This window comes from Aureimonas sp. Leaf427, from assembly GCF_001425485.1.
GTDB lineage: Bacteria > Pseudomonadota > Alphaproteobacteria > Rhizobiales > Rhizobiaceae > Plantimonas.
Genome location: NZ_LMQW01000023.1, coordinates 224127 through 338580 on the forward strand (window position 1 = coordinate 224127; position 114454 = coordinate 338580).

101 protein-coding genes and 2 tRNA genes (2 of these 103 only partly in view) are annotated in these 114454 nt (G+C 66.2%); 49 read left to right on the forward strand and 54 right to left on the reverse strand.

Annotation, left to right across the window (positions count from 1 at the left end; translation table 11 throughout):
• Together ASG62_RS14400 and ASG62_RS14405 are read right to left on the reverse strand one after the other, a co-directional pair.
• Window positions 1–1848, reverse strand: partial view of a penicillin-binding protein 1A gene (locus ASG62_RS14400; protein WP_056691600.1) — the 5' portion only. 585 nt of this gene lie to the left of the window's left edge; only the first 1848 of its 2433 coding nucleotides appear in the window; its start codon is at window positions 1846–1848; the stop codon falls past the left edge of the window.
• A 231-nt stretch (window positions 1849–2079) separates the two neighbouring features.
• Entirely contained in the window at window positions 2080–3291 is a 1212-nt protein-coding gene (locus ASG62_RS14405; RefSeq protein ID WP_244487501.1) for an N-acetylmuramoyl-L-alanine amidase, read from the reverse strand.
• A 611-nt stretch (window positions 3292–3902) separates the two neighbouring features.
• Between ASG62_RS14405 and ASG62_RS14410 the strand changes: the two genes are divergently transcribed.
• The gene (locus ASG62_RS14410) at window positions 3903–6785 is read left to right on the forward strand and encodes a ribonuclease E/G (RefSeq protein WP_056691601.1); all 2883 of its coding nucleotides are present in this window, start codon (window positions 3903–3905) and stop codon (window positions 6783–6785) included.
• A gap of 86 nt (window positions 6786–6871) precedes the next feature.
• On the opposite strand, the gene ASG62_RS14415 is transcribed toward ASG62_RS14410, so the two are convergent.
• Window positions 6872–7981, reverse strand: coding sequence for a pyridoxal phosphate-dependent aminotransferase (locus ASG62_RS14415; protein ID WP_056691602.1), 1110 nt, complete (start codon window positions 7979–7981; stop codon window positions 6872–6874).
• A gap of 284 nt (window positions 7982–8265) precedes the next feature.
• Between ASG62_RS14415 and ASG62_RS14420 the strand changes: the two genes are divergently transcribed.
• From ASG62_RS14420 to aat, 5 genes are all read left to right on the forward strand, one after another.
• The gene (locus ASG62_RS14420; protein ID WP_082537042.1) at window positions 8266–9624 is read left to right on the forward strand and encodes a M48 family metalloprotease; all 1359 of its coding nucleotides are present in this window, start codon (window positions 8266–8268) and stop codon (window positions 9622–9624) included.
• 25 nt (window positions 9625–9649) lie between these two features.
• Window positions 9650–10405, forward strand: coding sequence for a DsbA family protein (locus ASG62_RS14425; protein WP_056691605.1), 756 nt, complete (start codon window positions 9650–9652; stop codon window positions 10403–10405).
• Between the two features lie 223 nt (window positions 10406–10628).
• A complete protein-coding gene (accB, locus tag ASG62_RS14430) occupies window positions 10629–11117 on the forward strand; it encodes an acetyl-CoA carboxylase biotin carboxyl carrier protein (RefSeq protein WP_056691608.1) in 489 nt (162 codons plus the stop codon).
• A gap of 8 nt (window positions 11118–11125) precedes the next feature.
• The gene (gene accC, locus ASG62_RS14435) at window positions 11126–12475 is read left to right on the forward strand and encodes an acetyl-CoA carboxylase biotin carboxylase subunit (RefSeq protein WP_056691611.1); all 1350 of its coding nucleotides are present in this window, start codon (window positions 11126–11128) and stop codon (window positions 12473–12475) included.
• Between the two features lie 7 nt (window positions 12476–12482).
• Window positions 12483–13166, forward strand: coding sequence for a leucyl/phenylalanyl-tRNA--protein transferase (aat, locus tag ASG62_RS14440; protein WP_056691615.1), 684 nt, complete (start codon window positions 12483–12485; stop codon window positions 13164–13166).
• On the opposite strand, the gene ASG62_RS14445 is transcribed toward aat, so the two are convergent.
• The 4 genes from ASG62_RS14445 to gatB form a co-directional block, all read right to left on the reverse strand.
• Entirely contained in the window at window positions 13106–13486 is a 381-nt protein-coding gene (locus ASG62_RS14445) for a DUF2155 domain-containing protein (protein WP_056692195.1), read from the reverse strand. The genes aat and ASG62_RS14445 overlap by 61 nt on opposite strands.
• Before the next feature lie 370 nt (window positions 13487–13856).
• Window positions 13857–14237: an NADH:ubiquinone oxidoreductase subunit NDUFA12 gene (locus tag ASG62_RS14450; protein ID WP_056692198.1), complete on the reverse strand. Its 381-nt coding sequence runs from the start codon at window positions 14235–14237 to the stop codon at window positions 13857–13859.
• 113 nt (window positions 14238–14350) lie between these two features.
• Window positions 14351–14845: a GNAT family N-acetyltransferase gene (locus ASG62_RS14455; protein ID WP_056692201.1), complete on the reverse strand. Its 495-nt coding sequence runs from the start codon at window positions 14843–14845 to the stop codon at window positions 14351–14353.
• 2 nt (window positions 14846–14847) lie between these two features.
• Entirely contained in the window at window positions 14848–16347 is a 1500-nt protein-coding gene (gatB, locus tag ASG62_RS14460) for an Asp-tRNA(Asn)/Glu-tRNA(Gln) amidotransferase subunit GatB (protein WP_056691618.1), read from the reverse strand.
• 133 nt (window positions 16348–16480) lie between these two features.
• Here gatB and ASG62_RS14465 point away from each other — a divergent pair, with 133 nt between their 5' ends.
• Complete coding sequence (locus tag ASG62_RS14465; protein WP_056691621.1) at window positions 16481–17053, forward strand: Uma2 family endonuclease; 573 nt, start codon at window positions 16481–16483, stop codon at window positions 17051–17053.
• A 3-nt stretch (window positions 17054–17056) separates the two neighbouring features.
• On the opposite strand, the gene ASG62_RS14470 is transcribed toward ASG62_RS14465, so the two are convergent.
• The 6 genes from ASG62_RS14470 to ASG62_RS14495 all read right to left on the reverse strand — a co-directional run bounded on the left by ASG62_RS14470 (window position 17057) and on the right by ASG62_RS14495 (window position 20677).
• Window positions 17057–17299 (reverse strand): hypothetical protein, encoded by a 243-nt coding sequence (locus tag ASG62_RS14470; protein ID WP_056691624.1) that lies wholly within the window; start codon window positions 17297–17299, stop codon window positions 17057–17059.
• Window positions 17300–17324: 25 nt separating this feature from the next.
• On the reverse strand, window positions 17325–17591 hold the full coding sequence (locus tag ASG62_RS14475) for a chorismate mutase (RefSeq protein ID WP_156382154.1): 267 nt from the start codon (window positions 17589–17591) through the stop codon (window positions 17325–17327).
• Between the two features lie 50 nt (window positions 17592–17641).
• The gene (gene gatA / locus ASG62_RS14480) at window positions 17642–19123 is read right to left on the reverse strand and encodes an Asp-tRNA(Asn)/Glu-tRNA(Gln) amidotransferase subunit GatA (protein ID WP_056691627.1); all 1482 of its coding nucleotides are present in this window, start codon (window positions 19121–19123) and stop codon (window positions 17642–17644) included.
• The gene (locus ASG62_RS14485; protein WP_056691630.1) at window positions 19120–19599 is read right to left on the reverse strand and encodes a GNAT family N-acetyltransferase; all 480 of its coding nucleotides are present in this window, start codon (window positions 19597–19599) and stop codon (window positions 19120–19122) included. Before ASG62_RS14485 ends, gatA begins: the two co-directional genes overlap by 4 nt.
• Entirely contained in the window at window positions 19596–19883 is a 288-nt protein-coding gene (gene gatC, locus ASG62_RS14490; protein ID WP_056691633.1) for an Asp-tRNA(Asn)/Glu-tRNA(Gln) amidotransferase subunit GatC, read from the reverse strand. Before gatC ends, ASG62_RS14485 begins: the two co-directional genes overlap by 4 nt.
• Before the next feature lie 92 nt (window positions 19884–19975).
• On the reverse strand, window positions 19976–20677 hold the full coding sequence (locus ASG62_RS14495) for a metal-dependent hydrolase (protein WP_056691635.1): 702 nt from the start codon (window positions 20675–20677) through the stop codon (window positions 19976–19978).
• Window positions 20678–20802: 125 nt separating this feature from the next.
• On the opposite strand from ASG62_RS14495, the gene ruvX reads away from it, so the two are divergent.
• On the forward strand, window positions 20803–21285 hold the full coding sequence (gene ruvX, locus ASG62_RS14500) for a Holliday junction resolvase RuvX (RefSeq protein ID WP_056692206.1): 483 nt from the start codon (window positions 20803–20805) through the stop codon (window positions 21283–21285).
• A gap of 76 nt (window positions 21286–21361) precedes the next feature.
• Here the strand turns inward: ruvX and ASG62_RS14505 are convergent, their stop codons facing one another.
• Window positions 21362–21736: a DUF6105 family protein gene (locus ASG62_RS14505; protein ID WP_056691638.1), complete on the reverse strand. Its 375-nt coding sequence runs from the start codon at window positions 21734–21736 to the stop codon at window positions 21362–21364.
• A complete protein-coding gene (locus tag ASG62_RS14510) occupies window positions 21733–22326 on the reverse strand; it encodes a hypothetical protein (protein ID WP_056691641.1) in 594 nt (197 codons plus the stop codon). The genes ASG62_RS14505 and ASG62_RS14510 overlap by 4 nt, the downstream gene beginning before the upstream one ends.
• Before the next feature lie 197 nt (window positions 22327–22523).
• Between ASG62_RS14510 and ASG62_RS14515 the strand changes: the two genes are divergently transcribed.
• Genes ASG62_RS14515 through dprA form a run of 4 tightly spaced genes read left to right on the forward strand, consistent with a single transcriptional unit; the run spans window position 22524 to window position 26523 of the window.
• Window positions 22524–23471 carry an aspartate carbamoyltransferase catalytic subunit gene (locus ASG62_RS14515; protein WP_056691644.1) on the forward strand — a complete coding sequence of 316 codons (948 nt, stop codon included), beginning with the start codon at window positions 22524–22526 and terminating at the stop codon, window positions 23469–23471.
• Window positions 23468–24784 carry a dihydroorotase gene (locus ASG62_RS14520; RefSeq protein ID WP_056691646.1) on the forward strand — a complete coding sequence of 439 codons (1317 nt, stop codon included), beginning with the start codon at window positions 23468–23470 and terminating at the stop codon, window positions 24782–24784. The genes ASG62_RS14515 and ASG62_RS14520 overlap by 4 nt, the downstream gene beginning before the upstream one ends.
• A 3-nt stretch (window positions 24785–24787) precedes the next feature.
• Complete coding sequence (gene plsY / locus ASG62_RS14525; protein WP_056691649.1) at window positions 24788–25387, forward strand: glycerol-3-phosphate 1-O-acyltransferase PlsY; 600 nt, start codon at window positions 24788–24790, stop codon at window positions 25385–25387.
• The gene (gene dprA, locus ASG62_RS14530) at window positions 25384–26523 is read left to right on the forward strand and encodes a DNA-processing protein DprA (RefSeq protein ID WP_056691652.1); all 1140 of its coding nucleotides are present in this window, start codon (window positions 25384–25386) and stop codon (window positions 26521–26523) included. The genes plsY and dprA overlap by 4 nt, the downstream gene beginning before the upstream one ends.
• On the opposite strand, the gene ASG62_RS14535 is transcribed toward dprA, so the two are convergent.
• Window positions 26509–26694 carry a hypothetical protein gene (locus tag ASG62_RS14535; RefSeq protein WP_056691655.1) on the reverse strand — a complete coding sequence of 62 codons (186 nt, stop codon included), beginning with the start codon at window positions 26692–26694 and terminating at the stop codon, window positions 26509–26511. The genes dprA and ASG62_RS14535 overlap by 15 nt on opposite strands.
• A 254-nt stretch (window positions 26695–26948) precedes the next feature.
• On the opposite strand from ASG62_RS14535, the gene topA reads away from it, so the two are divergent.
• The 6 genes from topA to rpmG all read left to right on the forward strand — a co-directional run bounded on the left by topA (window position 26949) and on the right by rpmG (window position 34699).
• Window positions 26949–29705 (forward strand): type I DNA topoisomerase, encoded by a 2757-nt coding sequence (gene topA, locus ASG62_RS14540; protein ID WP_056691659.1) that lies wholly within the window; start codon window positions 26949–26951, stop codon window positions 29703–29705.
• A gap of 13 nt (window positions 29706–29718) precedes the next feature.
• A complete protein-coding gene (rnr, locus tag ASG62_RS14545) occupies window positions 29719–32001 on the forward strand; it encodes a ribonuclease R (protein ID WP_056691662.1) in 2283 nt (760 codons plus the stop codon).
• A complete protein-coding gene (locus tag ASG62_RS14550) occupies window positions 31998–32444 on the forward strand; it encodes a DUF983 domain-containing protein (RefSeq protein WP_056691665.1) in 447 nt (148 codons plus the stop codon). The genes rnr and ASG62_RS14550 overlap by 4 nt, the downstream gene beginning before the upstream one ends.
• Before the next feature lie 115 nt (window positions 32445–32559).
• On the forward strand, window positions 32560–33150 hold the full coding sequence (locus tag ASG62_RS14555) for a hypothetical protein (protein WP_056691669.1): 591 nt from the start codon (window positions 32560–32562) through the stop codon (window positions 33148–33150).
• A gap of 5 nt (window positions 33151–33155) precedes the next feature.
• A complete protein-coding gene (locus ASG62_RS14560; RefSeq protein ID WP_056691672.1) occupies window positions 33156–34343 on the forward strand; it encodes an MFS transporter in 1188 nt (395 codons plus the stop codon).
• A 188-nt stretch (window positions 34344–34531) separates the two neighbouring features.
• A complete protein-coding gene (rpmG, locus tag ASG62_RS14565; protein ID WP_056691675.1) occupies window positions 34532–34699 on the forward strand; it encodes a 50S ribosomal protein L33 in 168 nt (55 codons plus the stop codon).
• A gap of 382 nt (window positions 34700–35081) precedes the next feature.
• Here the strand turns inward: rpmG and ASG62_RS14570 are convergent, their stop codons facing one another.
• Window positions 35082–36446, reverse strand: a complete 1365-nt coding sequence (locus ASG62_RS14570; protein WP_056691678.1) for a PleD family two-component system response regulator — start codon at window positions 36444–36446, stop codon at window positions 35082–35084.
• Window positions 36447–36456: 10 nt separating this feature from the next.
• Window positions 36457–36828 (reverse strand): response regulator, encoded by a 372-nt coding sequence (locus tag ASG62_RS14575; protein WP_056691682.1) that lies wholly within the window; start codon window positions 36826–36828, stop codon window positions 36457–36459.
• A 118-nt stretch (window positions 36829–36946) separates the two neighbouring features.
• On the opposite strand from ASG62_RS14575, the gene ASG62_RS14580 reads away from it, so the two are divergent.
• From ASG62_RS14580 to ASG62_RS14590, 3 genes are read left to right on the forward strand one after another with little or no spacing between them, the layout of a single operon-like run.
• Window positions 36947–37258, forward strand: a complete 312-nt coding sequence (locus tag ASG62_RS14580; RefSeq protein WP_244487502.1) for a DUF3572 domain-containing protein — start codon at window positions 36947–36949, stop codon at window positions 37256–37258.
• Entirely contained in the window at window positions 37255–37944 is a 690-nt protein-coding gene (locus ASG62_RS14585; RefSeq protein WP_056691688.1) for a hypothetical protein, read from the forward strand. The genes ASG62_RS14580 and ASG62_RS14585 overlap by 4 nt, the downstream gene beginning before the upstream one ends.
• A gap of 10 nt (window positions 37945–37954) precedes the next feature.
• Complete coding sequence (locus ASG62_RS14590) at window positions 37955–39292, forward strand: DNA polymerase IV (RefSeq protein ID WP_056691690.1); 1338 nt, start codon at window positions 37955–37957, stop codon at window positions 39290–39292.
• An 86-nt stretch (window positions 39293–39378) separates the two neighbouring features.
• Here ASG62_RS14590 and dnaE read toward each other — a convergent pair whose 3' ends face one another.
• The 26 genes from dnaE to ASG62_RS14720 all read right to left on the reverse strand — a co-directional run bounded on the left by dnaE (window position 39379) and on the right by ASG62_RS14720 (window position 67919).
• Window positions 39379–42885: a DNA polymerase III subunit alpha gene (dnaE, locus tag ASG62_RS14595; protein ID WP_056691694.1), complete on the reverse strand. Its 3507-nt coding sequence runs from the start codon at window positions 42883–42885 to the stop codon at window positions 39379–39381.
• A 285-nt stretch (window positions 42886–43170) separates the two neighbouring features.
• Window positions 43171–43875, reverse strand: coding sequence for an ABC transporter ATP-binding protein (locus ASG62_RS14600; protein WP_056691697.1), 705 nt, complete (start codon window positions 43873–43875; stop codon window positions 43171–43173).
• Window positions 43872–45179 carry a lipoprotein-releasing ABC transporter permease subunit gene (locus tag ASG62_RS14605; protein WP_056691700.1) on the reverse strand — a complete coding sequence of 436 codons (1308 nt, stop codon included), beginning with the start codon at window positions 45177–45179 and terminating at the stop codon, window positions 43872–43874. The genes ASG62_RS14600 and ASG62_RS14605 overlap by 4 nt, the downstream gene beginning before the upstream one ends.
• Window positions 45176–46498 carry a proline--tRNA ligase gene (proS, locus tag ASG62_RS14610; protein ID WP_056691702.1) on the reverse strand — a complete coding sequence of 441 codons (1323 nt, stop codon included), beginning with the start codon at window positions 46496–46498 and terminating at the stop codon, window positions 45176–45178. The genes ASG62_RS14605 and proS overlap by 4 nt, the downstream gene beginning before the upstream one ends.
• Window positions 46499–47135: 637 nt before the next feature.
• The gene (locus ASG62_RS14615; protein WP_056691705.1) at window positions 47136–47402 is read right to left on the reverse strand and encodes a DUF1467 family protein; all 267 of its coding nucleotides are present in this window, start codon (window positions 47400–47402) and stop codon (window positions 47136–47138) included.
• A 169-nt stretch (window positions 47403–47571) separates the two neighbouring features.
• Entirely contained in the window at window positions 47572–49182 is a 1611-nt protein-coding gene (locus ASG62_RS14620) for a ribonuclease J (RefSeq protein WP_082537070.1), read from the reverse strand.
• 130 nt (window positions 49183–49312) lie between these two features.
• Window positions 49313–50110, reverse strand: a complete 798-nt coding sequence (locus ASG62_RS14625; protein ID WP_156382155.1) for a biotin--[acetyl-CoA-carboxylase] ligase — start codon at window positions 50108–50110, stop codon at window positions 49313–49315.
• Between the two features lie 2 nt (window positions 50111–50112).
• Entirely contained in the window at window positions 50113–51555 is a 1443-nt protein-coding gene (gene nuoN / locus ASG62_RS14630; protein WP_056691716.1) for an NADH-quinone oxidoreductase subunit NuoN, read from the reverse strand.
• 16 nt (window positions 51556–51571) lie between these two features.
• The gene (locus tag ASG62_RS14635; protein ID WP_056691719.1) at window positions 51572–53083 is read right to left on the reverse strand and encodes an NADH-quinone oxidoreductase subunit M; all 1512 of its coding nucleotides are present in this window, start codon (window positions 53081–53083) and stop codon (window positions 51572–51574) included.
• A complete protein-coding gene (gene nuoL, locus ASG62_RS14640; protein ID WP_056691723.1) occupies window positions 53083–55080 on the reverse strand; it encodes an NADH-quinone oxidoreductase subunit L in 1998 nt (665 codons plus the stop codon). The genes ASG62_RS14635 and nuoL overlap by 1 nt, the downstream gene beginning before the upstream one ends.
• A gap of 8 nt (window positions 55081–55088) precedes the next feature.
• On the reverse strand, window positions 55089–55397 hold the full coding sequence (gene nuoK, locus ASG62_RS14645; RefSeq protein WP_056691727.1) for an NADH-quinone oxidoreductase subunit NuoK: 309 nt from the start codon (window positions 55395–55397) through the stop codon (window positions 55089–55091).
• Between the two features lie 23 nt (window positions 55398–55420).
• Window positions 55421–56035, reverse strand: a complete 615-nt coding sequence (locus tag ASG62_RS14650; protein ID WP_082537071.1) for an NADH-quinone oxidoreductase subunit J — start codon at window positions 56033–56035, stop codon at window positions 55421–55423.
• Between the two features lie 167 nt (window positions 56036–56202).
• Window positions 56203–56694: an NADH-quinone oxidoreductase subunit NuoI gene (nuoI, locus tag ASG62_RS14655; RefSeq protein WP_056691732.1), complete on the reverse strand. Its 492-nt coding sequence runs from the start codon at window positions 56692–56694 to the stop codon at window positions 56203–56205.
• A 3-nt stretch (window positions 56695–56697) separates the two neighbouring features.
• Window positions 56698–56898 carry a hypothetical protein gene (locus ASG62_RS14660; RefSeq protein ID WP_056691735.1) on the reverse strand — a complete coding sequence of 67 codons (201 nt, stop codon included), beginning with the start codon at window positions 56896–56898 and terminating at the stop codon, window positions 56698–56700.
• The gene (gene nuoH / locus ASG62_RS14665; protein ID WP_056691738.1) at window positions 56895–57944 is read right to left on the reverse strand and encodes an NADH-quinone oxidoreductase subunit NuoH; all 1050 of its coding nucleotides are present in this window, start codon (window positions 57942–57944) and stop codon (window positions 56895–56897) included. The genes ASG62_RS14660 and nuoH overlap by 4 nt, the downstream gene beginning before the upstream one ends.
• Window positions 57945–57956: 12 nt before the next feature.
• The gene (nuoG, locus tag ASG62_RS14670; RefSeq protein ID WP_057180464.1) at window positions 57957–60032 is read right to left on the reverse strand and encodes an NADH-quinone oxidoreductase subunit NuoG; all 2076 of its coding nucleotides are present in this window, start codon (window positions 60030–60032) and stop codon (window positions 57957–57959) included.
• A 1-nt stretch (window position 60033) separates the two neighbouring features.
• Window positions 60034–60351 carry a pentapeptide repeat-containing protein gene (locus tag ASG62_RS14675; RefSeq protein ID WP_056691740.1) on the reverse strand — a complete coding sequence of 106 codons (318 nt, stop codon included), beginning with the start codon at window positions 60349–60351 and terminating at the stop codon, window positions 60034–60036.
• Window positions 60352–60359: 8 nt separating this feature from the next.
• Entirely contained in the window at window positions 60360–61673 is a 1314-nt protein-coding gene (nuoF, locus tag ASG62_RS14680; protein WP_056691742.1) for an NADH-quinone oxidoreductase subunit NuoF, read from the reverse strand.
• Window positions 61674–61686: 13 nt separating this feature from the next.
• On the reverse strand, window positions 61687–63138 hold the full coding sequence (gene nuoE / locus ASG62_RS14685; RefSeq protein ID WP_056691746.1) for an NADH-quinone oxidoreductase subunit NuoE: 1452 nt from the start codon (window positions 63136–63138) through the stop codon (window positions 61687–61689).
• 137 nt (window positions 63139–63275) lie between these two features.
• Complete coding sequence (locus ASG62_RS14690) at window positions 63276–63848, reverse strand: Uma2 family endonuclease (RefSeq protein WP_156382156.1); 573 nt, start codon at window positions 63846–63848, stop codon at window positions 63276–63278.
• 26 nt (window positions 63849–63874) lie between these two features.
• Window positions 63875–65065 carry an NADH-quinone oxidoreductase subunit D gene (locus tag ASG62_RS14695; protein ID WP_056691750.1) on the reverse strand — a complete coding sequence of 397 codons (1191 nt, stop codon included), beginning with the start codon at window positions 65063–65065 and terminating at the stop codon, window positions 63875–63877.
• Between the two features lie 4 nt (window positions 65066–65069).
• On the reverse strand, window positions 65070–65504 hold the full coding sequence (locus ASG62_RS14700; protein WP_056691751.1) for a GFA family protein: 435 nt from the start codon (window positions 65502–65504) through the stop codon (window positions 65070–65072).
• A 2-nt stretch (window positions 65505–65506) separates the two neighbouring features.
• Window positions 65507–66100: an NADH-quinone oxidoreductase subunit C gene (locus ASG62_RS14705; RefSeq protein ID WP_056691753.1), complete on the reverse strand. Its 594-nt coding sequence runs from the start codon at window positions 66098–66100 to the stop codon at window positions 65507–65509.
• 12 nt (window positions 66101–66112) lie between these two features.
• Entirely contained in the window at window positions 66113–66706 is a 594-nt protein-coding gene (locus ASG62_RS14710; protein WP_056691756.1) for a NuoB/complex I 20 kDa subunit family protein, read from the reverse strand.
• Window positions 66697–67071 carry an NADH-quinone oxidoreductase subunit A gene (locus ASG62_RS14715; RefSeq protein WP_056691758.1) on the reverse strand — a complete coding sequence of 125 codons (375 nt, stop codon included), beginning with the start codon at window positions 67069–67071 and terminating at the stop codon, window positions 66697–66699. Before ASG62_RS14715 ends, ASG62_RS14710 begins: the two co-directional genes overlap by 10 nt.
• Before the next feature lie 771 nt (window positions 67072–67842).
• A tRNA-Asp gene (locus ASG62_RS14720) sits at window positions 67843–67919 on the reverse strand.
• Window positions 67920–68094: 175 nt separating this feature from the next.
• Here ASG62_RS14720 and ASG62_RS14725 point away from each other — a divergent pair.
• Window positions 68095–68170 (forward strand) — tRNA-Val (locus tag ASG62_RS14725).
• 403 nt (window positions 68171–68573) lie between these two features.
• Here the strand turns inward: ASG62_RS14725 and ASG62_RS27405 are convergent.
• Both ASG62_RS27405 and ASG62_RS14730 read right to left on the reverse strand, forming a co-directional pair.
• Window positions 68574–68714 carry a hypothetical protein gene (locus ASG62_RS27405; RefSeq protein WP_156385345.1) on the reverse strand — a complete coding sequence of 47 codons (141 nt, stop codon included), beginning with the start codon at window positions 68712–68714 and terminating at the stop codon, window positions 68574–68576.
• Between the two features lie 517 nt (window positions 68715–69231).
• On the reverse strand, window positions 69232–70362 hold the full coding sequence (locus ASG62_RS14730; RefSeq protein WP_056691761.1) for an NAD(P)/FAD-dependent oxidoreductase: 1131 nt from the start codon (window positions 70360–70362) through the stop codon (window positions 69232–69234).
• Window positions 70363–71196: 834 nt separating this feature from the next.
• Here ASG62_RS14730 and ASG62_RS14735 point away from each other — a divergent pair.
• Window positions 71197–72558 carry a polysaccharide biosynthesis/export family protein gene (locus ASG62_RS14735; RefSeq protein WP_056691765.1) on the forward strand — a complete coding sequence of 454 codons (1362 nt, stop codon included), beginning with the start codon at window positions 71197–71199 and terminating at the stop codon, window positions 72556–72558.
• A gap of 361 nt (window positions 72559–72919) precedes the next feature.
• Entirely contained in the window at window positions 72920–74086 is a 1167-nt protein-coding gene (locus ASG62_RS14740) for a glycosyltransferase (protein ID WP_056691768.1), read from the forward strand.
• A 17-nt stretch (window positions 74087–74103) separates the two neighbouring features.
• Here the strand turns inward: ASG62_RS14740 and ASG62_RS14745 are convergent, their stop codons facing one another.
• Window positions 74104–75204 (reverse strand): glycosyltransferase family 4 protein, encoded by a 1101-nt coding sequence (locus tag ASG62_RS14745; protein WP_056691770.1) that lies wholly within the window; start codon window positions 75202–75204, stop codon window positions 74104–74106.
• Between the two features lie 721 nt (window positions 75205–75925).
• Between ASG62_RS14745 and ASG62_RS14750 the strand changes: the two genes are divergently transcribed.
• The 8 genes from ASG62_RS14750 to ASG62_RS14785 all read left to right on the forward strand — a co-directional run bounded on the left by ASG62_RS14750 (window position 75926) and on the right by ASG62_RS14785 (window position 87744).
• Window positions 75926–77437, forward strand: a complete 1512-nt coding sequence (locus ASG62_RS14750; RefSeq protein WP_056691773.1) for a lipopolysaccharide biosynthesis protein — start codon at window positions 75926–75928, stop codon at window positions 77435–77437.
• 136 nt (window positions 77438–77573) lie between these two features.
• Window positions 77574–78584, forward strand: a complete 1011-nt coding sequence (locus ASG62_RS14755; protein ID WP_056691776.1) for a glycosyltransferase family 2 protein — start codon at window positions 77574–77576, stop codon at window positions 78582–78584.
• Between the two features lie 243 nt (window positions 78585–78827).
• Window positions 78828–79832, forward strand: a complete 1005-nt coding sequence (locus tag ASG62_RS14760; protein WP_056691779.1) for a glycosyl hydrolase — start codon at window positions 78828–78830, stop codon at window positions 79830–79832.
• 662 nt (window positions 79833–80494) lie between these two features.
• The gene (locus ASG62_RS14765; protein ID WP_056691787.1) at window positions 80495–82231 is read left to right on the forward strand and encodes a GumC family protein; all 1737 of its coding nucleotides are present in this window, start codon (window positions 80495–80497) and stop codon (window positions 82229–82231) included.
• On the forward strand, window positions 82228–83169 hold the full coding sequence (locus tag ASG62_RS14770; RefSeq protein WP_056691790.1) for a glycosyltransferase family 2 protein: 942 nt from the start codon (window positions 82228–82230) through the stop codon (window positions 83167–83169). Before ASG62_RS14765 ends, ASG62_RS14770 begins: the two co-directional genes overlap by 4 nt.
• 224 nt (window positions 83170–83393) lie before the next feature.
• Window positions 83394–84860 (forward strand): hypothetical protein, encoded by a 1467-nt coding sequence (locus ASG62_RS14775; protein ID WP_056691793.1) that lies wholly within the window; start codon window positions 83394–83396, stop codon window positions 84858–84860.
• A 183-nt stretch (window positions 84861–85043) separates the two neighbouring features.
• Entirely contained in the window at window positions 85044–86312 is a 1269-nt protein-coding gene (locus ASG62_RS14780; protein WP_056691796.1) for a hypothetical protein, read from the forward strand.
• 754 nt (window positions 86313–87066) lie between these two features.
• Window positions 87067–87744: a sugar transferase gene (locus ASG62_RS14785; protein ID WP_056691799.1), complete on the forward strand. Its 678-nt coding sequence runs from the start codon at window positions 87067–87069 to the stop codon at window positions 87742–87744.
• A 1119-nt stretch (window positions 87745–88863) separates the two neighbouring features.
• On the opposite strand, the gene rfbC is transcribed toward ASG62_RS14785, so the two are convergent.
• The 4 genes from rfbC to ASG62_RS14805 are packed head-to-tail and all read right to left on the reverse strand — an operon-like array spanning window position 88864 to window position 92573.
• Window positions 88864–89412 carry a dTDP-4-dehydrorhamnose 3,5-epimerase gene (gene rfbC / locus ASG62_RS14790; RefSeq protein WP_056691803.1) on the reverse strand — a complete coding sequence of 183 codons (549 nt, stop codon included), beginning with the start codon at window positions 89410–89412 and terminating at the stop codon, window positions 88864–88866.
• A complete protein-coding gene (locus ASG62_RS14795; RefSeq protein WP_056691805.1) occupies window positions 89409–90743 on the reverse strand; it encodes an NAD(P)H-dependent oxidoreductase in 1335 nt (444 codons plus the stop codon). Before ASG62_RS14795 ends, rfbC begins: the two co-directional genes overlap by 4 nt.
• Before the next feature lie 7 nt (window positions 90744–90750).
• The gene (gene rfbF / locus ASG62_RS14800; protein WP_056691808.1) at window positions 90751–91524 is read right to left on the reverse strand and encodes a glucose-1-phosphate cytidylyltransferase; all 774 of its coding nucleotides are present in this window, start codon (window positions 91522–91524) and stop codon (window positions 90751–90753) included.
• Window positions 91521–92573 (reverse strand): NAD-dependent epimerase/dehydratase family protein, encoded by a 1053-nt coding sequence (locus ASG62_RS14805; RefSeq protein WP_056691811.1) that lies wholly within the window; start codon window positions 92571–92573, stop codon window positions 91521–91523. The genes rfbF and ASG62_RS14805 overlap by 4 nt, the downstream gene beginning before the upstream one ends.
• A gap of 604 nt (window positions 92574–93177) precedes the next feature.
• On the opposite strand from ASG62_RS14805, the gene epsC reads away from it, so the two are divergent.
• Window positions 93178–94152 carry a serine O-acetyltransferase EpsC gene (gene epsC, locus ASG62_RS14810; protein ID WP_082537046.1) on the forward strand — a complete coding sequence of 325 codons (975 nt, stop codon included), beginning with the start codon at window positions 93178–93180 and terminating at the stop codon, window positions 94150–94152.
• A 163-nt stretch (window positions 94153–94315) separates the two neighbouring features.
• On the opposite strand, the gene ASG62_RS14815 is transcribed toward epsC, so the two are convergent.
• The 3 genes from ASG62_RS14815 to ASG62_RS26520 form a co-directional block, all read right to left on the reverse strand.
• A complete protein-coding gene (locus ASG62_RS14815; RefSeq protein WP_244487504.1) occupies window positions 94316–96022 on the reverse strand; it encodes a cysteine desulfurase in 1707 nt (568 codons plus the stop codon).
• Between the two features lie 115 nt (window positions 96023–96137).
• A complete protein-coding gene (locus tag ASG62_RS14820; protein ID WP_056692212.1) occupies window positions 96138–97544 on the reverse strand; it encodes a family 2B encapsulin nanocompartment shell protein in 1407 nt (468 codons plus the stop codon).
• A gap of 294 nt (window positions 97545–97838) precedes the next feature.
• The gene (locus tag ASG62_RS26520) at window positions 97839–98018 is read right to left on the reverse strand and encodes a hypothetical protein (protein ID WP_156382158.1); all 180 of its coding nucleotides are present in this window, start codon (window positions 98016–98018) and stop codon (window positions 97839–97841) included.
• Here ASG62_RS26520 and ASG62_RS14825 point away from each other — a divergent pair.
• The 16 genes from ASG62_RS14825 to ASG62_RS14900 form a co-directional block, all read left to right on the forward strand.
• A complete protein-coding gene (locus ASG62_RS14825) occupies window positions 98017–98853 on the forward strand; it encodes a MetQ/NlpA family ABC transporter substrate-binding protein (protein WP_056691814.1) in 837 nt (278 codons plus the stop codon). The genes ASG62_RS26520 and ASG62_RS14825 overlap by 2 nt on opposite strands.
• Window positions 98854–98959: 106 nt before the next feature.
• Window positions 98960–100048 carry a methionine ABC transporter ATP-binding protein gene (locus tag ASG62_RS14830; protein ID WP_056691817.1) on the forward strand — a complete coding sequence of 363 codons (1089 nt, stop codon included), beginning with the start codon at window positions 98960–98962 and terminating at the stop codon, window positions 100046–100048.
• On the forward strand, window positions 100029–100703 hold the full coding sequence (locus ASG62_RS14835) for a methionine ABC transporter permease (protein WP_056691820.1): 675 nt from the start codon (window positions 100029–100031) through the stop codon (window positions 100701–100703). The genes ASG62_RS14830 and ASG62_RS14835 overlap by 20 nt, the downstream gene beginning before the upstream one ends.
• A gap of 306 nt (window positions 100704–101009) precedes the next feature.
• Entirely contained in the window at window positions 101010–101972 is a 963-nt protein-coding gene (locus ASG62_RS14840; RefSeq protein ID WP_156382159.1) for a sulfonate ABC transporter substrate-binding protein, read from the forward strand.
• 75 nt (window positions 101973–102047) lie between these two features.
• A complete protein-coding gene (locus ASG62_RS14845) occupies window positions 102048–102668 on the forward strand; it encodes a flavin reductase family protein (protein ID WP_244487505.1) in 621 nt (206 codons plus the stop codon).
• Window positions 102665–103426, forward strand: coding sequence for an ABC transporter permease subunit (locus tag ASG62_RS14850; RefSeq protein WP_056691824.1), 762 nt, complete (start codon window positions 102665–102667; stop codon window positions 103424–103426). The genes ASG62_RS14845 and ASG62_RS14850 overlap by 4 nt, the downstream gene beginning before the upstream one ends.
• Before the next feature lie 58 nt (window positions 103427–103484).
• The gene (locus ASG62_RS14855) at window positions 103485–104303 is read left to right on the forward strand and encodes an ATP-binding cassette domain-containing protein (RefSeq protein WP_056691825.1); all 819 of its coding nucleotides are present in this window, start codon (window positions 103485–103487) and stop codon (window positions 104301–104303) included.
• A gap of 31 nt (window positions 104304–104334) precedes the next feature.
• Entirely contained in the window at window positions 104335–105507 is a 1173-nt protein-coding gene (gene ssuD, locus ASG62_RS14860; RefSeq protein ID WP_056691833.1) for an FMNH2-dependent alkanesulfonate monooxygenase, read from the forward strand.
• On the forward strand, window positions 105504–106970 hold the full coding sequence (locus ASG62_RS14865) for an FAD/NAD(P)-binding protein (RefSeq protein ID WP_056691835.1): 1467 nt from the start codon (window positions 105504–105506) through the stop codon (window positions 106968–106970). The genes ssuD and ASG62_RS14865 overlap by 4 nt, the downstream gene beginning before the upstream one ends.
• Before the next feature lie 709 nt (window positions 106971–107679).
• Window positions 107680–108600: a hypothetical protein gene (locus tag ASG62_RS14870; RefSeq protein ID WP_056691840.1), complete on the forward strand. Its 921-nt coding sequence runs from the start codon at window positions 107680–107682 to the stop codon at window positions 108598–108600.
• A 220-nt stretch (window positions 108601–108820) separates the two neighbouring features.
• Complete coding sequence (gene msuE / locus ASG62_RS14875) at window positions 108821–109396, forward strand: FMN reductase (protein ID WP_244487506.1); 576 nt, start codon at window positions 108821–108823, stop codon at window positions 109394–109396.
• A 28-nt stretch (window positions 109397–109424) separates the two neighbouring features.
• Window positions 109425–110531 (forward strand): dimethylsulfone monooxygenase SfnG, encoded by a 1107-nt coding sequence (gene sfnG / locus ASG62_RS14880; RefSeq protein ID WP_056691844.1) that lies wholly within the window; start codon window positions 109425–109427, stop codon window positions 110529–110531.
• A 71-nt stretch (window positions 110532–110602) separates the two neighbouring features.
• Complete coding sequence (locus ASG62_RS14885) at window positions 110603–111466, forward strand: ABC transporter ATP-binding protein (protein WP_056691847.1); 864 nt, start codon at window positions 110603–110605, stop codon at window positions 111464–111466.
• Window positions 111463–112359: a branched-chain amino acid ABC transporter permease gene (locus ASG62_RS14890; protein ID WP_056691852.1), complete on the forward strand. Its 897-nt coding sequence runs from the start codon at window positions 111463–111465 to the stop codon at window positions 112357–112359. The genes ASG62_RS14885 and ASG62_RS14890 overlap by 4 nt, the downstream gene beginning before the upstream one ends.
• A 5-nt stretch (window positions 112360–112364) precedes the next feature.
• Window positions 112365–113396: a branched-chain amino acid ABC transporter permease gene (locus tag ASG62_RS14895; protein WP_056691856.1), complete on the forward strand. Its 1032-nt coding sequence runs from the start codon at window positions 112365–112367 to the stop codon at window positions 113394–113396.
• A 76-nt stretch (window positions 113397–113472) separates the two neighbouring features.
• A protein-coding gene (locus tag ASG62_RS14900) for an ABC transporter substrate-binding protein (protein WP_056691859.1) crosses the window boundary here: on the forward strand, window positions 113473–114454 show its 5' portion. It continues 398 nt past the right edge of the window; the window shows 982 of its 1380 coding nt (coding positions 1–982); the start codon lies at window positions 113473–113475; its stop codon lies off the right edge, out of view.

A 114454-nucleotide genomic window follows, 5' to 3' on the forward strand; every position in this document is an offset into this window, starting at 1 on the left:
GCGGTTGTCGTGCTTGTAGACCGTGCGGCCATACCGGTCCTGCACGCGGTCGATCAGCGAGGGTTCGATCGAACGACCGCCATTGGCCATCACCGAATAGGCCGTGACCATGCGCATGACCGTCGTCTCGCCGGAGCCGAGCGCCATGGGCAGGTACTGGGCGAGCTTGTCGTAGACGCCGAACCGTTCGGCATATTCGGCGACGAGCTTCATGCCCATGTCCTTGGCGAGGCGCACGGTCATCAGATTGCGGCTCTTCTCGATGCCCTGGCGCAGCGTCGAGGGACCGGCCGAACCGCCGCCGTAGTTCTTCGGCGACCAGTAGCCGCCGTTTCCGTCGGGGATCGAGATCGGCCCGTCCATGATGACGGAGGCCGGCGTGTAGCCGTTGTCGAGAGCCGCCGCATAGACGATCGGCTTGAAGGAGGAGCCGGGCTGGCGCATGGCCTGCGTCGCGCGGTTGAACTCCGACTGCGAATAGGAGAAGCCGCCGACGAGCGCGAGGACGCGGCCCGTATGCGGGTCCATCGAGACGAGCGCGCCCTGGACCTTCGGCGGCTGGCGCAGCCGATAGCCGCCGCCCGCGCGGTCTTCCAGATAGACGACGTCGCCGCGCGACAGCACCTGATCGACCGCCTTCACGGTGCCGGACCGGCCCTCCATGTTGAGGCGCATCGCCCATTTCATGTCGGCGGCGGAGATCGAGACGATCTTGCGGTCGGAGCCGAGACGCCCGCCCGCATCCTTGGACGGCTGGAGGCCGAGGCTGGCCCCGCTCGGCTCGGAGGCGAGCACGACGGCCAGATGCCATTCCGGCACGTCCGTATAGGTCGGGACCTTGCCGAGTTCCTGGCCCCAGTCGCTGCCGAGATCGATGCGCGAGACGGGGCCGCGATAGCCCCGCGCTTCGTCGTACTTCAGGAGCCCGTCGTGCAGCGCGGTACGCGCCTGAACCTGAAGCTTGGGATCGAGCGTCGAGCGGACGGAGAGGCCGCCCTCGTAGAGCGCCGTGTTGCCGTAGCGGGCGATGACCTCGCGGCGGACCTCTTCGGTGAAATACTCGGCCGCGAAGAGATAGGTGCCGGACGGCTTGGGCTTCACGCCGAGGGGCTTGGCCTGCGCCTCGCTCGCCTCCGCGCGCGTGATGAACCCGTTCTCGGCCATCTGATCGATGACCCAGTTGCGCCGCTCCACGGCACGGTCGGGATTGCGGAAGGGGTTGTAGTTCTCGGGCGCCTTCGGCAGAGCCGCCAGATAGGCCGCCTCCTGGATCTCGAGCTCGTTCACCGACTTGTCGAAATAGGCGAGCGAGGCGGCAGCGACGCCGTAGGAGCCGAGGCCGAGATAGATCTCGTTCAGGTAGAGTTCGAGGATCTTGTCCTTGGAATAGGCGCGCTCGATCCGCAGCGAGAGGATCGCCTCCTTGACCTTGCGCTCCATGGACTGCTCGCGCGTCAGGAGGAAGTTCTTGGCGACCTGCTGCGTGATCGTCGAGCCGCCCTGCAGACCGTCGCCCTTGGCCACGACCATGGCGGCGCGCGCCAGGCCCTGCACGTCGATGCCGGGATGGCTGTAGAAGTTCTTGTCCTCGGCGGCGAGGTAGGCGTCCTTCAGACGCTTGGGAACCGCCTGGATCGGCAGGAAGAGGCGGCGCTCCTTGGCGTATTCGGCCATCAGCGAGCCGTCGGCGGCATGAAGGCGCGTCGTCACCTTCGGCTCGTAATTGGCGAGCACCTGATAGTCCGGCAGATCCGCGCTGATCTCGTGGATGTAGAGCGCGACGCCGCCGGCCACGATGAGAGCCAGAACCGACCCGATCCCGAAGAAGTAACCCAGCAGCCTGATCATTCGCACTCCGTCCGCGACACCGCCGGGCTGTCGCCAAGGCTTCAAGCCCGCTGCTTCCGTTGCGAACGCACGGCGGAAGCCGCACCGTCCGGTTTCCGGTGGTTCGCCGTCAGCTCTTAAGCAAGGCCCGCTTCCTCTGCTGGAAAAATACGGCGGAGGAGTGTCGCTAAAGGCGCGGCAGGGCCATCTGCGCGCGCGACTGTGGCACCGCTGCAACGCATTTTCGCGGTGTCACCGGCCGGAGGCGACCGGCGTGCGGTTTTTCAGAAAGTCGAGCACCGCCCGCGAGATGGCCGAGGTCGTGTCCTCCCGCCAGTCCTTCTTCAAGAGAAGCTTCTCGTCTTCGTCGTTGGAGAGATAGCCGATCTCGACGAGGACCGAGGGCACGTCCGGTGCCATCAGGACGCGGAAGCCGGCGGAGCGCTTCGGGTTCTTGATCAGCCTGATCTGATGGTCGCCGAAGGCGTCCACCAGTTCGGCCGCGAAATGCTCGGAGAAGCTGTCGGTCTCGCGCCGCGTCAGATCGACGAGAATGTCGAAGACCTCCGGCTTTCCCTGCCGCCATTCCGGCCCGGCGAACCGATCCGCCGAGTTCTCGGAATCGGCGATTTCCAAGGAGAGCGTGTCCGAGGCCTTTTCCGAGAGCGTGTAAACCGTGGCGCCCCGGATGTCGCGATAGCGGATCGAATCGGCATGCATGGAGATGAAGAGGTCCGCCTTGGCGCGTCGCGCGATCTCGGAGCGCTCCGTCAGCGGGATGAAGCGGTCGTCCTCGCGCGTCAGGAGAACGCGGACCTTCGGGTCCTTGGCGAGCGCGTCGCGCAGCGCCAGGGCGAAGGCAAGGTTCACCTCCTTCTCCAGCGTTCCGGCGGGGCCCCTCGCCCCGTTGTCGACGCCGCCATGGCCGGGATCGACGACGATGGTGAAGACGCCGGGCGCGGCCGGCGCGGTCGTCTTCGGCGCGGCCTCGGAGGTGATGGGCACGCCCTGCACCGCCGCGGCATTGGCAAAGCCGATGCCGTCCGTGCGCTCGAAGCGAAGGGTGAGGATCGTCCGGCCGTCCTCGTCGCGCGTCTCGGCGACGGGCAGCGCCGTCGCCTTCAGCGTCCAGACGATGCGGAACCGGTCGGCGGAGACGAGGCCCTGGCGCATGTCGACGACGGCCTTCGGATCGGCCGGTGCCGGGACGGGGGCGGCGGAGACCGTGTCGAAGAGATCGAGCGCGACGCGGTCGGGATTGCGCAGGAGAAGGATGCGCGAGCGGGGATGCCCCTTGAAGGTCAACACCGCCTCGAAGCGGCCGTCCTTCGATCCCTGCTGGAAGCCGGTCATGACGGCCTCGCCCGTCGCATCCGGCCCGGGTTCCTCGGCAAGCGAGCGAGTCGGGGCCGCGAGCATGAGGAAGACGGCGACCATGGCCGCCGCGAAAACGCTGTATCGCATCGAAATCCGAAAAACTGATCGGGTGAACCGTTCCATGCCTCGAAAACAGGCGTCTATCCGACCTGCCGCAGGGCGAGCACTTGTGTCTTCTGCTCGCGCATCATAAAAGCGGAAGTGAGGCTGGGAAGACTCGAAAGCCCGATCTCCTTCCAGCCCGAGGCGCCGCAGGATCGACGACCGACATTCGGACCCGCCTGTCCTTGGCTGCATCTCGAAAGATCCCGTCGTCACGGGGTCGGTTTCCGGTCTTCCGATCTCAAGCCGGCCTTCAAGATCTCAGGGATGGGGTCGTTTCGGAACTCGTTCCGAACGTCACGTTTCAAGCGGGTTCGCACCGGCAGTCGGGGCGTGCCGCGCACAAGGTTCATCGGTCGTCCAAGGGCGGCCATTCATTGTCGCAGGTCGTTCAGCAGTGTCGCCAGCCACCATCGGATCATGGACGCTTCAGCCCGAGCCATACGAGCCTCGGCGCCGGCCCTCCGATGCCCAATTTCTGGGAAATGCCGGGACACGCAGCAGAGCCGCCTTAGCGGACACGCCTCCCCCCGTACGCATCCGAGCACTGAACGCCGGACGACGCGCCGAGGCCGGTGTCCGGGAGTTCATGTCCCATGGCCAACAAGATGCTGATCGATGCGTCTCATCCAGAAGAGACGCGGGTCGTCGTCGTCCGGGGTAGCCGGATCGAAGAGTTCGATTTCGAATCCGAGCACAAGAAGCAGATCAAGGGCAATATCTACCTCGCCAAGGTGACGCGGGTCGAACCCTCCCTCCAGGCCGCCTTCGTCGAATATGGCGGCAACCGCCACGGCTTCCTCGCCTTCAGCGAAATCCATCCCGACTACTACCAGATCCCCGTCGCCGACCGTCAAGCGCTGATGGAGGACGAGCTCGCCCGGGCGCAGGAAGAGGAAGAGGCCGACGATCGCAAGGCGCGCGAGCGCTCGCGCCGCGAATCCGAATCCAAGGCCCGCGCTCCGAAGGGCGACAGCGTCTCCGAGGAGGCTTCCGAGGACGACGAGGTCGAAAGCCTCGACGGCTCGCATGACGGCGACGATCTTTCCGAGAACGAACACGAAGCCCCCGAACTGATCTCCGACGAAGGCGGTCACGACGACCACGGCCCGGACGAGACCTCCGAGGGCGACGAGGGCGTGACCGAGATCAACGGCGAGTCCGAAGGCGGCGCGGAAAGCCCCTCCGGCCGTCGCCGCGGCGGACGCCGCTCGCGTTCGCGCGGCCGGTCTTCCGGCGGATCGAGTGACGAGGCGCCGCGCGACGGCGAAGAGGCCGAGGAGGTCGATCAGCTCGGCGCCGAAGACGCGATGGAGGAGGTTCCGCTTCGCCAGCCGCGCGCGCCGCGCAAGCAGTACAAGATCCAGGAGGTGATCAAGCGCCGCCAGATCCTGCTCGTCCAGGTCGTCAAGGAGGAGCGCGGCAACAAGGGCGCGGCCCTCACTACCTATCTCTCGCTCGCCGGCCGCTACTCGGTTCTCATGCCGAACACGGCGCGCGGCGGCGGCATTTCCCGCAAGATCACGAACGTCGCCGACCGCAAGCGCCTGAAGGAAGTCGCCAAGGAGCTCGAAGTCCCGCGCGGCATGGGCATCATCCTGCGCACGGCCGGCGCGATGCGCACGAAGGCCGAGGTCAAGCGCGACTACGAATACCTGATGCGCCTCTGGGAGACCGTGCGCAGCCTGACGCTGTCCTCGTCCGCGCCGACTCTCGTCTACGAGGAAGGCAGCCTGATCAAGCGCTCGATCCGCGATCTCTACAACAAGGATATCGATCAGGTCCTCGTCGCCGGCGAGAACGGCTACCGCGAAGCCAAGGACTTCATGCGGATGCTGATGCCGAGCCAGTCCAAGGTCGTGCAGCCATACCGCGACACGGTGCCGATCTTCGCGCGCGGCGGCATCGAGGCGCAGCTCGACAAGATGCTGCAGCCGCATGTGACGCTGAAGTCCGGCGGCTACATCATCATCAACCAGACCGAGGCGCTCGTCGCCATCGACGTGAACTCCGGCCGCTCGACGCGCGAGCACTCCGTCGAGGACACGGCCTTCCAGACGAACATGGAGGCGGCCGAAGAGGTCGCGCGCCAGCTTCGCCTGCGCGATCTCGCCGGCCTCATCGTCATCGACTTCATCGACATGGACGAGAAGCGCAACAACCGCGCCGTCGAGAAGAAGGTGAAGGAGTGCCTGAAGGACGACCGGGCGCGCATCCAGGTCGGCCGCATCTCGCATTTCGGCCTGATGGAGATGAGCCGCCAGCGCATCCGCGCCAGCGTTCTGGAATCGACGACGCAGCCCTGCCCCGTCTGCGACGGCGTCGGTCACATCCGCTCCAACTCCTCGCTCGCGTTGCACGTCATCCGTGCCGTCGAGGAGCATCTGCAGAAGCAGGAGACGCACGATCTCATCGTGAAGGTTCCGACCGCGACCGCGCTCTACGTTCTCAATGAGAAGCGCTCGCGCATCGAGGAGCTGGAGCGCTATCACGGCCTTCGCATCATCGTGCAGGCCGACGACAGCCATGGCCACCAGCATTGCGCCATCGAGCACGGCGCGGAAGCCGTTCGCCGCGAGCCGCGGCCGGAGGTCGCCAACCCGCTGTCGATCGCCTTCGACGAGATCGAGGACGAGGATTTCGAGGAGGCGGAGACCGAGGAGGTCGTCGTCGCCGAAGCAGCCGAGCCTGCCGAGGAAAGCGTCTCCGGCGACGAATCCAGCGAAGAGCGGGGCCGCCGCAAGCGTCGGCGTCGTCGTCGGCGCGGTGGCTCGGAAACCGGTGAAAACGGTGAGAGCGGCGAGACGGAAGCGTCCGATCTCGACGCCGCCGGCGACGACCAGCTCGACGCGATCGGCTCCGACGAGAGCGCCGAGACGGACGGTCAGACCTCGAGCGAAACCGTCTCTGCGGATGACGCTTCGGATGAAGAAAGCCGCCTTCGCAAGCGCCGTCGGCGCGGTCGCCGCGGCGGTCGCAAGACGCGCGACGGCGAAGAGGGCGAGGTCTCGGCCGAGTCCGCCGAGGGCGATGCCGACGAAACGGCGGAGGCCGTCTCCGAGGATCGTGTCGCGGTCGCGGCTCCGATGATCGAGGAGCCCAGCGACATCCCCGCGCCGGAAGCCCATCGCGGCGAAGAGCCAGGCGATGCCGACGCTGCGGGTGCAGCCCTTGCCGACGTGCTCGTTGCCGGGATCGTGCCGGACGCGACTCCCGAGCCCCGCGAAGAGCCGGCGGCTGTGGACAGCCAGCCTGCGACGCGAGAGGCCGAAGCTGCCAATGCGGTCATGACGGCCGAGCCGGTCGCCGAGGCTGCGCCCGTCGAGGCCGCCGTACCGTCGCGCGAGCCGGAAGCGGAAACCCCTGCGGCACCCGCTCCGTCCGCGCCCCGCGAACCTCAGCTGACCACGAGCACCGGCGAGGCGGAAAGCGACAAGCCCAAGCGCACGGGCTGGTGGGCTCGGAAGAGCTTCTTCTAAGAAGCCCGATCGCCCGACGATAGAAAAGAAGGGAGCGGATCGTCCGCTCCCTTCTTCATTTCGGGCCAATACGATGCGGCCGGGAGCTACGCTTTCAGATGAGCCGCGATACGATCGAGGGCTTCGCTGAGGGCGGCGAAGTCGCAGGCATACGAGAGGCGCACGAAGGCCTCGCCGCGGCGGGTGTCGAAGTCGATCCCCGGCGTGATCGCGACATGGCAGTCGTGGAGGATGCGGCGGGCGAAATCGGTCGATGTGCCCTCGCCCTCCGGCACGCGCGCATAGGCGTAGAAGGCCCCGTCGATCGGGGCGAGATCGTGAAAGCCGAGTTCGGGCAGGCGCGCCGCGAGGAGATCGCGGTTGCGCCGGTAGCCGTCGCGCACCGGCAGGAGATCCGCCGAAGCGTCCAGCACGGCCTCGGCGGCGACCTGCGATAGCTCGGGCGCGGAGATGTAGAGGCTCTGGCCGATGCGCTCGCAGGGGCGCACGAGATCTTCCGGCAGCACGAGCCATCCGATCCGCCAGCCGGTCATGCAGTAGAACTTCGAGAAGGAGTTCACGACGATCGGCGCATCGGAAAATTCGAGCGCCGTCGTGTCGCGCTCGCTGTAGATCAGTCCGTGATAGATCTCGTCGGACACGAAGCGGATGCCCGCTTCTTGCGTGAAGGCGACGAGGCGGGCGAGTTCGGCATGGGGCGTCACGGTGCCGGTCGGGTTGGCGGGGCTCGCCACGAGCACGCCGGCGAGCGGGCGCTCGCGATGCGCGGCCGCCAGATGATCGGCGTCGAGAACATATCCGCAGGACGTGTCGACCTCGATCTCGACGGGCTCGATCCCGAGCGCCTTCAGGATGTTGCGATAGGCAGGATAGCCGGGCGAGGCGATGGCGACGCGGTCGCTGGGGTCGAAGGCGGCCAGGAAGGCGAGGTTGAAGGCGGCGGAGGAGCCCGTGGTGATCATGATCCGCCGCGCCGGCACGTCCTGCCCGTAGACCTCGGCATAGTGGCGCGACAGGCGCTCGCGCAGCGAGGCCCGGCCGAGCGCGTCCGTATAGCCGATGCGGCCATCCGCCAGGAGCTTCGAGGCCGCGTCCAGGGCGACGCGGGGCGCCGGGGCCGCCGGCTGGCCGACCGCGAGCGAGATGACCTTCTCGCCCCGCGCGATCATGCGGTTGGCTTCCGAGAGAACATCCATGGCTCGGAACGGATCGACCGCCGATCGACGCGACGCTTTCCATCGGGGCTGTTGCTCCAAGACGATGCTCCTTCGTGCTAACTGAACAGGGCGCAGCGCGCCCGGCATGCTACGTGGATGGGGCGCGATGCGCCCGGCATGCCATGACCGAAAGGCGCGCACTTGCTCCGGTCCGTTTGCGCCTCACAAACGCCGGATTGGAATGTGGAGACGGGTTCGGCCCGGAACAGGTGGGCGGCGCGGCCTTTCCCGATCGCCCGGACCGTGGAGACGAGAGAAGCCCGATGATCGCTCGCTTGACAACCTGCCTCGTCGCCTGCGCCGCCATGGTGCTCGCGCCGTTGGGGGCGCAGGCCGCCCCGGCCTCCAAGGGCAACGTGCCCGTGGTGCGCGACGCCGAGATCGAGGGGCTGGTCAAGGACTACACCGTGCCGATCCTGAAGGCCGCAGGCCTGTCGCGGTCGGGCATCGAGATCGTCTTGGTCAACAGCCCGGAGTTCAATGCCTTCGTCTCGGGCCGGCGCATCTTCGTCAACACCGGCACGATCCTCGGGTCCGACACGCCGAACGAGCTGATCGGCGTCCTCGCCCACGAGGTCGGCCATCTCGCCGGCGGCCATCAGCAGCGCCTGCGCGAGCAGCTGGAAACGGCGCGCCGGATCGCCCTCATCGCCGGTATCTTGGGCGCGACGGCTGCCGTGGGCGGCGCCGTCGCGGGCGAATCGGGCATTGCCCGGGCGGGCTCGGGCATCATGGCCGGCGGCGGCACGGTCGCGGCGCGCGGGCTCATGTCCTATCAGCGCTCCGAGGAGATCACGGCCGATCGCTCGGCTCTCGTCTATCTCGAGAAGTCCAAGCAGTCCGCCAAGGGCCTCATCCAGAGCTTCGAGGGGCTGGAGCGCCAGAACCTTCTCGCGGGCGTCTCGCCCAACCGCTACATCTCCTCCCATCCCGCCCCGCGCGACCGCATCGCCCGGCTGGAGACGGTCGCCCGCCAGAGCCCCTATTTCGACAAGGTGGACGATCCCGCGCTCCAGCTTCGCCACGATCTGGCACGGGCGAAGATCGCCGCCTACACCGCCTCGACCACGACGCTCCGCCAGCTCTTCGCCAAGGACCCGCGAGGCCTTGCCGCGACCTATGGCGACGCCATCGCGGCCCATCTCGCGGGCTCGCCCGCCGTCGCCTTGAAGAAGATCGACGCGCTGATCGCCCAGTCCCCGAAGACGCCCTGGTTTCACGAGATCCGCGGCGAGATTCTGATGGAGGCCGGTCGATCCAAGGAGGCCGCCGAGGCCTTCTCGCGGGCGGCCAAGCTCGATCCGACCGGCTCCGGCCTGATCTCCGCCTCCGTCGGACAGGCCCTCGTCACCTCGGGCGATCCCAAGCAGATGAAGACGGCCATTCAATTGATCCGAAAAGGACTTGCGGCCGATCCGTCCAACTCGACGGCCTATCGTTTCCTCGCTATGGCATACGATCAGACCGGCGATGTCGCCTCGGCGGAACTCGCGACGGCGGAAGGGTACTGGAGGAGCGGTGCCATCCGCGATGCCAGGCTCTTCGCCGCCCGCGCGCAACTGAAACTGAAGCCGGGAAGCCCGCAGTGGATTCAGGCCCAGGACATCATCAGCTCGAAGTGAACCGTCTCCCCGGAAGGACGCAGCCTTGACCGCCAGACCGATCCACGCCGCCCTGGCGCTCGCCCTCCTCGGCTCGACCGTCCTGCCCGCGCAGGCCGTGACCGATGCAGAGCGCGGCGAGATTGAGGGCGTCGTGCGCGACTATCTCCTGCGCAATCCGGAGGTGCTCCTGGAGGCGCTGGACGCGCTGAAGATCAAGCAGGCGAACCAGGAGGCGGAGGAGCAGAAGCTCGCCGTCTCGACGGCCGACGCCTCGCTCTACGCCTCGCCCGAGGGCTCGGTTCTCGGCAATCCGAAAGGCGACGTGACGCTTGTCGAGTTCTTCGACTACAATTGCGGCTACTGCAAACGGGCGGCCGCCGATCTCGACGGTCTGATCGAGAGCGACAGGAACCTGCGCGTCGTCCTGAAGGAAATTCCGGTCCTCGGCGACGAGTCGGTGGCGGCGAGCCATGTGAGCCTCGCCTTCCGCCATGTCGCGCCGGAGCGCTACGGAGAGTTCCAGCGCAAGCTCCTCGGCCTTCGCGGCGTCGCCAACGGGGACAGCGCGATCGAGGTGGCCGCCGAGCTCGGCGTCGAGGAGGCCCAGATCCGCACGGCGATGGCGGCACCCGAGGTCGAGGCGGTGATCCAGGAAAACCAGGCGCTCGCGGCGCATCTGAAGGTCGGCGGCACGCCCTTCTACGTCATCGGCAAGGACACCGTGCCCGGCGCGATCGGCCTCGAAGGCCTCGCCGCCAAGGTCGAAGAGGCGCGTCGCTGCAACAGCGCGGCCTGCTGAAAGATCATCCGCCCTTGACAGCATGGCTTTGCGTAGGCCGCGGGGCGGGCTATAGGGCGCACTCCATCATTCTGGCCGCGCCGTTCGTCGGGCGCAGCCTCGAACCGATCCGGCGCGGCTCCGTTACCGCGTTCGAACCAAAACTCCGGGCGACCCGATGCGTCGCCGCGAGCGTCTCACGGGCCGCGAACCGCTCCGGCGGGACCGCCTTGGAAGGAAGACAATGTCGCAGAATGACACCCCGATCGATCGCAGTCTCGTTCGCGAGCTGGCCGACATCCTGAACGACACCGATCTCACCGAGATCGAGGTCGAGCAGGGCTCCCTTCGCGTGCGCGTCTCGCGCCAGAAGGAGTTCACGGGCTACGCGCAGCAGATCCCGATGGGTTATCCGATGCAGCAGGCGCCCTACGGCGCGGCGCCCCAGGGCGGGCCGGTCGCGGCTCCCGCCGCCGCTCCCGTGCCGAGCGGCCCCGAAGTCGGCTCCGTGCCCTCGCCCATGGTCGGCACCGTCTATCTCGCCTCCGGGCCGGATGCCAAACCCTATGTCGAGATCGGCCAGCAGGTCGCCGAAGGGGAGACGATCCTCATCATCGAGGCGATGAAGACCATGAACCAGATCCCGGCGCCCCGCGCCGGCACGATCAAGAAGATCCTCGTCGACAATGCACAGCCCGTCGAATACGGCGAGCCGCTCGTGGTCATCGGGTGACGGGACCGATGTTCAAGAAGGTCCTGATCGCCAATCGCGGCGAGATCGCGCTCCGGGTGCTTCGCGCCTGCAAGGAGCTCGGCATCCAGACCGTCGCCGTGCACTCCACCGCCGACAACACGGCCATGCACGTGCGCCTTGCCGACGAGAGCGTCTGCATCGGCCCGCCCCCCTCGCGCGACAGCTATCTGAACATTCCCCAGATCGTCGCGGCCTGCGAGATCACGGGCGCCGACGCAGTTCATCCGGGCTACGGCTTCTTGTCCGAGAACGCCCGCTTCGCCGACATTCTCGACGCGCACAACATCACCTTCATCGGCCCGACCGCCGACCACATCCGCATCATGGGCGACAAGATCGAGGCCAAGCGCACGGCGCAGCGGCTCGGCATCCCCGTCGTGCCGGGTTCGGACGGCGCGATCACCGAGGACGCGGAGGCCATCCGCGTCGCCAACGAGATCGGCTTCCCCGTCATCATCAAGGCCTCGGCCGGCGGCGGCGGGCGCGGCATGAAGGTCGCCCGGACCTCGGCCGACCTGTCCGACGCCCTGTCCTCGGCCCGCTCGGAAGCCGGCGCCGCCTTCGGCGACGACGCGGTCTATATCGAGAAGTATCTCGAGAAGCCGCGCCACATCGAGGTGCAGGTCTTCGGCGACGGCGCCGGCAAGGCGATCCATCTCGGAGAGCGCGACTGCTCGCTGCAGCGCCGTCACCAGAAGGTCTGGGAAGAGGCGCGCTCTCCCGCGCTGACCGAGGAGCAGCGCGCGTCGATCGGCCAGATCTGCGCCGACGCCATGGCCAAGCTCAGCTATCGCGGCGCCGGGACGATCGAGTTTCTCTACGAGAACGGCGAGTTCTACTTCATCGAGATGAACACGCGCCTGCAGGTCGAGCACCCCGTGACGGAGGCCATCACCGGCCTCGATCTGGTGCACGAGCAGATCCGCGTCGCGGCGGGGCGCGGGCTCTCTCTGACGCAGGACGAGGTGGTCTTCTCCGGTCACGCCATCGAATGCCGGATCAACGCGGAAGACCCGTCCACCTTCGCGCCCTCGCCCGGCAAGATCACGCATTACTACCCGCCGGGCGGTCTTGGCGTTCGCGTCGATTCCGGCATCTACCAGGGCTATTCGATCCCGCCCTTCTACGACAGCCTGATCGGCAAGCTCATCGTCCACGGCCGCAGCCGCTCGGAATGCATGATGCGCCTGCGGCGCGCGCTGGACGAGATCGTGGTCGACGGCGTGAAGACGACGCTGCCGCTCTTCCTCGACCTCATCGAGAATCCCGACATCAAGCGCGGCGACTACGACATCCACTGGCTGGAGAAGTATCTGGCCGCCGGACGGAAGGCCTGACCAAGGCATGGCACGGCAGCGGGGTCCGCGCTTCGAGGTGACGCCGGCGATCCTCCTCAAGGCCTATGGCTGCGGGATCTTTCCCATGGCCGAGACGGCGGAGGACCGGTCGATCTTCTGGGTGGATCCGGAACAGCGCGGCATCCTGCCGCTCGATGCGTTCCATGTGCCGCGCAGCCTGAAGAAGACGATCCGCAAGGGGTCCTTCGACCTGCGCGTCGACACGGCCTTCGCGGCCGTGGTCGACGCCTGCGCCGAGCCGACGCCGGATCGTCCGCAGACCTGGATCAACGCGCAGATTCGCGGCCTCTATCTCGAACTCTTCCACCAGGGGCACGCCCATAGTGTCGAAACCTGGCATGACGGGCGCCTCGTCGGCGGCCTCTACGGCGTCAGCCTCGGGGCGGCCTTCTTCGGCGAGAGCATGTTCTCGCGCGAGACGGATGCTTCCAAGGTGGCGCTGGTGCACCTTCACCGGCGCCTGGTCGAAGGCGGCTATCGCCTTCTCGACACGCAGTTCCTGACGAGCCATCTCGCGCGTTTTGGCGCCTTGGAAATTCCGCGCGCGGACTATCAGATCCGGCTGGAAGCCGCCGTGATGCAGTCCGCCGACTTCGGCGCGCTCGACCGTCAGCCGGCCGGCGCGGCGTCCGACGGCGCCGCCTTGCAGCCCTTCAGCCAGACGTCGTAGATCGGGTGCTCGACGGCGTTGAGGCCGGGCGAGTCCGCGAACATCCAGCCGGTGAAGATGCGCCGCGTCTCGCGGTCGAGCGTGATCTCGTCGACCTCGACGAAGGAATCGGTCTTCGGCGGCACGTTGACGGGGCTGGAATAGCAGACGCGCGGCGTCACCTGCAGCGCGCCGAACTGGACGGTCTCGTCGATCGCGACGTCGAAGGAGGTGATCCGCCCGGTGATCTTGTCGATGCCGGAAAACTCCGCGACCCTGTTCTTCAACCGCTCGGCAGGAGCCGCGGGAGCCGGAACGCCTTCGGCGGGCGGAGCCTCCATCGAAGGCACCGGCTGCTCGCTCGTGCCTGCATCCGGCTCGCTATAGGCCGAGTCCGGATCGTCCTCGATGGTCGGCACCGTGCTGTCCGGCTCGTATTCGAGTGGCGGAAGAGGCTGGCTCTCGACCGGCGCTTCGCCCTGCTGGATGTCGAGGGGCGGCAGGTTCAGATCCTGGGATCGGACCGGCGCGGCGACGAGAAGACATCCCGCGCAGAGCATCGCGAACAGGGTGTTCTTCATCGAAACGAGTTCCCGAAGGCGCCGACGTCGCGCGATGCGCGACGCAAGAAGCATGGCCGTATCCGCATCGCGGGGCTCATCGTGCGAGAGGACGCGGGCGACCGGCCATGAGGCGAGGCCGGGCGTCGTCTCAGGGCTGCCAGGCGTCGTAATCGCCGGTGACGCGCGGGCGCTCCGCCGGGTTCAGAAGCGAGCCCTTGGGACGATAGGCCAGAGCCGTTCCCGTGTGGTTGATCTCGTGCGGCTTCTGCCAAGACTTCGGCACGTAGGTCACGGCGCTCGGCGCGACATCGACCTTGTGGTGCATCCAGCCATGCCAGCCCGGACCGATGGCCGAGGCGTCGGAGGGGCCGTTGTAGATCACCCAGCGGCGCGAGGCGTCGGCGTTCTGATAGTAGACGTTGCCGCGCTCGTCCTCACCGACGCGCTTGCCGAAGCGCCAGGTGTGGAACCGCGTGCCGATCGTCTGACCCTGCCACCACGTGAAGATTTCCAGGAGCCACGTCTTCATCGCGTCCAATCCGAAGGTTTCCGGGACTTATGGCCCCTGCCCCGCCACTTGTCCACCCTTCGCGTTGCGGCAGAAACGGCGCCATCTGGAGGCTGTTTGGAACGTGTATCGGCTCAGCCCAGCTGCTTCTCGAAGATCAGTGCGGGAAGACCGGATTCACCTGCCCCGGCATTCTCCGTACGACCGACAACGGCAAAGCTCTTCAACCGGTAGAAGCCTACGGCCGCGACGTTGGCCTCCTCGACCTCCAGCCTCATGCGTTCGGCTTCCGGGAAGGACGTCTCGATTTCTGCCAAGAGATTGGACCCGACGTTCTGCCTCTGGCAATCCGGGCACACGTAGAGTTGGTGCAGAAGCACCAGCTTCTTGTCGGGAGAAGTCGCCGCGAAGGCCATGCCACCGAGTCGGACACCGTCGTCGGCAACGAGGAACTCCGAGTTCGGTCGCGTCAGCCGGGGTCGCAACGCCTCGACCGAATGCCAGGACGCCGTGATTTCCGACACGCGCTCCACGCCGTAGATCGCATCGTAGGTTGCGTGCCACGCCTCGCCCAATAGGTCGCGGACGGCCGGCAGATCGCCGGTCCCCGCAGTTCGGACGAAGAACACCGTCACTCCAGCCCGAGCTTCGCCTTCACGAGGTCGTTGACGACGCCGGGGCTGGCCTTGCCGCCCATGGAGCGCATGACCTGACCGACGAACCAGCCGGCGAGCGTCGGCTTGGCCTGAGCCTGGGCGACCTTGTCGGGATTGGCGGCGATGATCGCGTCGACGGCCGCCTCGATGGCGCCCGTATCCGTCACCTGCCGCATGCCGCGCGCCTCGACGATCGCCGCGGGATCGCCGCCTTCGGCCCAGACGATCTCGAAGAGATCCTTGGCGATCTTGCCGGAGATCGTCTCGGCGCGGATGAGATCGAGGATGCCGCCGAGCTGGGCGGCGGAAACAGGAGTCTCGTCAATGCCTTTGCCCGCCTTGTTCAAGGCGCCCAGCAGGTCGTTGATCACCCAGTTGGCGGCCTGCTTGGCGTCTCGGCCCTTGGCGAGGTCCTCGAAATAGTCCGCGATCGCCTTCTCCGACACGAGGATCGAGGCATCGTAGGCGGAGAGGCCGCTCTCCGACATGAGGCGGGCGCGCTTGTCGTCGGGAAGCTCGGGCAGATACTGCGCGAGGTCGGCGACATAGGCCGCGTCGAACTCCAGCGGCAGGAGATCGGGATCGGGGAAGTAGCGATAGTCGTGCGCGTCTTCCTTCGAGCGCATGGCGCGCGTCTCGCCCTTTACGGGATCGAAGAGGCGCGTTTCCTGGTCGATCGTGCCGCCATCCTCGATAATGGCGATCTGACGCGCGGCCTCCGCCTCGATGGCCTGACCGACGAAGCGGATCGAGTTGACGTTCTTGATCTCGCAGCGCGTGCCGAACTCGCCGCCGGGCCGGCGCACGGAGACGTTGACGTCGGCCCGCATGGAGCCCTCGTCCATGTTGCCGTCGCAGGTGCCGAGATAGCGCAGGATCGTGCGCAGCTTGGTCAGATAGGCCTTCGCCTCGTCGGCCGAGCGGATATCGGGCTTGGAGACGATCTCCATCAGCGCCACGCCGGAGCGGTTGAGATCGACCAGCGAGAGCGTCGGGCTCTGGTCGTGGATCGACTTGCCGGCATCCTGTTCCAGATGCAGCCGCTCGACGCCGACCTCAACCTCCTCGAACTCGCCCTTGGAGTTCGGGCCGACCAGAACCTGAACGACGCCCTCGCCGACGATCGGGTCCTTGAACTGCGAGATCTGGTAGCCCTGGGGCAGGTCGGGGTAGAAGTAGTTCTTCCGGTCGAAGACGGAGCGATGGTGGATCTCGGCCTTCAGTCCGAGACCGGTGCGGATCGCCTGACGAACGCATTCCTCGTTGATGACCGGCAGCATGCCCGGCATGGCGGCATCGACGAGGCTGACATTGGCGTTCGGCTCCGAGCCGAACTCGGTGGAGGCACCGGAGAAGAGCTTGGACTCCGAGAGCACCTGCGCATGCACCTCCATGCCGACGACGATCTCCCAGTCGCCGGTGGCGCCGGAGAGGAACTTCTTCGGATCGGGCGTGCGGGTGTCGACGAGAGCCATGGGAACGGGTCCGGGAACGATACGGGAAACAGACCCTTCGGCTAGAGGAAAGCGCGGATGGGTTCAAGCTTGGGTGTGGTTTCGCGGTGATCGGACTTGCGATAGGCTCCGTGTGGAAGAAAGGAGTGAGGCGATGAATCTTCAATCTTCGATCGATCTTCCCCGCAGCCTTTCCATCGACGCCTTCTTCGATTGGAGCGAGCATCAAAAGGAACGATACGAGCTCGTTCGAGGAGCGCCGCACATGCAGCCGTGGGTCAAGCGGAACCATTCGCGGATCGCCTCCAACGCCTCGTTCCTTCTCCAAACTCTGTTGAACCGCGATCTCTACGACGTTCACCAGGGCGATTTCGCGATTGCCACGGGTCCATCGACGATCCGCTACGCCGATGTTCTCGTGGAGCCCGCAGGCGCACCCGGACATGCGCGCACAGCGCAGAACGCACTCGTCGTCGTAGAAATCCTGTCTCCGTCAACCGCAGAGGACGATCTCGGACCCAAGCGCCAGGAGTATCAAGGTCTTGAGAGCGTCGAAGCCTATGTCGTTCTCGCACAGGATGAACGCCGGGCTATGCTCTGGACGCGACAAACGGATCGATCTTGGCCGAAGGACCCGCTGATCCTACGCGACGGCGTCGTCGCGATCGAGAAATTGGGAATCGATCTGCCGATCGCCGACCTCTACCGAGGCGTATCGATCGACTGACATTTACAGTGTCCGCAGCGTCGCCACGATCCCCGCCCGCTCCGCCTCCAGATCGCCGGTCTCGACCGGTCGTCCCGCTCGCCGATACCAGTAGGCGGCGTTGCCGAGGTCGCCTTCGAGGCGGTGGAGATGGGCGTGAATCCAGGCGGCGTCCTCGCCGTCGATGTCCTGCACCAAGCGATGCGCACCGTCCCAGTCGCCGGCTTCGAGCCGACGGAGGGCGTCTTCGATGGAGGGATCGGTCAAGTCGAGGGCTCCGCGACGGCGTCGCTCACTCGCCGAGACGGACCTTTTCCTCGGCGATGGCGGCCTGGACGATCCGGCTCCAGATATCGCCGTAGAGGGCGGGATCAAGACCGAGCGCATCGGCTCGCGCCGCCGCATTGGAGACGACTTCCTGAACGCGATCCGGCACATCGGCCGGAATGCCGATGTCCTTCTTCAGCTCCGCCGCGCGATGGATGTAGCCCATTCGCTCCGCGAACAGCGCAATCAGCTCCGCATCGATCAGGTCGATCGCCGCGCGGAGTTCGGTCATGTCTCGGCATTCGGCGGGTGACGCGCGCAAGGATGTCATGCCGACCGCCCTCACCACCACTTGGCGGGTTCGAACCGACCCGCCGCCTTCTCGATCACGCTGGCGACGGAGAAGAGCGTCTCCTCGTCGAAGGGCCGGCCGATCAGCTGAAGGCCGAGCGGCGTGCCCTCGCCGGAGAGGCCGGCCGGAACGGCGAGGCCGGGAAGGCCGGCCATGTTGACCGTGACCGTGAAGATGTCGTTCAGATACATCTTCACGGGATCGGAGTTCATCTCCTGGTCCGCGATGCCGAAGGCGGCCGAAGGGGTCGCGGGGGTGAGCAGCGCGTCGATGCCGTTGGCATAGACCGTCTCGAAGTCACGCCGGATGAGCGTGCGAACCTTCTGGGCGCGGATGTAGTAGGCGTCGTAATAGCCGGCCGAGAGGACGTAGGTGCCGATCATAATGCGGCGCTTGACCTCGCGGCCGAAGCCGCTCGCGCGGGTGTTCTCGTACATGTCCGTCACGTCGCGGCCGGGCACGCGCAGGCCGTAGCGAACGCCGTCGTAGCGGGCGAGATTCGACGAGGCCTCGGCGGGCGCGACGATGTAATAGGCGGGCAGCGCGTATTTCGTGTGCGGCAGCGAGACGTCGACGATCTCGGCGCCGGCCTCGCGCAGCCAGGAAATGCCGGCCTGCCAGACGGCTTCGATCTCGGCCGGCATGCCCTCGACGCGGTATTCGCGCGGGATGCCGATCCTCATGCCCTTCACGGAGCGGCCGACGGCGGCCTCGTAATCCGGCACGGGACGGTCCACCGAGGTCGTGTCCTTCGGATCGACGGAGGCCATGGATTTCAAGAGAATGGCGGCATCGCGCACGTCGCGGGCGATCGGGCCGGCCTGATCGAGCGAGGAGGCGAAGGCGACGATGCCCCAGCGCGAGCAGCGGCCGTAAGTCGGCTTGATGCCAACCGTGCCGGTGAAGGCCGCTGGCTGGCGGATGGAGCCGCCCGTGTCGGTCGCCGTCGCGCCAGCGCAGAGATGAGCCGCGACCGCCGCCGCCGAGCCGCCGGACGAGCCGCCGGGCACGAGGTCGAGGTTCGAGCCCTTGCGGCGCCAGGGATTCTTCACCGGGCCGTAATAGCTGGACTCGTTGGACGAGCCCATGGCGAACTCGTCCATGTTGAGCTTGCCCAGCATGACCGCGCCATCGGCCCAGAGATTGGCCGTGACGGTCGATTCGTAGCGGGGCTCGAAGCCGTCGAGAATGTGCGAGGCCGCCTGGGTGTGGACGCCCTCGGTGGCGAAGAGATCCTTGATGCCGAGCGGGATGCCTTCGAGGGCGCCGGCCGATCCGCCGGCGATCCGCTCGTCGGAGGCCTTGGCCATGGCGCGCGCCTTGTCCGGCGTCACCGCGACATAGGCGTTCAGCGCGCCGTTGGCGGCGTCGATCGCGCCGATATAGGCCTCGGTCAGCTCGGCGGCCGAGAAGGTCTTAGCCGCAAGGGCGTCTCGTGCCTCGGCGATCGTCAGGGCGGTGAGGTCGGTCATGGGGAAAGCTTCTTGTCGTAGAACCGGGAAAAGCCGGAATCGGGATAGTCCAACACGGCGGCGCACTGCCGAAATCCGTTTCGCTCGTAGACGCGCCAAGCCTCTTCGAAACCGGGCGCCTCGCCGGTTTCGAAGACGAGGCGGGCAATGCCGAGGCTCCGCGCTTCCGCCTCGATGCGCGCCACGAGCTTCGAGCCGATGCGGGCACCCCGCGTCTCGGGCAGCGTATACATGCGCTTCACCTCGCCGAGCCCGTCGCCATGGTCCTTCAGCGAGCCCATGCCGACGGCTCGGCCATCGGCATCCCTGGCGACGAGCACGACGATCGAGGGTTCGGCCATCTGCTCGACGGTCAGCTGGAACTGGAACTCCGGCGGCGTGAGGGGTCGCATGGTCGCGTTCAGGGCGGCGACCATGGCGCGCACGTCGTCCTGAAGCGGCGTCTCGGCCGCTATGACGACGCCGTCGCTCGTCATTCGACGACCTTCGGAACCACGAAGAAATGCTCGTCGCGAACCGGCGCGTTGGCCACGATGTCCTCGGCCTTCGAACCGTCGGTGACGATGTCCTGGCGCTTGCGCATCTCGATGGGGATGACGGAGGTCATGGCCTCGACGCCCGAAACGTCGACCTCGCCGAGCTGCTCGACGAAGCCGAGGATGGCGTTCAGCTCGGCGCCCATCGCGGCGACCTCGTCGTCCGTCACCGCGATGCGGGACAGGCGCGCGACACGGCGAACGGTCTGGTGATCGACGGACATCGGGCCCTCGTAGATTCGGCTCGCCCGGACCGAGCCCGGGCACATGCCGCCCGCTATAGCGGCACGCTCCCGGAGTCGCAACAAAGGCCGGCTCAGACCTCGAACGGCACGTTCATCTTGGGGAGAAGCACCCGGTTGCCGTCGCCTTCCATCGCGTCGACGAAGGGCTGGGGATCGCTGTCCAGCGCAGGGATCGTGCCCCAGTGGATGGGAATGACGGTCTTGAAGTTGAAATAGCGCCGGCAGGCGAGCGCGGCGACGGCGGCGCCCATGGTGAAGCGGTCGCCGATCGGGACGAGGCCGATCTCGGGATGATGCAGCTCCTCGATCAGCGCCATGTCGCCGAAAATGTCGGTATCGCCCATGTGATAGACGCTCGGCCCCTCCGAAAAGTGGAAGACGAGGCCGTTCGGCATGCCGAGATAGGTCGTCTCGCCATTGTCGTCGATGGCGGCCGAGGAGTGGAAGGCCTGGGTGAGCGTCACCGAGAAATCGCCGAACTTGATCGTGCCGCCGGTGTTGCCGGGCTCGATCTTCTCGACGCCCTTGCCCTTCAGCCACTGCGCCAGCTCGAAGGTGGCAACGACGCTGGCGCCATGGCGCTTGGCCAGATCGACCGTATCGCCGACATGATCGCCGTGACCATGGCTGAGGACGATATGGGTCAGTCCCTTGGCCGCCGCTTCGAGATCGCCGTCGAAATGCGGATTCCCGGTCAGGAAAGGGTCGATCAGGATGACGGAGCTTCCGCTTTCGATGCGGAAGGCCGAGTGGCCGAAATAGGTCAGTTTCACGATCGTCTCTCCTCGTGGCTCCGCAGTCCCGTCCGGTCTCACCGCCTCGGGAAGCGCCGTGTTAGGTGAGAAGCTGCACCCTCCGGGTCAAGCCGGGCGTGCCCGAGAAGTTGGAGACGAGCCTCATGCCGGTCGTGGACATCGTTGAACTGCAGGATCTCCTGCCGGCCGATCGCTGCATCGCGGGCCTCGATCTCGGCACGAAGACGATCGGGATCGCGGTCTCGGACCTGTCCTTCGGCTTTGCGACGCCGCGCACGCTGATCCGCCGCGCCAAGTTCGCTGCCGATGCCGAAGCGCTGACGGCGCTTCTCGACAAGGAACGTTGCGGCGCGATCGTGATCGGGCTGCCGCTGAACATGGACGGATCGGAAGGACCGCGCGCCCAGTCCACCCGGGCTTTCGTGCGCAACTATCAGCGGCTGGACCCGCGGCCCATCGTCTTCTGGGACGAGCGGCTGTCGACGGTGGCGGCCGAGCGCAGCATGATCTCGGCCGACGTCTCGCGCAAGAAGCGCGGAGAGCGCATCGATTCGGCGGCCGCCGCCTTCATTCTTCAGGGCGCCCTGGACAGGCTTTCTTCGCTGGCGACCGCGAAGCCCGACTGAGAGCCCAAGCCGAAACTCGGACAGGTCGGCTCGACGGCGCTTTTCGCGCCTCGTTTCGTCGACGATCTTGCCGATATCACGCGATATCGGCTGCGCTCGCCTCCTCGCGAGACCCAAAAATCACTCGCCGATCCTCAGCCGCCGAATTTCGGTTTGGGCTCTGAGACCGGGAGGAGCGCTTGGAGACGATGAACCGGGCGATGGCGCGGTGCTTCTTCAGAGCGACGAGCGAGAAGACGATCGCGGTGTCGACGACGAGAGCCTTGGCGACCATGCCGGGAAGCGCGGCCGGATCGACGCCGAGGGTGGAGCCGTAGATCTCGAACACCATCTCGTGGAGTTCTCGGGAGAAGAAGAAGAGGCCGAAGCCGAGATCGTGGAGGGAGATGAAGTACCAGCTCCAGAAGAAGGCGATCGGCAGGAGCCAGAGAAGGAGGAGGCCGCGAATCATGGTCTGTCGTCCTTGCGTGCGCCGGTCGGCTCCTGCTCCGGCCAGGAATAGAGGGCGGCCTGACGGCCCATTCTCTGCGCGAGGGCGGAGAGACCCGCTTCGAATTCCGCCTCCGCCGCATCGCTCTCGGCGGGCTCGACCACGACGAGACGGTCGAAGACGACGGCCGCGATGCTGAGCGCGATGGCGAGCCAGACGAGCCCGCCGCTCGTATCGATCGGCAGAAGCGGCAGGGTCGTCAGCTGCGAGGCGCCGGCCAGCACCGCGACGGCCGCCAGCGCGACGAGCGCCGACAGCTCTCCGCCAGCGCGATTCGAGGCGTCGCGAGCGTGAAGGAGGATGAGGCTGCGGGCGAAGAGACCTACGATGACGAGGCAAGCCGCCGAGACGGCGAGTTCGCCCGCCGGCGGCAGATGGCCGAGAAACGCCCCCACCCCGCCGAACTGCGCCGACACTTCCTGGGGCCAGGGATAGGACGCGACGGCGGCGAGGAGGCCGGGCGCCAAAGCGTTGGCCGCCAGTTCCACGGAAAAAACGCCGAGGAAACCGATCCAGGCGGCGATTGCGACGGTGGTGGCCAGACGCTGCATCTCGGCGGTGATCCTTCGAGGTTTTAAGACTTCGTTAAGACCAGTATCGACCCCGCAAGCCGAACGGCAACGGGTCATCATCGGTTAACCTTAAGAGGCCGGGCCAAGCTCGGCATCGCCCGGTCGATTTCGTGCCCGGGCGAGCCTCCGGTCCAGCTTGCCGCTCGGGCCGCTTTGACCTATAGCCGACCCTCGACATGGACAGCTCAGCGCCCTTCCCTCACCGCCATCTTCTCGGCATTGCGGCGCTTCAGCCGCACGAGATCGAACGGCTTCTCGACCTCGCGGAATCGGAGGTCCAATGGGGCCGGCGCGAGGATAAGAAGCGCTCGGTCCTGAAGGGCCGGACGCAGATCAATCTCTTCTTCGAGGCCTCGACGCGAACCCAGGCCTCCTTCGAGCTGGCGGGCAAGCGGCTCGGCGCCGATGTCATGAACATGTCGGTCGGCAATTCCTCGGTGAAGAAGGGCGAAACGCTCATCGACACCGCCATGACGCTGAACGCGATGCATCCCGACATCCTCGTCGTGCGCCATCACGCGGCCGGCGCGGTGGCGCTTCTGGCGCAGAAGGTCGGATGCGCCGTGGTGAATGCCGGCGACGGCGTCCACGAACATCCGACGCAGGCGCTGCTCGACGCGCTGACGATCCGCCGGCACAAGGGCCGCATCGCGCGCCTCATCGTCACCATCTGCGGCGACGTCCTCCACAGCCGCGTCGCGCGATCGAACATCCTTCTTCTCAATGCGCTGGGCGCCCGAGTGCGCGTGGTGGCGCCCTCGACGCTGCTGCCCTCCGGCATCGAGCAGATGGGCGTCGAGGTCTACAGGCGCATGGACGAGGGGCTGAAGGATGCCGACGTCGTCATGATGCTGCGCCTCCAGCGCGAGCGCATGGCCGGGTCCTTCGTGCCCTCCGTGCGCGAATACTTCCGCTATTACGGGCTCGACGACGTGAAGCTCGCCCATGCCCGGCCCGATGCGCTGGTCATGCATCCCGGCCCGATGAACCGCGGCGTCGAGATCGCCTCGGACGTCGCGGACGGGCCGCAGAGCGTCATCGAGGAGCAGGTCGAAATGGGCGTCGCGGTGCGCATGGCGGTGATGCAGGCGCTCCTGTCCCACAAGGCGGGAGAGGCCGCATGAGCGCCCCGCGTCCGCTCGTCGTCGAGAATGTCCGCATCGTCGATCCCTCGCGCCGGCTCGACGAGACCGGCACGCTGATCGCCCACGAAGGCCGCATCCTCGCGGCCGGCGCGGAGGCGCGTGGCCAGGGGCACCCGGAGGGCGCCGAGATCGTGGACGGGCGCGGCCTTCTCGCCTTGCCCGGCCTCGTCGATGCGCGCGTCTTCATCGGCGAGCCCGGCGGAGAGCACCGCGAGACCATCCGCTCGGCCAGCCGCGCCGCGGCGGCCGGCGGCATCACCTCGATCCTCACCATGCCGAACACCAATCCGGTGGTCGACGACGTGGCGCTCGCCCAATACGTGATGCGCACGGCGCGCGAGACGGCCTTCGTCAACGTCTTTCCCGCGGCCGCCCTGACGCGCGGCCTCGAGGGCAAGGAGATGACCGAGATCGGCCTCTTCACCGAGGCCGGCGTCAGCGCCTTCACGGATGGAAGACAGACCATCCGCAATTCGGGGCTTCTGCGGCGGATCATGACCTATGCGCGGGATTTCGACGCGCTGATCATGCACGAGACGCAGGATGCCGATCTCACCGGCGCCGGCGTGATGACGGAGGGGCTGCTCGCCTCCTGGCTCGGCCTTCCCGCCGCGCCGCGCGAGGCCGAGATCATCCCTCTGGAGCGCGATCTGCGCCTCGCCGCCCTCACCGGCTGCCGCTATCACGCGGCCGGCATATCGGTCGCGGCCTCCGCCGAAATCCTGCGGGCCGCCAAGCGCTCAAACCGGCGCGTCACCGCGGCCGTGTCGATCAACCATCTCTCGCTGAACGAGAACGATATCGGCGAGTACCGCACCTTCTTCCGCCTCGTGCCGCCCCTGCGCGCCGAGGACGACCGGCAGGCCATGGTCGAGGCCCTGGCGGACGGCACGATCGACATCATCGTCTCCGCGCACGACCCGCACGACGCCGACGGCAAGCGCCACCCCTTCGCGGAAGCCGAAGCCGGGGCGATCGGCCTCGAGACGCTGCTGCCCGCCGCGCTCCGGCTGCATCATTCCGGTGCGGTTCCGCTGATGCGCCTCGTGGAGGCCATGACCTCGGCCCCGGCGGCGCTCTTGAAGCTCGATCGCGGCACGCTGAAGCCGGGCGCTCCCGCCGATCTCTGCCTCGTCGATCCGAACGCGCCCTTCATCTATTCCAAGGACCGCATCCGGTCGAAATCCAAGAACACCGCCTTCGAGAACGCGCGCTTCCAGGGCGAGGTCCTGCGGACCGTCGTCGGCGGACGCACCGTGTTCGAAGCGGAGCGCGCACCGAGAGAAGCCTGACCCATGGATGGTGCGAACGTCGCTCTCGTCGCCGGGCTCTTCGTCCTCGGCTATCTCTCCGGCTCCGTTCCCTACGGCCTCGTTCTGACGTGGGCCTTCGGGCTCGGCGATCTCCGCTCGATCGGCTCCGGCAATATCGGCGCGACCAACGCACTTCGCACGGGCAATAAAAAGCTCGCGATCCTGACCCTCCTCGCCGATATCCTGAAGGGCACGCTGCCCGTCCTCATCGGCTGGCAGTTCGGCGCGGCGGCCGCGATGGCGGCGGGCTTCGGTGCCTTCTTCGGCCATCTCTTCCCGGTCTGGCTCGGCTTCAAGGGCGGCAAGGGCGTCGCCACCTATATCGGCGTCCTCCTCGGCTTCTCGCCGGTCGGCCTCCTCGTCTTCGCCGTCGCCTGGCTCGGCATGGCCGCGATCTTCCGCTACTCGTCGCTGGCGGCGCTGACCGCGACGCTCGTCGTGCCCATCGCCTACTATCTCCTCGGCGACAGTCCGGCCGCGATCCTCTCGGGCGTTCTCACCGTGCTCGTCTACGTCAAGCACCGGCCGAACATCGAGCGGCTCCTCGCCGGAACGGAAGGGCGGATCGGAGCCAAGGGATGAGCCTTCCCGCGGGGCCAGGACCGGCCTTGCGGCTGTCCGACGCCCAGCGTCTCGCCTGGCTGCGGCTGATCCGCAGCGAGAATGTCGGCCCCATCACCTTCCGCGCGCTCGTCAATCGCTTCGGCGGTGCGGAAGCCGCGCTGGACGCCCTGCCCGATCTCGCCAGCCGCGGCGGCTCCAAGAAACGCATCGCGATCGCCAGTCTCTCGTCGGCCGAGGCGGAACTCGCGCTGGCCGAGCGTCTCGGCGCCCGATTCGTCGGCCTCGGCGAGCCCGACTACCCGCCGGCCCTTCGCGCCGCCGACCCCGCCCCGCCGCTCCTTGCCGTCATGGGCAGCGCCGAGACGCTGCTGCGCCCGTCCGTCGCCATGGTCGGGGCCCGCAACGCCTCGCTCGCAGGGGTGAAGTTCGCGGGTCATCTGGCGCGGGGAATCGGCGAAGGCGGTTTCGTCGTCGTGTCCGGCGTTGCGCGCGGCATCGACGCCGCGGCGCACGAGGCGAGCCTGCCGACGGGGACGATCGGCGTCTTCGCCGGCGGGCTGGACAAGCCCTATCCGAACGAGAACCGGCCGCTCATGCGGCGCATCGTGGATGGCGGCGGCTGTCTCGTTTCCGAAATGCCCTTCGGCTGGGTGCCGCGGGCGATCGACTTCCCCCGCCGAAACCGGATCGTCGCCGGTCTCTCGCTCGGTCTGGTCGTGATCGAGGCGGCGATGCGCTCGGGCTCGCTGATCAGCGCGCGGCTTGCGGGCGAGCTCGGCCGTCTCGTCTTTGCGGTGCCCGGATCGCCGCTCGATCCGCGCGCCGCCGGCACGAATCGCCTGCTGAAGGACGGCGCGATCCTCGTGACGGAAGCCGCCGATGTCGTGGATGCGCTGACCCCGCTGGCCGGAGGGCTGCCCCGCCTGCCGCTTCTTCCGCTGGAAGAGCCTGGTTCAGGCCCGGCGACGGAAGAGCCGAGCGAGACCGAACGGGAGCGAATCCTGGAAGCGCTCGGCCCGGTTCCGATCGACCTCGACGATCTCATCGCCTTCACGGGTGCGGCTCCCGGCGCCGTCCAGCTCGTCATCCTGGAGCTGGACCTTGCGGGCCGGATCGAACGCCATTCCGGCGGCCGTATCTCACTTCTGGCCTGAGGGAGAGCGATCCTGCGCGGCGCGAAGCCGTTCGCTGGCCTCCGTTTTCGCCATGTCGAGCAGATAGGTCAGGAACGGCCCTCCGCTGCCGGCCGATAGAACCTTCAGCTGCTCAAGCATGTCGGACACATACTTAAGGTTGTCTCGTGGGTCTTTGCCGTTCTCGGGCATCAGCGGGTTCTCCTCGCTGCGGCCCCTGACGGAGAAGCATGTCTCCAGGTCGGGACCCAGCGCGGACTATCTCCTACTGATTGAGTGTAATTTCAAGACACTCTTTTTAGTTGTGCTTCCGTCGAGGGGCGGCTCTTGACCGGCCGGCTCACTCTGTCCATGTGAGGCCCTGCACGGCCGATCCTCACAGGCCTCGCCACAGAGCGGGCGCCGTTTTCACGCCGCGCCCTCGGACATTCTAGGACGTTCCGCCCATGGACCTCGTCATCGTCGAGTCGCCGGCAAAAGCGAAGACGATCAACAAGTATCTCGGCTCGAACTATAAGGTTCTGGCGTCCTACGGCCATGTCCGCGATCTGCCGGCCAAGGACGGGTCGGTGCTGCCGGACGACGACTTCTCGATGAGCTGGGAAGTCGCCAAGCTCAGCCAGAAGCGCCTTTCCGAGATCGCCGACGCGATGAAGAGCGCCGACGCGCTCGTTCTGGCGACCGATCCGGATCGCGAGGGCGAGGCGATTTCCTGGCACGTGCTGGAGGTCCTGCGGCAGAAGAAGGCGATCGGCAAGAAGCCTGTGAGCCGCGTCGTCTTCAACGCGATCACCAAGTCCGCCGTGCTCGACGCCATGGCCAATCCGCGCGAGATCGACGCGCCGCTGGTCGACGCCTATCTCGCAAGGCGCGCGCTCGACTATCTCGTCGGCTTCACGCTCTCGCCGGTCCTCTGGCGCAAGCTGCCTGGTGCCCGGTCGGCCGGCCGCGTGCAGTCCGTCGCGCTTCGGCTGGTCTGCGAGCGCGAAAGCGAGATCGAGCGCTTCAAGCCGCAGGAATACTGGAACATCGCCGCCCGGCTCGCGACGCCGCGCAACGAGGAGTTCACCGCACGCCTCACCGGCTTTGCCGGCGACAAGCTCCAGCGCCTCTCGGTGGACAATGGCGAGCGTGCCCAGTCGATCCGCCAGATGCTGGACGGGGCGAGCTACAAGATCGCCTCGGTCGAGGCCAAGCCGACCAAGCGCAATCCCGGCCCGCCGTTCACGACCTCGACGCTGCAGCAGGCGGCCTCCGCCAAGCTCGGCTTCTCGGCGTCGCGCACCATGCAGGTCGCGCAGAAGCTCTACGAGGGCATGGATATCGGCGGCGAGACGGTCGGTCTCATCACCTATATGCGAACGGACGGCGTGCAGATCGCGCCGGAAGCCGTGACCGAGGCCCGCGAGGCGATCGGCGAGACCTTCGGCGCAAAATACGTGCCGGAGAAGCCCCGCGTCTACACGTCGAAGGCCAAGAACGCGCAGGAAGCCCACGAAGCGATCCGCCCGACGGCCTTCGCGCGCCATCCGAAAGACGTGGAGCAGTATCTCGACCGCGATCAGGCGCGCCTCTACGAGCTGATCTGGAAGCGCACCATCGCCAGCCAGATGGCGGCCGCCGACATCGAGCGCACGACCGTCGATATCGAGGCGCGAAACGGCGGAGCCGCGGCGACGCTGCGCGCGACCGGTCAGGTCGTCCGCTTCGACGGCTTCCTCGGCGCCTATGTCGACCACCGCGAGGATGACGCGCCGCAGACGGCCGACGAGGACGACGATTCGGCGCGGCTTCCCCGCATCGAGCAGGGCGAGACGACCGAGAAGCGCGAAGTCTCGGCCACGCAGCATTTCACCGAGCCGCCGCCGCGCTATTCGGAAGCCTCGCTGATCAAGAAGATGGAGGAGCTCGGCATCGGGCGCCCGTCCACCTATGCCGCGACGCTCCAGACGCTGCAGGACCGCGAGTACATCGTCAACGACAAGCGCAAGCTGATCCCCGATTCCAAGGGTCGGCTGGTGACGGCCTTCCTGCACAACTTCTTCGAGAAGTACGTGGAGTACGACTTCACGGCCGAGCTGGAGCAGAAGCTCGACCGGATTTCGGCGGGCGAGCTGGCCTGGAAGGACGTTCTGCGCGACTTCTGGAAGGACTTCTCGGGCCATGTCGACGGCACGAAGGAGCTTCGCGTCACCGACGTTCTCGACGCGCTGAACGTCGAGCTGGCGCCGCTCGCCTTCCCGCCGCGGGAAGACGGCGGCGATCCTCGGCTTTGCCCGCGCTGCAATTCCGGCCAGCTCAGCCTGAAGCTCGGCAAGTTCGGCGCCTTCGTCGGTTGCTCCAACTATCCCGAATGCGGCTTCACGCGGCAGCTCGGCTCGACCCTGTCGGCGGAGGGCACGGATGGGGCCTCCGACGAGCCGAAGGTTCTCGGCGCCGATCCCGACACGTCGGAGCCGGTGACGCTGCGCTCCGGCCGCTTCGGGCCTTACGTCCAGCGCGGCGAAGGCAAGGAGGCCAAGCGCTCCTCGCTGCCGAAGGGCTGGGTCGTCTCCGAGATCGACTTCGAGAAGGCGATGCAGCTTCTGAGGCTGCCGCGCGAGGTGGGCCTGCACCCCGAATCCGGCAAGATGATCCTGGCCGGTCTCGGCCGCTACGGCCCGTTCCTCCAGCATGACGGCGCCTATGCCAATCTGGAGACGATCGAGGACGTGTTCACGGTCGGCCTCAACCGCGCCGTCACCGTCATTGCGGAGAAGAAGGAACGCGGCGGACGGCGGGCGGCGCCCGAGCCGATCGCGACGCTCGGCGAGCATCCGACGCTCGGCGGCCAGATCACCGTGCGCGAGGGCCGCTTCGGCCCCTATGTCAACGCCGGCAAGGTCAACGCGACGCTGCCCAAGGCGAAGGACCCGTCCAGCGTGACGCTGGAGGAGGCGATCGTTCTCCTCAACGAGCGCGCGGAGAAGACAGGCACCAAGCCCGCCAAGGCGCCCGCGAAGAAGGCCGCGGCCAAGAAGACCGCCAAAGCGGCAGACGGCGAGGCCGCGCCTGCCAAGCCGAAGGCGGCCGCGAAGGCAAAGCCCAAGCCGAAGGCGGCGCCGGCGGCTGCCCCCGTGGCGACGGCTCCCAAACGGGCTCCGGCGCCGGTGACGACGCTGATCAAGGCGCCCAAGAAGGTCGCCAAGCCGGCGGCAGAGTAGCGGAGTTTCGGGTATGGCCAAGCGCGTGAAGCAACCCTTCGACATGAGGACGGTGCTGACGCGCGAGGCGGTCCTGCGCTTCATCGCGGACAATCCGGACAAGGCGGGCAAGCGGGACCTCGCCAAGGCCTTCGGCGTGAAGGGCGACAGCCGCATCCTTCTGAAGGACCTCATCGCCGAGCTTCAGTCGGAAGGCCTGATCGAGGGCGGGCGGCGGCACTTCTCCCGCCCGGGCGCCCTGCCCGACGTGCTCGTTCTCGAGGTTCGGCGGCGCGACGAGGATGGCGGGCTTCTCGCCGAGCCCGTGAACTACGAGGGCGACGATCGCCCGGTCTTCGAAATCCGCCAGAGCGAGGGGGCTCCGGCGGCCGGCATCGGCGACCGGGTGCTGGCCCGTCTCGAACGCGACGATCCCGACCGGCCCCGCGCCTCCGTCATCCGTCTTCTGGAAAAGAAGAAGGCCATCGCGCTCGGCGTCTTCCGGCCGATGCCGGGCGGCGGCGGGCGGATCGAGCCCGTCGAGCGCCGGCAGCTCGAATATATCGTGTCCCCGGACGACGCGCTCGGCGCGAAGGCCGGCGATCTCGTCGAGATCGAGCCGATGGACCGGGCCCGCAACGGTCTGCCGGCCGGCCGGGTCATCGAGATCATCGGCACGATGGAGAGCGAACGCGCGATCTCCACCATCGCGCTTCACGCCCATTCGATCCCGCATGTCTTCCCCAAGCCCGTGCTGGCCGAAGCCGAGGCCGCGCCGGATACCGTGCCGCTGACGGATCGCGAGGACTGGCGCGACCTCGCTCTCGTCACGATCGATCCGGCCGACGCCAAGGACCATGACGACGCGGTCCATGCCCGCCCCGACGAGAACCCGGCCAATCCCGGCGGCTTCGTCGCGACGGTCGCGATCGCGGACGTCTCCTGGTACGTGCGGCCGGGCTCCCGGCTCGACGAGGAGGCGCGGCAGCGCGGAAACTCCGTCTACTTCCCCGACCGCGTCGTGCCGATGCTGCCGGAGCGGATCTCCAACGATCTCTGCTCGCTGAAGCCGGACGTGGACCGCCCGGCGCTGGCGGTTCGGATGATCTTCGACGCCGGCGGCGAGAAACTGCGGCACACGTTCCACCGCATCCTGATGCGCAGCCATGCCAAGATCTCCTATCAGGAGGCGCAGGGCGCGATCGACGGGACGCCGACGGACGTGCCCGACGAAATCCGCGACGGCGTGCTCCGCCCGCTGTGGGAAGCCTATGCCTGCCTCAAGCGCGGACGCGAGAAGCGCCAGCCGCTCGACCTCGATCTGCCCGAGAAGAAGATCGTCCTCAACGAGCGCGGCGAGGTCGACCGCGTCATGGTGCCCGAGCGGCTCGACGCGCATCGCCTCATCGAAGAGTTCATGATCCAGGCGAATGTCGCGGCGGCCGAGACGCTGGAGGATCGGCGGCAGGCGCTCATCTACCGCGCCCACGACGCGCCCTCGCTCGCTAAGCTGGAGGGCCTGCGCGACTTCCTGCGCACGCTCGACATCTCGCTCGCCAAGGGCGGCTCGCTGCGGCCGTCGCATTTCAACGGCATTCTCGCCCATGTGAAGGGCGGCGAGCACGAGAGCCTCGTTAACGAGGTCGTTCTGCGCTCTCAGAGCCAGGCGCTCTATTCCCCCGAGAACATCGGCCATTTCGGCCTGAACCTCATGCGCTACGCGCATTTCACCTCGCCGATCCGCCGCTATGCCGACCTCATTGTTCATCGCGCGCTCGTCACCGCGCTGAAGCTCGGCGAAGGCGGGCTCAGCGAGGAGGACGAGGCGGGGCTGGAGGAGACGGCCGAGACGATCTCGCGCGCCGAGCGCCGCGCCATGGCGGCCGAGCGCGACACGGTGGACCGCCTGATCGCGCATCATCTGGCCGCCCGAATCGGCGACACGTTCGACGGTCGCATCGCCGGCGTCACGAAAGCGGGGCTGTTCGTCGTGCTTCCGGCCTTTGGTGCGGACGGTTTCATCCCCCTATCCAAGCTCGGAGACGAATACTTCTCCTACGACGAGATCGGCCATGCGCTGATCGGCAGCCGCTCCGGCCATGGCTATCGCTTGGGCGACCCGGTCGAGGTAAAGCTTGCGGAGGCGCTGCCTCTGGCGGGTTCGATGCGGTTCGACATGGTGAGCGAGCCGCGCAAGCTGCCGGGCACGACGTCGTCCTATCACAAAGCCGGGCTAAGACCGGCGCGGCGACCTGGGGCCTCGCGCCCCGGCCCCAAGGGCAAGACGGCCTCCGGCCGTACGAGGACGAAACGATGAAGGTCGAGACCACCGATACCCTGCGCTTCGGCGAGACGATCGGCGACGCCGACGAGCCGGCGGTCGAGCCGCGCTCGGTTTGGCAGGCGATGGCGCGCGGCTTTCTCTGCCGCTGCCCGAACTGCAACCAGGGCAAGATCTTCGCCGGGTATCTCACCAGCGTCGATGCCTGCGCCGTCTGCGGCGAGACCTTCACCCATCATCGGGCGGACGATCTGCCGCCCTACCTGACGGTCTTCATCGTCGGCCATATCGTCGTCGCGCTCTTCATGGCTGCGGAGGAGATGGTGGATCTCTCCATGTGGGCGCATCTGGCGATCTGGGTGCCGACCACGCTGGTTCTGTCGCTCGTGCTCCTACGCCCGCTGAAGGGCGCGACGATCGGCCTGCAATGGGCGATCCGCATGGGCGGCTTCGGCGGCAGCGAGAGCCGCGATCCTTGACGCCACGCCCTGGCGCCGCCCGCCGCGCGATGCGGCGACGCTGATCGTCGTCGACGATCGGGGCCCGGGCGACGTCCGTATTCTCCTCGGTCGGCGTGGCGAGGCGCATGTCTTCATGCCGGGGAAATTCGTCTTTCCCGGCGGACGCGTCGATCCCGCGGACCTGACGCTCGCGCGCAGGATGGCGCTGGACGCGCCTATTATCGACCGGCTCGCCGAATTGACGCCGCAACGCTTCGGGCGTGACCGTGCCGCAGCCGTTGCCCTGGCGGGTTTACGCGAGACGTTCGAGGAAGCCGGTCTGATGCTCGGAGCGCCCTCTCCCGGCGCCGATCTCGGCGCAGGCGGCGATGCCTGGAGCTTCTTTGCGGCGGCCGGCATTGTGCCCGACATCTCCGCCCTCGTCTTCGTCGCCCGCGCGATCACGCCGCCCGGCCATATCAGGCGCTACGACACGCGATTCTTCTGCGCAGGCATCGAGACGGTCGCGCACCGCATTCCCTTCGAGGACCGGCTCGATCGCGAACTCGATTCGCTCGGCTGGTTCACGCTCGACGAGGCCCTCTCGCTTGATCTTCCCGACATAACCCGGCAGGTGCTCGGCGACGTCGGCGATCGGCTGCGGGACGGGAGATGGCGGGATCCGAGCCGCCCGATCCCCTTCTATCGCAGCCGGAACCAGAGGCTCGTTCGGGACATGATCTGACCGTGATGACCAGCACCGACAGCACGCCCCACCTCCCGGCCGAGCAGCGTATCGACTGGATCGCCGCCGGCGCGGCCATCGCCTCGATCAGCGCGGTCGGCATCGCGCTCGGCCTCGGCCTGCCGCTTCTCAGCGTGATCCTGGAAGAGCGCGGGATCTCGCCGACGATGATCGGCTTCAACAGCGCTGTCGCCGGCGTCGCCTCGCTCGTCGCCGCGCCGCTCGTGACTCCCATCGCACGGCACATCGGCGTGCGCACGACCATGGTCCTCTCGATTCTCGCCGCCGCCGCCTCGGCGCTCGGCTTCTACTTTTTCGTGCCCTTCTGGACGTGGTTTCCGCTCCGGCTCGTCTTCCACTTCTCGATCACCGCGCTCTTCATCCTCTCCGAATTCTGGATCAACGCGGCAGCGCCCCCGACCCGAAGGGGTCTCATCCTCGGCATCTATGCGACCTTCCTCTCGCTCGGCTTCGCGGCGGGGCCGTGGATCTTCTCGCAGATCGGTTCGGAGGGCTTCCTGCCCTTCGGCATCGGAGCCGGCGTCATTCTCGCCTCCCTGGTACCGCTTCTCCTGGCCTGGAACCGAGAGCCGCTGATCGGCGAGCGGCAGGCCGGCTCGTTCTGGCGCTATCTCTTCGCCGTGCCCACGGCGACGGCGGCCGTGCTCGTCTTCGGCGCGGTCGAATCGGGCGGCTTCGCGCTCTTTCCGATCTTCGGGGAGATGGCGCGATTCTCGCAGGCCGACGCGGCGCAGCTCCTGACGGCGATCGGCCTCGGCAACGTTCTCCTCCAGATCCCGATCGGCCTTTACAGCGACCGCGTGAAGGACCGCCGCGTGCTCCTCCTCGCCTTCGCCGCGATCGGTCTTGTGGGTTCGCTCTGCCTGCCCTTCCTCACGGAGAACTGGTGGATGATGGCGGGCGTGCTCTTCATTTGGGGCGGATGCGTCGCCGGGCTCTACACGGTCGGCCTTGCCCATCTCGGTGCCCAGCTCGCGGGCGCGGAGCTCGCCTCGGCCAATGCGGCCTTCATCTTCTGCTACGCCGTCGGAATGCTGATCGGCCCGCAGGTGATCGGCAGTTCGCTCGACCTCTTCGGCGCGGACGGCTTCTCCTTCGCCCTTGCCTTCTTCTTCATCGGCTATGTCCTGCTCGCCGGAACGCGCATCGCGCGCGCGCCCAACCCGAGTTGACTTTTGCGACCTCAGAGGGGATAAGCGCCGTGATGAGCCGGGCGTCCGCCGGGCGCGGCGACGCGTCCATGCTGCCGGTCGGGACGCCGAAACCTCGGCATCAACAAGAACCTCTGCCGAGACGGATACGGACGCGACAAGCGCCGTGATGGGCAGACCAACATTGCGCAGGGCGTGGGAAGACCGACATGGCGAAGGCAACGACGATCAAGATCAAGCTGCTCAGCACGGCTGAGACCGGCTATTTCTACGTCACGACGAAGAACAGCCGCACGATGACCGACAAGATGGTCAAGACGAAGTACGATCCGGTCGCTCGCAAGCACGTCGACTTCCGCGAGACCAAGATCAAGTAAGAGGCCTCTCGCCTCTTCCGGGATGCAAGCGCCGCCTTCGGGCGGCGTTTTCGTTTGTGCGCTTCGTTGTCTGAACGCTGGCATCGAGTCGAGCAGCGATTGAGCGTCTGGCGCGGGGATGGTCGGCCTGTATCCGGCGACGGCACGCGGATACCGCATGAAGCCAGGATGCCGACCGACCGCCCCGGGGACCCGAGAGGGTTGCGGCGGACCCTGGCGCTCCCTGAGTTTTTTCGAGCCCCATCCTTCGTGAAAGTTGGCCGTTCGTCCCGCGATCGACCGTCCATCCAAAGCCTGCCCGAAGCGGGCGGAGCGAGGCGTCGCCGGGCGCCTTCCGTCAGGAATGGTTCGGCATCGTAGGCTGCACGTCGTAGCCCGACGCTCAGGCCGCCCGTGTCTCGACCCGGTTCCGGCCCGCCCGCTTGGCGCTGTAGAGAGCCTGGTCGGCCCGCTTCAGCATCGTTTCGGCGCTGTCGCCGGGGCCGAGATTGGCATAGCCGACGCTGACCGTGACGTTCAGCGCCTCGCCGCCGATCGCGAAGGGTGCCTCCGCCGTGAGAACCCGGATTCGTTCGGCGACGCCCAGCGCCGCGCGCTCGTCGGCTTCCGGCATGAGCACGACGAACTCCTCCCCGCCGAATCGGCAGGCGAGATCGCTCGCCCGGAGGCTCTGCTTCACCCGCGCGGCGAACTCGCGCAGAACATGGTCGCCGGCATCGTGGCCGAACCCGTCGTTGATGCGCTTGAAATGGTCGATATCGGCGATGAGCACGGCAAGCGGCCGCTGATCGGCCGTGGCGCGCTCCACGAGCTTGGGCAGATGCGTCTCCAGAAAGCGCCGGTTGCTGAGGCCGGTCAGCCCGTCCGTCACGGCCAGTTCGATCGTCTGGCGCAGGGACTGGCGCAGGCTTTCGTCGTAGCGCCGGCGCTTCACCTGCGTCCGGACGCGCGCCCTCAGCTCGTTCCGGTCGATCGGCGCGATCAGATAGTCGTTGGCGCCGAGTTCCATGGCCTTCGCCGCGCGGATTTCGTCCGCCGCGTCCGTGATCAGGAGAATCGGGATCTGGCGGATCGAGTCGCGGGATCGGATCTGCGAGCAGAGCCGCAGGGCGTCGTAGTCGCCGCTGGCGAGATCGACCACGAAGAGATCGGCGCCCGCAGCCTCGCGGCTGGCCAGAGCGTCGGGGCTCGTCGGCACTTCGACGACGGTCTGCTCGTCCTTCAGGATCTTGCCGAGGCGCCGCGCCATGCCGCCGGCATCCTCGAAGATCATCACGCGCCCGCCGAGGCCCGCACGGCCGAGGTCGCCGAGAAGATCGCCCGACGAGACGACGCTCGCCGTCGTTTCCGCACGCACGCGCAGCTCGTCCGTCAGAAGCTTCAGCCGGGTCAGGCTGCGGACGCGGCTGAAAAGCTGAAGATCACGGACGGGTTTGGTCAGGAAGTCGTCGGCCCCGGCTTCCAGGCCCATGACGCGGTCCGACGGCTGGTCGAGCGCGGTCACGAGCACGATCGGCAGGTGGCGCGTCTTCGGGTCGGCCTTCAGAAGACGGCAGACCTCGTAGCCGTCCATATCCGGCATCATCACGTCGAGAAGAACGAGATCGATCGCTTCGGACTGGCAGATGGCGAGTGCCTCCGGCCCGCTTCGCGCCAGCACCACCTCGTAATATTCCGCGTTCAGCCGCGCCTCGAGAAGCCGCAGGTTGATGTCGAGATCGTCGACGACGAGGATTCGCGCGGACATCGGCCCCTCCTCAAGCGTCGCCGAGGAAGGACTTGATGGTCTCGATGAACTTCGTCACGGAAATGGGCTTCGAGATATAGGCCTCGCAGCCGCCCTTCCTGATCCGCTCCTCGTCCCCCTTCATCGCGAAGGCGGTGACGGCGATCACCGGGATCTTGTGCAATTCGCTATCGGCCTTCAGCTGCTTCGTCACGTCCAGGCCGGAAATTTCCGGTAGTTGTATGTCCATCAGGATCAGGTCCGGATGGTGCTCTCGCGCCAGATCGACGGCGGTCAGGCCGCTCCGCGTCTGGACGGTGCGGTAGCCGTGCGCCTCGATCAGATCGCGGAAGAGCTTCATATTGAGCTCGTTATCCTCGACAATCATCACGGTCTTCGTCATCCGCCTCACTCCAAGGTTCAGCCGGTCCACGCCGATTTCTCGGGTGGATGGATCGAGGACTATCCGAATTTGATTTAAGAAATAGGTATCTCCGAAAGCATCAGAGGAATCGCATCCTGTGTCGAACTTCAAAACGCCCGCCCGCCGCGCTCCAGGCCCCGAAGCGGCGGAAGCGATGGGCGTGAAGGCTCTCCAGTTCCTCGCCGGCGATCCCGTCCAGCTGCATCGCTTCCTCGATCTCAGCGGCCTCCAGCCGCAGGAGCTGCGGGCCGCCGCCGCGGACCCCGCCTTCTTCGCCGGGCTGCTCGACTTCCTCCTCGGCCACGAGCCGACGCTTCTGGCCTTCGCGGCCGAGGCCGACATCGCGCCGGAGGACGTCGCTGCCGCAAGGCAGACGCTCGGCGCGGCCTTCGGGGCGGATGCCCGATGAAGCGCGCCCCGACGACCATGGGCCCGGCCGTCGCCGATCTCGAACGCCGCCGCGACGCGCTCGTGGTGCTCGATATCGACGAGGTCGTCATCCACTTCATCGAGCCCTTCAAGGCGCTGCTCGAAGAGCATGGCGCGCGGCTGAAGGCGGACGACTTCCGGCTGACCGGCAACGTCCGCTCCCTTTCGACGGGCGCCGCGCTGACGGGCCACGAGCTGAACGGCATGACGGAACGGCTCTACGAGGACCAGGAAACGCGGCAGACTTTGGTCGACGGCGTCCGCGAGGCTGTCGCCGCGATCGCGCCGGTCGCCGACATCGTGTTCCTGACGGCCATGACGCCGTCCTTCTACCCCGTCCGGCGCCGCCATCTCGACACGGCGGGGCTCGACGCGCCGATGATCGCGACCGAGCGCTCCAAGGGCGGCGTCGTCGCGGAGCTTGCCGAGATCTGGCCGGGACCGATCGTCTTCGTGGACGATCTGCCGCCCAATCTCGTCACCGTCGGCCGCAGCGTGCCCCGCGCCTTCCTCGTGCATCTCATGGCCAGCGAGACCTTCCGCGCCCATCTGCCGCCTCTGCCGGAGGGTGCGGCCTCCGCGCGCGATTGGCCACATGCGACCGACCTTATTCTCCGGAGGATTGCAGGCGGCGCTCCCTTGTCGAAGGCGGCACCCGGCGCCTAGTCTCGACGGTATGGAAGCCCCTGCCATCGCTCCGAGATTTTCGATCTCAGGGGTCTGCCGCGATTGCCTCGCGCAGGCGGGAGACGGCGCACGCCGGTGCCTTTCCTGCGGCAGTCCGCGTGTTCTGCGCCATCCCGAACTCGCCTCGCTGTCCATCGCCCATCTCGACTGCGACGCCTTCTATGCCGCGGTCGAAAAGCGCGACCGGCCGGACCTTGCGGACAAGCCGCTGATCATCGGCGGCGGCAAGCGCGGCGTCGTGACGACGGCCTGCTACATCGCCCGAATCAAGGGCGTTCGCTCCGCCATGCCGATGTTCAAGGCGCTTCAGCTCTGCCCGGAGGCGGTCATCATACGGCCCGACATGGCGAAATATGCCGAGGTCGGCCGCGAGGTGCGCGAGCGCATGCGCGCCATCACGCCGCTCGTCGAGCCACTCTCCATCGACGAAGCCTTCATGGACCTGTCCGGCACGGAACGAATGCACGGCGAGCCGAGCGCCGTGACGCTGGCGCGGCTCGCCGCCGGCATCGAGCGCGACCTGCGGATTTCCGTCTCGATCGGTCTCTCGCACAACAAGTTCCTAGCCAAGATCGCATCCGATCTGCAGAAGCCGCGCGGATTCTCCGTCATCGGGAGAGCGGAGACGCTCGGCTTTCTCGCGGAACGGCCGATCTCCGCCATCTGGGGCGTCGGCGCCGCGACATCGGCCGTACTGGCCCGCGACGGGCTGACGCGTATCGCTCAGCTTCAGTCGATGAGCGAGACGGACCTGATGCGCCGGCATGGCACGACCGGTCAGCGCCTTTGGCGCCTCGCGCGCGGGTTGGACACGCGCAGCGTCAACCCGCGCGGCGAGGCCAAGAGCATCTCGGCCGAGACGACCTTCAATGCCGATCTCTCCTCTCGCGAGGATCTCCTGCCCATCCTGCGCCAGCTTTCGGAGAAGGTGGCGCGGCGGCTGAAGGCGACGGATCTGGCCGCCTCGACCATCGTCCTCAAGCTGAAGACCGCCGATTTCAAGATCCGCACGCGCAACCGAAAGCTCGCCGATCCGACGCGCCTCGCCGACCGAATCTTCGATGCCGGGCGGCGCATGATCGAGAAGGAACTCGACGGGACACGATTCCGCCTGATCGGCATCGGCTGCAACGATTTCGAGCCCGCCCATCTCGCCGACCCGCCCGATCTCGTGGACCCCGCGGCCGGCAAACGCGCGCTGGCAGAGGCCGCCCTCGACCGGCTCAGAGCGAAGTTCGGCAACGCATCGATCGAAACCGGGCACACGTTCCGGGCCCGGCCGGTGGACGCGCCGGATTCCTCGCTCCGCAAGAGCGACGAGATTTAGCGAGTCGGTTGAGTCGCTTCGCGGGAACGGCTCAGCATTCGATTCAAGCTCTTCGAGTGACGGTCGAAGGCGGGACCGGGCTGAAGCTAGGAAAGCTCCACTTCCAGCACGCCCGGAGCGGCCTTGATCGCGCTCGCCATCTGCGGGGAGACGCGGTAGCGGCCGGGCAGCGAGATCTCGATCTCGCGCTCGCCGCCCGCGCGGATGAGAACGAGGGAGACCTCCGCGTCGCCGCCGCCTTGCAGCTGGCCCCGGAACGCATTCAGGGGCGCCGCGTCGCGCATGAAGACGCGGAGCGCCTTCTGCATGCGCACGGCCTCGTCTTCCAGCGATTGCACCGACTGAGCGCGCAGCGAAACGCCCTCCGGGCGCTCCTCGGCGCCGACGAGGATGATGACGGAAGCGCCGGGTTCCAGCAGCTCGCGATATTGTGTCAGCATCTCGGAGAACAGCACGACCTCGTATTGACCGCTGGAATCCGAGAGCGAGATGATGCCGATCTTCCCGCCGGTCCGCGTCTTGCGCTCCTGACGGGAGGTGACGGTGCCGGCGAGCTTGCCGGCGGTCGCGCCACGCCGGACGCCGGCGACGACGTCGGCATGGGTCTTCACGTTGAGGCGCTTCAGCGTCGCGCTGTACTCGTCCAGCGGATGCGCCGAGAGGTAGAAGCCGATCGCCCCGAACTCGCGCATCAGCTTTTCGGTTGAGGTCCAGCCCTGCCCTTCGTTGAGGTAAAGCCGCTCGGGCTCGGCACCGGAGCCGCCGAACATGTCGTTCTGCCCGGAGCTGCGGCCTTCCGCGAGACGGGCGGCATAGCCGGACAGGCGTTCAAGATTGGTGGTCAGCCGGGCGCGGTCATGGCCGAACGTGTCGAGCGCACCTGCGGCGATCAGGCTTTCGAGCGTCCGCTTGTTGACGATCTTCGGGTCGATCCGTGCGCAGAAGTCCTCGAGGCTGGCAAAGCCCCGGTCGCCCCGCGCGGCGACGATGTGCTCCACCGCCTGCTCGCCGACGCCCTTGATGGCGGCGAGCGAGTAGAAGATCCGGTTGCCGTCGACTTCGAAAGCCTTGTGCGACGTCTGGACGGAGGGCGGAACGACCTCGATCCCGAGCCGCGCGGCGTCCATGCGGAAGTCGTTCAGCTTGTCGGTGTTGCCGGTGTCGAGCGTCATCGACGCGGCCAGGAACTCGGCCGGGAAGTTCGCCTTCAGATAGGCGGTCTGGTAGGCGACGAGCGCATAGGCGGCCGCGTGGCTCTTGTTGAAGCCGTAGTCGGCGAACTTTGCCAGAAGGTCGAAGATCATGTTCGACTGGGGCTTGGTCAGCCCGTTCTTCACGGCGCCTTCGACGAATCGGACGCGCTGAACATCCATCTCCGCGCGGATCTTCTTGCCCATGGCGCGGCGCAGAAGATCGGCCTCGCCGAGCGAATAGCCCGACAGAACCTGGGCGATCTGCATCACCTGTTCCTGATAGATGATGACGCCCTGCGTCTCCTTCAGGATGCTCTCGATCATCGGGTGGAGGAAGTCCGGCTCCTCCTCCCCGTGTTTGCAGGCATTGTAGGTCGGGATGTTCTCCATCGGGCCCGGACGATAGAGCGCGACGAGGGCGATGATGTCCTCGAACCGATCGGGCCGCATGCCGATCAGCGCCTTGCGCATGCCGACCGATTCCACCTGGAACACGCCGACGGTCTCGCCGCGCGTCAGCATCTCGTAGGACTTCTTGTCGTCGAGCGGCAGGCTGCCGAGATCGATGTCGACGCCGCGCCGGGCGATGAGATCGACCGCCGTCTTCAGCGTCGTCAGCGTCTTCAGGCCGAGGAAGTCGAACTTCACGAGTCCGGCCTGCTCCACCCATTTCATGTTGTACTGCGTCACCGGCATGTCGGAGCGCGGGTCGCGATACATGGGCACGAGCTTCGACAGGGGCCGATCGCCGATGACGATGCCGGCGGCGTGCGTCGAGGCGTGGCGGTAGAGGCCCTCCAGCTTCAGCGCGATCGAGATCAGGCGATCGACGATTTCCTCCTTCTCGCGCGCCTCCTGCAGGCGCGGCTCCTCGATAAGCGCCTGCGCGAGCGTCACGGGATTGGCGGGGTTCGCGGGCACCATCTTGCAGAGCTTGTCGACATGGCCGTAGCTCATTTCGAGCACGCGGCCGACGTCGCGCAGGCAGGCGCGCGCCTGCAGCGTTCCGAAGGTGATGATCTGCCCGACCTGCTCGCGGCCGTACTTGTCCTGAACGTAGCGGATGACCTCACCGCGCCGGTCCTGGCAGAAGTCGATGTCGAAGTCCGGCATCGAGACGCGGTCTGGGTTCAGGAAGCGCTCGAAGAGAAGATTGAACCGCAGCGGATCGAGATCGGTGATCGTCAGCGAATAGGCGACGAGCGAGCCCGCGCCCGAACCACGGCCCGGCCCGACCGGGATTCCTTGCGCCTTCGCCCATTTGATGAAGTCGGCGACGATCAGGAAGTAGCCGGGAAACTTCATGCGCTCGATGACGTCGAGCTCGAAGGCGAGCCGCGCGCGATAGACCTCGACTGTCTGGCCCTCGCAGGGCCCGTGCATCGCGAGACGCGCCTCGAGCCCCTCCTCCGCCTGACGGCGCAGCTCCAGCGCCTCGACGCGCTCGGCCTCGGCGGGATCGGCATCCGCGCCGGCAAAGCGCGGCAGGATCGGCTTGCGCGTGCGCGGCCGGTAGGAACAGCGGCGCGCGATCTCGATCGTGTTGTCCAGCGCCTCCGGCAGATCGGCGAAGAGGACGGCCATTTCGGCCTGGCTTTTCAGGCAGTGGTCGCGCGTCAGGCGGCGCCGGTCCTCGTGGCTGACGAGCCGGTTGCAGGCCACCGCGATCAACGCGTCGTGCGCGTCGAAATCGTCGGGGCAGAAGAAGAAGGGCTCGTTGGTCGCGACGAGCGGCAGGTCCATCGCATAGGCGAGCTGCACGGTCTCGCTTTCGATCCGGCGCCCCCGCCCCTCCTGCCGCTGCAGCTCGACATAGAGCCGGTCGCCGTAGATGGCGCTCAGCGCTTCCAGGCGGGATTTGGCGATCGCGGAGCGTCCGGCCGCGATGGCGGAGCCGATCGGCCCGAGCGGACCGCCCGTCAGCGCGATGATGCCGCCGGCCCGGGAGCGCAGCCAGTCGATCTTCACATGCGGGCGGGCATCGGCCTCATGGCCGAGATAGGCGAGCGAAACGATCTCGACGAGATTGCCGTATCCCTCCTCCGTCGCCGCAATCAGCACCATCGGTGCATCCGGCGCCAAATTGGCCCGGTCGCGCTGGGAGGAGGATGCCTCGGGATCGGCATCGCCGAAATCGACATCGAGCTGACAGCCGACGATCGGCTGGACGCCCGATTTCGCTGCCTTCTCCGAGAATTCGAGAGCGCCGAAGAGATTGTTCGTGTCGGCGATTCCGATAGCGGGCGCGCCGTCGGACTTGGCGTGCTTCACGATCTGGTCGATCCGAAGAGCGCCTTCGAGAAGCGAGAAGGCGCTGTGCGTGCGCAGATGGATGAACTTCAGCGGTGCCGCTGCCGCACCGTCGGGTCCCTTGCCGTCAGGCTTCTGCGCCTCGCCCATGGTCCACTCCGATCCGTCTGCCGCCGAGGCTCACCTTCGCGCCGGCTGACGCCGAAAGGAAAGCCCAAGCCCTTCGGTTTCAACAGGAAAGGCGGCTGGTCAGAGCGCGTAAACCATCACGGAAAAGCCCGTGAAGAAGACGGCGACGGCGGCGAGCGAGGCAAGATCCTTGAGGAAGAAGGTCATGACATCTGTCTCCGTGTTTCGATGTTCTTGTTTTGTTCCTTTTCAAAGCGCGAGTCAACCGGCCTCCTGTAGGCCACGATGACAGATGGTGAAGAAAGTCTAAAGGCCCGTTCGCAGGCTCAGCGGAACGATCTTGCGGCCCTCGATCGTGATCGCCCGATCCATGCGGGCGGCCAGCTGATGGTTGTGGGTCGCGATCAGCGCGGCGACACCGGACTGGCGCACGAGGGCCGTCAGCGCATCGAAGACATAGCCCGACGTCGTCGGATCGAGATTGCCGGTCGGCTCGTCCGCCAGAAGCACGAACGGATTGTTGGCCACCGCCCTGGCAATCGCGACGCGCTGCTGCTCGCCGCCGGACAGCTCCGCCGGGCGATGCGACGCGCGCTGTCCGATCCGCATGTAGTCGAGGAGCTGGCGCGCCCGCTCGGCCGCCTCCTTGTGCGACAGACCCGCGACGAGCTGCGGCAGCATGACGTTCTCCAGCGCGGAGAACTCCGGCAGGAGATGGTGAAACTGGTAGACGAAGCCGATCGTCTGGCGGCGCATCGCGGTGCGTCGCGCGTCGTCCAGCGTGCCGCAGGCCTCGCCGTTGATGTAGACCTCGCCGCCATCGGGACGCTCGAGAAGGCCGGCAATGTGCAGAAGCGTCGACTTGCCCGCGCCCGACGGCGCGACGAGCGCCACCATCTCGCCCGGCATGATCTCGAAATCGGCGCCGTCGAGAATCGTCAGACGCTGCTCTCCCTGCGGATAATGGCGTTCGACGCGGTCGAGGCGGAGGGAATGCAGGCCGTCGGTCATTCGTATCTCAGGGCTTCGACCGGATCGAGGCGGGATGCCCGCCAGGCGGGGAAGATGGTGGCCGCGAAGGAGAGGCCGATCGTCACCGCGACGACCGTCGCGACCTCCGACACGTCCACTTCCGCCGGGAGGCGGCTGAGGAAGTAGAGGTTGGGATCGAAGAGGCTGCGGCCGGAGATCCAGGAGAAGAACTGCCGGAGATTCTCGATGTTCAGGCAGAAGGTCACGCCGAGGATCAGGCCGACGATCGTTCCGATCACGCCGATCGAGACGCCGGTGATCATGAAGACGCGCATGATCGTCGCGCGGGTCGTGCCCATGGTGCGCAGGATCGCAATGTCGCTGCCCTTGTCCTTCACGAGCATGAAGAGACCGGAAATGATGTTGAGCGTGGCGACGAGAACGATCAGCGTCAGGATGATGAACATGACGTTCCGCTCCACCTGAAGGGCGGAGAAGAAGGACTCGTTCACCTGCTGCCAGGTGTAGGTGTAGTTCGGCCGCGCCGCCGCCTGCTCGACCCCCGCCTGGAGTTCGCGCACCTTGTCGGGATCGGTGACGAAGACCTCGACGGACTGCGCCCTGTCCTCCTCGTTGAAGAAGAGCTGTGCCTCCGCGAAGGGCATATAGACATAGGCCTTGTCGAAATCGGACAGGCCGATCTCGAAGATGGCGGTGACGGGATAGGACTTGCGGCGCGGCACGACGCCGAGCGGCGTCTGGTCGCCTTCGGGCGCCAGAAGCGTGATCTGGTCGCCGAGCGAGATGCCGAGCGCCTGGGCGAGACGGCTGCCGATCGCCAGCCCGCCGCCCGTGTCGAACCCGTCCAGCGTGCCGAGAAGGACGTTGGAGGAGACCGGCTGGAGCTTCAGAAGATCGGCGCCGGCGACGCCCTTGACGAGCGCCGGCGCGCGGCCGCCCGTCGGACCGGTCGCCAGAACCTCGCCCTGGACAAGCGGCATGGCATAGGCGACGCCGGGGACGGCCGAGACGCGCGAGGCGACGTCCCGGTAGTCGGTCATCGGCGTGTCGGACCAGTTGACCACGATATGGCCGTTGACGCCCAGAATGCGGCTGAGCAGTTCCGTACGGAAGCCGTTCATCACCGACATGACGATGATGAGAGCGGCGACGCCGAGCGCGATGCCGGCGAAGGAGAAGCCGGCGATCGCCGAGACGCCGCGGTTGCGCCGCCGGGCGCGCAGATAGCGCACCGCGATCATCCATTCGAAGCGCGAGAATGGGCGCGTCGCCAGCGTCGCGGGCCTCTCTCGCGCGGGCGTCCCGGCCGTGGCGACCGTCATCCGGCAAGCCGCTGGAGAACGCCGTCGATCGGCAGGGTCTCGCGCTCGCCGGTCGCGCGGATCTTCACCTCGGCCTCGCCGGCCTTGGCGCCGCGCGGGCCGACGATGACCTGCACGGGCAGGCCGATCAGGTCCATCGTCGCGAACTTGGCGCCGGCGCGGGTGTCCTCGTCATCGAGCAGCACGTCATGGCCGGCGGCCTGCAGCTCGGCATAGAGCCGGTCGCAGGCGGCGTCGCAATCGGCATCGCCGGGCTTCATGTTGATGATGCCGACATCGAAGGGCGCGACGCCCTTCGGCCAGATGATACCGGCCTCGTCGTGGCTCGCCTCGATGATCGCCGCGATCAGGCGGCTCGGGCCGATGCCATAGGAGCCCATGAAGACGGGCGTGTCCTTGCCGTCGGGACCGGTGACGACGGCCTTCATCGGTTCGGAATATTTCGTGCCGAAGTGGAAGATGTGTCCGACCTCGATACCGCGCGCGGCGACGCGGTCGGCCTCGGGCAGCGCGGCGAAGGCGGCTTCGTCGTGCATCTCCTCGGTCGCCGCGTAAGGCGTCGTCCAATCGTCGACGATCTTCGCCAGCGAAGCGGCGTCGTCGAAGTCGAGCCCCTCGCCCGGAACGGCGAGCGACAGGAAGTCCTTGTGGCAAAAGACCTGGCTCTCGCCGGTGGAGGCGAGAATGATGAACTCGTGGCTGAGCTCGCCGCCGATCGGGCCGGTATCGGCACGCATCGGAATGGCCTTCAGGCCCAGCCGCTCGAACGTGCGCAGGTAGGCCACGAACATGCGATCGTAGGAGGCCTTGGAGGACTCGTAGTCCACGTCGAAGGAATAGGCGTCTTTCATCAGGAACTCGCGGGAGCGCATGACGCCGAAACGGGGGCGCACCTCGTCGCGGAACTTCCACTGGATGTGGTAGAGATTCAGCGGCAGGTCCTTGTAGGAGCGGACGTAGGAGCGGAAAATCTCCGTCACCATCTCCTCATTGGTCGGGCCGAAGAGAAGCTCGCGCTCGTGGCGATCCTCGATCCGCAGCATTTCCTTGCCGTAGTCGTCGTAGCGCCCGCTTTCGCGCCAGAGATCGGCCGACTGGATGGTCGGCATCAGCATCTCGATGGCGCCGGCCCGGTTCTGCTCCTCGCGCACGATGGCGCTGATCTTGTCGAGCACCCGCTTGCCCAGCGGCAGCCAGGAATAGATGCCGGCGGCCTGCTGCCGGATCATGCCGGCGCGGAGCATGAGCCGATGCGAGACGATCTCGGCTTCCTTCGGCGTTTCTTTCAGGATCGGAAGGAAGTAACGCGACAGGCGCATTCGGGAATCGCACTTTCGGGAATGTCCGGCCCGGAGGATCCCAGGCACGGCGGGTTCGGGCGGAGAAGGTTTCGCCGACCGGTCTATCCGGCCGTTCGTCGGGCTCGTCTTCGGCTGAATCAAGGCACCCGTCCGGATTTTATCCGGCCGAGCGCGCACCTGCCCTCATAGCGGCTCGCCGGAAGCTTGGAAAGGCGGCGCGCCTGCCTGCTCATTTCTTCAGCGGAGCGTGCCCAGTGTTCCGGCGGCCATGCTGCGCACGCAATACAGGCATGAAATTTTACGTGACAATATGATGGCGGCGTTCTATCGTGCCGGCATAACACGAGAGTCGAAAAGACACTCGGAGCGCGGTCTAGTCTCGGGAGGACGTGGTTTTCGGCGCAAGTTCGTCTTGCTGCCCCGGACAATGTATCCGGCGGAAAATCCAGACCTGCAATTTTAAATGCAAGACGAAAGTCTTGCATTTTTTTTGTGCTTTTCATTGGCCTGATAATGCGTGACGGCGTCCGATCACGCTTGAAACGGGTTGCGCCTTTGCGCGAGACGGATGCGCAAAAAACGAGAGCCCTGTCTCGCCCGAGCCTTGGCCGGAAGCATCGCAGCCAAGCTCGGTAAGCTATCTCCTGCTCTGCTGTCAGGTGCCGGGAATGAAGTGCGGCAGGCTGTCCGGGCCGATTCCCCAGACTTCCGTGACCAGATAGAACGCGGCGAAGACGAGCAGAGACGCGAAGGTCGTCCAGAAGACCTTTCGCGGCAGGCTGAAATTCGTCGGCGCGCTGTGGGCCGTACCGAGAATTACGTCGTCGTCGTCGACCTGGCTGCGCATTCCGATCGGCAGGATCGCGAAGAGAACGGTCCACCAGATCACGAAGAAGATGGCAATTCCGGTGACCCAGCCCATGGCTCAGACCTCTTCCAGTTCGACGAGGGCCCCGCCGGAATCGGCCGGGTGACGAAACGAGACGGGCCGTCGATGCGCGCCACGAGGGTCCGGACCACCCCCCGCCACGGCTCCGCGATCGGGAGCCGCGACGGCGATGGGGTCGAGCCGAGAGGGCATGAAAGCGCCGTCAGCTTCGGATGACGAAGACGGTAACGATCGGCTTCTTGCCCCAGACGGAGTTCACCTCGGCACGGGCGGCTCTGCGCGCCGCTTCGCGGACGAGGTCGAGATCCTTGCGACGCTCGCGCGGAATGCTCTCGATCGCCTCGGCGACGGCATCGATCAGGCCTTCCTCGAACTCCTCGCCCTCGCGGTCGCGCTTGGGCAGACCGAGGCAGACGACGTCCGGGTCGTTGCGAAGTTCCAGCTTCTGCGTCAGCTCGACCAGAACCGTGACGTGACCGGCCTGCGAAAGGCGACGACGCTCCGGGATGCCCATTTCCTCGGCGGTGCCGATCATGGTCCCGTCTTTGTAGAGACGGCCGGCGGGAATCTCGTCGACGATCTCGGCCGGGCCCGGCGCGAGACGAACCATCTTGCCGTTGCGCGCCTCCACCACCTCGCGGACGCCGAGCTCGCGCGCGAGACCCGCATGCGCCTTCAAATGGGCGGCCTCGCCATGGGCGGGAACGGCGATCTGCGGCCGGACCCAGTCGTACATCTGCTTCATCTCGCTGCGGCGCGGATGGCCGGAGACGTGGACCAGCCGGTCGCGATCCTCGATGATCTCGACGCCCTGCTCGATCAGCGCGTTCTTGATATCGACGATGCCCTTCTCGTTGCCAGGAATGGCGCGGGAGGAGAAGATGACCGCATCGCCCTTCGACAAGGCGACCGTCGGATGTTCGTCCCGCGCCAGGCGGGCGAGCGCAGCGCGCGGCTCGCCCTGGCTGCCCGTCAGGATGATCACGGCCTTCTCGCGCGGGATGTAGCCGAAGTCCTGTTCATCGAGGAACGGCGGGAGACCTTCGAGATAGCCGAGTTCGCCCGCGACATCGACCATGCGCTTCATCGAGCGGCCGAGAAGCAGGGTCTGGCGGCCGGAATCGGCGGCCGCCTGGGCGACGGCGCGGATGCGGCCGATATTGGACGAGAAGGTCGTGACCGCCACGCGCCCGCTCGCCTCCTGGATGATCTCGCGAAGCGAAACGCCAACCTCCGACTCGCTGGGGCTGACGCCGTCGCGCATCGCGTTCGTCGAGTCGCAGACGAGCGCCAGGACGCCCTCGTCGCCGATCTCCCGCAGACGCTTCTCGTCGGTCGGCGCGCCGAGCGCGGGATGGGCGTCGATCTTCCAGTCGCCGGTGTGGAGCACCGTGCCGAGCGGCGTGCGGATCGCAAGCGCCACAGGCTCCGGGATCGAGTGCGTGACGTTGATCGCCTCGACCGAGAACGGACCCACCTGGAACGTCTCACCGGCGTTGAAGATCGTGACCGGGATCTTCGGCGCGCCCGGCTCGCCCTCGCGCTTGGCTGCGAGGAGCGCCGCCGTGAACGGCGTCGCATGAACCGGCGCCTTCAGGCGCGGCCAGAGATCGAGCAGCGCGCCGTAATGGTCTTCGTGCGCGTGAGTGATGACGATCCCGGCGATCCGCGCGCGGTTGCGCTCGAGAAAGCGGATGTCAGGGAAGATCAGATCGACGCCGGGAAAGTCCGGGCCGGCAAAGGACACACCGCAATCGACGACCATCCACTGGCGGTCGTGCTCGGGCCCATAGCCGTAGGCGGCGAGATTCATACCGATCTCACCGATGCCGCCGAGCGGCAGGAATACGAGTTCTGTCAAGGTCTTATCACTTCATCTTCAAAGCGGGAATCCGCTGGTTCATATCTAGAATCATGTTGCCGTTATGCGATGCGGCTCATCGTCAATGTCGTGGCTCGAAGCGGTCGGGCGCGGCTCGCTGCCCTCCGGCTCCCAGCAGAAAGAGATCACCCGCCGATATGGAGCGGCGGCGCCCGCCGTCCTCCTCCAGGATCAGCCTTCCATCGAGATCGAGGCCGACGAAGCGCCCGGTCAGGCTGCCCTCGGCGAGATTGATCGTGCACGGACCGCCGACGCCGGCGGCATGAGACAGCCAATTCTCGCGGATCGCGGCGAAGTTCCGCCCGCCGTCCCAGAGCGCCAGAGCGCTCTCGACGCCCTCGGCCAGCGCCTCGAAAACGGCCTCGACGCTCGCCGGGATGCCGGAAAGACGAAGGCTCGTCACCGGATAGGGCGTGTTCTCGGGACAGTGCTCGATATTGACCCCGCAGCCGACGACGCAAGCCACGCGGCCGTCGGAGAGGCGCTCGCTCTCGATAAGGATGCCGACCGATTTCCGGCCATCGACGAGGATGTCGTTCGGCCATTTGATCCCGACGGAGGGCCTGTCGCCGATCGTCAGGCCGGCGAGGCCGTCGCGAACGCCCAGCGCGACGACGAGAGGCAGGTTCAGAAGGTCGTTCGGCCACGCCGGATCGATCAGCAAAAGGCTCGTGTAGAGATTGCCGGTCTCCGACACCCATTCCCGCCCGCGACGACCGCGCCCTGCCGACTGGCGGGCCGCGGTGATCCACAGCGGACCGGGATCGCCGGCGCGCGCCGCCTCCAGGGCGACGACATTGGTCGACCCGACCTCGTCGAGCGCGAGACGGCGGCGCGCCGCCTTGCGGCCCTGCCCCACCGTCAGAAGAACGTCCTAGCGGCGGCTTCGGCTGCGGCGAAGAGCGATCCGCCGACGAGGAGATAGACCGGGAAGATGAAGAGAGCGGACGCGCCGAGCACGACCCGAAGCTCCATCGCCATCGGCACGAAGGCCTCGACCGGCTCGTCGAACCACATCACCTTCACGATTCGAAGATAGTAGTACAGACCGACGACGCTGGTCAGAACGCCGATGATCGCGAGGCCATAGAGACCCGACTCCACCGCCGCCATGAAGACGAAGTACTTGGCGAAGAAGCCTGCCAGGGGCGGCAGGCCCGCCAGCGACAGCATGAGGATGGTCAGAAGAAGCGCCATGATCGGGTTGGTGCGCGACAGGCCCGAAAGCTCGCTGATGTCCTCCACCATTCCATCGCGGCGGCGCATCGCGAGGATCACGGCGAAGCAGCCGAGCGTCATCGTCATGTAGATCGCCATGTAGAGGAGCACACCGCGCACCCCCTCGACATTGGCGGCGGCGAGACCGACGAGCGCGAAGCCCATATGGCCGATCGAGGAATAGGCCATCAGGCGCTTGATGTTGCGCTGGCCGATCGCGGCGAAGGCGCCGAGGCCCATGGAGGCGATCGAGATGAAGACGACGACCTGCTGCCAGTCCCCCGTCAGCGGCGCGAAGCCTTCGACGGTGAAGCGGGTGAGAAGCGCGATCGCGGCGACCTTCGGCGCGCCCGCGAAGAAGGCCGTCACCGGGGTCGGCGCGCCTTCATAGACGTCGGGCGTCCACATGTGGAACGGCACGGCCGAGATCTTGAAGGCGAGGCCGGCGATGACGAAGACGAGGCCGACGGCGAGGCCAAAGGTGCGGCCCTCCGAAGCGAGCGCGGTGGCGATGGCGCCGAACTCGATCTGGCCGGTGAAGCCGTAGACCATGGACGAGCCGTAGAGCAGCATGCCCGACGAGAGAGCGCCGAGGATGAAGTACTTCAGGCCGGCCTCGGTCGAGCGGACATTGTCCCGATTGAAGGCGGCGATGACGTAGAGTGCGAGCGACTGGAGCTCGAGGCCGAGATAGAGCGCGATCAGATCGCCCGCCGAGACCATCAGCATCATGCCGATCGTTGCGAGGATCAGAAGAACCGGGAACTCGAAGCGATGGAACTTCTCGATCTCGGCAAAGCTCGCGGACATGACGATGACCGCGCCCGATCCGATCAGAACGACGAGCTTCATGTAGCGCGCGAAGGGATCGAGGACGAAGGACCCGTTGAAGGCCACGCCCGTCGGCGTCGCGAAGATCAGCCAGAGAGCCGCGACCACGACGAGCGCGACGGACAGGGTCGAGACGAGCTTCGCGCTCCCCTCCCCGAGGAAAACGCCGAGCATCAGAAGCAGCATCGCGCCGCCCGCGAGGATGACCTCGGGCGCGATGAGCGAAAGGCTTCCGGAGAGGGTTTCGGTCAGCATCGGTCGCGTCTTTCGATCACTGCGCCAACGCGACGGCCTGAGCCGCCTCGAGTGCTGCGGTGTAGCTCTTCAGGAGCGTGTCGACGGAGGCCGCCGTCACGTTGAAAACCGGCATCGGATAGACGCCGAAGAAGATGGTGAGCACGGCCAGCGGGTAGAGAAGGATCTTCTCCCGCCGGTCGAGATCGAGAATGCCCTTCAGCGAGTCCTTCGTCAGCGCGCCGAAGATCACCCGGCGGTAGAGCCAGAGAGCATAGGCGGCCGACAGGATGACGCCGGTCGTGGCGAAGATCGCGACCCAGGTGTTGGCGCGGAAGACCCCGAGCAGCGTCAGGAACTCGCCGACGAAGCCGGACGTGCCGGGCAGGCCGACATTGGCCATGGTGAAGAGCAGAAACACGGTCGCGTAGGCCGGCATGCGGCTGACGAGACCGCCATAGGCGGCGATGTCGCGCGTGTGCATGCGGTCGTAGACGACGCCGACGCAGAGGAAGAGCGCGCCCGAGACGAGGCCGTGGCTCAGCATCTGGAAGATCGCGCCCTGGAGGCCCTGCTCGTTCGCCGCGAAGATACCCATGGTCACGAAGCCCATATGGGCGACGGACGAATAGGCGATCAGCTTCTTGATATCCTCCTGCATCAACGCGACCAGCGAGGTGTAGATGATCGCGACGGCCGAGAGCGCGAAGACGAGCGGCGCGAAATCTGCCGATGCCAGCGGGAACATGGGCAGCGAGAAGCGGATGAAGCCGTAGCCGCCGAGCTTCAGGAGAATGCCGGCCAGGATGACGGAACCCGCCGTCGGCGCCTCGACGTGCGCGTCCGGCAGCCAGGTGTGGACCGGCCACATCGGCATCTTCACCGCGAAGCTCGCGAAGAAGGCGAGCCACAGCCAGGTCTGCATCTCGGCGGGGAAGCGCGCCTGGAGCAGCTCGGGGATCGAGGACGTGCCGGCGGTCCAGTACATCGCCATCATGGCGACGAGCATCAGGACCGAGCCGAGGAACGTGTAGAGGAAGAACTTGTAGCTCGCATAGACGCGGCGCTTGCCGCCCCACACGCCGATGATGAGGAACATCGGAATGAGGCCGCCCTCGAAGAAGATGTAGAACAGCACGATGTCGAGCGAGCAGAACACGCCGACGACGAGCGTCTCCAGGACGAGGAAGGCGATCATGTACTCCTTCACCCGCGTCTGCACGGATTCCCAGCTGGCCAGGATGCAGATCGGCATGAGGAAGGTCGTCAGAATGACGAAGAGCAGCGAAATGCCGTCGACGCCCATGTGATAGGTGATGCCCGTTCCGAGCCAATCGGCCCGCTCAACCATCTGGAAGCCGGGATCGGTCTCGTCGAACGAGCCCCAGACGAAGAGCGAGAGAACGAAGGTGATCACGGTCGTGTAGAGCGCGATCAGCCGGATGTTGTGCTTCTGCGCCGGCGTCTCGCCGCCCATCAGCATGATCAGCACCACGCCGACCAGCGGCGCGAAGGTCACCAGCGACAGGATGGGAAAGTCGAGGCTCATCAGCTTGCTCCTCCGACCATCATCCAGGTCACGAGCGCGGCGACGCCGATCAGCATGGCGAAGGCGTAGTGGTAGAGATATCCGGTCTGCAGGCGCACAGCGCGGTCCGTCACATCCATGACGCGGGCCGCGATGCCGTCGGGGCCGAGACGGTCGATGACCTGCCCGTCGCCCTGCTTCCAGAGGAAGCGGCCGAGCGCCTTGGCGGAGCGCACGAACAGGAAGTCGTAGAGCTCGTCGAAGTACCACTTGTTCAGGAGGAACTTGTAGAGCCCGCGATGCGTCACGGCGATCCTGGCCGGCATGTACGGCTTGCGAATGTAGAACTGCCAGGCGAGCACGAAGCCGATCACCATCGCGATGAAGGGCGACATCTTCACCAGGAAGGGCACCGAGTGCATGTCGTGCAGAACGTGGTTCTCCGCCCCGGTGAAGAGCGCGGCGTTCCAGAACTCGCCATAGCCCTCGCCGATGAAGAAGGGCGCGAAGACGATGCCGGCGAGGATCGCACCGGTGGCGAGAATGTAGAGCGGCACGAGCATGATCGGCGGCGACTCGTGGATGTGGTGCATGACCTCGTGGCTCGCCCGCGGCTTGCCGTGGAAGGTCATGAAGATCAGGCGCCAGGAGTAGAAGCTCGTCATCAGCGCGGCGATCACCGTCATGCCGAAGCCGTACATGGCGAAGCTGTTATGGCCGACGAAGGCGCTCTCGATGATCGCGTCCTTTGAGTAATACCCGGCCGTCAGCGGGAAGCCGGTCAGCGCCAGCGTGCCGATGACCATCATCCAGTAGGTCTTCGGGATGTGCTTGCGAAGCCCGCCCATGTTGCGCATGTCCTGCTCGTCGGAGACGGCATGGATAACCGAGCCGGCGCCCAGGAAGAGCAGAGCCTTGAAGAAGGCGTGCGTGAAGAGGTGAAACACCGCCGCACCATAGGCACCGACGCCGAGCGCGACGAACATGTAGCCGAGCTGCGAACAGGTCGAATAGGCGATGACGCGCTTGATGTCGTTCTGCACCAGACCGACCGTCGCGGCGAAAAAGGCCGTGGTCGCGCCGATGAAGGTCACGAAGGTCAGCGCGGAATGGCTGAGCTCGAAGACGGGCGACATGCGGGCCAGCATGAAGACGCCGGCGGTCACCATGGTCGCGGCATGGATCAGGGCCGAAACCGGGGTCGGGCCTTCCATGGCGTCGGGAAGCCAAGTGTGCAGGCCGAGCTGCGCCGACTTGCCCATCGCGCCCATGAAGAGAAGCAGGCAGATGACGGTCAGCGCCGTTCCCATCGTCAGCGGATAGCCGGCGAAGGTCAGCACGATGTCGGAAGCATGCGCCGCACCTTCGGCAGCCGCGCCGGCTTCATGGCCGAGCTCGCCCGCGATGGAGGCGGCGCCCGAGAAGATCGTGTCGAAGTTCACAGAACCGAAGACGGCGAAGAGGCCGAAAATGCCGAGCGCGAAGCCGAAATCGCCGACGCGGTTGACGACGAAGGCCTTCATCGCGGCCGCGTTGGCGGTCGGCTTCTTGTACCAGAATCCGATCAGCAGGTAGGAGGCGAGGCCGACGCCCTCCCAGCCGAAGAACATCTGCACGAGATTGTTCGACGTCACCAGCATGAGCATGGCGAAGGTGAAGAGCGAGAGATAGGCGAAGAAGCGCGGCCGATGCGGATCGTGGTGCATGTAGCCGATGGAATAGGTGTGCACGAGCGCCGAGACGGTGTTCACGACGACGAGCATGACGAGCGTCAGCCGGTCGATGCGCAGCGACCACGAGACGTCGAGCGAACCCGACTGCATCCACTGCAGAAGCTCGACATGCTGCACCAGACCTTCGCCGAAGCCAAAGGAGATGAACGCGATCCAGGACAGGACCGCCGAGACGATCAGAAGGCCGGTCGTGATGTATTCGGAGACCTTGGCGCCGATCGAGTTGCCGAAGAACCCGACGATCAGGAAGCCGATGAGCGGAAGGAGGACGATCGTCTGATACATCGCTCGGCTCAGCCTTTCATGGTGTTGACGTCTTCGACCGCGATCGAGCCGCGGTTGCGGAAGAAGACGACGAGGATGGCGAGGCCGATGGCGGCTTCCGCCGCGGCGACGGTCAGGATGAACAGCGCGAAGACCTGACCGGTGAGATCGTTCAGGAAGGACGAGAAGGCGACGAGGTTGAGATTGACCGAGAGCAGGATCAGCTCGATCGACATCAGGATCGTGATGACGTTCTTCCGGTTCAGGAAGATGCCGAAGACACCCGTCACGAAGAGGATGGCGCCGACGGTGAGGTAGTGGCCGAGACCGACTTCCATGGACATATCCTTCGTGCCGGCACTCAGAGGCCTTGGCCGCTCTTGACCTTGCGGATTTCGATGGCCGTCTCCGGCGTGCGGGCGACCTGCTGCGGAATGGACTGGCGGCGGATGCCGACCTTGTGGCGAAGCGTCAGGACGATCGCCCCGATCATCGCGACGAAGAGGATGAGACCGGCCACCTGGAAGAAGAAGACGTAGCGCGTGTAGAGCACGAGCCCGAGCGCCTCGATGTTGGACGTCACCGCCAGCGAGGGCATGGGCATGGCCGTCACCGCGGTCGGCGACGGGCGATAGACGTTGCCGGTCACGGCGACGACGAGTTCCGCGAGCAGCACGATGCCGATGATCGCGCCGATCGGCGCATATTCGAGAGCACCCTTCTTCAGAGCCGCGAAATCGACGTCGAGCATCATCACGACGAAGAGGAAGAGCACTGCGACGGCGCCGACATAGACGACGATCAGGATCAGCGCGAGGAACTCGGCGCCCGTGAGCAGGAAGAGACCGGCCGCGCTGACGAAGGTCAGAATCAGGAAGAGCACGGAGTGCACCGGATTGCGCGACAGGACGACCATCATGGCCGCGCCGACCGTCACGAAGGCGAAGACGTAGAAGAAGAAAGCCTGAAGGCCCAGCATGAACGGGCTCCTTGTCGTCGCAGGTGTGGTCGTCGCAGGTGCGTCGTCGTCGAATGTTGCGTCGGCCCCTCCCTTCGTCTGGAAGGGCGGACCGACGGTCGATCGTCTCGGGGCCGATTGAGATTGCGGGAAGGCGAAGCGCCCTCTCCCGCTATCGCCCCCGATTAGCGGTAAGGTGCGTCGAGCGCAATATTCTCGGCGATTTCCCGCTCCCAGCGATCGCCGTTCGCGAGCAGCCGCTCCTTGTCGTAGTAGAGCTCCTCGCGCGTTTCCGTCGAGAACTCGAAGTTCGGACCCTCGACGATCGCGTCGACCGGGCAGGCCTCCTGGCAGAAGCCGCAATAGATGCACTTCACCATGTCGATGTCGTAGCGCACGGTCCGGCGCGTGCCGTCGTTGCGGCGCGGGCCGGCCTCGATGGTGATGGCCTGGGCCGGGCAGATCGCCTCGCAGAGCTTGCAGGCGATGCACCGCTCCTCGCCGTTCGGATAGCGGCGCAGAGCATGCTCGCCACGGAAGCGCGGGCTCTGCGGGTTCTTCTCGAACGGGTAGTTGATCGTGGATTTCGGCGCGAAGAAGTAGCGCATGGAAAGGCCGAAGGCCTTCACGAACTCCAGGAGAAACAGCGAGCGGACGGTCTGTGCGATGGCACTCATGGATCAGCCTGCAAGGCTCGAGGCGACGATGGGGCCGGCGAACCAGCCAACGATCGGAAACACGACGAGGGACATGCCCCGCACGAGCTTCAAGGAAAGGCCGGCGCCGCCCCGTCTCGGCGTGCGCACCAGGCCGAGGGCGACGAAATCGGCGATTCCGATCGCAAGGCCCACTAGCGCGCCGAGAAGGGCGGGGTCCGTCACGCCGGCACCGTGCCGGTGATCTTGAGGACGAAGGCGGTGATGACGACCATGCCGAGCGAGATCGGCAGGAAGACCTTCCAGCCCAGACGCATCAGCTGATCGTAGCGGTAGCGGGGCACGAAGGCCTTCACCATGGCGAACATGAAGAAGACGAGCGCGACCTTGGCCAGGAACCAGATGACGCCGGGGACCCAGGTGAAAGGCGCGAAATTGAAGGGCGGCAGCCATCCACCAAGGAAGAGGATGGTGGTGAGGCAGCACATCAGGGTGATGGCGGCATACTCGCCCAGCATGAACATCATGTACGGGGTCGATCCGTACTCGACCATGAAACCGGCGACGAGTTCCGATTCGGCTTCCGGAAGGTCGAAGGGCGGCCGGTTCGTCTCGGCAAGCGCCGAGATGAAGAAGATGATGAACATCGGGAAGAGCGACAGCCAGTGCCAGTCGAGGAACGTGTTGGGCAGGCCGATGCGGGTGCCGATGCCGTTCCCTTGCGCGAGCACGATGTCGGTAAGGTTCAGCGAACCGACGCAGAGAAGCACGGTGACGATCACGAAGCCGATCGAGACTTCGTAGGAGACCATCTGCGCCGCCGAGCGAAGCGCGCCGAGAAAGGCGTATTTCGAGTTCGACGCCCAGCCGCCCATGATCACGCCGTAGACCTCCAGAGAGGAGATGGCGAAGATATAGAGGATGCCGATGTTCACGTCGGCGATGACCCAGCCGTCGGCCACGGGCACGACGGCGAAGGTCGCGAGCGCCAGCGTCACCGCGACGAGCGGCGCCAAAAGGAAGACGGCCTTGTCGGCGGAGGCCGGGATCACCGGCTCCTTCAGAACGAACTTCAGCAGATCGGCGAAGGACTGGAAGAGACCGAAGGGGCCGACCACGTTCGGCCCGCGACGCATCTGCACCGCCGCCCAGATCTTGCGATCGGCCAGCAGAATGTAGGCGATGAGGACGAGAAGGACGACGAGGAAGAGCACGCTCTGCGCGGCGATGACGATCGCCGGCCAAGCATAGAGGGAGAAAAAGTCCGACACGGCGGGCGATCCTTATTCCGCAGCTTCGAGATGCTCGGCCTGGGCGAGCCTCGAGCATTCGGCCATGACCTTCGAGGCCCGAGCGATCGGGTTCGACAGGTAGAAATCCGTGATCCCGGCGCGGAAACCGGCGCCCGTCACCGTGCCCGCCCGATCGGCGAGCGCCGTCACCGCCGAGGGATCGGCCGCCGTGACGGCGTCCGAGCGCATATGCGGATGGGCGGCGTAAAGCTCGGCGCGCAGCGCGGAGAGCGAGTCGAAGGGCAGCGGCTTGCCGAGGACGGCCGAAAGCGCGCGGAAGATCGCCCATTCCTCGCGGGCGTCGCCCGGCGGAAAGGCGGCACGGCTGCCGGTCTGGGCCCGGCCTTCGGTGTTCACCCAGGTACCGGACTTCTCCGTATAGGCGGCACCGGGCAGGATGACGTCGGCGCGATGCGCGCCCTTGTCGCCATGGGTGCCGACATAGACGACGAAGGGACCCGCCGCGATCTCGATCTCGTCGGCGCCGAGATTGAAGAGGAGATCGACCGACCCTCCGGCCATCTCCGCCGCATTCGAAGCACCCTCGCCCGGCACGAAGCCGATATCGAGACCGCCGACGCGCGAGGCCGCATTGTGCAGCACGTTGAATCCGTTCCAGCCGTCCGTTACCGCGCCGATCTCACGCGCGAGGGCGGCAACCGAGGCGAGGACGGACGCGCCGTTCGGCCCGGAGATCGCGCCCTGCCCGACGACGATCATCGGCTTCTTGGCGGCCCGCAAAGCCTCGTAGAATTCGTGGCTCGCGCCGTCGATATCCGACAGCGTGTCGGGCCCTGCGCCGAGATAGACGGCGTCGTAGCGAAGATCGGCATTCTCGCCGATCACGCCGATCGGGAACCCGCCCATGCGCCAGCGCTTGCGGATGCGGGCGTTGAGTACCGAGGCCTCGAAGCGCGGGTTGGCTCCGATGATCAGAAGCGCGTCCGCATCCTCGATGCCGGTAATGGTCGTGTTGAAGAGATAGGACGCACGCCCATCGGCCGGGTCGAGGGCGGCGCCGTCCTGGCGCACGTCGAGATGGGCCGAGCCGAGTTCGCCCATCAGGCGCTTCAGAGCCCAGAGATCTTCGACGGCGGCGAGATCGCCCGCGATGGCGCCGATCCGGCCCGGAGCGGTCGCGGAAACCTTCGCCTTGATCGCGCCGAAGGCTTCCGCCCAACTGGAGGGCTGGAGGCGGCCGTCCTTGCGAACATAGGGGCGGTCGAGACGCTGGGTGCGCAGCCCATCCCAGACGAAGCGCGTCTTGTCCGAGATCCACTCCTCGTTGATCTGCTCGTTCGTGCGCGGCAGGATGCGCATGACCTCGCGACCGCGCGTGTCGACGCGGATCGAGGAGCCGACGGCATCCATCACGTCGATCGTCTCGGTCTTGGTCAGTTCCCAGGGCCGCGCCTGGAAGGCATAGGGCCGCGATGTCAGCGCGCCGACCGGGCACAGGTCGATCACGTTGCCCTGCAGCTCGGAGGTCATGGCCTGCTCGAGATAGGTCGTGATCTCGGCATCCTCGCCGCGGCCGACGAGGCCCAGCTCCGAAATGCCGGCGACTTCGGTCGTGAAGCGGACGCAGCGCGTGCAGTGAATGCAGCGCGTCATGATCGTCTTGACGAGCGGGCCGATATACTTGTCCTCGACGGCGCGCTTGTTCTCGCGATAACGCGAGTTGTCGACGCCGAAGGCCATGGCCTGATCCTGGAGATCGCACTCGCCGCCCTGATCGCAGATCGGGCAATCCAGCGGGTGGTTGATCAGCAGGAACTCCATCACGCCCTCGCGGGCCTTCTTCACCATCGGCGTGTTGGTGAAGATTTCAGGCGCCTCGCCGTTCGGGCCGGGGCGCAGGTCCTTGACGCCCATGGCGCAGGAAGCCGCGGGCTTGGGCGGGCCGCCCTTCACCTCGACGAGGCACATGCGGCAATTGCCGGCGATCGACAGACGCTCGTGGAAACAGAAGCGCGGGATCTCGGCACCCGCCTCCTCCGCCGCCTGCAACAGCGTGTAGTGATCGGGAACTTCGACTTCCGTGCCGTCGACCTTGATCTTTGCCATATCAGTTGCTGCCTCGTGCCGTCTTCGCAGCCCCGTGGGACGCGAGGAGGTCGGCGATGCCGATCCCGTTGATCGTCAGACCCTCGACCGCCGCGTCTTCGAAACGCGCGTTCGTCAGATCGACATTGCGAAAATGCGCGTCGCTGAGATCGGCGTTCGTCACGGCGATCTCAGCGAAGTCGACATTGCCGAACTCGCTGCCCGAGAGATCGACATTCTCGAAACGCGCTTCCGACAGGTCGCAGTTCGAGAAGGACGAACTCGAAATGTCCGCCTTCTCCGCCGTGATGATGTCCGCGCGCCCGACGATCTCGACCATGGTCCCGCCTACTCCGCCGCTTCGAGCATCTGCGGACGGTTCACGCCGGGATGACCGTTGCGCGAGAACTCGTCGATGCGGCGCTCAACTTCCGACCGGAAATGGCGCATCAGGCCCTGGATCGGCCACGCCGCGGCGTCGCCGAGGGCGCAGATCGTGTGGCCCTCGACCTGCTTGGTCACGTCGAGCAGCATGTCGATCTCGCGCTTCTCGGCATTGCCGACGACCATGCGCTCCATGAGGCGCCACATCCAGCCCGTGCCTTCGCGGCACGGCGTGCACTGGCCGCAGCTCTCGTGCTTGTAGAAGTAGGAGAGACGAGCGATCGCGCGGACGATGTCGGTCGACTTGTCCATGACGATGACCGCGGCGGTGCCGAGCGAGGTCTTGATGTCGCGCAGACCGTCGAAGTCCATGGGCGCGTCGATGATGTCCTTGGCCGGCACGAGCGGCACCGAGGAGCCGCCGGGAATGACCGCGAGGAGGTTGTCCCAGCCGCCGCGGATGCCGCCGCAATGCTTCTCGATGAGCTCGCGGAAGGGGATGCCCATGGCCTCCTCGACCGTGCAGGGACGCTCGACATGGCCGGAAATGCAGAAGAGCTTGGTGCCCGTGTTGTTGGCCCGGCCGATACCGGAGAACCAGGCGCCGCCGCGGCGCAGGATCGTCGGCGCGACGGCGACGGACTCAACGTTGTTAACCGTCGTCGGGCAGCCGTAAAGTCCCATGTTCGCCGGGAACGGCGGCTTCAGGCGGGGCTGGCCCTTCTTGCCCTCGAGGCTTTCGAGAAGCGCGGTCTCCTCGCCGCAGATGTAGGCGCCGGCGCCGTGGTGGACGACGATGTCGTAGTCCCAGCCGCACTTGTTGTTCCGACCGAGAAGGCCTGCGTCGTAGCACTCGTCGATGGCGCGCTGGAGCGCCTCGCGCTCGCGGACATATTCGCCGCGCACGTAGATGTAGCAGGCATGCGCGCCCATCGCGAAACCGGCGATGATGCAGCCCTCCACCAGTGTGAAGGGGTCGTTGCGCATGATGTCCCGGTCCTTGCAGGTTCCGGGTTCGGATTCGTCGGCGTTGATGACGAGGTAATGCGGACGACCGTCCGATTCCTTCGGCATGAAGGACCATTTGAGACCGGTCGGGAAGCCCGCGCCGCCGCGACCGCGAAGGCCGGACGCCTTCATCTCGTTGATGATCCAGTCGCGCCCCTTGGCGATGATCTCGCCGGTGCCGTCGAAATGGCCGCGCGCCATCGCGCCCTTCAGGCTCTTGTCCTTCAGGCCGTAGATATTGGTGAAGATGCGGTCTTCGTCGCGCAGCATCGTCCCGTTCTCCTCAGTCCTGTCCAGCCGGCGCGGCCAGGGCCTTCGCCTGCTCGATCCAGCGATCGCGCAGGGCGCGGCCGCGGAAGTTCAGATGATCGTCGATCCACTGCAATTCGGCCGTCGACCAGCCGGCAATCTGCCGGAAGTGATAGACGCCGAGCTCGTTCAGCTTGACCTCGAGCACCGGCCCGACGCCCTTGATGAGCTTCAGATCGTCCGCGCCGCCCTCCGGCGCCGACAGGAGCCCTGCGGGCCTCTCCGGCTCGACGAAGGAGGCGGAAGCCGGAGCCGGGGACGCATCGCTCTCGAAATGATCTGCTGCGACCGGCCCGGCTGCCGTGTCCTCGGTCCGGCGCAGCTGCTCGACCGGCGGCTCGTCGCGCACATCCACCGCGGAGCCCGCAGCCGGCGCCCGATCGCCAGAGATCTCGCGAGCCGAGCCCTCGGGCGCATCGACGAACTTGCGATCGGCGACGACGGCACTCTCATCCCGCTGGCCCTTTTCGCCAAGCGGACCGTCACGACGCGCCGTATCGGCATCGGCCGCAGCGGAGGACCGGTTGTCGAGCCCGTCCTCCTTCTGGCCGGCGCCCGTCGGCCCCTTGAAGGAACCACCGGTCTCGCCCGATCCCGCAGGAGCGGTTGCCGATGTCGGACCCTTGCTTTCCGCGGTCTCGATGCGCTGATCGACGGCTGCGCCGACGGCCGCGCCCGGGCTCTTGATGCTGGGGTCGGTCTCCGGCGCATGGGTCGAGGGGCGACCGGCCTGCGAGGGCTCCTGCCCCTCCGCCGCGCGGGCCTCGCTCGACGACGAGCCGGAATGCTCGATGCCGTCGCCGACCTTGGCCGTATCGCCGGAGGTGAGCGAGGTCGGGCCGCCGAAGGGCGAGGAGAGGTGGCGGTCGATCTGCGGACCGACCTTCACGCCCTCGCCTTCACCACGATCGAAGGCATCGATGATCTCGGAGAGACGCTCCGCGGTCAGATCCTCGTAGGTGTCCTTGAAGATCATGACCATCGGCGCGTTCACGCAGGCGCCCAGACACTCGACCTCTTCCCAGGACAAGGTGCCGGAAGCATTCAGATGGAACTGATCGTGATGGATCTTCGACTGGCAGACCCGCTTCAGCTCGTCCGAGCCGCGCAACATGCAGGGCGTCGTGCCGCAGACCTGGACATGGGCGCGCGTGCCGACCGGCTTCAGCTGGAACTGGGTGTAGAAGGTCGCGACCTCCAGGACGCGGATGAGCGGCATGGCGAGCCGATCGGCGATATGCTCGATCGCCGCCTTCGTCACCCAGCCGTCCTGTTCCTGCGCCCGCATGAGCAGAGGAATCACGGCGGACTGCTGACGCCCCTCCGGGTATTTCGCGATGGTGCGCTCGGCCCAGCCGGAGTTCTCGCCATTGAAGGCGAAGCCTGCCGGTTGAACGCTGTCTTCCGCGAGCCGTCTGACGGACATCGGACCTCGACTTGGTTCTGTTCTAAACTCGATTGTTGCGGCGCGTTCTAACATACGCTCCACAAAAGGCCAGTGGTGGAAAGCCGCACTCTGCAAGGAGTTCAAACCATTCCAACGCCGTTTCCGGCAAAGCGCCGTCAGCTGTCGAAAAGCCGATCGACGGAGACGGAAATGCCGGGCGGCGAAAGATCGAGAACGTCGTCGCGGCCGACGATACGGGTCGCGATCTCACCCTCGACCGAAGTGCGTCTGTGATGGACGACGCGTTGCTCGTCGCCATAGAGGATCAGGTAGTGCTGTATCGAAGAGACCGAAAAATAGTCGATCAGCTTGCGACCCGAATCGTCACGCGCGCTTGACGGAGAAACGACCTCCAAGACGATGACCGGGTTGGAAACGAAGACTTCGGCACCGTCGTAAGGACCGCAATGAACGAGCGCATCCGGCTCGCGAACGGTCCGTTCGTTGACCCTGATGCTCACTCCATCGGGAAACGCTTCGCAATCCGACCCGGCCGCCCGAACCGCGTTACGCAGGGCCAGCCATGCCGAAGCCTTGTGCCGAGCGTGGCTCACCTTTTCCGACTGAAGCCGGACCGGTTGTCCTTCGACCAGTTCGTAGCGCTCGCCGTCGTCCAGCGTTTCCGCCCAGGACACGAAGACTTCGGCCGTCATATCGCTTTGCAGGGAGACCTTCCCAGTGGTCGACATGGACGCTCCCTGAGTTCGCGCCTCGTTTACCGATCGACCTCGCCGAAAACGATATCGAGCGAGCCGAGAATGGCCGAGACGTCCGCCAGCATATGCTTGCGGCACATGAAGTCCATGGCCTGGAGATGGGCGAATCCGGGCGCCTTGATCTTGCAGCGATGCGGCTTGTTCGTGCCGTCCGCCACCAGATACACGCCGAACTCGCCCTTCGGCGCCTCGACCGCGGCGTAGACCTCGCCGGCGGGAACGTGGAAGCCCTCGGTGTAGAGCTTGAAATGGTGGATGAGCGCCTCCATCGAGCGCTTCATCTGGCCGCGCTTCGGAGGCACGACCTTGCCCTCGGTCGCCGAAACCGGGCCGACGCGCTCGGCACCGGACAGGCGCTCGACGCACTGCTTCATGATCTTCACCGATTCGCGCATCTCGATCATGCGGATCAGGTAGCGATCGAAACAGTCGCCGTTCTTGCCGACCGGGATGTCGAAATCCATCTCGTCGTAGCACTCGTAGGGCTGCGACTTGCGCAGGTCCCAGGCCGCGCCCGAACCGCGCACCATGACGCCGGAGAAGCCCAGCGCCCAGCAATCCTCGATCCCGATGACGCCGATATCGACATTGCGCTGCTTGAAGATGCGGTTGCCCGTCAGAAGGTCGTCGATGTCGTCGCAGACCTTGAGGAACGGATCGCACCAGGCGCCGATATCGTCGATCAGCTTCTGTGGCAGATCCTGGTGGACGCCGCCCGGGCGGAAATAGGCCGCGTGAAGGCGCGCGCCGGAGGCCCGCTCGTAGAAGACCATCAGCTTCTCGCGCTCCTCGAAGCCCCAGAGCGGCGGCGTGAGGGCGCCGACGTCCATGGCCTGGGTCGTGACATTGAGAAGATGGGAGAGGATGCGGCCGATCTCGGAATAGAGCACGCGGATCAGCTGCGCGCGCTTGGGCACCGAAACCTCGGTCAGCTTCTCGATGGCCAGGCAGAACGCATGCTCCTGGTTCATCGGCGCCACGTAGTCGAGGCGGTCGAAATAGGGCAGTGCCTGGAGGTAGGTCTTCGCCTCGATCAGCTTTTCCGTGCCGCGATGAAGAAGGCCGATATGGGGGTCCACCCGCTCGACGATCTCGCCGTCGAGCTCCAGCACGAGGCGCAGAACGCCGTGCGCCGCCGGATGCTGCGGGCCGAAGTTGATGTTGAAGTTGCGGACGTCGATCTCGGCCATGGTCTCAAGCCCCTTCGCCGGTTACGGCGGCGATGAATTCTGCGCCCGTCATCTTCCGCGTCTCGTTGGCGAACGCGTAGAAACTCGGCTTCTCGTCGATGAAGATTTCGCTGGTCAAGGCGATGCCGCTCTGATCGTCCAGAGCCTGAAGGGCCAGGGCATGCGCCGAGCCGTCCTGCATGCGCCAGACGAGACTGGAGCCGCAGACGCGACAGAAGAGACGTTCGCCATAGTCCGAGGACCGGTAGATGCCGAGCGACGCCTCGTCGGCAAACGCGACGCTGTCGCACTCGACGGTCATGAACACCCCGCCCGACCATTTGCGGCACATGCTGCAATGGCAGACGCCGGCCTCGGCCGATCCGAGAACGGCATCCAGACGGACGGCGCCGCACAGGCACCCGCCCGACCGATTCAATCCCGGTCCGCCCCCAGCCATGGTCAGTTCGCTTTCGACTTCTCGTCGCCGGGCAGCACGTAGTCCGTGCCCTCCCACGGAGACAGGAAGTCGAAGTTCCGGAACTCTTGCCGCAGCTCGACCGGCTCGTAGACGACCTGCTTCAGCGCTTCGTCGTAATGAACCTCGACGAAGCCGGTCAGGGGGAAATCCTTGCGGAGCGGATGGCCCTCGAAACCGTAGTCGGTGAGAATGCGCCGAAGGTCGGGATGCCCGGTGAAGAGAATGCCGTAGAGATCGTAGGCCTCGCGCTCGAACCAGTCGGCTCCGGCGAAGACGGGGGTCGCCGACGGCACCGGGTCATCCTCGCCCGTCGCGACCTTCACGCGGATGCGGGCGTTCCGGGTCGGCGACAGGAGATGGTAGACGACCTCGAAGCGCTGGACGCGACCGGGATAGTCGACCCCGCATATGTCGGTGAGATTGACGAAGGCCAGCGAAGGCTCGTCGCGCAGCACGGTGAGGACCCGGAGGATCTCGGCGGCCGGCACGACGATCGTCAGCTCGCCGAACTTCAGCGAGGAGGATGCGACGGCCTCGCCGAGGAGGCCCTGTACCTGTTCGGACAGTTCGTTCATCGCGGGCTCGCCTCAGCGCTCGATCGTGCCGGTGCGGCGGATCTTCTTCTGCAGAAGAAGCACGCCGTAGAGAAGCGCCTCCGCCGTCGGGGGACAGCCGGGCACGTAGATGTCGACCGGCACGACGCGATCGCAGCCGCGCACCACCGAATAGGAGTAATGATAGTATCCGCCGCCATTGGCGCAGGAGCCCATCGAGATGACGTAGCGCGGCTCCGGCATCTGGTCGTAGACCTTGCGCAGGGCCGGGGCCATCTTGTTCGTCAGCGTTCCGGCCACGATCATGACGTCGGACTGGCGCGGGCTGGCGCGTGGCGCGAAGCCGAAGCGCTCGGCATCGTAGCGTGGCATCGACATCTGCATCATCTCGACCGCGCAGCAGGCGAGACCGAAGGTCATCCACATCAGCGAGCCCGTTCGGGCCCACTGGATGAGATCCTCGGTCGAGGTGACGAGAAAGCCCTTGTCGGCCAGCTCTTCGTTGATGTCCGTCAGGAACGGGTCCTGCGCCGGGCGCACGAGAGCGCTGCCGGGAGCTGCTGCGGCCGATCCTTCGGCGAGCGGCGCACGCAGGAGGAGATCGCGGGTGCCGTCATTCAGTCCCATTCGAGGGCGCCTTTCTTCCATTCATAGATGAAGCCGACCGTGAGGACGCCGAGAAACACCATCATCGACCAGAAACCGAACCAGCCCACCGCGCCGAACGTGGCGGCCCAGGGAAAGAGGAAGGCGACTTCCAGATCGAAGATGATGAAGAGGATCGAGACGAGATAGAATCGCACGTCGAACTTCATGCGCGAATCGTCGAAGGCGTCGAAGCCGCACTCGTAGGCCGAGAGTTTCTCGTCGTCAGGAGCCTTAAAGGCCAGAAGGAAGGGCGAGACCAGCAGCGCAAGGCCGATGAGAAGCGCCACCCCGACGAAGATGACGATCGGGAGATAGGAAGCGAGAAGCTCGGGCACCGCGGCCATCCCTCGTGACGATACGGGATGGCACGTCGTTCCGTGCGCTCATCCGGCATCCATATTTTCAGCTTGTCCGATGAAGGTAAACCATCGGCGGACGCGTTCAATGCGACGCACGGCCACTGGCGCGCATCGCATTGCGGCGAGGACTAGACCCTTACCATTCCGGGCGCAAGATGACGGTCGCGCGCACCCGCCCACATCGGCCCCAAACTCGCCCTGCCCGGCCGTCGATCCGGCCCGGCACCAGCTTCGCCTCGCCCGCCGGCGTCGATAGGGTATCGTCCTCGACGAGGCCCTGCCGAAGCTGGGCGAGACGGTGACGCCCTGACGGAACCGGGTCGCAGGTTTGAAGGTCGGCGCACGTCAAGGCGGAGGGTCGCGTCGCCGCGAATGGGGCACGGAGGCATGCCCGGCTGCATCGGGCGCCCGAACCGAGATACGCGACGCAGACCACATAACAGGCATCGGGACCGTCGCCTCCGAGCGAAGGTCGGCGTCGCATTCGTGGGAGGCAAGTCGGGTCGACATGGACGGCAGCCCCCCGCCGCAAAGCGCGGAAGCTCTGGCGATCGGAACGTCAGATTTACCTCGACGGCGATCGGTCGCAAACTGCTCGTCGGATTATCGCCAACTGCGGCCCGGCATCAGGCAAGTGCCATATGGCCGAATATCGCCTTGACCTCTCGTTGAAGCCAATGTCGAAATCGAAAATGATCTAAGAGGAGATTGTCACTGGAGAATTTCAGTTCAAGCGATCTCTCGATCGGCTTGAACTGGCGCGAGTGACGGGGCTCGAACCCGCGACCTCCGGCGTGACAGGCCGGCACTCTAACCGACTGAGCTACACCCGCGCTTGGCGCCGCTGGGCTGTCCCGGCGGCGTGAGTGGTCGTTTACGGAAGGCCGTTCGGAGTGTCAAGCGACCCTGCGAACCTTCCTCGGAAAATCGTCGTTTCGCATCGCATTCATCCACAGGCCGGGCGCCCCAGCTTGCGAAAATGGGCGTGAAGCCCTATTCGGACGGCGGGGGCGATTAGCTCAGTTGGTAGAGCGCCTCGTTTACACCGAGGATGTCGGGAGTTCGAGTCTCTCATCGCCCACCATTCCTACCGTCAAAATCTTCGAAACTCGCGTTGTGACGCTATCTGGTGCGTTAGTTCGCGCTGACGTTCGACCTTGGGCGCGCTCTCGGCCGAAGCGAGCGACCTTCGTTGCGCTCAGCGCCTGCGGACGCAGGTCATTTGGCATTGTTTGGAAAAACGGGCTTCGAACGATCGCTCGGACCGCGACGAGCGTGTTGCACCGCGATCGGTGAGCACAGCGGGTCGGGGGCGATGGTCGGGCCGGCCGTTAGACGGTCTGCGTAAGCTGCGATCTCGCGAGAATCCTGGTCGGAGCGCGACAACGCGTCGTTCGCAACCCGCAAAATGACGGGTTCGCAGGGAAGATCGCCTTCGTCACGGCCTAAACGCGCTTCTGCAGGACGGTGACGTTACCGTCGCGGCCTCAGCCGAAGGCGCACCAGGCGCCGAAGGCGACGACCGTCCAGAAGATGGTGGCGAAGACGGCTGCGTTGGCGAACCCGAGGGCCTCGGAGATCGGGGCGCGCGTGGTCGCTGGCATGTCTTCGGAAGTGAAACGGTCCATGTTGTCCCCCCACGTCAGACGGTTTTCTCACAGAGGCGTTTCGACTTCTTAAATCTCGGTCGTTTCATCGCCTGCGATCGTCGGACGGTCGATAGTCACGGCATAGGCCTACGCGAGACTGACCAAGCGGCAATCGAAGCTTGACGGAGCATCGCTGGAATCCCCTCTGATTCGGCGAAGGCGGGATTGGGGCCGGGCTCCTGCCGCCGGGGGGGGGGCGTATCGCCATTCGATCGGACAGAGTTCTACCGAAGAGGCGTCGCCGTTCTTCGGGCTACACGTCATGAAGCCTGGAGGAAGCCCTGACGGCAGGTGTTCCGTTCTCGATCCGTCGAGGATGCCGTTGGGCGTACGTAAGAAGACCGTAACTGAGAGATAGGTGCCGATCTCGTCGATCCGCCTCATCGGGTATTGGCCGACGATTGACGGGACGCCTGCGCCGAGACGTGAAGGCCGGTCTTCATCCCGGCGTCTTCAAGCGCGCGTGGATCGAGACGCGCGGTAGCGACCCTCTTCTCTACATCCAGAACGGCGCGTCTCGCTCTTCGATGCCCAGCTTCCGCGAGACGCTTGCCGCAATGGCGAGGGACGAGGTGAGGCCGGGGGATTCGATGCCGAAGAGATTGACCAGCCCGTCGAGACCGTGGGCCTCGGGTCCGTCGATGCGGAAGTCGGCCGCGGCCTCGCCGGGGCCCGACAGCTTTGCGCGAATGCCGGAATAGGCAGGGGCCATCTTTTCGGGGTCGATGGCGGACCAGATCTTGCGGGCGGCTTCGACGAAGGAGACCTTTCGGCCGGCATCCACGCCGTAGGCGATCTCGTCGATCCACTCGACGTCCGGTCCGAAGCGTGCGGCGCCGGCCATGTCGAAGGTCAAATGCGTGCCGAGCCCGCCTGGAACCGGAACCGGATAGATCAGCCGCGAGAAGGGCATCGCTCCACTATAGGCGAAGTAGTGGCCGCGGGCGTAGCGCACCTTCGGGACGTGACGGGGGTCGAGGCCCTCGGTGGCAGCGGCGACGGCATGCGCCGTCAGGCCTGCGGCGTTGACGACGCGACGCGCGACGACCGTCGGCTCCTCTTCCCCTTCCAGATGGACGCCCCATCCCTCCGGCTGGCGCGACAGGGCCGTGACGCGGGTCGATCCGCAGAATTCGGCCCCTCGGCTCTCCGCAAATCCCAGCAGAGAGAGCATGAAGGCATGGGAATCGACGATGCCCGTCGAGGGCGAGAGGAGCGCCTGCGCGCAGTCGAGTTCGGGTTCGAGCGCCCTCGCCTCGGCCGAAGTCAGCCGACGCAGATCCTCGACGCCGGCCGCCAGCGCGTTTTCCTCGATCGTGTCGAGGGTTGCGGCCTGATCCGGCGTCGCCGCGAAGATCAGCTTGCCGATCCGGCGATGCGGCACGCCGAAGGTCTCGCAATAGCGATACATCAGGTGGCGGCCGCGAACGCAGAGCTCGGCCTTCAGCGGCGTCCCGTTGTAATAGATGCCCGCGTGGACAACCTCGCTGTTGCGGGAGCTGGTCCAGGTTCCGAACGAGCGCTCTCCGTCGACGATCATCGTCTTCAAGCCGGCGCTGGCCAGCGCGGCCGCCGAGGCGAGGCCGACGACTCCGGCGCCCAACACGACCACATCGAAATCTGCCATCAGATTCTCCGACTGCTGGAGCGAAGGAAACGCCGGACTGTGCGGGAAGACTCGAGACCCGAGCGGCGCGCATGTCGCGGGCGACCGGACGGCAACGCTTTAGCCGAACCGCTCCCGGCGCAAAAGCAGCCTCGGCACGTCGACCCTTTGCCCGGCTCCGACGATCGTGTCGCACCTGATGCAAGAGCGGCATTTCTGAAGGTCGGCGGTCTTCGTTCCGGGGCCGCCTACGCAAATTCAGCGTTTCGCATCCTCGTCCCGTTTCGGCGCAAATTCGGATCGAGAAAGGCCAACCCGTTCCGAAATGCGGCACCAGCGCGATCGGCTCCGTGTCTCCGGCAACGCTCCGCAAAAGCTTGCGTCCCGGTGTTTCCGGGCGGTCGCGATGCCGGTTCGCATCGATCGGGGCGCGTGTGCGCCAATGCAGACCCATGGCTCATTCCCGGACGACCACCGACGCGCGCTCCTCGGACGGACGGCTGCCGATGTGTTTCCACGACCTGTGGCGCACCAAGGCAACCTGGGGCGAAGCCTTGAAAAGGATGGACTTTCGGGACCGGAACCCTGAAGATTAAGTCTGATCGAAGGTGGACCGAGACCAGTTCATGAAATGGGCCTAAAGTCCCTGCATCATGAACATGAAACGGCGGAATTCGAAGAGGCCCGCAGTTGTCGGGTTCGGGCATGGCGGACGTATTTCTTCCGCAAAGCCCATTCTTTCGGTATCGAATGGAGTTGCGTGTCGCCATGTTACAGGGAATCGAAGCCGCGTTGCGTTCTATCCTTGAAAGATCAGGCTCGGTCGAATCGGCCTCGGGCGAGATACCGGCACGCATGTCTCCGACGGCGCGCGTTCGAACGGGCGCGGCGTTTCGCGCGGTTCTCGGCCTGCCGCTCGTAGCCCTCCCCTTCGTCGCGTTCGCCAGCGCGTCGGCGGCCGATGCCTACCGGCTCGTGCCGGAGGACAAGGTGACGCTTCGCGTCGTCGAATGGCGCTCGACGGAGGCCCGGTACGAGCCGCTGGAGGCCCTGAACGGGCTCTACAAGATCGACGATTCCGGCAATGCGTCGATCCCGCTCGTCGGGGAGATCAAGGCGGAAGGGCGGACCACGACCGAATTGTCCGCCGAGATCGCCGCGGCGCTCAGCAAGGGCGGCGGGTCCTCGATGCGCTCCTTCATCTCGCTCGAGATCACCGAGCATGCACCGGTCTTCCTCACCGGCGCGATCAAGACGCCCGGAAAGTTTCCCTTCGAGGTCGGCATGACGGTGCTGAAGGCGGTCAGCGTGGCCGGCGGCATCGAGACGCGCGGCGACAACATGTTCCTCAATTACGAGCGCGATCGCATCCAGGCGGCAGGTGCCCTGCGCACCGCCAGCATCGATCAGCGCGGTCTCCTCCTGCGCGCCGCACGGCTGCGGGCCGAGATCGCCGGCGAGACCAGCTTCAAGATGCCGCCGCAGCTGGAAGGCGTCGAGAACGCCAAGGCCCAGGCCGACGACGAACTCAACCTGATGCGCCTGCGTCAGGTCGAGCTGGACAGCCAGCAGGAGGCCGCCAAGGACCTCAACACGCTCTACGAGCAGGAAATCGTCACGCTCCAGGCCAAGATCGTCGCGCAGCAGCGCGAGATCGAGCTGGCCGAGAAGGTTCTGAAGGCCGGCGAGAGCCTCGCCTCGAAGGGTCTGACGGTCAATTCGCGGCAGTTCGAGCTGGAGCGCTCCGTTGCGGCCGCGCGCGGCGGGCTGCTCGATTTCGAGATCGCCTTGACCAAGGCGCGTCAGGCTCTCGCCGAGAATGCGCGCGACACCGCGCGGATTACGAACACGCGCAATGCCGAAAACCAGCTGGAGCTGAACCAGGTGGAACTGGCGCTGCGCAAGTCGGAACTGGACATGCAGGTGTCGCAGCTTCTGGGCAACCAGGCGGGCATCGAGACCGAACGCCTGAAGCTCGAAGATCGCAAGATCAGCGACATGGAGCCGGAATACGAGATCGTCCGCCGCAACACGGACGGGACCTACGCGACGCTCGCGGCGACGGAAACGACCGAGCTGCAGCCCCACGACCTCGTTCGCATCAAGTTCGGGCTCGGCGGTCCCGCTGCCGGCAACACCGCCGCGGCGCCGGCCGGCCAGCGCGTCGGGCAGGCGAGCGGGGCTCAGACGCCCCAATCCGCTTCGACCGACTTCTGATTTAAAGCCCGCCGCCGCGATCCCCGATCGCGGCGGCGGCCGGCCGACAGCGACCGATCCGTCTCCAAGGCCAACCGCATCTCTTGGCCAAACGGCGCGGCACATTCCCTGGCCCTTGGACCATCCTCCGCTCGCCTCGGTGGCGCAGCCCCTTCATAGCGCTGTCGATGCCGCACATCGGGTCGGGAACACACCTCCTGTGGTCGCGTCGCCCAGCGTTCAGCCCATCTCAAAGCCGCAGGCCGCCAGCGCGCAGCGGACGAGGAGACCGATCGTGACCCTTGACCTCACCGCCGACGGCGCGCCCGCGCAGGACCTAGCCGGCGCATCGAGCGCGCGGCAGCCTGCGCCGTCGCATTCCATGGCCCCCTCCTCCACCGCGCCCCGCCGGCGCGGCGGCCGGCGCGTGGCGATCGTCCACTACTGGCTCGTCGCAATGCGCGGCGGCGAGAAGGTGGTGGAGGAACTCTGCCGGATGTACCCGGAGGCCGACATCTTCACGCTCGTCTGCGACCGAGACAAGCTGAGCGACACGCTGAAGCGGCACGAGATCCGAACATCCTTCCTGCAGCGCATTCCGGGCGCCCGGAAGCACTACACCAAGTTCCTGCCGCTCATGCCCTTCGCGCTCGAGCACCTCGACCTGCAGGACTACGATCTCGTGATTTCCAGCGAATCGGGTCCGGCCAAGGGCATCATCACGCGGCCGGACGCGCTGCATATCTGCTACTGCCACTCGCCCATGCGCTACATCTGGGACCAGTTCCATCTCTACCGGCAGGAGCTCGGCTTCGCCGGACGGATGATGATGACGCTGGCGGGCCCGCCTCTGCGCGCCTGGGACGTCACGACATCGGCCCGTGTCGATGCCTTCGTCGCCAACTCCGCCCATGTCGGGCGCCGCATCCGCCGCTTCTACAATCGCGACTCTTCCGTCATCCACCCGCCCGTCGCGGTGGACGATTTCGTGCAAGGCAGCGGTCCCGGCGAGTTCTATCTCTATGCCGGGCAGCTGACCGCCTATAAGCGCGCCGACATCGCGGTGAAGGCCTGCAGCGAAAGCCGGCGGCCGCTCGTCGTGATCGGCGAAGGCGAGCAGACCGAGCGGCTGAAGGCGATGGCAGGTCCGACCGTGACATTCCTCGGGCGCCAGCCGTTCGATGTCTTGAAAGATCACCTGTCGCGCTGCAAGGCGCTCCTCTTTCCCGGTGTCGAGGATTTCGGCATCCTCCCCGTCGAGGCGATGGCCTCGGGCCGCCCGGTCATCGCCTATGCGGAAGGCGGCGTCTGCGAGACCGTCACCTCGCCGGACGTGGGGCTTTGGTTTCAGGAGCAGACGACGGAGTCGCTGCTGGGCGCCCTGTCCGACTTCGAGTCCATCGAGCATAGGATGGACCCCGCCACGATCCGCCGGCATGCGCAGAGCTTCTCGACGGACGTCTTCCGGCGCACGATGGGCGATTTCATCGAGACACGTTGGGCGCGCCACGTCGCCGGCTCATCGGCCGGACACGGCGCCGGCGCCTGAGTCCAGTCCCGCCGCCTTCAGGCCCGGCGGGCTTTCTCCACTGCATCGATCATCGTCAGCGCCGCCTGCTTCCAGGTGAAGAGCCGGGCGCGGGCGAGGCCGCGAGCTTTCAGATCACGCGCGAAGGGCTCGTCGTCGACGAGCCTGCGGATCGCCTGGACCCATTCGCTCGGCGCGTGCGGGTCGGCGCGAAGGGCCGCGTCGGCGCAAACCTCCGGAAGGGCGCCGCAGGGCGCGATGATGGCGGGGCAGCCGAGCAGCATCGCCTCCAGCGGCGGGAGCCCGAAGCCTTCCGTCAGCGACGGACAGGCGAAGGCCTTGGCCTCGCCCATCAGGGCGGCCAGTTCGCCGTCGCCGATGCGTCCGAGAAAGCGCACGTTCGAGCCGGCCTCGATGCCTTCCTTCTGGAAGTCCTCCTTCGAGGCGGCGCCGAAGAGCACGAGCTGCACGTCCGACAGCGCCGGATCGGCGAAGGCTTCCATCAGAACCTTGACGTTCTTGTGGGCCTGCGTGTTGGCGAGGGCGAGCACGAAATTCGCGCCCTTCAAGCCCACCGAAGCCGGATAGCCGATATCGGGGGAGACGCGGAGGATATGGTCGCAGCCATTGGGGACGACGGCGATCCTGTCGGCGGCGGCCACGCCGTAATGGACCAGCTGAGACTTCGAGTAGTCCGAGACGGTGAGAACGAGCCGGCTCCGCCGGCCGGAGATCGGGAGGTTCGACTTGTACCAGAGCCGGAACCCCTTCGAGTAAGACTGCGGCGTGGAATAGACCTGCGCGTCGTGAATCATCACGACGGAGTCGGCGGCCGCGAGCGGGCTGATGTTGCAGAGGCTGATCAGGGTCCGGCCCCGCGCCATGACCGGCAGTTCCAGCTGCTCCCAGGGAATGTTCTTCAACCGGCCGCTGAGCCTGCCGCCCTTGCGGCTGCCGATCCGGGACAGCGCAAGCTGCCGGACCTTGGTATCAGGCATCACGATCTCGGCCCGAACCCTCGCCGCCAGAGCCGGGTCTTCCGCGAGCAGCGCGTCGAGCGCCAGGATCAATTCTTCGGCAACGCGATGCACGCCGGTCGGCGCGGCCGTCAGGAATTTGCCGTTGAAGACGATGTTCATCTGCCATCCACATTCACGATGTTCGGCGACCGCCCGATCCGCGTTGCCCTGTCGGTCGGTCCCGGTCCCGCGGGCCGCCCACCCGCCGATGGATAAGGCATAAGGGTAAAGGCCGTCATCAAGAGCCGAGCGGTCGAGGCGAGGTCTTGAGGGGTCCGCTCGATCCTCGTTAGCGGAAGCGTCGGGCGCTTGGACATGCAAAAGAGGAGACGCGACCGGATTTGGCGGGCGCCCGATGCTTTCTTCCGATCGCGCGATTCTCGATGATGCGCCGGTCGTGGGATGAGGCCCGCGGATCGGCGTCCGCTGCGGATCGGCTCGTCGGGTTGCTCGCGGCGACGGGTCGAGTTTCTCTCCGGTCCCTATCCTAGAGCGGAACGAACCTGATATCGTGACGAAACAGGCGGTCGAACGCATGCTTTCGACAGGGTGCGGAGGCTTTGAGGCAATGCGGATCGTCTGCCATCCGATATCGGGACTGATCGATTCGGCCGCCGCCCGGCGACCGCGGACGTTCGGGAGGGCGCCCCGCCTTACCGATCGGCCGGCCACGACGGCCGCTTCGCTTCGCTGCCGCTCCCGATAAGACCGTCGCAAAGGCCATGAGATCCATGCAGAACGAGGCCCGGTCCTTGCCGGCGAGGCTGCCCAAGAGGCACAACCGGGGGATGCTCTCCACGCCTATGCGGAAGACGGCCGAAACGGCGCGGGCGAACGGTTCATGACGGCGCCTTCGACCGGCCTGACGCATAGGGCCGCCCTCGCCAGCATCTGGGTCGTCGGGGGCCGCTTCATCGCGCGCATCATCGATCTCGCCAGCCTCCTCGTCCTCGCGCGCATCCTGACGCCCGCCGATTTCGGCATGGTGGCGATCGCGACCACGATTCTGTCGCTCGTCGAGGCGATTCTCGAACTGCCGCTGAACCAGGCGCTGATTCGCCAGCCCGTGCTGACGAAGTCGATGTTCGACACCGCCTTCACGCTCAGCCTCCTGCGCGGCGCGGCGATCAGCCTGATCATGGTCGTCGTCGCCTGGCCGCTCTCGATCTACTACGAGAACCCGGCTCTCTTCCCGCTGACGGCCGCCCTATCGCTTGCGCCGGCCCTGAGGGGCCTCGTCAGCCCCCGGCTAGTCATCTTCATGCAGGAGTTCGACTTCCGGCGCGAGTTCGCCATCGACATCATCGCGAAGGTCGCGACCCTCGTGATCTCCACGTCACTGGCCCTGGCGACGGGGAGCTACTGGGCGCTCGCGGCCGGGACGATCGCAGGCCCGCTGACGGCGATGGCGATTTCCTACATCCTCGCGCCGATGACGATCCGCCTGACCCTGTCCGAGTGGAAGCTCTTCCAGGACATGATCGGCTGGAGCACGCTCTCCCAGGTCATCAGCTCGTTCAACTGGCAGTTCGATCGCCTCATGCTGCCGCGCTACATCAGCGTCGCCCTCTTCGGCGCCTTCAGCGTCGCCGACACGCTGGCCGGCATCATCCAGCAGACCTTCGTGGCGCCGCTGATCCGGCCGCTGAGCGCCGCCTTCGCCAAGCTGACGAGCGACGAGGAGCGCTGCAGCGCCTATTTCAGCGCGACGAGCGCCGTCGTCATGGTCGCCGCCCCGATCCTCACCTGTCTGGCGCTTCTGGCGGAACCGGCGCTTCGCATCGTGGTCGGCGAGAAATGGCTGTCCGCGACGCCGATCCTTTCGGCGCTCGCCGCGATCGGGCTGCTCGGACTGCCCCTGATGATCCTCGGCCCGCTCGTCGTCGCCCTCGACCGCACGCGCTATGGCGCTGCGCGCACCGCGATCGAGATGGTGGTGAAGACCCCGGTGACGCTCTTCGGCATCATCTATTACGGCATCGAGGGCGCGCTGATCGGCCGGGCCGTCGGCGGGGCGGTCGCCTATCTCGCCAATGTCCTGATCGTCCGGCATCTCATCGGCATGAGCATCGGCATGCAGATCCGGTCGGTCCTGCGCCCGGCCCTCTGCACGCTCGCCATGGCCGGGTTGGTGCTGGCGATTCGGCCGCTCCTGGAGGGTCAGCCGCTCAGCCTTGCCATGGTCGTCGGCACGATGGCGGTCGGGTTCGTGGCTCTGTCGACCTTCTGGCTGCTGATCTTCGCCAGCTGGTATGCGGTCGGCCGCCCGAAGGGGCTGGAAACCGTCGTGATGACCGCCCTGAAGGGGCTGCAGGCGCGCCTGCGCGGGTCGATCAAGCAGCCTGCGTCTTGAAGCGTCGCCGCGTCTGTCCGGAAACAGCCAAGCGAGGCGTTGTGGCCGTCTCTTCATTGACGGAACCGCGACCCGGCAATTATAGTAAATCAACTTTACTTGACGCGCGTCGTCCTGAAAGAACTGAGGGGCTCTGATGTCGAAGTCGGTCGAAGGCCACCCGCTCGTCGCGATCGTGACACCGGTCTACAACGGTGCCGCCTTTCTCGAAAAGGCGATGCTCAGCGTCCAGAGTCAGACCTATCCGAACATCGTCCACATCGTCCTCAACAATGCCAGCACGGACGGCTCGGCCGAGATCATCGAAAAGTTTCGCGACGCGCGCGTCGAGGTCCGGGTCTTCGAGAACGAGACGGTGCTGCCGCTCCAGCAGAACTGGAACAAGGCCTTTTCCAAGGTCCCGGACGACGCGCGCTACGTGAAGCTCGCCTGCGCCGACGATCTGGCGCGGCCGGACGCGATCGCGAAAATGGTCGCGCTTGCCGAAACCGACGAATCGATCGAGGTCGTCCTGTGTGACGACGTGTTCGACGATAAGGTCCGCCGGTCCTGGCTGCCGCGCTCGAAATCGGTTCATGACGGCAAGCACGTCGCGCGGCGCATTCTCGAAGGCACGTTCGGCTGGTTCCCGTTCCACCATTTCTTCGTGCGTATGCACCCGGAGTTTCGCGGCGAATCCTTCTGCGGCGAGGTTTGGGCGCCCGATCCCTACGTGGTGATGCGCAGCGCCGTTCGCGGCCGGGTCGGCTATGTTCCCGAGCCCCTCGTCTACACGCGGGTCCATGCCGACAGCGTCACGGGGAAGGAGCTGAAGGTCAGCGTGCGCAACTATCTCGTGCCCTTCAACCTCTGGAAAGAGTTCGGCTCCGCCGTCTACGGGACGGACGAGCGGAGAGTGTTCCCCGCGCGCTATCGCCGCTCGATGGCCCGGATGTATCTCATCATGCGCCTGCGCAAGCAGGGGCAGCAGGCCAAGCTCCTGTGGGACGAGCTGTACCGGGCCGGCGAGACGTTGCCGCTCTCCACCTTCGCCACGATGTTCGCCCGCTATCCCCTGCACTTCCTCCGCAAGTCCCTGAAGGACAAGCCGGGACGGGCCCCGATGAACGAGAGCGACTTCATCGGCCAGACCCACAAACCTGCTTAGATCGATCAGGCCTGCTTAGATCGATCTAGCGAGGCCTCGGACCTCGTGACGACCGCGATCGAGAGATAGCGGTTCCCTTTTCGTTGCCGACATCGTGAAGTCGCTACGGGTGTCTCCCGCTTGTCTTGCATCGCGAGACCGGAAATGGTGCGGTGCGTATATCACCCTGCCGGGTCGCGGACGGGGTGCTGGCGACCGCGCTTCGCTTGCTCGGTCCGGTCCGGGCGATGACGAAGGCACTTCATGTTTCGTAAGCAGGTTCTCCTCCTCGCGCTCCTCCTCTTCGGCGCGTTTCCCTCGGTCGGCCGGGCGGAGTTTCTCTGGGGCGTCAACGGGCATCCGTTCACGGCCTATCCCGGCCTCACCGAGGAGGACCAGATCTCGCAGCTGCAGGCGCTCGGGGCGAAATCCTACCGCGTGAACATATCCAGCCTCGACCACAGCGATCGGCTGAAGTCGCTCATCGCCGCGGCGGATATGCGCGGGATCGAAATTCTCCCCCTCCTCACGCCGCCGGTCGATCTGGCGACGGACAGCGAAGAGGCCCTCTATTCCAAGAGCCGGGCCTTTGCGGAATATTACGGTCGCACCTTTCCCGGCATCAAGGTCTGGGAGCTCGGCAACGAGGTCGAGGTCTTCGCCATTCTCCAGCCCTGCGAGATGCGCGACGACGGAACGCAGTACCCCTGCGAATGGGGCCCGGCGGGCGGGGTCGGCGCGGACGAGTACTTCACGCCGCGCTATCTCAAATCCGCCGCCGTTCTGCGCGGTCTCTCGGAGGGCATGAAGGCGGTCAGCCCGACGTCGCGCCGCGCGATCGGCACGGCGGGCTGGGGACATACCGGCTTCTTCGAGCGGCTCGCCCGCGACAAGATCGAGTGGGATATCTCGGTCTGGCATATGTACGAATACAAGGACGAGTGGGCGTTCAAGATCCTCGCCAGCTACGGCAAGCCGATCTGGGTCACCGAGTTCAACCATAGCTTCGGAAGCCAGAAGGATGGGGAAGAGGGTCAGGCCAAGGGCCTGAAGATGATGATGGAAGGCCTGCACGGCTTCCGCGACACCTACAAGATCGAGGCGGCCTTCATCTACGAACTCTTCGACGAGCCCTACTGGGCGCCGAACTTCGAGGCTTTCATGGGCCTCGTCGGCGTCGTCAAAGCACCCGACGGCCAGTGGACGGTCGGCCCGCAGAAGCAGGCGTTCCAAGCCGCTCAAGAGGTGATCCGCTCGACCAGCGACTGACGGGCGTCGCTCTTTGGCCGAAGCTCGTCGTCGCAACGAGGTCTTCGAGGGACGGTCGCCGACGAAACGCAGGCAGGCGCCGCGCGAGAACGGCGCCCTCCCCTAGCCTCCGCGCCTCGCTGCGGGAGCGAAATACGAAGTCGGTCCCCGCTTGGCCCGGTCCGTTTCGCTCTCGATCCGTACGATCACAGGCAGCCCCGAGCCGGAGCCGGCTGACGAACTTTCCGCAGTGCGGCATGGCAAGTCGATCGGCCGGTCTCCGTCGCAAATCGGGTTCTCGGCGTCTGCACCTTCCGCAGGCGACGGCGAATAGACACAAGTTGTATTTTAAGAGAATGAGACTTTATCTGTCGGCGTCATGTGCCGCGGCGCCCGATCGACGCGGAACGCGACGGGACGACTGCAATTCAGCCTCTATTGCGCCATAGAGCGCCGCAGCCGCCTCGTCGTTGCCTGATGATCTTTCTATCGCGGGCCGGCCGGGTCCGCGGACATAGTGGCAGAAGCTGCGGAACGCAGTCTGCAGTTGCGTTGGATTACTTGCAATCTCGCCGATCGTGATGCAGTGTGAAGATGACTGTCTGATAGCTGGGGGGGCTTACAGCAGTTCGACCGGCCCTCGGACGGACGGTCAGTCTCAAAGGCTCGAAATGACGAATCAGATGGTCTACAGGTCCCCCGCAATCGCGCTTCCGCCATCGGCCGGTGCGCCCGATGCCTCTCCGGTGTCGATGCAGAGCGTGCTCCTGTTCCTGCGCATGCGCTGGGTGACGATCCTTTCGACCATCGGCGTCTTCTTCGGTCTGGCCTTCTTCTACGTCGTGCTGGCCGTCCCGACCTATTCCACCTCCTCTCTCCTGCTTCTCGCCCGGCAGACATCCGGCACCGACGCGCAGGCGCTCGAAGTTCAGGCGAGCTTCATCGAGGGCCAGCTGGAAATCGCCAATTCGAACGACGTTCTGGCCGCCGTCGTGTCGCGGCCCGAGATCGCGTCCGGCCCCGATTTCGAGCAAGCGACCCCGTCGGTCTTCGCCCGCCTGCGCGGCGTCATCGCCTCCTCCTCCGATCCGGTCGCGGAGCAGCCGACCGTCACCCCCTCGGAAGAAGAGGTGCGCATCAACCAGCTGATCGAATCGCTGCGCGGTCAGGTCACGATGCGACAGGTCGGCCAGTCCGCCGTCATCGAGATCGCGGCCTCCTCGGTCGATCCCCGTTCGGCGGTCGATATCGCGAACGCGATCGCGACCGAGTACATCGCGCGGAACATCGCGATGAAGTCGTCGGGTGCCAGAACCTACAGCGAGTGGCTGGGGCGTCTCGTCACCGAACAGCAGCGCGAGCTCGTCACCTCCGCCAACGCCCTGTCGCAGTTCCGCTCGGAGGGCGATCCGCGCGACCAGTTCAAGCTGATCGAGCTTCAGAGCGTCGCCGACGCGCGCAAGACGCTCTACGAGAACACGCTGACGCGCTACACCGAGGCCAAGCAGCAGATCACCTACCCGGTATCCGACGCCACGGTCGTCTCGAAGGCGGGCCTGCCGTTGACGAAGGCCCACCCGCGCCGCGGACTCATCCTGGCCTTCTCGCTGATGGTCGGCCTTCTCGTCGGCCTGATGCTGGCCCTGGCGCGGCACGCGACGGATCGGCGCGTCATGCGGCCGGAGCGTCTGGCGATCGAGGCCGGGCTTCCCTTCGTCGCCCCGCTTACCTCCCTGAAGTCGCGCATGGGCGGCCGCAAGACGCCGATCTCGCTCTTCGCGAAGGAGCAGCAGGGCTCCTCCTCGGGCCTGAATCTCGCCCGCGACATTTCCGAACTCGGCGCGAGCCTCTCCGTGATCCGGCGTCTCAAGCATTCCCCGGTGATCGGCGTCGTCGGCACCGAGCCGAATGTCGGCGCCTCCACGACCGTCTTCGGGCTCGCGCGCGAGTGGTCCGACATGGGCATTCGCGTGCTCCTCATCGATGCCTCCACGGATGCGACGCTCAGCCAGTTTCTCGCCCCGGACGCGAAGTTCGGCATTTCCAACGTCTTGGAGAATGCCCGGCTCTTCGACGCCGCCATGGTCCGGCTGACGCCGACCCTCGCCTTCCTGCCGATCGGAACCGGCTCGGTCGCGACGCCCGCCTCCCGCATCAGCTCGCAGCGCACCGATCTCAGCCTCAAGGACCTGAAGGACAAGTTCGACGCGATCTTCGTCGACCTTCCGGCTTCCTCCATCTCGGCGGATGCCCGCTCCATCGCGTCGAGCCTCGATGGCCTCGTCGTCGTCGCCCGTTACCGACAGACCTCGGTCGACAAGATCCTCGAAACCGTCCGGCGGTTGCGCGATGCCGGCGGCGATGTCCTCGGTGGCGTCGTCAACTTCTCGAATGCGCCTTCGTCATCGAGTCCGGTATGACAGCCCACTCCAGGATCACGCCCGACCTTGCCGGCAGCGCCATCCGCAAGCGGGTGGTGATCGGCATCGCTTCGGCCGGACGGCCCGCGATCCTCGCGGAGACGGTCCGGCATATCGCGACGACGCTCCATCCGCCTGCGGATGAGATTCTGGTCTGCACCCCGACGGCGGAAGACGCGCTTCATCTTCCCGAGCTCGCCCATCTTAGGGTCGTCGTCGGCCAGCGCGGCCTCTGCGTTCAGCGCAATGCCCTACTCGACGCGGCCGAGACGGCCGATCTCATCATCTTCTTCGACGACGACTTCTTTCCCGCCGCCGACTTCGTCGAGCGGACGCTCACGCTGTTCGACCGGCGGCCGGATGTCGCCATCGCGACCGGCAACGTCGTTCTCGACGGCATTCACGGGGCGGGCGTGAGCTTCGGCGAGGCGCGGGAGACGCTGGCGCGAACGCCAGCCCAGGCTCATTCCGTTGCCGACACCTACAATGCCTATGGCTGCAACATGGTCGTCAGGATGGATCTCGTGCGCGAGCACGGGCTTCGCTTCGACGAGAGGCTGCCGCTCTACGGCTGGCTGGAAGACCTGGACTTCAGCCGACGCATCGCGGCCTACGGTCGTTCGGTCCGCTGCACCGACATGGTCGGCGTCCATCTCGGCGTGAAGTCGGGCCGACAGCCCGGCCTGAGGCTGGGCTATTCGCAGATCGCCAACCCCTGGTACATGCTGGGCAAGCGGACGATGTCCGGTTCGCGCGTCACGCTGCAGATCGCCCGGCATCTTCTGGCGAACGCCGCCGGCGTGCTTCGGCGCGACGCGACGATCGACCGGTGGGGCCGTCTCAAGGGCAATCTCCGGGCGATCGGCGACATCCTTCTGAGACGCTGCTCGCCGGAGCGAATCCTGTCCTTCGACGCTCAGCGCAAGCCGGCCTCCTGAGGCCTGTCGGGGCCCGACGGGCGCGAGTTTTCGTCGGGCCGCCGGTTCGCTCGATCCGGTCGACATCGCCGCGACGGAGGCGACGATCGCCGGCGGAGAAGGGCTGCGGTGCTCCGCGTCGGCCGATCCGACGCGCCTTCGATTTACGCTTCACGCGTCTCGCGGACGCGGTGCCTCAGGAAAATGCGGATGCTCCCGGCGCTTTCAAATGGCAGTTTGATCCCATGATCCTTGAGCCGATTGGCATCGCAACGATCGTCGTCGGCATCCTGACGCTGATCTACGGAATCGGCTTCGGACTCACCGTGATGTTCTGCACGCTCGCCGTCGGATCGGCAGCGGCGATCAATCTGACGGCGGTCGGCAATTCCAGCATCCAGCCGAGCCACCTCCTCGTCCTCTTCATCACGGCCGCAGCGCTTCTGAAGCCGCGCGTGTTCCAGGCCGCCCTGGTCAGCCTGAAATATCCGGGCCCCGGCTTCTGGTTCGCGGGCTTCGTTCTCTACGGCGTCTTCACCAGCTACTTCCTGCCCCGGATCTTCGTCGGCGAGACGCTGGTCTATTCGGCGGCCCGCAACGCCGCCGGCGCCGCGTCGATCGTGACCGGCCCGCTGCAGCCTGCGACCACCAACATCACGCAAACCGTCTATCTGATGGGAAGCCTCTGCTGCTACGCTCTGGTGTCGGGCTACGCCTCGCTCGGGCGCGTGAACTTCCTGGCAAAAGCGCTCTGCGGCGCAGCGCTGACCTGCCTCTTGCTGGCGCTTTTCGACGTCGCGACCTTCGCGACCGACACGCAGTATCTGATGGAATTCCTGCGAAACGCGAATTACTCGATCATGATCGAGGCCGAGATCGGCGGATTGAAGCGGATCGTCGGCGCTTTCCCGGAGGCCAGTTCCTACGGCGCCTGCGCGGTCTCGCTCTTCGCCTTCGTCATCATCATGAAGATCGAGCGGTTTCGCTTTCCCGGGCTTGGCCTCATCACCCTGGCGCTCGGCGTCACTGTGATCTTCAGCACGGCGACGACGGCCTATGTGGCGATGCTCGTCCCGATCTTCTGCACCTTCGCCTTCTGCATCGTCTGCATCGTCAAACAGAAGGCGACGTTCAACCACGTCTCCTTTCTCGTCTTCGGCCTCCTCGTCGTTCCGCCGCTGACGCTCGGCCTCATGCTGATCCCCTCGGTCTGGGAAACGGTGACGACGCTCGTGGAGACGACGCTCGCCAACAAGCTGGCCACCGATTCCGGCATCGAGCGGATGGCCTGGAACAAGGCGGCGCTGATCTCCTTCCTGGACACGTACGGCTTCGGCGCGGGCCTCGGGAGCGTGCGCACGTCGAGCTTCCTGACGGCGCTTCTCTCCAATGTCGGCATCGTCGGAACGCTGCTCTTCGGCTGCTTCAGCTTCAGCCTCGTGCGGACGGTTCTCTTCCAGGGCAGAGGCACGCGCATGGAGCGCTCGATCGGCATGGCGGCGCTCTTCGCGGCTCTGACGCAGGCGGCCGCCTCGGTGATCTCCGGGACAGTGGTGGATCTCGGCCTCTTGTTCAGCGCCACGGCCGGCCTCGCCGCCGGCTCCGCGGCCATGGCGCAGCGGTCCCTGCCGCAGTCGGACCCCGCCGAGACCGCGCCCGTCGCCGTCCCGCAGCCCCTGGCGCCGTCTCTGCAATGGAGCGCTTCGTCCTGAAGACGCAAGATCGTCGCAACGGCCCGTCCGGCTGCCGCAACGAGGAAAACCTTCGAGGATACCGCGGCGGGCGAAATGCTCCGGCCGCCAACCATCCTCGGCCTTGCAGACGGCCCGGTCGCGACCAGATGCCATCGAGGCCAAGCGCGACCCGGCTTCGCCCCTGCCTGTCAAGGATTTGCGATGAAGCTCCGTTCCGCCTGCCTCGCATCCCTTCTGGTCCTCGGCGCCGTCCTACCGGCGGCGGCGCAGGCGGATCTCGCCTGCGAAGCGGCGGCGCCTGCCGATGCGCTGCTTTCGTCCTTCGGCATGAACACGCACATGCAGCAGGGCTGGCAGTATAGCGACGCGCGGAAGACCGTCGCGGTGCTCAAAGACCTCGGCATCACGCAGGTTCGGGAAGCCTTCGTGGGCCTCGGCCATGAAGGCCTCGAATACGCGGCCCAGCAGGGCATCCGCTTCCTCTACTTCATCCCCGGCGGGGATATCGGCGAGCAACTGGCCGGGCTGGAAGCCTGGGAGAAGCGCTATCCCGGCTCGATCCTCGCGATCGAAGGGCCGAACGAGGTCAACAACTGGCCGATCGCCCATCGCGGCCTCACCGGCATCCCGGCGGCTCAGGCGTTTCAGAAGGAGCTCTACGAAGGGGTCCATGCCAGCGAGGTGCTGCGCAGCATTCCGGTCCTCGCTCTGACGTCCTGGCCGGTCTTCATCAACCACAGCGATATCGGCAATGTGCACGCCTATTCGCGCGATGGCGGCTTCATGAGTTCCAGGATCGTCGCCGCCATCCTGGACGAGCAGACGCTCAATCCGCCGGCCAAGACGATCTGGATGACGGAGGCCGGCTATCACACGCATCTCGGCGAGGATTACGACGAAGGCGTCTCGGAAGCGCTGCAGGCGAAGATGGCGACGACCATGTTCCTCAGCGCCTTCGCCCGCGGCCTCCCCAAGACCTTCTATTATCAGCTCGCCAATCAATATACCGACCCGAACGACCAACAGGCCTATTTCGGCCTGGTGGACCAGAGCTGGGCGCCGAAGCCGGCCTTTACGGCGCTGAAGTCGATGATCGCCATTGTGCGGGATGCAGCCGGGTCGCAGGCCGCCACCGCCGCCTCGCTTCGCTACGCACTGGACGGACTGCCGGAGACGGCGCAGCACAAGGCCTTTCGCACGAGCGCGGGCGAGTGGCTGATCGCCGTCTGGAACGAGCCGGAGGACATCTGGGACAGGGCCGGCAATATCGAACTGCCCGTTCCGAGCGCCGACGTCACGCTACGGCTGGGCGAGCCCGCCTCGGACATGGCGCTCTACGACCCGCTGGTCGGCACCTCGGCGGTCCGGACGGTGCGCGATGCTCCGCAGCTCTCGTTCCCCCTCTCCAGTTCTCCCCTCTTCATCCGCATCAAACCCATGCCCCGAGCCACGCCCGCTTCGGATTGCTGACGGCAGGTTCGGCTTCGACCGAGTGCGGGTCAAGACGCAAGATCCTGTCGGAACATCCGCGACGGGGGTCCGCTCCATGCGCCCTGACAGACCGCGCCCATCGCGCCCTCCGCGCGATGTGACAACCTAGAATGATTCGAATCGGGGCCATTGCCCCGGTCGCTTGCATCCCGCGAACACGTTCCCGGCATGAGACGGTCCCCGACGCGCCCGCGCCGAGCTGTGCCAGCTTCAGCGGTCGGCAAAACAAATAAACCCTTCAAGCGACTGGAAAACTCTCTTCCCCACGCGACGAAACCGGTCGGAGCGCGTTCGCACTCGGTCGGGCCGATTGAACGAATATCATCGCCAATAGTTACCGAGAGCCTCTTTTGCCGCAGTGCAAAATATCTTAAATTGGAAATGGCATGCATAAGAATAGGCAGGCTGACCTACTAAATAATAATACAGCAATACCAATGCCGGATATCGGCCTATGCATGTTTTAAAGCTGGCAAATCGAAATAACTGCCGAGTTTACCGGCGAACGTCTTCAAGAGAACTGGCGGAACTTGCTGCACCATTGTGGTATCGCCTGCTCGATATGTTTTCCCATTTTGAGACATTCATGAAATCGGAGCATCGTTCACTTTGCCGCGATCGTCATTGTTATGCTTTGAAATGAAAAAAATCCAAAACGATGCCCGAAGCGTCTTGCATCGTGTAACCGTATAGAGCATCAGTAACCTAAGATTAACCTATAGGGATCAGCGCAATGGACGCGTCACCTAATTCGCAAGCAGCGGAATTGAGCGATGCACCTCTCAAGTCCATCACGCGCAACGGCGATACTTTTAAGAGAATTTTCGATATCGTCGCAGCAGCCGGTATCATCATTTTCATAAGCCCGATCTACATCATGATCGCCCTGCTGGTAAAACTGACCGATCCCGGTCCGGTTTTTTACTCGCATCGCCGTATCGGTCGCGACGGCAAGTCATTCGGTTGCTTGAAATTCCGGACGATGGTTTCGAACGGTGACAAGGTTCTGGCGGATTACTTCCTCAACAATCCAGAGGCGGCAGCCGAATGGAATACGATGCGGAAGCTGCGACATGATCCTCGCGTAACGGCAATCGGACGCATTCTTCGCAAGTTTAGCCTTGATGAGATCCCGCAGTTGCTCAATGTGCTGCGCGGCGAAATGAGCTTGGTCGGCCCTCGTCCCGTCATGGCCGACGAACTTGTTCACTACGGACTCAACAAGCACCTCTATTTCCGCGTCCGTCCGGGCCTCACCGGCCTGTGGCAGATCAGCGGGCGCAGCGATCTCTCCTACGAGAAGCGCGTCGAGCTCGATTGCCAGTATGTCGAGAACTGGCATTTCGGTCACGATCTGGTGATCATGGCGAGGACGATCCCGGTCGTCTGCTCGACCAAGGGCAGTTGCTGATCGGAAGATCGACGCTCTGGTTTCAAGCCTCGAACGGCTCATCGCGCGGTTGAAACGCCCGGCATCCTTGCGATTGTGGGCGTTTTTCGCGTCGTGTGTTGGACGAGATGGCGAAACGCCAGCTTTTCGGGTCATGGTTCGGCATAGGTGATCTCTATCGAGGCACCTCGTGGCGGGCGGCTGGCCGCCCCCCCATCGCCGCCGCTTTCCCCTACCCTCGGGCGACAGCTCGCTGCGCAGAGGGCGGATCGTCCCGACACCGGGAAGTCGGGTGCAACAGGCATCTACGTTCGCCCGAGATCGTCCAGGCACATGCCTGACGCTCGAAGTCGGAGGTCGCAGGGCGTCGATCGGCGGGCTGTTTCACCGTCCGCGTCGCATTCGCTTCGGTCTCTGGGAGAGCGCGCTCTGGCGACGTTCCGGTAGGGGATCGGGTTGGCGAAAACTCACCGCCCCCGATCCCCGTCGTTTCAGATGTAGATCACCAGCAAGACGATCAGCAGCCAAAACACGGCTGCCGCCCAAAGGCTGATGACGACTCCACGGAAAGGCCCGCGCAAACTAAGCGGCACCACGACAACGGTACATGAGATGTCCCTTCTCCTCCGGCCCGCCGCGACGGTAGGGGCGCATGCTTAACGAAACATGATGCGCCTGCGGCTCGGAGTGGGAATAAGTCGCGGCTCTGCGGCGCCGCTAACGGGAACCCGAAACGTTCGACCGGGACGGAATTCCAGGGCTCGCAATGCACCGGCGCGGGGTCAAGCGCCCTTGTACGGCTCAGCCAGTCCGGCTTTCCGCGGGTTTGCGACCAATCCGCGCAGCCGGACATCGGCTCGATGAGAATTCAGGCGAAGCCTGAGTCCGATCACGCGGGCCTAGCGTGCATGTCACGCTCTCGCCGGCCGTCGGAACGGCCTAGATAGGTCGGGCGGGTCGGCCTTCAAACGGGACGGTGTCGAACTTCAGATCGTGTCGATCGCCATCGCCTGAGGTGCCCGTGTCGAAACGACCGGGCTCGTCGTCGCGTGCTGCTTGCCTCGAGCGGGTCGACCTTGCCATCGACAACCGGCCATCGAGGGCCGGGCAGATCGCCCGGCCGCCAATGCCCCGATCAGATCACAGGTCGGGATAGGTCTCGGGCGTCACGAGGGCCCACTTGGCATCCTTTTCGGAGATCACGCTCACCGGCAGAGGCCATTCTATGCCGAAGAGCGGATCGTCGAACCGCACGCCGCCCTCGCTGGCCGGCGTATAGGGCGAGGAGACGAGGTAGCTGACCTCGACGTCGTCTGTCAGCGTCTGGAAGCCGTGGGCGAAGCCCTTCGGCACATAGAGGAGGCGCCGGTTCTCGGCGGAGAGCTCGAAGCCTTGATGGCGCAGGAAGGTCGGCGAGCTCCGGCGCAGGTCGATGATGACGTCGAGGATTGCCCCCCGCAGACAGCGCAGGAGCTTCACTTCGCCATGCGGCGGCCGCTGGAAATGCATGCCGCGCACGGTTCCCTTTTCGGCGGAAACCGAAGCGTTCTGCTGGACGAAGATGGTCTCGAGGCCTTGCTTGCCGAACTCGTCGGCGCAGAAGGTGCGGCCGAACCAGCCGCGTTCGTCGCCCCGCGGCTCGATGTCGATCAGCCGCGCATCCTTCAGGTCCGTCTCGTGGAAGATCATGCGGCCTGTCCCGTCTTGCCCTGTGCCGAGAAAAGCTGGCGCTGCTCGGCATACAAACGATCGACGATCCGCCCGTCCGGCAGATCGACATCGGAAAATCGGATCGGCTGATCCTTGGCGACCGCGTGCTTCAGCGACGCGCCCAGCGCGAGGCCGAGCGGCAGGAGGTCCTCCCGATCGACGGCGTCGCTGTTCTCGGCCACGCCATAGGCCTCGTATCCGCCGAACTCCTGGATGATCTCGCCGGGCGCCAGATCCTTCTTGGCGACGGAGATCACGCCGACCTTCGGCGCTCCCGCAGGCGCCAGGACCGCGTCGCCGAACAGGGCCGCGCGCGCGATCGAGGTCGGAACCTCGAAATGGCAGAGGTGGTAGGGCGTCGAGAAGCAGTAGTAGGGGCCGGTGCCGAGCTTGTAGAGGTTCAGGAAGTGCTGCTGGGCGGGATCGTCATGCGTGCCGAGCACGAAGACGCCGGGTCCGGGCCGCGCGCCGACCACGTAGTCGACGAGCCCGATGCTGCTTTTGTCGAGCGCTTCGGTGAAAGCCGAGACCGTCGACTCCAACGGAACCAGCGGCGCGGTCGGATCGCCGCCCGACACGTCCGGTCCGAGCATGCCCCGGCGCGCCACGCCGAAGCCGGTGCCGTTCGCGACGATCGCCTGCTCGTAGGAAATCTTGGTGCCGTCGGCGAAGGAGGCGACCATGGCCGGCTTCTGGCCCCACTTCTCCGCGAAGGCCCGCTGGGTGGTCGGGTTGCGATAGGGATCGTGCAGGCCTTTGATGTTGCCGCAGAGAACGGGCTTCACGCCGAGGCCGGCGACGAAGCGGTAGAGGTTCATCTGCACGCCCGGCTGGTCGCCGTCGGCGAAGGTGTAGATGACGTTCGCCGCGTCCGCCTTGGCCTTCAGGATCGGGCCGACCGTGCCGTCCACTTCGGCATTCATCTGAACGACGTGCTTGCCGGCCTCGATCGCGGCCAGGATGATCTGCGCCGCGTATTCGATCGAGCCGGTCACCTCGACCACCACGTCCACGCCATCGGCCTGGACCAGCGAAACGGCGTCTTCCGTGGCGACGGGCCGGCCCGACGCGATGGCGGCCTCGATGGCGACGCGCCCTTCCACGGTCACCGGCTCGATCCCGAGTTCGGTGAAGGCGCGCTGCGCGGGCCCGGCATGGCGGTTGGCGACGCCGACCACGCGCATGCCCTTTGTGGACCGCACGATCTGGCGCACGATGCCCTTGCCCTGGAAACCGGCGCCGACCAGCGCCACGCGGATGGGTTTGCCTTCGGCCTCGCGCCGGGCGAGAGCGGTGTCGACGAGGATCATGGTCTTCTCAGCCCCAGACTTTCCACGGAGCGCCCTTGGCCCAGAGCTCTTCCAAGACATGGCGGTCGCGCAGCGAATCCATGCTCTGCCAGAAGCCGGTATGGGCATAGCTGGCCAGCTTGCCGCGCTCGATCAGCCGATCCATCGGCTCGGCTTCGAGAACGGTCTGATCATCGTCGATGAGGTCGATCATCTCGGGCTCGCAGACGAAGAAGCCGCCGTTGATCAGGCCGCCGTCCGACGCGCCCTTCTCGCGAAAGCCCTGGACGAGATTGTTGTCCTCGCTGAGACGCAGCGCGCCGTAGCGGCCGGGCTGGGACACGGCCGTGAGGGTGCACCAGGCCTTGGCCGCGCGGTGGGTCTCGATCAGGGCGGGGATGTCGACATTGCTCACGCCGTCGCCATAGGTCAGGCAGAAGGTCTCGTCGCCGAGCAGATGCCGGGCGCGGCGCAGGCGGCCGCCCGTCATGCTGTTGATGCCGGTATCGACGACCGTGACGCGCCAGTCCTCGTTGACCATGCTGGCCCATTCGACGCCGCCCGACTTCAGGTCGATCGTGAAGTCGGATTCGTTGGCGCGGTAGTTCAGGAAGTAGTCGCGGATGTACTCGACCTTGTATCCGCCGAGCACGACGAAATCCCGCAAGCCGTAATGGGCGTAGAACTTCATGATGTGCCAGATGATGGGGCGGCCGCCGACCTCCACCATGGGTTTGGGCCGAACGGAGGTTTCCTCGCTCAGCCTCGTGCCGAAGCCGCCCGCCAGCAACGCGACCTTCATGCCTCCGCTCCCTGCCACTTGAGCGACTGGGTCAGCCGGCCGGCGGCGATGTGCCCCTCGAGAACCTTCAGGCGCATCATGCCCGACTGCCGGAACTGCGCGTCGGCAAAGCCCATGGACTTCAGCCCGGTGACGAGCCGCGCGATGGAATCGTCGAGCGACAGGCGCGGCTGGTGATCCGGGGCCAGTTCCGCATAGCGGCTGAAGTCCACCTTGTAGGACCGGCTGTCGACGGCGGCGCTGTGATTGATGGAAACGCGCGTGCCCGGCACGTGCCGGACCACGGCCTCGGCCAGATCCCGCACCTGATAATTGGCCTTGTCGGTGCCGGCATTGACCACGAGATAGGTGCCGCCGTTATCGGCCTTCCGCCCAACGGCCCAGGAGATGGCGAGCGCCATGTCGTTGGTGTCGATCAGCGGACGCCAGGGCGTGCCGTCGCTGAGAACGGTGATCTCGCCCGAGCTCAGCGCGCAGGCCACGAAGTCGTTGAGGACGAGGTCGAGGCGAAGGCGCGGGGACATGCCGCAGGCGGTGGCGAAGCGCAGGCAGGTCGTCACCATCGAGCCGCCGACCTCGGCCAGCGCCTTCTCAGTGCCGACCTTGGATTTGGCATAGGCCGTCATGGGGTTCAGCGGGTCGCTCTCGACGCGGGCCTCGCCGCCGGCGACGCCGTAGACGCTGCAGCTGGAGGCGAAGACGAAGTTCTTGACGCCGGCCGCCGCCGCCGCCCGGGCGATCGTGACCGAGGCATCCTCGTTGATGTCGTGGGTCACCTGCTCGAACCGGCTGCCCATCGGATCGTTCGACACCGCGGCCAGATGGACGACGGCGTCGCACCCTTGCAGAAGCTCGACCGGCAGGCTGCGCACGTCGCCGAAGAGCTGCTCGTCCAGCGGACGCTCGGGAACATGATCGGCCGCCGTCAGGCAATGCGCAAAGAACGCAGAGTCGTAACCGATGATCGTCGCGGCCGGATAGGCCTTCCGCAGTCGATCCACGACCGCAGGACCGACATATCCCATATTGCCTGTGATGAGAATTTTCATGATTGCCCCGACCCCAACACCGATTCTCCGAATTCAGCGGAAGCTACCAAACAGCCGAATGCCTGTCTTGCGAACAGTCTGTAGATAGTTACTTCGCTCGAACTGCCGCTGGGACAGAATATGAGCCTGCCCTCCACCAGCCCTCGCGGGCCCGGTCGAAGCGGATCGTATCGCCAACACGAGCGCAAATGAAACGGTTCGAATCGATGTCGACCGACTTCCGCACCGCAAAATCCGGTCGATCCGATCGATCTGGCTTGCAACCGTCCACACGGGATGCCGCGTCGCACGGCGGGGTGCCGGAGGTGAAACGCAAAACCATTCTAAAAAGCCCGGCGGAAAAGAATGCGGCTATATATCTACCGGTCTTATAGATCGATAAAGATGATGGTCCGAGCGTCGCACCGGGACATCACACGAGCGGCGGAGACGAGCAGGGCCTGACAGGCGATGCGGACGGAGCCCGCCGGGATCGCCTCGCGGCAAGCGGCGGCACCGATCGCAACCTTTCGAGGGATCGCTCGATTCAACGATCGCCGGCACGGCTCATCAGCTGAGCCGACATGCAGCATTCTTCGACCGACGCCTCGAACGGCAGGATGACATGGTCCATCTCGAACAGCAGCGACACGACGCCGATGAACCGGCCGGGAACATCGCCGAGCCCATCCTGTCGCCTGTTCCGGCGGCGTGGGACCTGAAGGATATCGTCGACGAACTCCGGCTCTCGCGCGACGTCACCCATAATGTGCGCCATCTCGGGCGGCTTCGCCCGCCGCCGCTGCGCCGGGCGATCGACGAGGCCCTGACCGATTTCTCCGCGGCCCTCTTTCCCGCCCATTACGGGCCGCCCGGCCTGACGCCCGCCAGCATCGACGCCTATGTCGGCGAGACGCTCGATCGCGGCCTCACCACCCTGCGCGAACAGGTCCGGCGCACCCTGCCCTTTTCCAGTGCCGAGGATATCGAGGACGACGATCTGCTGCGGCAGTCCGGCGAGATCACGCGCCTCTTCGCGGCGCAGCTGCCGGACATTCGCGGCCTTCTCGTCAGCGATCTGCGCGCCGCCTATGCCGGCGATCCCGCCGGAACCGGCTATTCGGAAATCCTGCTCGTCTATCCCGGCATCACCGCCATCATCCACCACCGGCTCGCGCATGCGCTTCTGCGGCTGGGCGCGACCTTCCTCGCCCGGATGATCTCGGACATCGCACGGTCGAAGACCGGCATCGACATTCATCCCGGTGCTGAGATCGGCCCGAGCTTCTTCATCGACCATGGAACGGGCGTCGTGATCGGGGAAACCGCGATCGTCGGCGCCCGCGTGCGGCTCTACCAAGCGGTCACGCTCGGCGCGCGCAGCTTCCCGGCCGACGAGACGGGCGTTCTGGTCAAGGGCCACCCGCGGCACCCGATCATCGAGGACGATGTCGTCATCTATGCCGGCGCGACGGTGCTCGGCCGCATCACCGTCGGCAAGGGCTCCAGCATCGGCGGGAGCGTGTGGCTGACGCGCAGCGTTCCGCCGGGCAGCCAGATCAGCCAGGCGCAGACCCGCAGCGGCGCACCGGACGGCTGACCGGCGACTCCGTCCCTGCGAGAAAACGCATATCTCGGTCTTCGACTCCTGCCCCGCGTCCCTTGGGACGCGGGGCATTTCACTGTCCGTAGGGGATCGTCGCGACGCAAAGAGCCCCGCCGTCTCGGACGGCGGGGCTCTTTCTTAGCGAAGTCCGATGCTTTCAGTGTCTCGGGAGACGCTCGAGTCCGTGGATCAGCGTGTCCACGTCCTCCTTCGTGTTGTAGAAGGCGAGCGAGGCGCGCACCGTCTGTTCCACGCCGAAGTGGCGCAAAGCCGGCTGGGCGCAGTGATGGCCCGAGCGCGTCGCGATCCCGTGCCGGTCGAGATGGCGCGAGACCTGCTCGGGCTCGAAACCGTCGACGACGAAGGAGAGCACGCTCGCCTTCACCGGCGCCGTCCCGATGAGCTTCAGCCCCTTCACCTCGCCCAGCCGCTCCGTCGCGTAGTCGAGCAGGGCATGCTCGTAGGCCGCGATGGCGGGAAGGCCGATGCGCCCGAGATAGTCCACCGCAGCGCCGAGGCCGACGGCCCCGGCGATGTCCGGCGTGCCCGCCTCGAACTTTTCGGGCAGACCCTGGTAGATCGTCTTCTCGAACGTGACGTCCCGGATCATGTGCCCGCCGCCCTGCCATGGCGGCATGGCGTCGAGATGGCGCTCCTTGCCGTAGAGGATGCCGATGCCGGTCGGGCCGAAGATCTTGTGGCCGGACAGGACGAGGAAGTCGGCATCGAGCGCCTGTACGTCGATCGGAATGTGCGGCGAGGACTGAGCCGCATCGACGAGAACCGGCACGCCGTGCGCATGCGCGATCTGGATGATCCACTCGACCGGGACGACCGTGCCGAGCGCGTTCGCCACATGGGTGACGGACACGAACTTGGTGCGGGGGCCGAGAAGGGCGGCGAAACGGTCGAGCCGAAGCTCGCCGCGCTCGTCGACCGGGGCGACCTTGAGGACCGCGCCCGTGCGCTGGGCGAGCAGCTGCCAGGGCACGATATTGGCGTGGTGCTCGATATGCGTGATGACGATCTCGTCGCCCGGCCCGATATTGGCGCCGCCATAGCTGTTGGCGACGAGGTTGATCGCCTCGGTCGTGCCGCGCAGGAACACGATCTCCTTGGAGGAGGCCGCGCCGATGAAGTCGCGCAGCTTGTCGCGCGCTCCCTCGAAAAGATCCGTGGAGCGCGCGGCCAGCGTGTGGGCCGCCCGATGAATGTTCGAATTGTGCCGGGAGTAGAACTCCGACGTCGCATCGATCACGCTTTGCGGCTTGTGCGTCGTCGCCGCATTGTCCAGCCAGACCAGCGGCTTGCCGTTGACCGACTGATGCAGGGCCGGGAAGTCGCGCCTAACGGCATGGACGTCGAAGCCTGCCGGGATCGGCGCGCCGCCCGTCAGCGGACGAGGGTCCGCCTGACTAGCGACGCTCGCCGGGGAAGCCGGCAGCGGCGCGAAAGCGGGTGTCGGCGCGACGCTCGCGATGTCCGAGCGCGTCGTCGCGGCGGGAACGCCCGCCGCCTTGGGTCCGCGCAGGTAGTAGTAGTCCTGCGAGGAATCATGCCGGCCATGATGCAGGTTGATCGGCGAGACACCCGACGAAGGAGCGGCGTCGAGCGCCGCCCCTTCCGTCTCGCGTGGACTACCGCCCGTCAAAAAACCCAGCGACGGCGCCTCGAAGTTCGAAGGCGGCGCGCGTCTGGCCTGCCCGGCCTGGACCGGGGCGCTGGCCGATGGCGGGCTGTGAACCGCCGGCGAGGCCGACGGTTCGTAGCGATCGAGGCGCAGGGGTGCGCGGCTTGCCGGCGATGCGGCGCTCGGCGCGGAAGGCTCGTCGCGGAAGAACTCCCGGACGAGGTCCACGATCAAGCCCGTCGGCGGCTCGTTCGCCGGCGCCGCCACCGGCGGCGAGAGAGCCGGCAGTGATGGGGCCGCCAGTGATGGGGCCGGCAATGATGGGAAAGGACGGCCGAAGCCGCGAGGATCAGGCGCTGTAGTCATGGTAACGCTCGATCAGAACGTTATCGAGACGGGCGATGGCATCGTCGATGAGGACGGCCGTCGAGAAGTAGCGCGTGACGAGGTGCGAGGAGATCGAGTGCTCGTTCGTGCCCATGTAGCGCACGGAAAGACCCGGCTCGACCTCGCCCGTGACGCCGGCCTTCTGCAGCCCGACGACGCCCTGCTCGTCCTGCCCGACGCGCAGGAGGAGGATGCTGGTCGTCGCCGGCGTGCCGTCCGCGCCGCCCGTGATCGGGATCTTGTTGGAGGGCACCAGCGGTACGCCGCGCCAGGTGATAAAGGGCGAGCCGAAAAGGTGGACGACGACCGGCGGCACGCCGCGGCGCGTGGCCTCACGCCCGAAGGCCGCAATCGCCAGGGGATGGGCGATGAAGAAGGCGGGCTTCTTCCAGACCTTGGTCAGAAGCTCGTCGAGATCGTCCGGGGTCGGCGGACCCGAACGGGTCGGGACGCGCTGGCTGGGCACGACCTCGTGCAGAAGGCCGAAGTCGGGATTGTTGAGCAGCTCCCATTCCTCGCGCTCCTTTACAACCTCGATCGTGACGCGCACCTGCTCGCGCAGTTGATCCAGTTCGTTCGAATAGAGATCGGTGATGCGGGTGTGGGTCTGGAGCACGGTCTGGATCGTGCTGAGATGGTATTCGCGCGAGTTCTCGGCGAAGTCGACGAAGGTCGTCGGCAGCTGCGGCTCGCCGCTATGGCCGGCCAGGAGCGCGACGCGCGTCTCGCCGTAGTCGTTGACGCCTTCGAGACGGCTCGTGTGGGCGGCGATCGAATTGGCGATCGAGTCGCGAAGGCCGGCGATGCCGTCGATCGCGGCGGAGGACAGAATCAGAAGCGTCACGTCCGTCAGCGGGGAGATCGTGGGGCGGCCGCTCGCCTTGCCCGACAGGACGTCCTCGCCGAAGAAGCCGCCCTGGCCGATCAGGCCCTTGCGCAGGCGGGTGCCGTGCGGGCCGTCCGCCGTCAGAGCGACCGTGCCGCTGGCGACGACGATGAGCCCGTCGCCATCCTTGCCGGAGAGGGCTTCGCCCGATTTCAGCTTGCGGCTCTCGAAGCCGTCGGCGACCTGCGCCAGCAGGGCATCGTCGAGGGCGCTGAAGGCGGCCAGACCCTTCAGGCTATCGGGACGGACAGAGACCTTCTCGCCTTCGCCGGACAGCTCGACATGCCGGACGTTGATCGGGAAGGCCAGCCGACGGTTGACGCGGTAGACGCCTCCGGCCACCTCGACCCAGGGCAGGAGCTTGTGGAGCCAACGCGGCGTGCTCTCTGCATTCTGTATCGGCGTGACGGTCGCCGTGGAGAGATTGCGGGCGGTTTCGGCGCTCACGCTCAAGCGGGGAAGAGCCGGGCTCGATGCGACCATGAAGATCAGTCCTTGCTGCAGGCCCATGAGGATGGGCGTTTGGGAAGCCCTGCCACTCTACGGAGCACGTGCCCGGCCGGAAGAAATTATCTACCAATTTTGTAGCCGTAAACGACGCATCCTTTGCTGGCAAAATACCCCTTTCACGATTACGTGACAGCAACAAGTCTTCCATGTTCGTTTTCAGTAGATCGACATTTTCGAAGCAGACGTCCGCAAAGTTTACCTTAGTACGACTTTCACGCGATGAAATTTTCTTCCGAAGAACTTGTCCCTCCAAACACTCGATGCCGATCAGAAGCCGGAGACGATATTCCTGTCATTGGTGCGGACGTAGACGTTTGTTCCGCTTTGCGATGCGAAAATCGATCCTTCGATCTGTCCATAGGATGGATCGATATTATCCTGGTGCGAATGCAAGCCGCAAAAACTGAAACCTGCGGCCGGACGCTTCGTCAGCAAGGATTTCGCCATGTCCCGGACCACCCTCTCCCTCCGCTCGACCTCCCGTCGCACGCTGCTCGCCATGATGGCCGCGGTCTCCGCTTTCGGCCTGACGATGGCGTCCGGCGCTGCGCAGGCCGAGGAGAAGACGGTCAAGGTCGGCATCATCAGCGGCGAGGACGAGGACGTCTGGAAGGTCGTGACCGCCGAGGCGGCGAAGAGCGGGCTCGCGATCGAGACCGTCGTCTTCAACGACTACACCCAGCCGAACGAAGCGCTAGAACGCGGCGACATCGACGCCAACGCCTTCCAGCACAAGCCCTATCTCGACGCGCAGATCCAGAGCCAGGGCTATAAGATCGTCCCGGCCGGTTATACAGCCGTCTGGCCGATCGGCCTCTATTCCCGCAAGGTCGACTCCGTCGCCGCCCTCGGCGAAGGATCGGTCGTCGGCGTTCCCAACGATCCGTCCAACGAGGGCCGCGCGTTGAAGCTTCTGGAAGCCCAGGGGCTGATCAAGCTGAAGGACGGCACCGGAATCCTCGCCACCCCCGCCGATATCGCGGAGAACACCAGGAAGATCGAGATCAAGGAGCTCGACGCCGGCATCATCGGCCGCTCGGTCGACGATCTCGACGCGGCCGTCGTCAACACGGACTGGGCCCTAAAGAGCGGTCTCAAGGCAGACGAGGACCGCATCGCGCAGGAAGCCGTCGCCGACAATCCCTACCGCAACTTCATCGCCGTGCGCACAGGCGAGGAGAACGAGCCCTGGGTGAAGAGCCTTGTCGCGGCCTATCAGAATCCGGTCGTGAAGGCCGAGTTCGAGCGCGTCTACAAGGGCACCGGCATCCCGGCCTACTGATCGCGAAACGTTCGACGCTTTCTCCGACGAGGCGGCCCGGTTCCCATCGGGCCGCCTTGGCATTTCGAGCACCGGACGCTCGACCCGAAAACGGATACGCTCTGTCATGAACCAAATTCCCACCCCGTCCGAGTTCGGCGGACGCGCGGCTGCCGAGCCGGACGATCTCGTCGTTCGCCTGTCCGGCGTCTCCCGCCGCTTCGGCGCCGTGCAGGCGCTGGACGGCATCTCGCTCGACGTCAGGCGCGGCGAGATCGTCGGCATCATCGGCCGGAGCGGCGCCGGAAAATCGACGCTGATCCGCTGTCTCAACGGGCTGGAACGCCCCGACGCCGGGCGTGTCGAAATCGAGGGCGTCGAGATCTCGCGCCTCGGCGAACGGGCGCTCCAGCCGCTTCGGCGGCGCGTCGGCATGGTGTTCCAGCACTTCAACCTTCTTTCGGCGAAGACGGTCGAGGAGAATGTCGCGCTTCCCCTCAAGATCGAAGGCCTCGGCTCGGCGGAGCGCCGGCGCCGCGCGGCCGAACTGCTCGATCTCGTCGGCCTCACGGAAAAGGCGAGGTCCTATCCGTCCGAGCTTTCGGGCGGCCAGAAGCAGCGCGTCGGCATCGCCCGCGCGCTCGCCGCGCGTCCGGCGCTCCTCCTCTGCGACGAAGCGACTTCGGCGCTCGACCCCGAGACGACGCGCTCGATCCTGGCGCTCCTGAAGGAGATCAACGCGCGTCTCGGCCTCACCATTCTCCTCATCACGCACGAGATGGAGGTCGTGCGCTCGATCGCCGACCGCGTGGCGGTGATCGACCGGGGCCGCATCGTAGAGGAAGGCCCGGTCTGGCAGGTCTTCGCGGCGCCGGAGGCGCCGACGACGCGCAGCCTTCTCGGCGGCCTGCGTCCGGGCCTCCCCGCCCATATCGCGGAGAAGCTCGACGCGGGACCGGGCGGGCTCACCGTGCTGCGCATCGATGCCACGGGACCGGCGGCACGCCTGCCCTTTCTGGAGAGGCTCGGGAGCGCCTCGAACGGCGCGGCGCGGCTTCTTCACGGCGGCATCGACCATAGCGGGGACCAGCCGGTCGCAACGCTCTTCGTCGGTCTCTCCCCGTCCGGGCCCGATCCGCTCGAAACCGCCCTCTCCTCCCTGCGCGCCTCCGGCGCGATCGTCGAAGTGCTTGGCCATGTCCCGAACGATGTTTGACCTCTTCCTGACCTCGGTCTGGGAAACCGTCCTGATGACGCTCGCCTCGGGCGTGATCTCGCTCGCCGCCGGTCTGCCTCTCGGCCTTGCCCTGGTGGCGACGAGCCCCGGCAGCTTTGCCGAGAACCGATGGGTCAACGGCATTCTCGGTGCGCTGGTCAACGCCTTCCGCTCGGTGCCCTTCATCATCCTCCTCGTCGCCCTCATTCCGCTGACGCGCCTCATCGTCGGCACCTCGATCGGCACCTATGCCGCCATCGTGCCGCTCTCGATCGCAGCCACGCCCTATTTCGCGCGGATCGCGGAGGTCTCGCTGCGCGAGGTCGATCACGGGCTGATCGAGGCCGTGCGCTCGATGGGCGGCAGCCGCTGGCATCTGGTGCGCGAGGTGCTCGTGCCCGAAGCCCTGCCGGGTCTCGTCTCCGGCTTCACCGTCACACTGGTGACGCTCGTCGGCGCCTCGGCCATGGCGGGCGCGATCGGCGCGGGCGGGCTCGGCGATCTCGCCATCCGCTACGGCTACCAGCGCTTCGAAACCGGCATCATGGTCGCGGTCGTCGCCATCCTCATCGTGCTCGTGTGCGGCCTCCAGTGGATCGGCGACCGCATCACCGCCCGCCTCGACCACCGCACGCCGCGGGGCGAGGTCGGCTGAAAGGCGGCGCCGCCATTTGATGAAGGGATCGCCGCGCCGCGGATTTGCCGTGCAGGCGCGGGGGAATCATCGCGAGAGGCCGTTCCCGTTTCCAACGACTGCGGCATCGTCCGCGGCCCTTCGCGTCACGCCGCCGCCCATAGCGGGGCGAACGTTCCTCGTCGCGTCGAAAAAGGACGCGGAGAAAAACGAACGTTCTCCGAAACCGGCATCGGTAGAACGATCATTCCTTTAACATCCACACCATCCATAGACTAATACGCGGTGAGCGCCAGATGGGCGGAGACGGTGTCGAGAGGAATGCGGATGACGCGGCAGGGATTCATCAGGAAGGGGCTGGCGCTGGCCCTCGTGCTGGCCTCGAGCACAGTGCTCGGCTGGGGCGGACAGGCCTTCGCAGCCGACAAGGTGCTGCACATCGGCTACCAAAAATACGGCACGCTCGTCCTCCTGAAGGCTCGCGGCACGCTGGAGGCGAAGCTCGAGCCGCTCGGCTACGACGTCGAATGGGCGGAGTTTCCGGGCGGACCGCAGCTTCTGGAGGCGCTGAACGTCGGCGCCGTCGATTTCGGAACGACCGGCGAGACGCCGCCGATCTTCGCGCAGGCCGCGGGCGCTCCCCTCGTCTACATCGCGCACGAGCCGGCCGCTCCGAAGGGCGAGGCGATCCTCGTGCAGAAGGACAGCGCGATCCAGTCGGTCGCCGACCTCAAGGGCAAGAAGGTCGCGCTGAACAAGGGCTCGAACGTCCACTTCCTTCTCGTGAAAGCGCTCGAGGAAGCGGGTCTCGCCTATAGCGATATCCAGCCCGTGTTTCTCGCCCCCGCCGACGGGCGCGCGGCCTTCGAGAGCGGCGCCGTCGACGCCTGGGTGATCTGGGACCCGTTCCAGGCGGCGGCGGAAGCCGCGACCGGGGCACGCACGCTGCGCAACGGCGAAGGCATCGTGCCGAACCACCAGTTCTATCTCGGCACCAAGAGCTTCGTCGCAGAGGACAAGGCCGTGGTCGACACGCTCCTCGCCTCGATCGCCGAGACCGACGACTGGCTGAAGGCGAACGGGCAGGACGCCGCGGACGAGCTGGCGCCTTCGGTCGGCATTCCCGCCGACATTCTGAAGGTCGCGATCGACCGGCAGGGCTACGGCGTGAAGCCGCTCGACGAGGCCGTCATCCGCCAGCAGCAGGAGATTGCCGACACGTTCAATGCGCTCGGCCTCATTCCGAAGAAGATCGACATTTCCGAGGCGCTCTACCGCCCCGGTTCCTGACAAAGCCTTCCCGTGCCGGCCGAAGGAGCCGGCGCCCGTCCCGACGTGAACTCTTCTCCGACCCCAGGTGCAACGATGATTGAAGTTCTCGCCTTTCTCGAACACTGGCGCCCCTCGCAGTCCGACGGGCATGCCGATGGAGTTCCGATGTCCTCCCGAACGACCCCGCGTCTCATCCAGCCGCCCGCCTCGCCCCGCCAGGAGCTGGGTCTGAAGGGCGCCATGCGCCATCTCGTCGGCGCGGTCTCCGTGGTGACCGCCGGGGTCGGCGACGATCGGACGGGCGCGACCGTGACCTCCGCGCACTCGCTTTCGATGGAGCCCGAGACGATGCTCGTCTCGATCAACCTCTCCTCCTCGACCTGGCCGGTGATCGAACGCCACGGCCATTTCTGCGTCAACATCCTTGCCGCCGACCAGATCGAGATCGCGGACCGCTTCGCCGGGCGCGGCGGCCTCAAGGGCGTCGATCGCTATCAGGGGGCGGAGTGGACGACGCTCGTGACGGGCGCGCAGGCGCTGCACGGCGCTCTGGCATCGGTCGATTGCGACGTCGAGCATATCGTGCGGCGGCACAGCCATGCGCTGATCTTCGGCGCCGTGCGGGCCGTGCGCACCGCGCCGGGCGACGCGCTCGTCTACAGCCACGGCCGGTACGGCACGCTGCCGCTGCCGGAGGCGGCGGTCGCGCAATGAGCCGGCTGCGGAGCTACGTCCTGCCGCTGGCGATTCCGCTGCTGGTGCTTGCCATCTGGCAGACGGCGAGTGCCTCGGGCTTCGTGCCGAAGAACGTCCTGCCCGCGCCGAGCGCCGTCGCGAGCGCCTTCTTCACCATGGCCGGCAACGGCCAGCTCGGGCAGAACCTCTGGGTCAGCGTGCAGCGGGCACTGGCGGGCTTTCTCGTCGGCGGCGGCATCGGCTTTGCGCTCGGGCTCGCCAACGGCCTGTCGCGCACCTCCGAGACGCTGCTCGACACCAGCGTCCAGATGGTTCGCAACGTGCCGCATCTGGCACTGATCCCGCTCGTCATCGTCTGGTTCGGCATCGGCGAGGAGGCCAAGCTCTTCCTGGTCGCGCTCGGCGTGTTCTTCCCGATCTACATCAACACGTTCCACGGCATCCGCTCGGTCGATCCGCAGCTGATCGAGATGGCGCGGGTCTACGGCGTCGGGCCGGGCGAGCTGTTTTCGCGCGTGATCCTGCCGGGAGCCCTGCCCTCGATCCTCGTCGGCGTGCGCTTCGCGCTCGGCATCATGTGGCTGACGCTGATCGTCGCCGAGACGATCTCGGCCTCCTCCGGCCTCGGCTACATGGCCATGCAGGCGCGCGAGTTCATGCAGCTCGACGTCGTGATGCTGGCGATCCTGATCTACGCGCTCCTCGGCAAGCTCGCCGATACGATCGTGCGCATCACGGAACGCGCCGCGCTCTCCTGGAACCCCGCCTACCGCTGACGCCCACTCCCCGCCGGCCCCCGCTCGCCGCCGAGCCAACGAGACCGAAGGACACGACATGGACGCCGTACTCGCCCCGCCGAAGATCCGCTTCGAACGCGCCGACACCGAAACCTCGCGCTCCGCTGCGCCCGTGCGCAAGGGCGGTGCGCCCGTCAAGGTGGAGGGCCTCGGCAAGCGGTACGGAAGCAAGACCGTCCTTGGCGGGATCGATCTCGAGATCCGCCCGGGCGAGTTCCTGGCGATCGTCGGCCGCTCGGGCTGTGGCAAGTCTACCCTTCTGCGCCTCCTGATGGGGCTGGAGGCACCCAGCGAGGGGCGGATCGAGATCGGCGCCAGGGGCGGCGGCGCTTCGGACGCGTCCTCGCGCTTCCTCTTCCAGGAGCCGCGCCTCCTGCCCTGGCAGCGGATCGTCGACAATGTCGCGATCGGTGCGGACAAGGCGCTTTCCCGGTCCGAGCGGCGCGCGCTCGCTTCGGCCGCCCTTGAGGAGGTCGGGCTCGCCGAGCGGGCGGGCGAGTGGCCGTCGGTTCTCTCCGGGGGACAACGCCAGCGCGTCGCGCTGGCCCGCGCGCTCGTCAGCCGACCGACATTCCTAGCGCTCGACGAGCCGCTCGGCGCGCTCGACGCCCTGACGCGCATCGACATGCAGCGCTTTCTGGAGCGCGTCTGGCGCGACCAGGGCTTCACGGCCGTTCTCGTGACCCACGACGTCTCGGAGGCCGTGACGCTCGCAGACCGCATCATCCTCATCGAGGACGGCGGGATCGGCCTCGACATCCGCGTGCCCCTGGAGCGGCCCCGCCGTCGCGGCACGCCGGAATTTGGCGCGATCGAGGCGGAAATCCTCGGGCGCCTGCTCGATCGGCGGCCCTGAAACCTTTCAAAGTCACGCAAGGAGGTCTTCGATGACCATCGACATCCCCGATACGATCAACGCCCTCTGGTTCCTGCCGACCCATGGCGACAGCCGCTATCTCGGCACCAGCGAAGGCGGCCGCTCGGTCGACCTGCCCTATCTGAAACAGGTCGCCCAGGCCGCGGATTCGCTCGGCTATTACGGCGTGCTCCTGCCGACCGGGCGATCCTGCGAGGATAGCTGGGTCGTCGCCTCCGCCCTCGTCCCGCTGACGGAGCGCCTGCGCTTCCTCGTCGCGGTGCGCCCCGGCCTGCAGTCGCCGACGCTCGCCGCGCGCATGACGGCAACGCTGGACCGCATCTCGAACGGGCGGCTTCTCATCAACGTCGTGACCGGCGGCGATCCCGTCGAGAACAAGGGCGACGGCATCTTCCTCTCGCATTCCGAGCGCTACGAGGTGACGCGCGAGTTCCTGGAAATCTACAGGGCGGTGCTGGCCGGCGAGACCGTCGCCTATCAGGGCAAGCATTTCCAGATCGAGGACGGGCGCCTTCTCTTCCCGCCCGTGCAGACGCCCCATCCCCCGCTCTATTTCGGTGGATCCTCGGAGGCGGCGAACCAGGTCGCGGCCGAGCAGGTGGACAAGTATCTGACCTGGGGCGAGCCCCCGGCGCAGGTGGCCGAGAAGCTGAACGTCATCCGCGATCTTGCGGACAAGGCGGGACGCAAGGTCTCCTTCGGCATCCGCCTCCACGTCATCGTGCGCGAGACGACGGCGAAGGCCTGGGAAGCCGCAGAGGACCTGATCAGCCGCCTCGACGACACCACGATCGCGGAAGCGCAGAAGGTCTTCGCGCGCATGGATTCGGTCGGCCAGTCTCGGATGAGCGCGCTGCATGGCGGGCGCCGCGACAAGCTGGAGATCAGCCCGAACCTCTGGGCCGGCGTCGGCCTGGTGCGCGGCGGCGCGGGAACGGCGCTCGTCGGCGACGGGGCGACGGTCGCCGAGCGGATCGACGAGTATCGCCGCATCGGCATCGACAGCTTCATCCTCTCGGGCTACCCTCATCTGGAAGAGGCTTATCGTTTCGGCGAGCTCGTCCTGCCGCATCTGCCGCTGGGCCACCCGCTTCCCTCGAAGGCCGCCAACGTCAACACCGGCCCCTTCGGCGAGTCGATCGCCGGGGACCGCCGGCCGGAGCTGAAGGTCTCTCAGTCTTGACGCCATCCGCCGTTCGCGTTCCCGCCGAGCCGACGATCCTCATCGTCGGCGGCGGCTACAGCGGCGCGGCGGTGGCCTTCCATCTGGCGCGGCGGAGCGATCCGGTCGCGCACATCGTCGTCGTGGAGCCGCGCGAGCGGCTCGGCGGCGGCCTCGCCTATTCGAGCCCCGACCCGAGCCACCGCGTCAACGTGCCGGCGCGTCGGATGAGCCTTTCGACCGAGGAGCCCGACGGATTCAGCCGCTGGCTGGACGAGACGCAGGCGGCGGCCGCGGATGGCGAGGCGCTCGCGCTCGGCGGCGAGCTTTTCCCGCAGCGCTCCGTCTTCGGGCGCTACGTCGAAAGCCGGGTCGCGCCCTTCGTGCGCGCTGGCCGCATCGAGCAGATCCGCGCCCGGGCCGTCGCCGCGCGGCGCGAAGGCGCCCGCTATCGCGTCGAACTCGACGACGGGCGCGTGCTCGTCGCCGACGCTCTGGTCCTCGCGGCGACCCACCCGCCTCCGTCGATCCCCGGCCCCTTGCGCGCCATCGCGGACCGTCCGGGCTTCTACGCCAATCCCTACGATACGGATCGTCTGGACGAGATCGCCCCGCAGGATCGCGTCCTTGTGGTCGGCACGGGTCTCACCATGGCGGACACGGTCGCTTCGCTCGATCGACGCGGCCATCGCGGCCCGATCCTCGCGCTCTCGCGGCATGGCTGGCGCTCGCGCGGCCATCCCGCGCGGCCGGTCGAGGCCTTCGGCGATTTCAGCTCGAAGCCCGCGGGGACCGTCGGCGAACTCTTCCGCCGGGTGCGGGCGGAACTGGCCTCGGCAGCAAGCGACGGCCTGCCCTGGCAGGCCGTCTTCGACGCCTTGCGCCAGCAGGGTCCGGCCATCTGGTCGGCGCTTCCGGCCCCCGAGCGCGCGCGGCTCCTCCGCCATGGTCGCACGCTCTGGGACGTCCACCGCTTTCGCATCGCGCCGCAGGTGGAAGCCGTGCTCGACCGAAGCATCGCGGAGGGCACGCTTGCCGTGATCGCGGCCTCGCTGCGATCGAGCGCCGCCGAGGAGGACGGCGCTCTCTCCGTGACGCTTCGCCGGCGCCACCAGTCGGTCGAAGAAACGCGAACCTTCGACCGGATCGTCGTCACGACCGGTCCCGGCCATGGCGACGTGACGCGCACCGATCCGCTTCTCGCCTCCCTCGTCGCCGAGGGCGAGATCGGCCCGGACAGGCTCGGCCTCGGCATCCACACCTCGCGGGAGAGCCGCGCCATCGGCTCCGACGACCGGGCTCGCCCATCGCTCTTCGTTGCAGGCCCTCTCGGGCGGGCGACCTTCGGCGAGTTGATGGGGCTCCCGGAGGTGACGGCCTCCGCCGAGCGGGTAGCGGACGGGGTCGCGCGCTTCATCGAAGACGAGCGGACCGTAGAGGCCCAGACGATCGTGGCCGACGAAACGTTTCTCCCAGCGCACTGAAGCGAGCGAGATAGCCCGGCAGCCTTACGTCGGGCTTCGGGTGCGAGGCGGCAGGTCAGACGCTCGACGCGACCCCGGTGCCGTTCGAGCTGCATTTCGTGATCGGCGCTCTCTCGCGCTGATGGGGTAAGCCCGCAGCCATTTTAAAGTGATTGCACGGGACGGCCGCCGATCGGGCTATCGACGCCCCGAGCAGCGGATCGCGCCGTCGCCCTTTTCAACACCCGAGACGGCCGACATGCGTGGCGGAAAGCTTGCCCGTGTGCCACACCCGCTTCGCGTCGCTGCCGATCCGCGAGGACGGATCGTCGGATGCTGGGATAAGAAGCCCCCTATCTCATTGTTTCGACGCGCCCCGAGTATGCTGCCCCTCGCAACCATTTGTAGCCATTCCAATATAGAACAGCATCGCGCACGGCCGGAGACGATATTCCCTTACGTAAGATTTTAACGATAAACTTCAACTCATTTGTTCGCCAGATCGTTTTCGGCATTGGGAGCTTAGCTGCTCATTGCGGAAAGGCGATATTAACGTATGTTAGCAATACATAACGACTATCGAGGCTAAGGTGCAGCGTTGCGAAATTTCGAGACCCATCATTTCGTGGATCACGAGCGGATAAGCGAAGCTCCTATCCTATCAGCACCGCGTCCGGTCTACCTTCAGGATTGGTGGCAGTCTGCGGCGCGCAGCGACCATCCCCATTCGGTGATCGATGTCGAGCGCGACGGTCGCCGACTCGGCGGCATTTCCTTCGTCACACGGCGCAACAAGATCGGCGCCCGCATCGGGCACGATCTCTTCTGGACCCATCTCGGCGGCCCGACCCTCGCCGACGGCCTGACCCCGGACGAGCAGCGCAGCGTGATCACGGAGATCGTCGAACGCCTCCCGCGGCGCGTCAGCTTTCGCTTCATGTGCGATTCCGGCCTCGACTATGCGGACAGCCTGCGCGAGGAGATGCTGAAAGCCGGGTTCAGCTGGGAGCGTCATCCGACATTCCTGCAGCATCCCGGCGATGTCGGCGTTCTCGAGCGGATGAAGGCCAAGCATCGCACCCATATCAAGGCAGGGCTGAAACGCCTCGCCGTGACGGACGGCACGTCGCAGGAGTTCATCGACTTCTACGCCAGCAATCTGGTGGCGGGCAGCCATTCGCCGCTGCACCTTGCGAAAGCCATTCTCGACAAGGGTCTCCAGCGCGGCAGGGCGCGCGTATTCTTCGCGCTGAACAAGAGCGGCGAGACGGGCCTCAACCGGATCGACGCGGCCATCGCCTGCGCGTGGGACGAGCAACGCTACTATTACTGGCTCTCCCGGCGGCGCATTCATCGCCCGGACGCGCCGAAGGTCGACAGCATCGCGACGAAGCTCCTCATCCTGGCCGCCATCGAGCACGCCGGGCAGCTCGGCCTCGTCTTCGACGCCGATTGCCCGGAGACCGTCGGCGGCCGGGCGCTGTTCGAGACCGTCTTCGGCTTCACGCGGATCGAGTATCGCGACGTCTATATCCGGCGGACGGCGATCACCGCGTTCTACGACAGGTCGATTCCGGGGCTGAAGCGGTTCATCAAGACCGTCTTTCCCAACGCGCCCCTGAAGATCGTGGATACCGACGGCCCGCGCTGAAGCGCACGCGAAAGTCCGATTCCGCCTGCCCCGACTTGAGCGCGGATTTCGGCCGACCGTCGGGCGCCGGCACGCGCGCCTGCCCGTTTCTCGTGAACGCACGCGCCGCCTTCCGCGGATGAATTTGCTCAGGAAGGATCGAACTATCGTATAAATATACTGCGACGATAGATATTATATCCCTTAGTCTCCGGAATGAAAGTTCCTAGCGGAGACGACGATGTCCTCGATCACGATCCTTGGCCTGTCCGGCAATGTCACGACGCCCTCGCGGACGGCGACGCTCGTGCGGGCCACCGTGCAGTCGCTCGCGGAAAAGACCGGCGCTGAGACCGACATCATCGAAATCGCGACCGTCGCGCCGCATCTTCTCTCCGCGCTGACGCGGGCGACGATTTCGCCCGAGGGCGAGGCGATCCTGCGCCGGATCGAGACGGCCGACGTGCTCGTCGTCGGCTCGCCGGTCTACCGCGCCTCCTATACGGGCGCGCTGAAGCACGTCTTCGACCTCGTCGGCTTCGACGCTCTGGCCGGCAAGCCGGTGATCCTCGCCGCGACCGGCGGAAGTCCGCTGCACGGGCTCGTTACCGACCATCAGCTCCGGCCGCTCCTCGCCTTCTTCCGGGCGCTGAGCCTGCCCACCACGCTCTATGCGGTGGAAAGCGACTTCATCGACTATCGCCTCGCCAGCGACGCCATCGCCGCGCGGATCGAGCGGGCCAGCTCGGAGGCGGCGAGCTTCGTCTCCGCCACCGCCCTGCCCTCGCCGGCACCCCGCCTCGCCGCCACGGCCTGATCCGCTTCACGATACGGGAGACGTTCCAATGACCCAGTCCCACGACACCGATGCCCTGAAATTCGCCTATTGGGTGCCCAACGTCTCGGGTGGCCTCGTCATTTCCGATATCGAGCAGCGCACCAGCCACAGCGCCGAGTACAATCGCGAGCTCGCCCGCATCGCCGAGAAGGCCGGCTTCGACTACGCGCTGAGCCAGATCCGCTTCACCGCCGGCTACGGCGCGGACGAACAGCACGAGAGCGTGTCCTTCAGCCACGACCTTCTGGCGGCGACGACGAGCCTCAAGGTCATCGCCGCCATCCTGCCCGGTCCCTGGAACCCGGCGCTGGCCGCCAAGCAGATCTCGACGATCAGCTATCTCACCGGCGGCCGCGTCGCGGTCAACGTCGTCAGCGGCTGGTTCCGGGGCGAGTTCCACGCGATCGGCGAGCACTGGCTCGACCACGACGAGCGCTACCGCCGCTCCGAGGAATTCATCCGCGCCTTCAAGGGCGCGCTGACCGAGGACAACTTCTCCTTCCGCGGCGACTTCTACCGCTTCGCCGACTACACGCTGAAGCCCAAGCCGGCCGTCCTGCCGGAAATCTTCCAGGGCGGGTCCTCGCGCGCCGCCCGCGACATGGCCGCCCGCGTCTCCGACTGGTACTTCACCAACGGCAACACGCCGGAAGGTCTCGCCGCCCAGGTCGAGGACATCCGCGGCAAGGCCGCCGAGCATTCCCGCCATGTGAAGGTCGGCATCAACGCCTTCGCCGTCGTGCGCGACACGGAGGAAGAGGCCCGCGCCGTGGTGGAGGAGATCGTCGGGAAGGCCAATCCCGAAGCGGTCAACGCCTTCGGCCACGAGGTGAAGAACGCCGGCAAGGCCTCGCCGGAGGGCGAGGGCAATTGGGCGAAATCCACCTTCTCCGATCTCGTCCAATACAATGACGGCTTCCGCTCCAACCTGATCGGAACGCCGCTCCAGGTGGCCGAACGCATCGTCGCGCTGAAGCGCGCGGGGGCGGATCTCATCCTTCTCGGCTTCCTGCACTTCCAGGAAGAGGTCGCCTATTTCGGCGAGCACGTTCTGCCTCTGGTTCGCGAACTGGAAGCAGAGAGCGAAGCTTCGTCACGCATCGCCGCAGAGTAGCGGCGCGGGCGCCGTCCGTGTTCCTCCCGAGCGGGCGGCGCCTCTTTCCCATCTCCCGGAGTTCGTCCCTCATGACGGTTGCCCATTCCGGCGCCGGCTTTCGAGCCGCCGCGCCCGTCGATCCCGCGCGCTTCGACCTGCCGGCCTCCGCCGGCGGACAGAGCCTGACCTTTCGCGGGGTGAGCTTGAGCTTCGGCGGCGTCTCGGCCGTGCGCGACATCGATCTGTCCGTCGCGGCCGGCGAGATCCGCGCCGTCATCGGCCCGAACGGGGCGGGCAAGAGCTCCCTCATCAATCTCGCGACCGGCCTCTACGCGCCGCAGGCCGGGTGGATCAACATCGGCGAGCGCAGCTTCACGACGGTTCCGACCCGCCGGCTCGCGCGGCTCGGCGTCGCCCGCACCTTCCAGAACCTCGCCCTCTTCAAGGCGCTCAGCGTCCGGGACAACATCGCCGCCGGCCTGTCCCATCGCGCCCGGGCCAGCTTCATCGAGCATGTCGCCGGCATCGGCCGCGCCCGCGCCGATGCCGCCAAGGTCCACGAGGCGGTCGATCGGGTGATCGAGCTTCTCGACCTTAACGCCGTGTCCCATCGCGCCGCCGGGACCCTGCCCTATGGTCTGCAGAAGCGGGTGGAGCTCGGCCGCGCGCTCGTCGACCGGCCGCGGCTTCTTCTCCTCGACGAGCCGATGGCCGGCATGACCGCGACGGAGAAGCAGGACATGGCCGGTTTCGTGCGCGCCGCGCGCGATCGCTTCGGCACGACCATCGTTCTCGTCGAGCACGATATCGGCATCGTCATGGGCCTCTCCGATCGGATCGCGGTCCTCGACCACGGCACGAAGATCGCGGACGGCACGCCGGCCGAGGTCGCGGCCGATCAGGCGGTCATCGATGCCTATCTCGGCGTCGCCCACGAGGAGATCGCCGCGTGAGCGACTTCGACACGCTCTTTCTGACCGAGGTCGTCGTCGGCGGGCTCCTGTCGGGCGTCATGTACTCGCTCGTCGCGATCGGCTTCGTGCTGATCTACAAGACGTCCGGCGTCTTGAACTTCGCGCAAGGGGCCATGCTCCTCTTCGCCGCGCTGACCTTCGTCAGCCTCGTCGAGCGCGGGGTGCCCTTCGCCCTATCGCTTCTCGCCACGCTCGCCGTCATGGCGCTTCTCGGCCTGACGATCGAGCGTGCGGTCCTGCGGCCCCTCACCAACCGCCCGCCGATCACGCTCTTCATGGCGACGCTCGGCCTCTCCTACGTCATCGAGGGCGGCGCGCAGCTGCTCTGGGGCACCCAGGTCCATGCGCTCGATCTCGGCATCGAGGACCTGCCCTTCGATGTCGGCGGCGTCTTCATCTCGCAGTTCGATCTCTTCGCGGCCGGCGCCGCGGCGGCCATGGTCGCAGCCCTCATCGCCTTCTTTCGCTACACGCGCATCGGCCTCGCCTTCCGCGCGGTCGCGGACGACCCCTATGCCGCGCTCGCCGTCGGGCTTCGGCTGAACGTCGTCTGGGCCAGCGTCTGGACGGCCGCCGGCTTCGTCGCCCTCGTCGCCGGGCTTCTCTGGGGCGCGCGGCTGGGCGTTCAGTTCTCGCTCTCGCTCGTGGTGCTGAAGGCTCTGCCCGTCCTCGTCCTCGGCGGGTTCGACAGCGTGCTCGGCGCGATCGTCGGCGGGCTCGTCATCGGGGCCGGGGAAAAGCTGGCGGAGGTCTATCTCGGGCCGATCATCGGCGGGGGCATCGAAAGCTGGTTCGCCTATGCGCTGGCGCTCGCCTTCCTCCTGGTGCGTCCGAGCGGCCTCTTCGGCAAGACGCTGGTGGAAAGGGTCTGAGCGCCATGTCCTCGATCGCAGCCACGCCCGCCCCGGCCTCCGCCGTCACGCTGCCCCGCGTCACCGCGACGATCGCGCTTCTCGCGGTCGCCTTCCTCGGCGTGCCCCTCGTTGCCAACGCTTACGTGCTCGAAGCGCTGCTGACACCCTTTCTGGCGCTCTCGCTCGCCGCCGTCGGGCTCAATCTCCTCACCGGCTATGCCGGTCAGCTGTCGCTGGGCTCGGCAGCCTTCATGGCGGTCGGCGCCTATGCCGCTTTCAACCTCGATCTTCGCGTGCCCGGCCTGCCGCTCGTCGTCTCCATCGGCCTCGGCGGCGTCTTCGCCGCGGCCGTCGGCCTCGTCTTCGGCCTGCCGAGCCTCCGCCTGAAGGGCTTCTACCTCGCGGTCTCGACGCTCGCCGCGCAGTTCTTCGTCCAATGGGTCCTGACGCGCTTCGCCTGGTTCTCCAACGACAGCGCCTCCGGGGTCATCGACGCGCCACCGCTGACCTTCGCCGGCATCGCCTTCGAAGGTCCGCTCGGCCGCTATCTCTTCACGCTCGGCATCGTCGCGGTGCTGACCCTCTTCGCCTGGCGCCTCGCCGTCTCGCCGATCGGCCGCAACTTCATCGCCGTTCGCGACAACGAGACGGCCGCCCGCGTGATCGGCATTCCGGTCCTGCGCACCAAGCTGCTCGCCTTCGCCGTCTCCTCCTTCGTCATCGGGGTCGCCGGCGCGCTCTGGGCCTTCGCCTATCTGCGCACGGTCGAGCCGCACGGCTTCAATCTCGACCGATCCTTCCAGATCCTCTTCATCGTCATCATCGGCGGGCTCGCCACGATCCGGGGCGCGTTTCTGGGCGCCGCCTTCATCGTCGTCCTGCCGTTGCTTCTGTCGCGCCTCGGTGCGGCGCTTTTCGGAGACGTGTTCGATTCCGGCTCGATCGAGATGACACAGCGGATCGTCCTCGGCGCCCTCATCATCCTTTTCCTGATCCTCGAGCCCGATGGTCTCGCGGCCCTCGGCAGCAAGCTGAAGCGTCGCCTCGGCTTCTGATACGGCACGAGAAACAAGTTCCAAGCCCCTGATCTCGAAAGCATCCCGCTTTCGATCGACACCCGGAGTCCGTCTGATGTCCGCTTCCCGATTTCTGCGCCGCGCGGCCCTGTCGACCGCGCTCGGCTTCGCCGCCCTCGGGCTCGCCACGCTGGCGCCGGCCGGCTCGGCCTATGCCGACGAGCAGTATTTCCCCCTCCAGAGCTATCGCGTCGGGCCCTATGCGGCCGGCGGCACCGGCTTCTTCGGCGGGTTCATCGACTATCTCAACCTCATCAACACGCGCGACGGCGGCGTGAACGGCGTCAAGCTGACCTATAGCGAGGGCGAGACGCAATACGAGGTCGAGAAGGGCGTCGAGGTCTACGAGCGACTAAAGACGAACCCGAACATCGCGGCCTGGAACCCGCTTTCGGTCGGCATCGCCTATGCCATGATCGACCGCATCACCGACGACAAGGTGCCGCTGATCACGATCAACCACGGCCGCACGGATTCCACCGACGGCCGGGTCTTCCCTTACGTCTTCCCGCTGCTCCTCAACCCCTACAGCGAAAGCTCGGGCATCGTGAACTACATCGCCTCCAAGGAAGGCGGGCTGGAAAAGCTGAAGGGCAAGAAGATCGCCGTCCTCTATCACGGCTCGCCCTACGGAAAGGAAACGATCCCGATCTACGAGCTTCTCGCTGAGAAATACGGGTTCGAGGTCCAGCAGATCGAGGTGCCCCATCCCGGCAACGAGCAGCAGGCACAGTGGCTGACCATCCGGCGCGCCAAGCCCGACTACGTGGTTCTGCGCGGCTGGGGCGTCATGAATCCGGCGGCTCTGAAGGCTGCGCAGAAGACGGGCTTTCCGGCCGACCACATCGTCGGCAATGTCTGGTCGAACTCCGAGGAAGACGTGAAGCCCGCCGGCGACGCGGCCAAGGGCTATACTGCGATCACCACGCAGGCTTCCGGCAACAGCTATCCGGTGGTCCAGGAAATCATCAAGACGCTCTACGACAAGAACGAGGGCAATCTCTCGGACAAGAGCCGCATCGGCTCGGTCTACCACA

What these genes read in the sequence shown, in the direction of transcription:
- ASG62_RS14405 (WP_244487501.1), bottom strand. Translation starts at nt 3,291, where the DNA reads ATGCGATACAGCGTTTTCGCGGCGGCCATGGTCGCCGTCTTCCTCATG.
- ASG62_RS14410 (WP_056691601.1), top strand. Translation starts at nt 3,903, where the DNA reads ATGGCCAACAAGATGCTGATCGATGCGTCTCATCCAGAAGAGACGCGG.
- ASG62_RS14415 (WP_056691602.1), bottom strand. Translation starts at nt 7,981, where the DNA reads ATGGATGTTCTCTCGGAAGCCAACCGCATGATCGCGCGGGGCGAGAAG.
- ASG62_RS14420 (WP_082537042.1), top strand. Translation starts at nt 8,266, where the DNA reads ATGATCGCTCGCTTGACAACCTGCCTCGTCGCCTGCGCCGCCATGGTG.
- accB (WP_056691608.1), top strand. Translation starts at nt 10,629, where the DNA reads ATGTCGCAGAATGACACCCCGATCGATCGCAGTCTCGTTCGCGAGCTG.
- accC (WP_056691611.1), top strand. Translation starts at nt 11,126, where the DNA reads ATGTTCAAGAAGGTCCTGATCGCCAATCGCGGCGAGATCGCGCTCCGG.
- aat (WP_056691615.1), top strand. Translation starts at nt 12,483, where the DNA reads ATGGCACGGCAGCGGGGTCCGCGCTTCGAGGTGACGCCGGCGATCCTC.
- ASG62_RS14445 (WP_056692195.1), bottom strand. Translation starts at nt 13,486, where the DNA reads ATGGAGGCTCCGCCCGCCGAAGGCGTTCCGGCTCCCGCGGCTCCTGCC.
- ASG62_RS14450 (WP_056692198.1), bottom strand. Translation starts at nt 14,237, where the DNA reads ATGAAGACGTGGCTCCTGGAAATCTTCACGTGGTGGCAGGGTCAGACG.
- gatB (WP_056691618.1), bottom strand. Translation starts at nt 16,347, where the DNA reads ATGGCTCTCGTCGACACCCGCACGCCCGATCCGAAGAAGTTCCTCTCC.
- ASG62_RS14465 (WP_056691621.1), top strand. Translation starts at nt 16,481, where the DNA reads ATGAATCTTCAATCTTCGATCGATCTTCCCCGCAGCCTTTCCATCGAC.
- ASG62_RS14475 (WP_156382154.1), bottom strand. Translation starts at nt 17,591, where the DNA reads ATGACCGAACTCCGCGCGGCGATCGACCTGATCGATGCGGAGCTGATT.
- gatA (WP_056691627.1), bottom strand. Translation starts at nt 19,123, where the DNA reads ATGACCGACCTCACCGCCCTGACGATCGCCGAGGCACGAGACGCCCTT.
- ASG62_RS14485 (WP_056691630.1), bottom strand. Translation starts at nt 19,599, where the DNA reads ATGACGAGCGACGGCGTCGTCATAGCGGCCGAGACGCCGCTTCAGGAC.
- gatC (WP_056691633.1), bottom strand. Translation starts at nt 19,883, where the DNA reads ATGTCCGTCGATCACCAGACCGTTCGCCGTGTCGCGCGCCTGTCCCGC.
- ruvX (WP_056692206.1), top strand. Translation starts at nt 20,803, where the DNA reads ATGCCGGTCGTGGACATCGTTGAACTGCAGGATCTCCTGCCGGCCGAT.
- ASG62_RS14505 (WP_056691638.1), bottom strand. Translation starts at nt 21,736, where the DNA reads ATGATTCGCGGCCTCCTCCTTCTCTGGCTCCTGCCGATCGCCTTCTTC.
- ASG62_RS14510 (WP_056691641.1), bottom strand. Translation starts at nt 22,326, where the DNA reads ATGCAGCGTCTGGCCACCACCGTCGCAATCGCCGCCTGGATCGGTTTC.
- ASG62_RS14515 (WP_056691644.1), top strand. Translation starts at nt 22,524, where the DNA reads ATGGACAGCTCAGCGCCCTTCCCTCACCGCCATCTTCTCGGCATTGCG.
- ASG62_RS14520 (WP_056691646.1), top strand. Translation starts at nt 23,468, where the DNA reads ATGAGCGCCCCGCGTCCGCTCGTCGTCGAGAATGTCCGCATCGTCGAT.
- plsY (WP_056691649.1), top strand. Translation starts at nt 24,788, where the DNA reads ATGGATGGTGCGAACGTCGCTCTCGTCGCCGGGCTCTTCGTCCTCGGC.
- dprA (WP_056691652.1), top strand. Translation starts at nt 25,384, where the DNA reads ATGAGCCTTCCCGCGGGGCCAGGACCGGCCTTGCGGCTGTCCGACGCC.
- ASG62_RS14535 (WP_056691655.1), bottom strand. Translation starts at nt 26,694, where the DNA reads ATGCCCGAGAACGGCAAAGACCCACGAGACAACCTTAAGTATGTGTCC.
- topA (WP_056691659.1), top strand. Translation starts at nt 26,949, where the DNA reads ATGGACCTCGTCATCGTCGAGTCGCCGGCAAAAGCGAAGACGATCAAC.
- rnr (WP_056691662.1), top strand. Translation starts at nt 29,719, where the DNA reads ATGGCCAAGCGCGTGAAGCAACCCTTCGACATGAGGACGGTGCTGACG.
- ASG62_RS14550 (WP_056691665.1), top strand. Translation starts at nt 31,998, where the DNA reads ATGAAGGTCGAGACCACCGATACCCTGCGCTTCGGCGAGACGATCGGC.
- ASG62_RS14555 (WP_056691669.1), top strand. Translation starts at nt 32,560, where the DNA reads ATGCCGGGGAAATTCGTCTTTCCCGGCGGACGCGTCGATCCCGCGGAC.
- ASG62_RS14560 (WP_056691672.1), top strand. Translation starts at nt 33,156, where the DNA reads ATGACCAGCACCGACAGCACGCCCCACCTCCCGGCCGAGCAGCGTATC.
- rpmG (WP_056691675.1), top strand. Translation starts at nt 34,532, where the DNA reads ATGGCGAAGGCAACGACGATCAAGATCAAGCTGCTCAGCACGGCTGAG.
- ASG62_RS14570 (WP_056691678.1), bottom strand. Translation starts at nt 36,446, where the DNA reads ATGTCCGCGCGAATCCTCGTCGTCGACGATCTCGACATCAACCTGCGG.
- ASG62_RS14575 (WP_056691682.1), bottom strand. Translation starts at nt 36,828, where the DNA reads ATGACGAAGACCGTGATGATTGTCGAGGATAACGAGCTCAATATGAAG.
- ASG62_RS14585 (WP_056691688.1), top strand. Translation starts at nt 37,255, where the DNA reads ATGAAGCGCGCCCCGACGACCATGGGCCCGGCCGTCGCCGATCTCGAA.
- ASG62_RS14590 (WP_056691690.1), top strand. Translation starts at nt 37,955, where the DNA reads ATGGAAGCCCCTGCCATCGCTCCGAGATTTTCGATCTCAGGGGTCTGC.
- dnaE (WP_056691694.1), bottom strand. Translation starts at nt 42,885, where the DNA reads ATGGGCGAGGCGCAGAAGCCTGACGGCAAGGGACCCGACGGTGCGGCA.
- ASG62_RS14600 (WP_056691697.1), bottom strand. Translation starts at nt 43,875, where the DNA reads ATGACCGACGGCCTGCATTCCCTCCGCCTCGACCGCGTCGAACGCCAT.
- ASG62_RS14605 (WP_056691700.1), bottom strand. Translation starts at nt 45,179, where the DNA reads ATGACGGTCGCCACGGCCGGGACGCCCGCGCGAGAGAGGCCCGCGACG.
- proS (WP_056691702.1), bottom strand. Translation starts at nt 46,498, where the DNA reads ATGCGCCTGTCGCGTTACTTCCTTCCGATCCTGAAAGAAACGCCGAAG.
- ASG62_RS14615 (WP_056691705.1), bottom strand. Translation starts at nt 47,402, where the DNA reads ATGGGCTGGGTCACCGGAATTGCCATCTTCTTCGTGATCTGGTGGACC.
- ASG62_RS14620 (WP_082537070.1), bottom strand. Translation starts at nt 49,182, where the DNA reads ATGAATCTCGCCGCCTACGGCTATGGGCCCGAGCACGACCGCCAGTGG.
- nuoN (WP_056691716.1), bottom strand. Translation starts at nt 51,555, where the DNA reads ATGCTGACCGAAACCCTCTCCGGAAGCCTTTCGCTCATCGCGCCCGAG.
- ASG62_RS14635 (WP_056691719.1), bottom strand. Translation starts at nt 53,083, where the DNA reads ATGAGCCTCGACTTTCCCATCCTGTCGCTGGTGACCTTCGCGCCGCTG.
- nuoL (WP_056691723.1), bottom strand. Translation starts at nt 55,080, where the DNA reads ATGTATCAGACGATCGTCCTCCTTCCGCTCATCGGCTTCCTGATCGTC.
- nuoK (WP_056691727.1), bottom strand. Translation starts at nt 55,397, where the DNA reads ATGGAAGTCGGTCTCGGCCACTACCTCACCGTCGGCGCCATCCTCTTC.
- nuoI (WP_056691732.1), bottom strand. Translation starts at nt 56,694, where the DNA reads ATGAGTGCCATCGCACAGACCGTCCGCTCGCTGTTTCTCCTGGAGTTC.
- nuoG (WP_057180464.1), bottom strand. Translation starts at nt 60,032, where the DNA reads ATGGCAAAGATCAAGGTCGACGGCACGGAAGTCGAAGTTCCCGATCAC.
- ASG62_RS14675 (WP_056691740.1), bottom strand. Translation starts at nt 60,351, where the DNA reads ATGGTCGAGATCGTCGGGCGCGCGGACATCATCACGGCGGAGAAGGCG.
- nuoF (WP_056691742.1), bottom strand. Translation starts at nt 61,673, where the DNA reads ATGCTGCGCGACGAAGACCGCATCTTCACCAATATCTACGGCCTGAAG.
- nuoE (WP_056691746.1), bottom strand. Translation starts at nt 63,138, where the DNA reads ATGTCCGTCAGACGGCTCGCGGAAGACAGCGTTCAACCGGCAGGCTTC.
- ASG62_RS14690 (WP_156382156.1), bottom strand. Translation starts at nt 63,848, where the DNA reads ATGTCGACCACTGGGAAGGTCTCCCTGCAAAGCGATATGACGGCCGAA.
- ASG62_RS14695 (WP_056691750.1), bottom strand. Translation starts at nt 65,065, where the DNA reads ATGGCCGAGATCGACGTCCGCAACTTCAACATCAACTTCGGCCCGCAG.
- ASG62_RS14700 (WP_056691751.1), bottom strand. Translation starts at nt 65,504, where the DNA reads ATGGCTGGGGGCGGACCGGGATTGAATCGGTCGGGCGGGTGCCTGTGC.
- ASG62_RS14705 (WP_056691753.1), bottom strand. Translation starts at nt 66,100, where the DNA reads ATGAACGAACTGTCCGAACAGGTACAGGGCCTCCTCGGCGAGGCCGTC.
- ASG62_RS14710 (WP_056691756.1), bottom strand. Translation starts at nt 66,706, where the DNA reads ATGGGACTGAATGACGGCACCCGCGATCTCCTCCTGCGTGCGCCGCTC.
- ASG62_RS14715 (WP_056691758.1), bottom strand. Translation starts at nt 67,071, where the DNA reads ATGGCCGCGGTGCCCGAGCTTCTCGCTTCCTATCTCCCGATCGTCATC.
- ASG62_RS27405 (WP_156385345.1), bottom strand. Translation starts at nt 68,714, where the DNA reads ATGGACCGTTTCACTTCCGAAGACATGCCAGCGACCACGCGCGCCCCG.
- ASG62_RS14730 (WP_056691761.1), bottom strand. Translation starts at nt 70,362, where the DNA reads ATGGCAGATTTCGATGTGGTCGTGTTGGGCGCCGGAGTCGTCGGCCTC.
- ASG62_RS14735 (WP_056691765.1), top strand. Translation starts at nt 71,197, where the DNA reads ATGTCTCCGACGGCGCGCGTTCGAACGGGCGCGGCGTTTCGCGCGGTT.
- ASG62_RS14740 (WP_056691768.1), top strand. Translation starts at nt 72,920, where the DNA reads ATGGCCCCCTCCTCCACCGCGCCCCGCCGGCGCGGCGGCCGGCGCGTG.
- ASG62_RS14745 (WP_056691770.1), bottom strand. Translation starts at nt 75,204, where the DNA reads ATGAACATCGTCTTCAACGGCAAATTCCTGACGGCCGCGCCGACCGGC.
- ASG62_RS14750 (WP_056691773.1), top strand. Translation starts at nt 75,926, where the DNA reads ATGACGGCGCCTTCGACCGGCCTGACGCATAGGGCCGCCCTCGCCAGC.
- ASG62_RS14755 (WP_056691776.1), top strand. Translation starts at nt 77,574, where the DNA reads ATGTCGAAGTCGGTCGAAGGCCACCCGCTCGTCGCGATCGTGACACCG.
- ASG62_RS14760 (WP_056691779.1), top strand. Translation starts at nt 78,828, where the DNA reads ATGTTTCGTAAGCAGGTTCTCCTCCTCGCGCTCCTCCTCTTCGGCGCG.
- ASG62_RS14765 (WP_056691787.1), top strand. Translation starts at nt 80,495, where the DNA reads ATGGTCTACAGGTCCCCCGCAATCGCGCTTCCGCCATCGGCCGGTGCG.
- ASG62_RS14770 (WP_056691790.1), top strand. Translation starts at nt 82,228, where the DNA reads ATGACAGCCCACTCCAGGATCACGCCCGACCTTGCCGGCAGCGCCATC.
- ASG62_RS14775 (WP_056691793.1), top strand. Translation starts at nt 83,394, where the DNA reads ATGATCCTTGAGCCGATTGGCATCGCAACGATCGTCGTCGGCATCCTG.
- ASG62_RS14780 (WP_056691796.1), top strand. Translation starts at nt 85,044, where the DNA reads ATGAAGCTCCGTTCCGCCTGCCTCGCATCCCTTCTGGTCCTCGGCGCC.
- ASG62_RS14785 (WP_056691799.1), top strand. Translation starts at nt 87,067, where the DNA reads ATGGACGCGTCACCTAATTCGCAAGCAGCGGAATTGAGCGATGCACCT.
- rfbC (WP_056691803.1), bottom strand. Translation starts at nt 89,412, where the DNA reads ATGATCTTCCACGAGACGGACCTGAAGGATGCGCGGCTGATCGACATC.
- ASG62_RS14795 (WP_056691805.1), bottom strand. Translation starts at nt 90,743, where the DNA reads ATGATCCTCGTCGACACCGCTCTCGCCCGGCGCGAGGCCGAAGGCAAA.
- rfbF (WP_056691808.1), bottom strand. Translation starts at nt 91,524, where the DNA reads ATGAAGGTCGCGTTGCTGGCGGGCGGCTTCGGCACGAGGCTGAGCGAG.
- ASG62_RS14805 (WP_056691811.1), bottom strand. Translation starts at nt 92,573, where the DNA reads ATGAAAATTCTCATCACAGGCAATATGGGATATGTCGGTCCTGCGGTC.
- epsC (WP_082537046.1), top strand. Translation starts at nt 93,178, where the DNA reads ATGGTCCATCTCGAACAGCAGCGACACGACGCCGATGAACCGGCCGGG.
- ASG62_RS14820 (WP_056692212.1), bottom strand. Translation starts at nt 97,544, where the DNA reads ATGGTCGCATCGAGCCCGGCTCTTCCCCGCTTGAGCGTGAGCGCCGAA.
- ASG62_RS14825 (WP_056691814.1), top strand. Translation starts at nt 98,017, where the DNA reads ATGTCCCGGACCACCCTCTCCCTCCGCTCGACCTCCCGTCGCACGCTG.
- ASG62_RS26520 (WP_156382158.1), bottom strand. Translation starts at nt 98,018, where the DNA reads ATGGCGAAATCCTTGCTGACGAAGCGTCCGGCCGCAGGTTTCAGTTTT.
- ASG62_RS14830 (WP_056691817.1), top strand. Translation starts at nt 98,960, where the DNA reads ATGAACCAAATTCCCACCCCGTCCGAGTTCGGCGGACGCGCGGCTGCC.
- ASG62_RS14835 (WP_056691820.1), top strand. Translation starts at nt 100,029, where the DNA reads ATGTCCCGAACGATGTTTGACCTCTTCCTGACCTCGGTCTGGGAAACC.
- ASG62_RS14840 (WP_156382159.1), top strand. Translation starts at nt 101,010, where the DNA reads ATGACGCGGCAGGGATTCATCAGGAAGGGGCTGGCGCTGGCCCTCGTG.
- ASG62_RS14845 (WP_244487505.1), top strand. Translation starts at nt 102,048, where the DNA reads ATGATTGAAGTTCTCGCCTTTCTCGAACACTGGCGCCCCTCGCAGTCC.
- ASG62_RS14850 (WP_056691824.1), top strand. Translation starts at nt 102,665, where the DNA reads ATGAGCCGGCTGCGGAGCTACGTCCTGCCGCTGGCGATTCCGCTGCTG.
- ASG62_RS14855 (WP_056691825.1), top strand. Translation starts at nt 103,485, where the DNA reads ATGGACGCCGTACTCGCCCCGCCGAAGATCCGCTTCGAACGCGCCGAC.
- ssuD (WP_056691833.1), top strand. Translation starts at nt 104,335, where the DNA reads ATGACCATCGACATCCCCGATACGATCAACGCCCTCTGGTTCCTGCCG.
- msuE (WP_244487506.1), top strand. Translation starts at nt 108,821, where the DNA reads ATGTCCTCGATCACGATCCTTGGCCTGTCCGGCAATGTCACGACGCCC.
- sfnG (WP_056691844.1), top strand. Translation starts at nt 109,425, where the DNA reads ATGACCCAGTCCCACGACACCGATGCCCTGAAATTCGCCTATTGGGTG.
- ASG62_RS14885 (WP_056691847.1), top strand. Translation starts at nt 110,603, where the DNA reads ATGACGGTTGCCCATTCCGGCGCCGGCTTTCGAGCCGCCGCGCCCGTC.
- ASG62_RS14895 (WP_056691856.1), top strand. Translation starts at nt 112,365, where the DNA reads ATGTCCTCGATCGCAGCCACGCCCGCCCCGGCCTCCGCCGTCACGCTG.